This is a genomic window from Trichocoleus sp. FACHB-591, assembly GCF_014695845.1.
In the GTDB taxonomy this organism is placed as follows: Bacteria; Cyanobacteriota; Cyanobacteriia; order FACHB-46; family FACHB-46; genus Trichocoleus.
This window is the reverse complement of the sequence record NZ_JACJPA010000102.1, coordinates 115,344-230,686: the sequence shown is the minus strand read 5'-3', so window position 1 is coordinate 230,686 and position 115,343 is coordinate 115,344. Positions and strand designations below refer to the sequence as shown.

The following is a 115,343-nucleotide window of genomic DNA, read 5'->3' as shown; positions in this document are numbered from 1 at the left end:
TCGGCTAGCGGCTGATCACCGAGTAAAACCGTACCGTGATTGGCTGGTACCAACCCCAGCATGGCTTGTAGCAGAGTGCTTTTACCCGCACCATTGGGGCCAATAATCCCAACTACCCGCCCAGGGTGAATTACGAAATTAATATCTCTGAGAGCCTGTACCGCTCGGTACTGCACCGCCAACTGGCGCACCGAAATCTTATGACTGCCATTCATATAGACTATTTGTGCATCTGGACCCTGGGTTGAACCTGTATCAAAAGGCGGGGGTTGAGTCTTCATGGCAGCGTCTCCACTCAGCCTAAGCAAAAATGAAAGGAATATGAAAATAGGGTAACTTAAAAAATGAAAGGAATATGAAAATAAATATTGACTTCTCATATGATTACTGCTCCACATCGCCCCCAAAGCGGTCACCCCCAAAGCGGCTATAAGATTCATAGTTACGGACAGGCGATCGCGGGCCTCTTGCTCAGTGTCTGGTTAAGTGGCTGCAATATCGGTTCTCAGCCTGCCCCTAACCAATCTGCTGCCAACGGGGCGGTTAAGCCCAGCGTAGTTTCTACCAGCACTATCCTGACCGACTTAACCGCTCAGATTGCCGCAGATGAAGTGCAACTAATCGGCATCCTCGAACCTGGAACCGATCCACATGTTTATGAACCTGTACCAGCAGACAGCCGAGACTTAGAAAAAGCAGATTTAATTTTTTACAACGGCTATAACCTGGAGCCAGGTCTAATTAAGCTGATGAATGCCGCTGGGGGGCGGGCCCAAAAAGTTGCCGTGGGCGAAGTTGTCCCACCATTGCAGCTTCAGAAAGGCCAGAGAGAAACTGTCCCCGATCCCCACGTTTGGGGCAATGTCAAAAATGTCATGCAGATGGTCACGGCCATTCGTGATGCCTTAATTGAACTTTCACCCGACGATCGCGATCGCTTTACCCAGAATGCCGCTCAGCTCACCGCGCAGCTAGAAGAGTTGGACCAATGGATTACTCAACAAATCCAAACCATTCCCCCAGAAAAACGGCGCTTAGTCACCACTCATGATGCCTTTCAGTATTATGCTCGCGCCTACAATCTCGATATTATTGGCACCCTAATTGGCATTAGCACCGAAGAACAACCGAGTGCTCAGACGGTGCAACGCTTGGTTGAATCCGTGAAGTCGGCTCAAGTACCAGCCATTTTTGCCGAAACCACGATTAATCCAGCTCTGATCAAAACCGTAGCTCAAGAGGCAGGCGTACAACTCGCCCCGCGATCGCTTTACTCAGACTCTATTGGTGCTGCGGGGAGTGATGGCGACTCCTACATCAAAATGATGGTGGTTAATACTCAGACTATTGTTGAGGCGTTGGGTGGCAAGGTCACCCCCTTTCAACCAAGCCACAGGCCACAAAGTACTAATCAAAAGCCATAACCTGCAATTGTACTTATGGGCGATCGCCAAACTTTTCACGATTAGGCGTTAAACCTGAGCGAATGTCTTAACTTTCTGATACAAGTGGAAGATAAGCTTCTAGTGAAGAACCAGTAATGGCTGCATCTGAGATAGATATTGACCTTGCGCCGTTTATTGACCACACCCTGCTCAGTCCAATCGCTACACCAGAACAGGTCGAGCAGTGGTGTGATGAGGCAATACGCTTTAATTTTGCAGCAGTTTGCGTTTACCCCATCTTTGTGCGCCAAGCCACCCATCTCTTGCACAACAAGCGACCAAGAGTTTGCACAGTGATTGGTTTTCCTACAGGTGCTACCACCTCTGCCGTCAAGCTTTACGAAGCTCAAGAGGCTGTAGATAACGGAGCCACTGAATTAGATGTGGTGCTGAATTTAGGCTGGCTCAAAACTGGCAAAACCAACGAATTATTTCAAGAAATTGCCGCTATCCGTGAAGCGACCGACCAAACAATTAAAGCCATCTTAGAAACCACCCTCCTCACTCCTCCCGAAAAGCAGACGGCAACCGAGATTTGTATGGATGCTGGAGTAGCCTTTCTCAAGACCAGTACGGGATGGCATGGGGGAGCAACTGTTGAGGATGTCCGCCAATTAAAGGAAATGACCCGCGACCGAGTGGGAATTAAAGCATCGGGTGGCATCCGCACCGCCCAGCAAGCTTTGGATTTAATTGTGGCAGGGGCAACTCGCTTAGGTACGTCTCGCAGCATCGATCTCCTGCGTCAGCGCGATACCCTAGAGGGAGTAAGAGGTAAGGGGCAGGAAGCTGACGGTTAGCGACCCTGACTTTTTGTTGCCGCTCTCTTGCTTGTAACCCTTGCCTTGACTTCTGTATGAGTCGAACTTATAAAGCCACTGGAATTAATCTCAAGGGTGCTCCTCTCGGCGAGTCCGATCGCTTGCTCACTGTTTTGACGCGGGAACATGGGTTGATTCGGGTTGTGGCACCAGGGGCGCGCAAGCACCACTCCAAACTGGGAGGGCGCAGCGGCTTGTTTGTCGTGAACGAATTACTGATTTCAAAGGGGCGATCGCTCGATAAAATTACACAAGCAGAAACCTTGGAATCCTATCCAGGTTTAAGCCAAGACCTAGCTAAGTTAACTGCCAGCCAGTACTTAGCAGAACTGGTCCTCTGTCAGGCGTTGAGCGATCAACCTCAAGAAGAGTTATTTTGCCTATTCAACGAACACCTTTGTCGCTTAGAAAGTTTATCCAGTAGCAGTGCAGGCAACGGTTTAGCATCGTTTGGTGTATTGGCCCATCTAGCTCAAGCAGTCTTTCACTTACTCGCTTTGGCAGGGGTCGCACCTCAGGTACAAACCTGCTGCGTGACTCAACGTCCTCTCACTCCAAACCTAAACGACGATAACTGGCGGATTGGCTTCAACATGGCTGCGGGTGGCGCAATTGATTTGGCAGAACTAGAGCATTTAGGCGAAGGTGCTAGAGTACCGTCTCGCATTAAAAACGCTGGATTTCAGACTACCAAAGGCACTCAGGGCAACACCTCAAAACCAATCCTGCGCGATCGCCACTCGCCTACTGTGACTACGATGGCTCCATCTACAGGTCAGGCGATCGCTGCTGCCCCTGCCAACTACCACGTTGTCAATCATCAGCAAAAATCTTCCGTTCCCAGTCTCCAACTCAACGCAGTTGAACTATCTCTCCTGCAACACCTGGCTCAACCTGAACTCCTTCAGTTAGATGCATTCTCTCTAGAGTTAGAGCAAAATGCCTTTAACACCTCGGCTTATCAAGCTGCCTGGCTGAAGGTTGAGCGGATTTTACGCCAGTGCGCTCAGTATCATTTCGATCGCCCGATTCGTTCCGCTGCCTTGATTGATACCTGTTTCCTGTCTGTGCCAACTGCTCCCTAACTGCCTCAATTATGATGCGATTGTCGGATTCTGATTTGCAACTGCTGGCTTTGCCATCCCTCAGCCATGCCAATTCTGGGATGGCCCATTCTGAAATGGAAGCTAGTAACCGCTATCATTCTCAGCAAAATGGCGATCGCGATGCCGATCCGGAAATGGGTCCAGCGAAATACCATTCAGCTCACAATCGCCTCTCTCAAGAGGAGTTGGCAGAAATCACCAAGACAGAGCAGTGCAAAGATGTTGAACTTGCCCAAGGCGTTGAACCAAACACATCTGCTGGCGGTCTTGAGGGGCCTAATACGCTCGCAGGATTAGCGCCTCTTCCAGGGGTCAGCTCCTTGCCCACTAGTAATGGCTCAACTAGCAATGGCACTTCTCCCAACCTTGAATCTTCTACTGATCTATCAGAGGATTTTGAGCAGGGATTTTTACCAGTGCTCAAAAATCGTAATTTCCTAGCCTTGTGGAGTGGCCAGGTTTTTTCGCAATTAGCTGACAAAGTCTACTTAGTCCTGATGATTGCGCTGATTGCTAGCCGCTTTCAAGCCGAAGATCAAACCATCAGCGGTTGGGTGTCTTCGATCATGATTGCCTTTACCATCCCAGCCGTCTTGTTTGGGTCTGTCGCCGGAGCCTTAGTCGATCGCTGGCCTAAGAAGCCTGTGCTGGTAATCACCAATTTGCTTCGGGGAGGATTGGTCTTAACGTTGCCCCCGCTCCTATGGATTTCTCAAGGTTGGGCACCCCTTGGAGGCTTTCCTATTGGCTTTGGCATTTTATTAGGGGTCACCTTTCTCGTTTCCACCCTGACCCAATTTTTTGCTCCGGCTGAGCAGTCAGTGATTCCCTTGATGGTGGAGCGGCGACATTTGTTATCCGCTAATTCCCTCTATACCACCACCATGATGGCCTCTGTGATTATTGGCTTTGCTGTGGGAGAGCCGCTGTTGGCGATCGCGGATCATCTTACGGCTCAAATTAGCGGGGGCCTAAATATTGGCAAAGAACTTGTCGTCGGTGGCGGCTATGCGATCGCCGGGATCATTTTGCTGATGCTGCGAACAGGTGAAAAAATTACTGTTCCCGAGCAAGCATCTCCCCACATTTGGCAAGACGTGCGTGAGGGACTAGATTACTTAAGGCAGCAAACCCGTGTCCGCAGCGCTCTCATTCAACTAGTCATTCTATTCTCAATTTTTGCGGCTCTAGCCGTGTTGGCCGTCCGTTTAGCAGAAGTGATTCCAGGGATTAAATCTTCTCAGTTTGGTTTCCTACTCGCTGCTGGCGGTGTTGGCATGGCAGGTGGAGCCACAATTTTAGGGCAGTTTGGGCAACGCTTCTCTCACAATCAGTTGAGTTTGATTGGCTCGATTGGCATGGCAGCTTCCCTGCTCGGCTTAGCTCTATTTACCCATCAGCTTTGGCCAGTCTTGGTACTACTTACCTCACTAGGTGGTTTTGCGGCCATTGTAGGGGTGCCGATGCAAACCACGATTCAAGAAGAAACGCCTGAAGAAATGCGTGGCAAGATTTTTGGCTTGCAAAATAATGCTATTAATATTGCCTTGACTTTACCGCTTGCCTTAGCGGGGGTGGCAGAGACATTCTTGGGTCTGCGGGCTGTATTTGTCAGCTTGGCACTGTTGGCGATCGCAGGAGGGCTCCTGACCTGGTATATTTCCCGTACAGGATCAAATCCGTTAGCCAACACTGACAAATCATAGGTTGACACTCATCTGAATGCACATTGCTTGGCTTGGAAAAAAATCGCCCTTCTGCGGCAACGTTACTTATAGTCGGGAAGTTACCAATAATCTGCTAGATCGGGGATACCAGGTCAGCTTTCTGCACTTTGCACAGGAAGAAGACACTCCAGCAGCCTGGTCAGACTATCAGGAAGTCTCTATTCCCTTTCTTTATAAGTCTCAGGTTTACACCATTCCCACCCTCAAATCCAGCAAAGTTCTGGCGCAGGCGCTCCGGGAACTCAAGCCTGACCTAGTCCATGCTTCCTTAACGCTATCGCCTCTCGATTTTTTGCTGCCAGAGATTTGTGCTGAGCTAGATTTGCCCTTGGTGGCTACCTTTCATCCTGCGTTCGATCGCAGGCGTAGACTAACTTCCAGTACTCAGCACTTGACCTACCAGCTCTACGCGCCTTTCCTAGCTAACTACGATAGCGTCATTGTCTTCTCTGATATTCAACGAGATTTGTTGGTGCGCTTGGGCGTTTCTCCCGACAGAGTGGCAGTGATTCCGAATGGAGTTGACGTTCAAAAATACTCCCCCGGTCCTTCCCGTCTGAAAGCAGAGCTAAAGGCCCAGCAAATTTACGTTTATCAAGGCCGCATTGCTCTAGAGAAGAACGTCGAGTCTTTATTGCGCGGCTGGAAACAGGCGAATATGGGGCCTGAGTGCAAGCTAGTCATTGTGGGAGACGGACCCCTGAGACCCTCACTAGAACCATTCTACGGTCCAGATGCAGGCATCATATGGTTGGGGTTTGAAGCCGATGAGCAACGCCGCATCGAGATTTTGCGCGGTTCAGATGTATTTATTTTGCCTTCTTTTGTAGAAGGGTTGTCGCTGTCCCTGCTAGAGGCAATGGCCTGTGGCGTTGCTTGTATCGCTACGGATGCTGGGGCAGACGGGGAAGTTTTAGCGGGAAATGGAGTCAGTGGGGATGCGGGCGTCATTTTGAAGCCTCAAGGCGTGCATGGACAATTACGCCACATTTTGCCCATGTTCCGTAACTTACCGGAACTGGCGGCTTTGCTAGGCCAAAAGGCTCGCCAACGCGTGCTAGAACGCTACACCCTCAATGGCAACATCACGCAAATAGAAGAGCTTTACGCCCAGGTATTACAACGAGGGCGGGTCCAAGTTGGTAGCCGAGTTTAGTCAGCATATTGAGGGGTCAGCTCTCAGCTAAGGGGTACTGCGGCAGCAGGTAGAGGCCAACCTAGCCGGGTGGGCTGCTGATAAACTCGCTTCAAGGTGCTGATATCTCTAGGAGAAATAGCTGCTGGCTGACGCACCTGCGAAAAATAAAGGGCATCGGTTTGCAACGGGCTATGTCCCCACAGCCCCAAAGCATGGCCTAGTTCGTGACGGGCTGCTGCTTGGATGTATTGGGCTGTTTGGCTCGGACGCAACCAAATCTTGCAACGATGAGACAGTACAGGTGAAGTATTACCAGTTTGCTGGGCATAAAGTTCGTAGCGAGTTTCGGCGGAGCGGACTCGGTAATTGCGATCGCTCGGTTTCGGCCCCTCTTTGGGTAAAGGAGGTGGCGATCGCCAAATGGTAATATCTGCTTGCTCTGGGCGATCGATTAGCTGCAACGGTAGATAAGCTTGCCATTCCGTGACTGCTTGGGTCACTACCCGCGTCCAGACTTGAGCTGAAGATTCTGGTTTTGCGGCTGCCCCAGTTGATGTGGTAGTTACTGGCGACTCAACGTAAACCTTGATCGGAAACTGAGACCAAATTAAAGCGCCGATGGGTAGCGGCTGAATTTGGTCAAAATAGTCACCCTGGTTGGAGCGATCGCGCCAACTCGCCAATGTGCTTGGCAAGGAATGCACTTGTAGGGGCGGCAGGGGCGGAGACGGAGTTGTTGGCTGAGCTAGCAGAGGCCCGGATAGAATTATCTGCACTAGAGGCGGCTGGGCTGACTCAAGGGCGGCAATGGGACCAAGCCAGGAGGTACTGAGTACGATAAGCACAATGGTTCCTAAGCCCAGCCAGACGCCTTGGCTAAATTGCTTGAGTTGGCGATCGCCTGAATGCGCGGAACCCCTCTGAAGAAAAAGCGATCGGCCTCTGCGTAACAGTAGAACCAATCGCCTTTGTAACCAATACATAACGCTCAATGTGCTCTCAAATGATGCTACCGATTAAACCATCCCGCACTCAGACCCACGGTTAAGGCCATAAAGACCACGACTAAGGTCCAGGTAACCCGGTTCAAGGTAGTTTCAGCACTTTTAGTACTGGTAAAGAGTTGAGCTTGTCCACCAATACCTCCCAACCCATCCCCTTTAGGGCTGTGGAGGAGGACCAAAATAATAAGGCCGAGCGCCGACAAGGCCCAGATTGCCTGAATGATGTAAGTTAGTGTCATCGCAGCCAGCTCAATTGCAATAAGTTTAACGGAACAGAAATTCTATAAAGACACTCGCACAGGAGTTCGGTTCGCTCGCACATCAATCGTGGCTGGCTGAATCATCGAACGACCTGTCATTTCGGGTGGTTGTGGCAGCTTCAAAATATCCAAAATGGTTGGGGCAATGTCCGCTAAGCGACCATCCGATCGCAGGGAAACTTCTGTCCCATGACCTGGAATTTTCAGTCCTTCCCCTTCTACCACAATAAAGGGAACTGGATTTGTTGTGTGAGCGGTCCAAGCGCTGCCCTGCTCATCTCGCATATACTCAGCGTTGCCGTGGTCAGCCGTAATCAGTGCAGTGCCTCCCGCTTGCCCGATACTCTCTAGCAAACGACCCAAACATCGGTCCACTGTTTGCAACGCCTGGACTGTCGCTTCAATCTGGCCTGTATGACCAACCATGTCGGGGTTAGCATAATTGATCACTACTAACGAATAAATCCGCTTTTCAATCGCGGCGATCGCTACATTAGTGACTTCTTCAGCAGACATGGCGGGGGCGCGATCATAAGTTGGCACCATTGGGCTGGGCACCAATTCTCGGTCTTCGCCAGCAAATGGCTCCTCAATGCCCCCATTGAAGAAGTAGGTGACGTGAGCATACTTTTCAGTTTCAGCAGTGCGGAACTGATGCAAGCCGTGACTAGCAATCACTTCGCCCAAGATATTGCTAAGGTTCTGCGGCTCAAACGCTACGAGCACTTGTAGATTCGAGTCGTATTGAGTAAAGGTCGCAAAGGTGAGCGGTTGAATTTGCTCCCGCTCGAATCCTTTGAAGTTGGGATCAACAAAGGCTTGGGTGAGCTGACGTGCCCGATCAGGACGGAAGTTGAAAAAGATGACTCCATCTCCCGGCGCGATCGCCCCTGGCGCAACCCGAGTGGGTAATAAAAACTCGTCCGTTGTGCCTTCTGCGTAAGCAGCTAGTAACACTTCTAGCGCCGAACGCCCGTCTCCAGGACCATCATTCGTCATCACGTCATAAACGCGCTGGACTCGATCCCAACGATGATCGCGATCCATGCTGTAGTAGCGACCGCTGATCGTAACAATGCGACCCGTACCCGTACGCTGGATGTAGGCCTGGAGACTTTGGATGGCCCCTTTCCCATCCATCGGCTGTGTATCGCGACCGTCAGTAATAGCATGGATACAGACATCAGCGATGCCTTGCTCCTTAGCTAGGTCTAACAAGCCAAACAGATGGTTGAGATGAGAGTGCACTCCCCCTTCGGAGCACAGCCCTACCAGATGCAGCTTGCTGCCCCGTTGCTTCACGGCTTGGCAAGCCTTCAATAAAGCTGGGTTGCTGAGTAGAGTGCCATCTTCAACCGCATCTGAGATCCGCACCAACTCCTGAGGGACAATTCGACCCGCACCAATATTGAGATGACCAACCTCGGAGTTGCCCATTTGGCCTTCCGGCAGGCCGACATCTTTCCCAGACGTACGAATCAAAGTTCTGGGGTAAGCAGCCCACAAGCTGTTCATCACGGGTGTTTTGGCAGCGGCAATGGCATTGCCATCAGTTTCTTCCCGGTATCCCCAACCGTCTAAGATGACTAGCACCACCGGAGAAACAGGTGCTTGCGCCATACTAAGTTGCCCTTTCATTCAGTGATTTCTCCGCAATCATACCATCGAGTTTTGAATCTAAAATTGCTGATGCCACAAGAATCTGATGTAGTTCTGGATTAAGCTTGAGCCTGCGTTTTTTTAGCCTTCTCTTTCTCTTTTTGCTTTTCCCGTTTTGCTGCTACTTTGGCCGCTTTTTCAGCTTCAATGGCAGCGAGCTGATCCTTTTCTTTTTCTTCAGCAACCTTATCTAAATAGTAGTGATAATCTCCTAAATAAACTCGGAATTCTCCGTCTCGAATTTCCACAATTTTGTTAGCGACTTGGGAGATGAAATAGCGATCGTGCGAAACAATAATTGCCGTCCCATCATAGTTTTGCAGCGCCTCTTCCAGCATTTCTTTAGCTGGAATATCGAGGTGATTGGTAGGCTCATCTAAGATCAGCAGATTAGCAGGACGCAAAAGCATCTTAGCCAGAGCTAGACGGGCTTTCTCGCCTCCGCTCAATGCTTCCACTCGTTTATAGACGGTGTCTCCACTAAATAGAAATCGACCTAATAATGTCCGAACTTCCTCATTTTTCCAGTCAGGGACTTCGTCATGAATAGTTTCCATGACAGTCTTATTAAGGTCTAGTGCTTCAGCTTGATTTTGCTCAAAGTAGCTGGGAATAACGTTATGATCCCCTAACTTAACGCTACCTTCCGTCGCCTGCTCCATGCCCATGATTATGCGGAGAACCGTCGATTTACCAGCTCCATTTGGACCTAGGAAAGCTACGCGATCGCCCCGTTCGATCAGCAGTTCCGCACCTAGAAAGAGAATTTTCTCGTCATAGGTATGGACTAAATCTTCAATCATCACCACTTCTCGACCACTGCGAGGAGCAGGGGGGAACCGGAAATGGAGAGTTCGTACATCTCCAGTGGGAGCTTCGATCCGCTCTATTTTTTCTAACTGCTTCTCACGGCTCTTAGCCTGAGTGCTACGAGTTGCACTGGCACGGAAACGATCCACAAAAGTTTGCTGCTTATCAAGCTCTTTTTGCTGACGCTCGTAAGCACTGAGTTGAGCATCGCGCAGCTCAGACTTCTGCTGTAAATAAGCGGAGTAGTTCCCCAAGTAGGTGGTAGAAACTCCGCGCTCCGTTTCTACAATTTGAGTGCAGAGGCGATCTAAGAACTCTCGGTCATGCGAAACAATCACCAGCGGCGTGCTCAGTCCCTTAAGGTAAGTTTCCAACCACTCAATCGTTTCTAGATCTAGGTGGTTCGTCGGCTCGTCTAGTAGCAAGAGATCAGGCGACTGGAGCAAGATTTTGCCCAAACTCATCCGCATCTGCCAACCCCCGCTAAAGGCGCTGACTAAGCGATCGCCATCTTCGGGTTCAAAACCAATCTCTGGTAAAATTTTCTCGATTTGCGCTTCTAAACCGTAGCCATCCAGGGCTTCAAACTGCCGTTGGAACCGATCCATCTTGCGGATCAGTACATCTAGTTCTTCTGGAGTGGCAGTTTCCATTTGCCGATGGATTTCTGACAATGCCGTATGAGCTTGGTTTGCCTCTTCAAAAGCTTGCCACATCTCTTCTCGGACAGTCCGAGATGGATTCACATCAAACTCTTGGGTGAGATGAGCAATCCGCAAGCTAGAAGGTCGGATAATCTCACCCGTTGTCGGCTCCATCTCCCCTGCAATAATCTTTAACTGGGTCGATTTTCCTGCCCCGTTTACCCCAACTAAACCAATGCGATCGCCCGGTTTAACCTCCCAGCTGACATCCTTTAGAACTTCGCCAGTGGGGTAAATTTTGCTAATACGCTCTAACCGTAGCATTCAGAGCCTCCAAGGCAGGTAGGGTGGGGAGATTGGGTATGAGGCAGGAGTGCAGCTTTTCCCAGCGATCGCTCAGGCTAAATCTGCAACAAAATTTAATTATAGTTGGCGGTCAACGATCCTTTACATCCGTAAGTTCGATCCCTATAAAACTAAATCATCAGAATTTAACAGTCACACTCTATTCAATTTCTCTAACAACTGAAAAAGCTAAACGCCTGTACCGTTTCATTACTAACAGTACAGGCGTGACTGAGCCACTCGTGCTTTTCTCAACTCTAACCAACTTAGGCAGATGTAGAAGTTGAAGCTGCCAACTCTTCTAAACGTTCCTGCTGATCCTGACCAATACAGGTCTGAATTAACAACTCTAAATCTCCTTCTAGGAGCGGGGATAAGGTAAAGTTTTGACCAAGGCGATGGTCTGTAACTCGGTTGTCTTTGTAGTTGTAAGTGCGAATTTTTTCAGAACGAGAGCCAGTTCCTACCTGGGAACGTCGCATAGAGGTGACTGCCTCTTGCTGTTCTCGCAACTTCATCTCATACAACTTCGCGCGCAGAATTTGCATGGCTCGCTCGCGGTTTTGTAGCTGCGATCGCTCCTCAGTACAAAAAATGCGAATTCCAGTCGGTTTGTGAAACAAATCAACCGCTGTCTCTACCTTGTTGACGTTCTGTCCACCTGCTCCACCAGAACGAGCTGTGGTTAGCTCAATCTCTTTGGGATCAATGTGAACTTCCACTTCATCAACTTCTGGCATAATTGCCACCGTTGCAGTCGAGGTATGCACACGGCCCGAGGCTTCTGTCAAAGGCACCCGTTGAACTCGGTGCACTCCTGCTTCAAACTTTAGCTTGCTGTAAACTTGTTCGCCTTGAATTTCCAAAACGGCTTCCTTGAAGCCTCCCATATCTGCGGTAGACTCACTCACTAGCTTGACTCGCCAGTTTTGGCCTTCAGCATAACGTGAGTACATCCGCACCAGATCGCCTGCCCAGATGCTGGCTTCGTCTCCACCAGTTCCAGCTCGAATCTCCAGCATGATGTTCTTGTCATCATTGGGATCGCGAGGTAGCAACAAAATCTTGAGGCGGCGCTCTAGCTGTTCGGTTTTTGCTTCTAGTTCTTCCACCTCCAAAGCCGCCATTTCTTGCAGCTCTGGATCACTCGCCGTTTCCTTCCAAACCTGACGAGCTCCTACCAGTTCTTCTTGAGTTGCCTTCCAATCATCATAGGTGTTGACCACTTCTTCCATGGATGAACGTGCTTTTGCTACCCGCTGAAACTCATTCGGGTCAGTTGCAACATCCGGGTCAGCCAGCCGACGGGTTAACTCATTGAAGGTTTGCTCAACGGATCTTAATTTATCTAACAGGTAGGTTTCGGCCATAGAACAGCTTCCGCTTCACACAAAAGAGAGGTGTTTAGAAAAAAGTTAAACGCCCTAGCAGCTCATCCAGGGCGATACCAACTAAGCACCTATCTATTTCTTCTTCGTTTGAGCTGTGTCTTGGTCTGCTTGGCCATCCATCATGCCGTACTTACGCAGGAAGCGCTCTACCCGACCTTCTGTATCAATAATCTTTTGAGTACCGGTGTAGAACGGGTGGTTACCAGACCAAACATCAACATGCAACTCTGGCTTAGTAGATCCCACGGTCATTACTACTTCCCCATTGCAGTACACTTTAGCCTCTGGGTACCACTCAGGATGAATCTCTGACTTAGGCATGACTCTTTCTCTCTAACTTGGCTATGCTCTATACAAATTTTAGCTTTTAGCTTCTCACTGGTAGAGGCTGAAGCTAGGGATGAAAAACATTCCCGGACCAGGAATGCTGAGAAAATGGTTAACGCTTGGAGAACTGAGGTGCTTTCCGAGCCTTACGCAGACCGTATTTCTTCCGCTCTTTAGCCCGGGGATCACGGGTGAGGTACCCTTCAATCTTCAGAGGTTTCCGATTTTCTGGATCGAGCTGGCATAAAGCACGCGCTACGCCTAAGCGAATAGAGTCGGCTTGACCTGTCAAACCCCCACCTTCAGCGTTGACAAGAATGTCGTATTCGTTTTCCAAACCCAACGTCTCCAAGGGAGCCTTGGCAACAGACAGGTAGGCTGGATTGAATTGCAGGTACAAATCTCCAGGTTTGCCATTGATCACTAGCTGACCATTACCTGGAACTAAACGGACTCGCGCCACGGCAGACTTACGACGGCCTGTGCCCCAGTAAACAACGCGATCGCTCTGTTCAATTGCTTGCATTACTTCTCTCCTCCAGGAATGGTTTGAATATTTAATACTTCAGGCTGCTGAGCTGCATGGGGGTGCTCCGGTCCTGCGTAGACTTTGAGCTTTGTAAATAGCTGACGACCCAAAGTATTCTTTGGCAACATGCCCCGCACAGCCTGCTCAACAATTCTCTCTGGTACACGAGCTTGCAACTTAGCAAAAGTTTCAGTCTTCATACCCCCCGGACGGCCAGAATGGCGGCGATATAGCTTTTGGCTTCGCTTTTTACCAGTCACAGCAACTTTGTCTGCATTCACCACAATTACAAAGTCGCCCGTGTCCATGGATGGGGTGTAAGTTGGTTTGTTCTTACCCCGTAACACCATCGCAATTTCGCTAGCAAGGCGGCCTAGACGCTTATCAGCAGCATCTACAACGTACCATTTGCGGTCTAAAGTATCCTGAGGAGGAAGATAGGTTTTGTTCATAAAGGTCTTTGTATCCTTGACAAAGGGATGAGTCTACAGAAAGCCTTCAACGGTGCTCAGATTAAGCAGTGTTCTGAAACAGCCGTTGTTGGCAAAACCAACTTTGGTTGAGTATCAAACCAAATATCGGGTGAAAAAGGAGATTGGGGATATCCCACTCTCAAAAGGCAAAGTCCTTGAGGAGGGGCAGCATACTTGACCTGGTCTCGACGCTCAGCCTGCCAAAGCTCTGTAAATTCCTCTGGCGATCGCGTCCCTCTACCAACTTCTACTAACAAGCCCATCAGTAAGCGGACCATGCCATACAAGAAACCACTTGCTTGAATCTCCACATGAACCATTGGTCCTTGGCGCTGACAAGTCACATCCTGAACTTCAACCCAAGAGTGAGCCCGCTTAGATCCAGCGCGGTGAAAAGCAGCTAAGTGATGTCGGCCTAGCAAAGGATTGAGGGCTTCCTGCATCAGCAAGTCATCCAAAGGCGCATAGTAGTAATGCCAGGTAAAGGACTGCACAAACAGGTTAGGCACCGAATCGGTATACAGGGTATAACGATAGCGTCGCCAGGAAGCTGAAAATCGAGCGTGCCAGTCTGCATCCACTGCTACCGAGGCCCGAATCAAGATGTCTTTTGGTAGCCGCGAGTTGAGAACAGAAGCCCAGCGACAGGCTGGGATCGCTGAATCATGAACATCGAAATGAGCCACTTGAGCAGCAGCATGAACTCCAGAATCAGTCCTACCTGCTCCAAAGAGAACAACTGGGCGCTCTAGCACCGACTCCAGAGCCTTTTCAATCTCTTCTTGCACTGTCCGATGTCGAGCCTGGCGTTGCCATCCATGAAAATGAGTGCCCAGGTATTGAATTACCAGGGCAACTCGCTGGAATGTTTTTGGCTTTAGTCCAGCGACCGAATCCAGATCGTCGGGTGACAGAGGCAGTGCAGAGGACATGAGATCTCAAAGGGTCTTGATCAAGTCAGCTCGATAATCGCCATATCAGCATTATCTCCTCGGCGTGAAACGGTACGCAAAATCCGGGTATAGCCACCCTGGCGATTGCCATACCGAGTACTCGCTTGTTCAAACAGGGCATGAACCAACTGCTTGTCATAGAGATAACCTAGAGCTCGGCGACGAGCTGCTAGGGAACCATCTTTAGCCAAAGTAATCATATGCTCCACTTCAGATCGAACTGCTTTAGCTCGAGTTTTAGTGGTTGTAATCCGACCATTACGGATAACTTCAGTAGCAAGCGCTCTCAACAGCGCTCGACGCTGATCGGCAGGCTTGCCAAGTTGATGAACACGACAACGGTGACGCATGACATTCTGTAGGAAGTAAACAGCCTAATTAATTTCAGACTTTAGTTTTGTGAGTACCAAAGTCTGAATTGCAAGGATAGGTCAAATTGACCGCGAAAGACCAGACTAACCTCTTAACTAGTCTTTGCAGACTTTTCTTGCGGCAGGGTAATACCCATCCGTTGTTGCAGCGCTTCAATCACTTCTTCGGCAGATTTTTGGCCAAAGTTCTTGATTTCCAGCAAATCTTCCTGGCTGTAATCCAGCAGGTCTGCAACAGTGTTAATCTGAGCCCGCTTCAGACAGTTATAAGCCCGTACTGAAAGCTGTAATTCTTCAATGGCGACCTGACCAATCGGATCCTCATCCGGGAACTCATCTTTGTCCATTGGCTCAAAGGTGATGTCCTTAAGAGGATTGAACAGGTCGACCAAAATATTTGCAGCTTGGCTCAGCGCTTCCTGCGGCGTTAAGCTTCCGTCTGTCCAGACCTCCATAATCAGTCGGTCTTTTTCGAGTGAACCACCTACACGAGCGTCTTCAACGCTGTAGTTCACCTTCCGAACAGGCATGAAAACTGCATCAATGTGGAGGAAATCTAACGCAGCCGCCTCATCACGTCCACGATCAACAGCTCGGTACCCTTTGCCACGCTCAGCTCTAAACTCCATCTCCAGGGTTGCCCCTGTAGAAAGCGTAGCAACATACTGATCGGGGTTTACCAACTCTACTTCAGACGGTAGATCAAACTGAGCAGCTGTAACGGTTGCAGGACCATGCACCAACAATCTACCCAGTTGAGGCTGAGAAGAATAGCTTTTAAGAACAATCTGCTTCATGTTGAGCAGAATATCCAAGACATCTTCCCGAACACCTGGAATAGTTGCGAATTCGTGATTTACGCCTGCAATCCGAACAGATGTAACTGCCGATCCTTCTAAGTTAGATAGCAAAACTCGTCTAAGAGCATTCCCAACCGTAGTTCCTTGACCACGCTCAAGGGGTTCCAGAACGAACCTACTGTACTGACTCTGATCGTTTTCAGTATTAGACTCTACACACTCAACCTGAAACTGCGCCACGGAGCGACCTCCCTTCTCCATATCCCCGGAAGGCATAGCCTTCCTAATCCAAAACCCTGCACAAATGCTCAGTCATCAGTACGGAGCCAAAACGTTTCAGCTTAACTGAGAGCTGAAGTTCCTTAGCGACTCAAATCAAAGTTAAACACGGCGACGCTTAGGCGGACGGCAACCGTTATGAGGAATTGGAGTTACATCTCGAATTAGAGTAATTTCCAATCCAACAGCTTGAAGGGCTCGGATGGCGGTTTCGCGGCCAGCTCCAGGACCACTAACCATGACCTCAATTTGGCGCATGCCTTGATCAGTAGCTCGTCGAGCTGCACTTTCTGCCGCAGTTTGGGCTGCGAAGGGTGTTCCTTTCTTAGCTCCTTTGAAGCCACTTGAGCCTGAAGATGCCCAAGAAATTACCTCACCGATTGTGTCAGTGATGGTAACAATGGTGTTGTTGAACGTTGATTGGATATGAGCCACACCACTGGGTACATTCCGCTTTTGTTTACGGGGTCCAGATTTTTTGGTCGGTTGTCGCGCCATATGAGTTTCTTAGATTGAAGTGTTGACTTGCTTAATGAATTACGACAATGTCAGAAGTGCGTAGCTACGCACTTCATGGGGTAATTATTTCTTGCTAGGAGCCTTCTTTTTACCGGCAACGGTGCGACGACCACCACGACGAGTACGAGCATTCGTACGAGTTCTTTGGCCCCGCACTGGTAGGCCCATGCGGTGGCGACGCCCTCTGTAAGTACCGATGTCCATCAACCGCTTGATGTTCATTGCTTCTAAGCGTCTTAGGTCGCCCTCAATCTCGTAGTTGGTTTCTACGGTCTCTCTGAGGGCAGCGACATCAGCGTCGCTCAAATCCTTGACTCGCGTATCAGGGTTCACACCTGTCGCAGCCAAGACTTCCTTGGATCGCGTTAGTCCAATCCCATAAATATAAGTCAGACCAATCTCAACGCGTTTGTCGCGAGGAAGGTCTACCCCGGCAATCCGTGCCACGTCTTCTACTCCCTAGTTTTGCTTTCCTGCTGTGGTCTTCAACAACGATGCTGGTTAGCATCTACATAAGATGGGTGAGTTAACCTTGGCGCTGCTTGTGTTTTGGATTGGAGCAGATCACCATCACCCGACCGCGACGGCGAATCACGCGGCATTTCTCACAAATTTTCCGGACAGATGCTCGAACTTTCATGCCTTGTCTCGGCAGCACTACAAAAGTGATATTATATCAAATTCTTATAATTTGCGTCAAACAATTTTCCTGACAATAACTTTTGCTAAAGTTATGCCCCTTATTTCTTATTGCGCAAACGGTAGGTGATGCGACCTTTGGTGAGGTCATAGGGAGTTAATTCTACTTTGACACGATCGCCGGGCAAAATCTTAATGTAATTGCGACGAATCTTCCCAGAGATATGGGCAAGAACGTTAAATCCGTTGTCTAGGTCAACGCGAAACATAGCATTAGGTAAGGACTCTGTAACGGTCCCTTCCATTTCGATCAGATCTTGTTTAGACAATTCACTTCTCCTCAAAATTGGGTTATTTAGGTTCAAAGACACAAAGACAGGTTAATTGTCTATCTCAGAATCAAGACATTCTGAGTATAGATAATTAACCCTTCATTAACAGGCTATCAAATCTAGAACGCGGCTGTCGGCAATTAAAAAGCCCACTCATTCTGATCACAGCGATTGATATCTATTGCAATCACTATAGTTATTCGGCAGTTATTGAGTGAACCGAAAACGTAAAAATCACACTTTTACGGCTGCTTGCAAGGCATCAGTAACTGCTTCCATAGGTTGATTACCGTTGACGGACACGAGTTGCTGGCGATCGCGATAGAAGCTAATTAGTGGAGCTGTTTGCGCGTGGTAAACGGCTAAGCGATGCCGAATCACTTCTTCTGTATCATCTTTGCGTAAGCGCTTCAACAAGCGCTCCACTAGAACTTCATCTGGAACTTCTAGGCTAATTACGCGATCGTAGGAAGAATTAATCTTCGTAAGCAGCTCATCTAGAAATCCGGCCTGTGCAACATTACGAGGAAAGCCATCAAGAATCCAGCCAGTCGCTGTATCTTCTCGGCTCAATCTTGCCTGGATCATATCCAGAATTAACTGGTCGGGAACCAGCTCCCCTTGGTCCATATAAGACTGGGCTTTAAGCCCTAAATCGCTCTGTCGAGCGACATTATCTCGCAGGATATCACCCGTAGAAATATGGGGAATATTCAAGAGATTTGCCAAGACCTGTGCTTGAGTTCCCTTACCCGCTCCCGGTGGCCCCAGGAAGATCAATCGCGTCACTATTGCTTCACCATTCCTTCGTATCGCTGAGATATCACATAAGTTTGAATCTGTTTCGCTGTGTCAATCGCTACTCCTACTAGGATCAGCAGAGAAGTTGCTCCTAAGCCACGGAATGTAGGCACTCGAGTCGCACTTTCGACAGCAGTTGGAATCGTGGCTACTAAGCCCAAGAAAATAGCGCCCAGAAAAGTCAATCTATTGATGACTCGCTCCACATATTCGCTAGTAGCTCTACCAGGACGAATACCGGGAATGCTAGCTCCCATCTTCTTCAGGTTTTGAGCCATGTCTACAGGATTCACAATTAAGGAAGAGTAGAAATAGCTGAAGAATACGATCAGTACGAGATATAACGCCACATGCAGCCAAGAAGTCGGACTGAGATAGGTGCTGATAAACTGACTAAACGCTTGATTCTTAATAACCTGTGTCAAGAAAGCTGGCAAAGTTAGCACAGCAGACGCAAAAATGATCGGCATAACGCCGCCTTGATTGAGCCGCAAAGGCAAGTAGCTGCTCTTCTCTAAGTACATGCGTCGTCCCACTTGACGACGAGCTGAAATGATGGGAATGCGGCGTGTGCCTTCTTGGACAAACACAATTCCCACAATCATTGCCAGAAAGACTAAGAGCAGAATAATGACACCGCCCACAATGTTGCGATCGCCACCTTGAGCAAGCTCGATCGTCTGCCCTAGAGATCTAGGCAAGCCAGAAACAATGTTTAGAAAAATCAGGAGAGAAGCACCATTGCCAATGCCCCGTTCGGTGATCACTTCGCCCGCCCACATGACAAACATTGAGCCTGCGGTCAAAGCCAAAACTGTTTGGACCACAAAGAAGGGACCCCAGTTTTCGGCAAACGGTTTAATCAGACCGACTGTAATCCCAACACTTTGAATAATGGCCCAACCCAAAGCAACGTAACGGGTAACCTGGGAGATTTTGCGTCGCCCAGCTTCTCCTTCATTTTTTTGTAAATCTTCTAGCGCAGGAATTGCTGCGGTCAGCAATTGCAGAATAATAGAAGCATTAATGAAAGGTAGAATACCTAACGCAAAGATACCAAGCGCCATTAGTCCGCCTCCGGCAAATAAATCCAGGAAGCCTAACGCTTGGTTATTCTGAATATTTTGAGCAAATGCGACTCGGTCAATTCCTGGTACAGGAATAAAAATGCCCAAGCGAACTAAGATTAACAAGCCAATAGTTAAAAGCAGCCGGCTTCTAAGACCAGCAGCTTGAGCCATTTGGGCGAAAGTTTCTTGGGCGCTTGGAGTTTTGTCCCGGCTAACAACCATGAAGGGCTCCCTCTACAAAGCTAAATGCAGTGTTGCAGAAGCAATCCTAATCAAGATCACTCCTGCACTCATGCTAAACCTTATTCAGCCTCTGATGCTTCGCAGCTACCGCCTGCAGCTTCAATCTTTGCTCTAGCAGATTTAGTAAAGGCTGCTGCCTGAACTTTCAGAGAAACATTCAGTTCACCATCCCCTAGTACTTTTAGGGGACCATCATCAGACGTCAGTAAACCTAGTTCTAATAAGGAGGCTAAAGTAACTTCCGTATTTGCTGGTAAAGAGGCTAATTTACTGACATTAATCGTGGTGTATTGCTCACGATTGATTACAGTAAAGTGCTTTAACTTGGGCAAGCGGCGGTAGAGAGGAATTTGTCCCCCTTCAAAGCCAGGACGTGTGCCACTTCCTGATCTTGATTTTTGACCACGCATACCAAAGCCACAGCTAGCGCCTTGTCCAGCAGCAATTCCTCTCCCAACGCGACGACCGCGCTTCTTAGAGCCCGGTTGGGGATGAGCATCTTCTAGTCTCATGATTCTAATTCCGTTAACAACTTGTACAAACGCGATCGCGCCGGTGCTTTACAGCAGCCAAACCGTCAGTTGAAAACGGTTTAAGCGTAGAGATTTTCGATAGGAATGCCGCGTTCTTCGGCTACTTCTGAGAAGGTTCGTAAAGTTCCTAAGGCTTCAACCGCAGCTCTAGCATTGCTTAGCGGATTACCGGAGCCAAGTTGTTTGGCTAAGATGTTACGAACGCCTGCTAACTCTAGAACTGTACGTACAGCACCCCCGGCAATTACTCCTGTACCAGGTGCAGCAGGGCGCATCATCACCTTAGCTCCACCACCACCACCCGTTGCAGGGTGAGGGATAGAATTGGCTTTGGTTAGAGGCACATCAACAATATGCTTCTTACCATCAGCGACACCCTTCTTTACTGCGCCGATCACGTCACTGGCTTTACCGACACCAACACCAACTTGGCCTCGTTCGTTACCAACAACAACGATCGCACGAAAACTGAGCTTTTTACCGCCTTTGACCACCTTGGTCACGCGGCGAATTTGCACAACTCGCTCTTGCCAGTCAGCCTCTTTTTCACGAGTGCGGTTGCTTTTACGACGATTCGCCATGTTTCTGTCCTGAGTTTTGATAACCTGAAGCGATATCTAATTTTGAGCTTTTTGCTCGTAACTCAGCAAACTCTTGCTGAACTCTAAAGAGCAGTGACAATGACAGGATGCCTAGAAATCTAGCCCACCTTCGCGAGCTGCATCTGCCAGAGCTTTAACCCGACCGTGGTAGAGATTGCCACCTCGATCAAAGACAACCTGCTTAATGCCCTGCTCCAGCGATCGCTGAGCAATTAACCTACCGACTTCAACCGAGGCATCACAGGTAGAGCCAGACGCTGATTTTGACTTTAAGTCTGATTCCAAGGTTGAAGCAGATGCTAAGGTACGTTGCTTAGTATCATCAATAACCTGAGCATAGATATGTTGATGTGAGCGAAAAACGGATAGCCGAGGACGTTCTGCTGTACCCACTACATCCCGTCGAATCCGACGATGCCGACGACGGGTTGATTCTTTACGACTAAGTTTCATATCTATTTCTTCCCTGCTTTGCCAGCCTTGCGTCTGACGAACTCACCTGCGTAGCGAATACCTTTGCCCTTGTAGGGTTCTGGTGGACGAACAGCTCGAATGCGTGCTGCGATGTTGCCAACGATTTCTTTGTCGATGCCACTAACAAGAACGTTGGTGTTGTTTTCGACAGCCATCTGCACACCTTCAGGAGGCTCAATTTGTACTGGGTGGCTATAACCGACACTCAGTACTAAATTACGCCCTTGAACTTGGGCCCGGTAACCAACTCCTTGGATTTCTAGGCGACGCTGGAATCCTTGAGAAACACCTTCTACCATGTTGGAAACTAAGGTGCGGGACAAACCATGCCGTTGGCGAGCCGCACGAGATTCATCCCGGCGCTTCACCAGCAGAGTTTCACCCTCCTGCTCTACAATTACTTCGTTCGGTAGAATCCTAGAAAGTTCACCTTTAGGTCCTTTAACCGCAACCTGCTGCCCCTCAATTGTGACAGTCACTTTCTGAGGAATACTAATGGGACGCTTACCAATGCGAGACATGACTGAATACTCCTGGTTGATGTAGATGAACAGGATCTAGGACTTCCTGTGCATCTCGACAAGATTCTGCTTGGTAAATTGGCTTACCAAACATAGCAAAGCACTTCACCGCCAACACCACTACGACGTGCCTCACGATCCGTCATAATGCCGCTTGAAGTAGAAATGATCGCAATGCCAATGCCGCCTAATACGCGCGGTAGTTCTCTGCGATTGGAGTAAACACGCAAACCTGGCTTACTAACCCGTCTTAAGTTTGTAATAATAGGTCGACGATTTTTTCCTTTATATTTCAGGGCAATGACTAAATGTCGCTTCACCCCGTCACCAACTTCCTCAAAGTCAGAGATAAAACCTTCGTCTTTGAGGACTCTGGCAATACTTTGAGTCATTCTAGTTGCTGGTACTTCTGTAGTCTGATGCCGCGCTAGATTTGCATTACGAATACGCGTCAGCATGTCTGCAATTGTGTCGTTAGCCGCCATAGTTCCCTCTTTATGAAACCGTCTGCCTTAATTACTCCCGAAAGGGCATACCCATCTCTTTCAGTAAGGCGCGGCCCTCCTCGTCATTGTTTGCAGTTGTAATGATTGAGATGTCCATCCCACGGATTTGGTCGATGCTGTCGTAACTAATTTCTGGGAAAATGAGTTGCTCTCGCACACCCAAAGTGTAGTTACCACGGCCATCAAAGCTTTTGGGACTAATACCACGAAAGTCACGAATTCGGGGCAGCGACAAGTTGATTAGTCGCTCTAGGAAGGAATACATGCGATCGCCCCGCAGGGTGACCATGACACCGACAGGCATTCCTTGACGGATCTTGAAGCCAGCGATCGCTTTCTTGGCTCTAGTCACAACAGGCTTTTGACCTGTGATGACTGCGACTTCATTCACAGAAGCCTCAAGAGCTTTTGCATTCTGAGAAGCTTCTCCCAGACCACGGTTGATGGTGACTTTGACCAGTTTCGGCACTTGATGGATGTTGGTGTAGCCAAACTGATCCATCAGCTTCGGTACGATTTGTTCTTGATAAGTTGTTTTTAGCTTTCCCGCCATAATTTCGTCCTTTTACCCTGGGCTTTGTCAGGGAAATGAAGCCTAGTGATTTACCTGGAGTTAGATTTGACTTTGTCTAGTCAATAATCTCGCCAGTTTTCTTGAGCATCCGCACCTTGCGACCACTGTCGTCAAAGGTATAGCAAATGCGGCTAGCCACTTTTTGCTTGGTCGAATACAGCATGACATTGGAGCTGTGAACTGGCGCTTCAGTCGTCACAATGCGGCCTGATTCGCCTTCTTGTTGAGGTTTAACGTGTTTGGTCTTAACGTTAACCCCTTGAACCACTACTTTGCTGAGCTTAGGATAGGTCTTCAAGACCTCACCGATCGTCCCTTTGTCTTTGCCAGCAATGATTTGAACTGTGTCGCCTTTCTTCACATGCATTCTGTGACGAACTGGCGTCGTTGCTTGATTTTTGCCTGCCATTACAGCACCTCCGGAGCCAGAGAAACAATTTTGGTGAAGTTTTTGTCGCGTAGTTCACGGGCTACAGGGCCAAATACGCGAGTTCCCCTGGGGTTGCCATCGGCGTTGATGATAACAGCAGCATTATCATCAAAGCGAATGCTCATGCCGCTATCGCGTCTCAAGCCTTTCTTGGTACGAACGATCACAGCGCGGACCACATCAGACTTTTTGACTGCCATGTTAGGAATTGCATCCTTAACGACAGCAATAATGACATCGCCAACACCACCGTAACGGCGGTTTCCCCCTAAAACGCGGATACACATCAGTTTGCGCGCACCGCTATTGTCAGCCACATTGAGGTAAGACTCTTGTTGAATCACGTCTGGTCTCCCTGGTTCTAGACTTGTGAAGCACTGTTAAGGATGTCACTGACAATCCAGCGCTTGGTGCGGCTGAGAGGTCGAGTTTCACGAATGCGGACGCGATCGCCCACATGACACTTATTTTCTTCATCATGGGCTTTGTAACGCTTGGTGCGTACCATGATTTTGCCGTACTTGGGGTGAGGCGCTCTGTTCTCTACCGCCACAACTACTGTCTTGTCCATTTTGTCGCTGACAACCAAGCCAACTCTTTCTTTAACTGCCATGATCGCCTACTCCTGTTCTGTAGCTGACTGCGTGGTTGAGGATGCAGCTATCTGGCGTGCTCTTTCCACTGTCATGAGTTGAGCTAGCTGGTGCCGAGCATGCTTAAACTGATGTGACTTTTCTAACTGTCGAGTTGCTTTCTGCATTCGCAACTCAAACAACTGACGCTTTACAGCCAAAATTCTTTCGTTAAGTTCTTCATCACTGAGGTTTTTCACCTCATCAATCTTGGGAAGAGACATGTTCTACGACTCCTCAGCAGGCGCTTCTGCTTCTACTGCCGCTTCTACTTGACGGACAACTACTTTAGTTTTGATGGGTAGTTTGAAGGCAGCTAAACGCATTGCCTCACGAGCGGTCTCTTCAGTTACTCCACCAATCTCAAACATGATGCGACCGGGCTTGACGACTGCCACCCAAAACTCAGGATTTCCTTTACCAGAACCCATCCGGGTTTCAGCAGGACGCATCGTTACAGGCTTGTCTGGGAAAATTCGAATCCAGATTTTGCCACCCCGGCGAATGTAGCGAGTCATAGCTCGACGGCTAGCCTCAATTTGGCGGGAAGTAATCCAGGCTGGCTCTAATGCCTGCAACCCAAAATCACCGAAATTCAGCGCACTCCCTTTAGTCGCCAAACCGCGCATCCGGCCGCGCTGTTGCTTTCTAAACTTAGTTCTTCTTGGACTTAACATGGTTCGATTCCAATCTGTAGGCGATCACTCAAAGCTGATGTTTAGCAATCCTGTGTCTATACTCAGACTTCGCAAATCAACCTTCGTTAGAGCGGTCTTCAAATTGCTGACGGCGGCGTTGCTGGCGACGACGAGGCTGAGTATTGCCTGCGGGAGCGGGTTCTTCCTGACCAGGAATAATCTCACCCTTGAACACCCAAACTTTGATTCCTAACACACCATAAATGGTCTGAGCAGTGCGATAGGAGTAATCAATATCAGCCCGCAAAGTATGAAGGGGGACTCTACCTTCACGAGTCCATTCTGGTCGAGCGATTTCTGCTCCGTTCAAGCGACCACTCACTTGAATTCTGATGCCTTCGATCCCGGCTCGTTGGGCTCTTTGAATCGCTTGGCGCACCACTCGACGGAAGGAAACTCGGCGCTCTAGTTGCTGACCAATGTATTCAGCAATCAAGGCTGCATCTGCATCCACCCGAGCAACTTCTACAACGTTGATGCGGATTTGGCGATCGCTGCTGCCCAATTCAGCTTGCAGTCCAGCGCGTAGAGATTCGATTCCTGTACCACCGCGCCCCACGACTACGCCAGGGCGAGCGGTACGAATTTCTAGATCGATTTGATCAGCTTTGCGTTCAACTCTAATTTCAGAGATACCAGCATTGCTCAGGTTTTTCTGAACAAACTGACGGATTTTGTAGTCTTCCTGCAAAAGCTCTGGATAGCGGCTAGGTTCAGCGAACCAGCGGGAGCGGTGTTCTTGGGTTGTACCCAAACGAAAACCAACTGGATGAATTTTCTGTCCCACGAATACGTCCTCGATAAAAGCAGTAAAGGGCTAGCTAAGTTAAGGGGGATAGAGATACCAAGAAGCGTCCTATCTATGCATCCCCTTGAGGCGCAACCGCTACAGTAATGTGGCAGGTAGGTTTACGAATTTGATAGGCGCGACCTTGAGCCCGAGGTCTAAAGCGCTTTAAGGTAGCACCTTGGTCAGCAAAGGCTTGGCTAACCACCAAGGTGGCTGGATCAAGTCCAGCGTTGTGCTCAGCATTGGCAACAGCAGAGCGTAAAACTTTAAGTACAGGCTCACAAGCCCGATAGGGCATAAATTCCAGAATAATCAGCGCTTCTCGATAAGACCGACCCCGGATTTGGTCTAGAACCCGCCGAACCTTGTGGGGGGACATGCGGATGTAGCGTGCGATCGCTTTTACTTCAGTAGTATCAACAGCCATAAATTTACCCTTCTATCCCTCTGGCTAGCAGCCTGCAAAATGGGTTTACAATCTCCAACTCACAGGCTGAAGCAAACGGCTAAACCCTCACATCTTTATTACCGACGAGCCTTCTTGTCACTCTTAGAGTGACCACGAAATGTGCGAGTCGGAGCAAATTCTCCTAGTTTGTGACCCACCATTTGCTCGGTCAAATATACAGGAACATGTTGACGACCATTATGAACCGCCACCGTATGACCAATCATCTGCGGCAGAATGGTGGAAGCTCTAGACCAAGTCTTAATGACTTGCTTTTCGCCTCTAGCATTCAACGCTTCAATCTTGCTCATTAAGTGGTCAGCGACAAAAGGGCCTTTTTTTAAGGAACGAGACATAGCTCAGTCAACCTATCGGTGATTACAAATCGTTCTATCAAGAGTCAATGCAGACCCTATTTAAGGGCCTACATCAGAAGCCAAGAGATTTAGGACTCCCGACCGCCACGACCCCGCTTGGAAGACTTACGACGGCGACGGACGATCAAGGCATCGCTCAGTTTCCGCTTCTTACGAGTCTTGTAGCCTAGAGCTGGCTTACCCCAAGGAGTGACAGGCCCGCTTCTACCGATAGGAGCGCGACCCTCACCACCACCGTGGGGGTGGTCCACTGGGTTCATAACGCTGCCCCGCACCTCGGGTCTACGGCCCAAGTGGCGCTTGCGGCCTGCTTTACCCAAGCTGATATTTCTAGCTTCGGTATTACCGACCTGACCAATCGTGGCATAGCACTCGCGGCGAATCAGGCGAACCTCACCAGAGGGCAGCTTCAGCGTGACATAAGCTCCTTCTTTAGCAACCACCTGAGCGATAGCTCCAGCAGCCCGGACAATTTGCCCACCTTTTCCTGGCACCAATTCAACGTTATGTACGCCAGTACCTAGAGGAATACTGCTCAGGGGTAGAGCATTACCAATCTCAATGGGTGAGTCAGGACCAGCAACCACTAGGGTGCCGACCTTAAGACCTAAAGGATGGAGAATATAACGCTTCTCACCATCACGGTAATGCAGCAGGGCGATGCGAGCATTACGGTTGGGATCGTACTCAATCGATACAACCCGCGCTGGAATACTGCGCTTGTCACGACGAAAGTCGATGATACGGTAGAGGCGTTTGTGACCACCACCCCGATGGCGAGTGGTAATTACACCCCGATTATTCCGACCTTTGGCGCGGTGAACTGAAATTGTTAAAGACTTTTCTGGCTCGCTACGTGTAATCTCATCGAAGTCTGAGACGGTACGCTGACGAGTTCCAGGGGTATATGGCCGATAAGAACGGATGCCCATAACTCAAACTCTTGGTTGCACTAGTAGACCATTCAACAATGTTGCTAGTACGGGCATATCAAAATACGCCCCTACCGACAGTACAAGGAAAAACCCTAAACTTCAGGGAACAGAGTAATAGAATCTCCTGCTGCCAAAGTTACGACCGCCCGCTTGTACTGGGGGCGATGACCCATAAACTTACCAACTCGACGCTGCTTGAGGGGAGGTCTTTGAGTGTTGACACCCACGACTTTAACTTCAAATAGTTCCTCGATCGCCGCCTTGATTTGTGGCTTAGTTGCTTGAGGAGCAACTTCAAAGGTGTATTTGTTGTCTTCTAGCAATCGAGTTGCTTTCTCAGTCACCAGAGGGCGGCGAATCAAATCTGCTAAAGAGCGAGGATTAGCCTTAGTCACCGTAGACCTCCTGGATTTTCGTAAGAGCAGATGCTGTGGTCAAAATCTGATCCGCAGCAAGGATGTCGAAGACATTCAAGTTGGACGCAGAGATGAGTCTCAGGTTAGGGATGTTGCGAGCTGAGAGGTAAACAGTTTCGGCACGCTCAGGCATGATCAACAGGATTTTAGCTGTTGGCTCAATTCCCCAACGAGCGATCGCGGATATCAATTCTTTAGTTTTTGGCCGAGGCAGTTGATCAGCAAAATCCTGCACAACTACCAAATCTTCGAACCGACTTTGCAGAGCAGTTCTCAAAGCTAAACGACGCTCTTTCCGGTTCATCTTGATCGTGTAATCTCTTGGCTTCGGGCCAAAGATGACACCACCACCCCGCCACAGGGGAGAACGATTGGAACCAGCACGGGCACGCCCTGTACCTTTTTGCCGCCAGGGCTTACGACCCCCTCCACTCACTTCTGCACGGGTTTTGGTACTCGCAGTTCCTTGGCGAGCATTCGCCAATTGACGAACCAATGCTCGGTGAACAACGTGAGAAGCCGTCCCTTCTTTTGCAACACGGAGGTCTAGGGGAGCCTCTCCGACTTCCTTTCCTTCCCAGTCTCGAACTACACAGTTAACCATATCTCTCTTTAATCCCTGTCCTGTAGCCTCTTGTCTGCGATGGCCTGCGAGCCAAGATCAGCCAGCATAACGCCTACAGAGCTTTTACTTTGAACGACCTACTTGTTTAGCAGGAACGATGCTCAGCAACGCACCCGGCTTACCAGGAACCGCCCCTTTGATCAGCAATAGATTGCGCTCAGCATCTACGCGAACCACTGTCAATTTACGAATCGTGACTTGCGAGCCACCCAAACGACCAGCCATCCGCTTTCCTGGATAAACGCGTCCTGGCGTAGTACCAGCTCCCGTCGAACCCGGGGCACGGTGGTTTTTAGAACCGTGGGCCATAGGACCACGAGCGAAATTATGACGCTTTTGATAACCAGCGAAGCCGCGACCGATACTAGTACCGATGACATCGATGATTTGACCAGCAGAAAAGATGTCTGCTTTGATTTGCTGACCTAGCTCAAACTCGCTGGTATTATCTAGCCGATATTCCTGTAGATGGCGTAGCGGCGTAGCATTCGATTTGGCCAGGTGGCCTAGTTCAGGTTTATTCAGCGCCTTTTGGCTTGTTTCGCCAAAGCCAACCTGAATGGCAGAGTAGCCATCGGTTGATGCTGTTTTAATCTGCGTAATAGCGCATGGACCCGCTTGAACGACAGTCACAGGAATTGCTTTCCCTGTTTCGTCGAAGATCTGAGTCATGCCAAGTTTGGTGCCGAGAATACCCACAGACACAGCAACTGGTCTCCCTTTTGTACACACTACAAAGGAGCTGAACCAAAAAATGATTCATAACTCCGATGAACCTTGTCAGAGACCAGCCAAGAGTAAGACCTGAATCAACAGAATCTTTCTCTTGGAAGTCCTGCAATACTTGAGGCTAGCTTTTTCGATGAATGCCAAACCAATATGGTTTGACGCTGCCTACTTTCGCCGGGACTTAAGCAAAACCGCTCAGTATCCTTAGGGCACAAGCCAAGCTATTGATCGGAAGCCAATGCTAACACGCTTTGGTTCACTCAATCTCAGCCTGACCTTAACTCTCAATTAACGGACCCAGAAGCATTTCTCTTTGCCTGAGTTATCAACTCTGAGACAAAGGCAACAAAGCTTTTACTTTGCTGAAATTCTGGGGAGAATTTGTTAGCCCGGTTTTTTGGCGACAATAAAACATCTTAGACAATTTGTTTGAACTTGTCTAGTCAATTTGCAAAATTAGTTCATCTAACGATTCAGTTTATTAAGCTTGGCCTGCAAAGCCGCATCAGGACGAAGACTCTTTGATAGTCAAAATCAAGCTATCGCAGGGCCTTGCGAAGAGTCGCGCTAATGAGATCCACTACGAATGTTAAACCAATAAAGCAACCCAACGTGACTAGTAATCCTGGATAGTCAAAGCTGCTGAGTTGTTCTGTCAGTAATCGACCGAGGCCACCCGCACCGACTAACCCCACAATCACGGTTTCTCGAATACAGACTTCCCAACGGTAAAGGATGTAAGCGATAAAGCGGGGAAATGTGGGAGGCAAGACGCCATATAGAAAGACTTGGGCTCCTCGTGCACCTTGAGCTTTGAGGGCTTTTAAGGGTCGCTCATCTAAATTTTCGTTCACTTCAGCCATCAAGCGGCCTAAGATACCTAAGTTATGCAAGCCAAGAGCGATCGCACCAGGTAAGATTCCGGGAAACAAGACGAACAGCCACATCAAAGCCCAAATGGGGGCTGGAATGGCTCGGCTAACAAGCAACCAGAAGCGAGTCAGTAATAAACCCGTTGGACTCCAGAATTTGGCGGCTTGATTAGTTTTCTTTGGGTTCAGTAGGCCACCTGGCAAAAAAAAGTTGTGGGCGGCAGGAAAGGAAAGTAGGACACCACCGACTCCAGCGATCGCCATTGCCAAGATTGACATCGCCAGGGTTTGCGTCGCTAATTCCCAAAGTTGACTGCTGGAAATGCCAGTTAAATGAGGCGACCAAGCAGTTTGAAATACTTCGCTCAAGAGCTGTAGAGTCCGAGGTTGCCAAAGCTTGCTGACATCTGCTTGGACATACCAAAACGAAAACGGGAGCAATAGCACCATCCCCAGCCAAGAACCAATCACCACCGGATCGCGCTGATAAAACAGAGAGGGGCGCTGAGTCAAGTTGAGAGTATTGAGATCTAGCCGATTCGGTAAACCCAGGCAATGACGCAAGAGAGCGCTCCAAAAGTCAACGGAGCCGTTGAGAAGAAATAGCGCCAAGAACAGCGTCCACATCTGTTCGTAGCGTAGAGATTGCAGACTCAGCAAGATTTGATAGCCTAGACCACCAGCTCCGATGATTCCTAGGACAGCCGCCGAACGAATTGAGCATTCAAATCGGTAGAACGTGTAAGAGAGTAGATTGGGAAAAGCTTGAGGAATTAAGCCATAAGTCAATGCTTGCAGTGGTGACACGCCGCTATTTAGCAGTGCTAGCAAAGGCTGGCGAGAAGTTTCGTCCAGAATTTCGGAGAAGACCTTGGCCGTGATTGCACCGAAGGGAATTGCGATCGCCAATACGGCTGTGAGTGGGTCTAACCCGAAAATGTTGACGAAAAACAATCCCCAGATAATTTCATGAATCGCACGTGGCACCGACAACACCGCTCTAATACTGAGCCAAGGCCAGCGATCGCGATTGGCAAATGACCAACGTTTAAGCTTTTTGTCCCAAGACTGGAAGCGAACCGTTTCACGTTTGCTTGGAAAAACGGATTGCCACCAAACCTCAGAAGCTAGTACTCCCCCAACCATACCAACCACAACACTGAGACTCGTCCCACACACCGCATAAGCCAGAGTTGTGAGTGTAGAGTGCCAGGTAAGCCAAAGAAAAGCTGGGCTGAAATCGGGGTGGAAGCTAGCTGCGAGAAAACGCCCGACTAAACTCCAGCCCCCTGGATTGAATAGGCTACGGCTAAAAATGCCAGTTTGTTGGACAGACCAAGCGATCGCGACTAAACAAACAACACCCCACAGGGTTCGTTGATTCAGCAGTGAAGGGCGAGGAGGTAGGTTGGTAGAGATTTTAGAAGAGGAGCGATCGCGAGTCGGCCACACAGCAAATCTAATATTCGTGATCAATTCGGTAGAGCGCTGCAATCATTTCAGGTGAGATCGCAGTCGAAGGCACATCAAAGAGGATTTGTCCTTGCCTTAAGCCAATGATGCGATCGCAATGGCTTTGGGCGAGTTCAATCGAGTGTAAGCTCATCACCAAAGTTTTGCCTGTGCTTTGACTTAGGTTACGCAACAGATCCATGATTTCTCGACTGCGCTCTGGGTCGAGGCTAGCAATCGGTTCATCTGCCAAAATCACCGTCGGATTTTGCACCAATACTCGCGCTAAAGCGACTCGTTGTTGTTGCCCGCCCGAAAGTTGATCGGTGCGATCGTAAAGCTTTTCGGGGATGCCCACTTGAGTTAGGGCTTTGGCTGCAACTTCCACTTCCAGAGGCCAAAGGAGGGAAAGGGCTGACTTGAACCAAGACCAGCGCCCCAAGTGCCCCGCGTTAACGTTATGTACCACTCGTAGGTTATCAACTAGATGAAACTGTTGATAGACCGTGCCAATTTGTTGCTGTACTCGTCGTAACGTCCGAGGGGAAAGCATCGACAAATTGCGACCAATGGCCCAAACCTCTCCTTGACTAGAAAACAAGGTGCCATTGAGCAAGCTAATTAATGTACTTTTTCCGGCTCCGCTAGGCCCAACCAAAGCCACTCGCTCTCCTGCTTGAATTTGCAAGTTGATCTCGGCCAAGGCGGGAAACGAGCCAAACCATTGACTAACCTGTTTCAACTCCAAAATCGGGACAGCCGCACTCATTTAATCTTGCCAATCTCGCGACCTACGGCTTCAATTTTGGCGTAGTTACCGTTCTGAGTGGGGATAAACTTCTGCGCCCCGAACAAATCCAGAATTTCCTTTTGCTCTGGCACCTTGGGGTCTAGCTTTAGTAAAGCTGCTTGTACCTTCTGCGGAAAGTCCTCACCATAGCGCTGTTTGACCTGGGGATTGACTACCCAGTGATAGTCGTAATAAGCGGGCGTTTGCCACAACACCACAACCTTGTCTAGATTGACTTCCCCAGCCTTAACGCGATCGCGCCAAACCTGCTCATTCAGCACTCCAGCGTCGTAAGTTCCTGCTTCTACCAACTTGATCGTGGCGTCATGTGAGCTAGAAAACCCCGGTTGGCCTTTGAAGTCGTTCAGGCTCATGCCCGCTTGTTGGAGGAAATACTGCGGCATCAAACGGCCCGAAGTTGAAGACTCGCTGCCGAAAGTAAACGTACGCCCCTTCAATGCGGTTAATTCTTTTAGATCTTGAATGGGAGTGAGACCACTAGACTTGTTAGCAATAAAGACGCTGTGAAACTTCTCATCAATATCCCGTTGGGCGATCGCTTCAGCTCCTGGAACTTGCAAGCGAGCTTGAACTCCTGTCAAACCACCAAACCATACTAGGTCTAGATCACCGACCTTAAAAGCGGTCACCGCTGCGGTGTAGTCGGTCACAGGTTTGTACTGAACAGGCACTCCCAATTCCTTAGTTAAGTAATCCGCCAGCTTGCCATATAAGCGCTGCAACTTCTCTGGATCTTGGTCTGGAATGGCTCCTGCTACCAATGGCTGCACCTGATCACTCGCCTTTGGTGCCGATGTTGTTGAGTTGGGCTGGGGCGAACAAGCTGCTAAGGGCAGTAACACCAGCAGTACACCGAGCAAGCCAGCTTTTTTCATACAAATTTTCATCTCTTCTAAATCGCACCAGACCAGAAAAGATAATAATCTGAAATCTACGTCAACCTTATGACTGATAGGTTTACTCGCTGGAAAACTAACTTTCAACTCAATGGAATCGTTTGGACAAAGTCAAACAGACGGTGGGCCATTTCTAGCTTGCTGCACTGCGGCACAGGAACTTGACGGCCGTAAGCATCTAACAGAACTGCTTGATTGGTATCCGTACCAAAGCCGCTATCAGGTTGATCGACTGGATTCGCTGCGATCGCATCTAATTTCTTTCGTCGCAGTTTATCCAAAGCAGGGGTAACAATATCTCCGGTTTGCGCGGCAAAGCCAATTAAACGCTGGTGGGGTTGCTTGAGCGTACCAATTTCGGCAGCAATATCAGGCACCGAAGCCAACGGTAGGGTAGTAGGGAGCGATCGCTTTGGGAGTTTTTCGGCGTGGTATTCAGCAGGTTTAACATCGGCTACTGCTGCTGACATCACAATCCAATCGGCATTGGGTAAGCACTCTAGCAAAGCTCGGCGCATCTCCGCAGCACTAACCACGGGGAGCGATCGCACTCCTTGTAAGGGCGAACAGCCATTCGCCCTTACTCCAATTAAGGGGGCATGAACCAGGGTGACTTGAGCACCACGATGTAGAGCTGCTTGCGCTAGAGCTAGACCCATTTTGCCCGTGGAAGGATTGCCAATAAAACGAACGGGGTCGAGATGCTCACGAGTCCCCCCGGCACTAATTAAAATTTGCCTGCCAGCTAAATCTCGTTGGCCTCGCGTGTGCAACAGGGAAAGCAAGTGAGGCAAGATTTCTTCCGGTTCTGCCATGCGGCCTGGCCCAACGCGATCGCAAGCTAATAAACCTGCTCCTGGCCCAACGGTCTGATAGCGGGAGTCAGCTTGAATTTGCTGCCAGTTCCGTTGTACTGCCTGTTGCTCCCACATATCTGTGTTCATCGCTGGAGCGAGCAGAACCGGGCAAGTAGAAGCCAGAACCGTGTTCGTGAGTAAGTTGTCTGCTAAACCGTAGACCAACTTGGCTAGAGTGTTGGCGGTGAGGGGAGCCAATAGCAGTACTTCAGCCCATTCCCCCAACTCAATATGGAGGGGGCGACCGTGGACTGACTGCCAAAAATCTTGATCGGTATAAGCAGGATGACGAGACAGCGTAGCAAAGGTTAGGGGAGTGACAAATGCCTGGGCCGACTGCGTCAGAATCACCCTGACTTCGGCACCTGCTTTGGCGAGGTTGGAAACTACCTCACAAATTTTGTAGGCAGCGATGCCCCCACTGATACCGATTAAAACTCGTCTACCTTTGAGCATGAATTGATTGACTGGAATTGACCTCTCCCCCATCCCCTCCCCTAGCAGGAGAGGGGTGCCGGAGGCGGGGTGAGGTTTGATTTTAGCTAAATCACAACTCTAGGCTTCGTCGTAGGCCTCTAAATCCAGCAGGTGCATGTAAGGTTCAATCAGTTCAGGACGTTGAAAGGCGATCGCCCGGAGGAGATGCCAATCATTCAATCCATCAAACGGATTGGTATAGCTATCCTGCTCTAGACGTGTGGCTAAATCCGCAACATCAGACTCAGTCAAAGCTTCAATCTGTCGGCTCGAAATACTCAACGTAGTCATCGCCCGCACCTCCCGTCAGCAGCACCAGCATGTAGTGGATAGCTTGATCCAAGTACCCCTCTATACTACTGAGTTCAGTCAGTATACCCGTCAAACTTTATAAGAAGTTTTTGCACGATTCTGTGACAGTACTTGAAGCACAAACGTCCGCATGAGCTGCAACACTTCTGGACGAACATCGTGCCCCATCTGAAATTCTTGATACTGCACTGACACCCCTAATGCTAGGAGCCGATCCCTCGCATCTCGCGCTGCACTGAGAGGCACGACGTTATCTTGCAGACCATGCGCCATAAAGACAGGTGGAAAGGCATCGCTTTTGGGTTGGGATGATTGATGCCAGTAACCGCTCAAAGAAACCAAACCTGCCAACGGTAAGCTAAGACCCACATCCAATGTCATCGCACCGCCTTGGGAGAAACCAGCCAGAACCGTTCTCGATAGTGGCACTCCTGTCTGCCCTTTCAGAGATTGGAGCCAATCAGTCAAGGCTTGGCGGCTTTCTTCCAACCCAGTCCCGGCTGCTACCGGAAAGGTTGGCGTCTGACCAAAGCTGTACCACATACGCCCAGAGGGTGGGTTGTAAGGATGAGGCAGCGGCCCGTCTGGGCAGAGAAATTGACAAGTCGACAAACTCAGCAGGGGCAGTAACGATGCTACATCTTGAGCATTTGCACCCCAACCATGTAAGACCACGATTAGTCCTTCGGGAGCTTGACCTGTTGCGGGTGGAATTGAGATGGCCTGTAGACTCAAAGTGACTCCTTTTAGAATTGCGACAAATAGCGATCGCTGCCTGGATAATCATAATTTCGCATCGGTGCAAATTCCATTTATCCTGAGTAAGGCAAGTTTTCTGACTGTTTGTGCACTAGGGGAGATTTCGGCGTCATGGCGCGTCTAGCACTGCTGAGTACATCGGATAAAACAGGTCTCATTGACCTCGCTCGCAGCTTAGTCGAAGAATTTGAGTTTGATCTGATCAGCAGTGGTGGCACCGCCCAAGCACTAAAAGACGCTGGGCTGCCTGTAACTAAAGTGTCTGATTATACGGGGTTTCCCGAAATTTTGGGAGGTCGCGTCAAGACCTTGCAGCCTCGGATTCATGGTGGCATTTTGGCCCGGCGAGATGTGCCCCAAGATTTAGCAGATTTGGAAGCGCACCAGATTCGCCCCATCGATCTAGTTGTGGTGAATCTCTACCCCTTCGAGCAAACGATCGCGAAACCAGGGGTAACTTTAGCCGAAGCGATTGAGCAGATCGATATTGGTGGGCCAGCGATGTTGCGAGCCTCGGCAAAAAACCACGCTCACCTGACCGTACTCTGCGATCCCACTCAATACAATACTTATTTGCAAGAGTTACGGCAAAACAGCGGCGCAGCATCTCTAGAATTCCGTCGGGCTTGCGCCTTACAGACTTTCCAACATACGGCTGCCTATGACCAAGCGATCGCCACTTATCTGAGTCAAGTCGGTTCCGCTCAGGGTGAATCAGCGGATCTGCCCCAACAATTCTCTCTCTCTGGTCAGCAATTGCAACCGCTACGTTATGGCGAAAATCCGCACCAACCTGCGGCTTGGTACCAAAGTGGAGCCACAGCAACTGGATGGGCCGCAGCGACTAAGCTCCAAGGCAAAGAGCTGAGCTACAACAACTTGGTGGACCTCGAAGCGGCACGGCGGATTATTGCTGAATTTAGTGATCCCCAAAGTCCTGCTGCCGCCACCATCATTAAACACAACAATCCTTGTGGTACTGCCTTAGGCAATAGCCTAGTGGAAGCGTACCAGAAAGCCTTCAATGCCGATTCCACTTCGGCGTTTGGTGGCATCGTGGCTCTCAACCGCCCGATTGATGCGGCAACGGCGACTGAACTCACCAAAACCTTCTTGGAATGTGTGGTTGCTCCTGGTTGCGATGCGGAGGCTCAAGAAATTCTGGGAGCAAAATCAAAAGTTCGGGTTTTGACCTTACCTGACCTACGGAGCGGCGCGAAAGATAACGTCAAAGCGATCGCCGGAGGCTTCCTAGTCCAAGCGTCTGATGATGCGGTTGAAGATCCTACCCAATGGCAAGTGGTGACAGAGCGCAAACCCACTGATGAGCAGCTAGAAGAACTCCTGTTTGCCTGGAAAGTTTGTAAGCACGTCAAGTCCAATGCCATTGTTGTGACGCGCGATCGCACTACTTTAGGAGTGGGGGCAGGCCAAATGAACCGCGTTGGTTCCGTCAAAATTGCCTTAGAGCAAGCAGGCGACAAAGTTCAAGGAGCCACCCTAGCCAGTGACGGCTTCTTCCCCTTCGATGACTCCGTGCGAACTGCTGCCGCCGCTGGCATCGTCGCGATCGCTCAACCGGGTGGCAGCATGCGCGACCAAGACTCAATTCAAGCAGCCAACGAGCTAGGCATCATCATGGTGCTGACAGGTGTGCGCCACTTCCTCCACTAATCACCCACCTCTAACGCTGCTTCTATTTCCCCTTCCCTGACAGGGAAGGGGCCAGGGGTTAGGTGCTTCACTCCGCTCCCGCTTGTCTCAGCAATCGCGCTACCTGATCAAACCCATTAAATTCAGCCAGCATTAACGCTGTGTAGCCACCTCGATTCTTCAGGTTGACATCAGCTCCCGCCTTTAGCAACATCTGGACTGCTTCAACTCGCCCTCGGTGCGCTGCCCACATTAGCGCTGTCGCTCCCGCCTGGTCTTGCAGATTGGCATCCGCTCCCTGTTGCAGCAGCTCCTGCATAATATCGATGTAATCGCGATCGCAAGCTTTCATTAAAGGCGTTTTGCCATCGTCGCCTTGAGTGTTGGCATCGGCACCATAAGCGAGCAAGGCTTGTACGACAGGCGTACGACCTCGCATCGTAGCAATGCTCAGAGCCGTTTCACCAAAGTTTCTCGTCGCTGCATCTGCGCCATGACGCAGCAGCGCGATCGCAATCTCACAGTAGCCGTGAATCGCTGCCACCATGAGGGGTGTATCGCCTAAACGGTTGCGGATTTGACAATCTGCACCGCGGCTCAGCAGCAACTCCACCATTGCGGTGTGCCCCTCCACCACCGCTAGGTTCAATGCCGTTTCGGACTCTTGATCTTTGGCATTAATATCTGCGCCTGCGTTGAGTAAAGCAGTGGCGATCGCTATTTCTCCACTAGCAGCCACAGCCATTAAAGCGGTAGCACCTTCTCGGTTCTTGGCATTCGCATCTGCACCCTGCGCCAGCAAGGCTTGCACCACTGGCAAATGTCCTTGGTCAGATGCCAAAGTTAGGGCTGTTTCTCCCTCCCCATCCTGAACATTGACATTAGCACCTTTGGCTAACAGCGCTTGCACCGCACCCCCAAAGCCTAGCTCTGCCGCTTGCATCAGAGCAGTTCTACCGTCTGGGGTTTGACCGTCTATCGCTGCTCCGTGCTCAACCAACACTCTGACAATTTCTACCCGATTCTCGCTGGCTGCTAGAGTCAGGGCAGTTTCACCATAACTGGTTTGGTTGGGATTGGCCCCCACTTCTAGCAAAGCGCGGACAACTGCTGTATGCCCTTGAGCCACAGCCAAATTAAGCGCCGTGTCCTCATCTTTGTCCTGCACATCTGGCTTTGCACCCGCTTGGAGCAAAAGTTGCACTGTATGAGTATGGCCTTTCAGCGCTGCTGCCATTAGCGCCGTACTGCCGTCATCATTGCGAGCATTCACCGCTGCCCCGTGGGCCAACAAAATTTGCACGCTATCAACTCGGTTATTGGCTGCTGCTAGCATGAGGGCCGTGATACCAAACATCACTCTGACAGCATCAACATCGGCTCCCGCCTCCAAGAGAAACCGCACAATTTCGGTGTAGCCACTCTGAGCTGCAAACATTAAAGCCGTGGTGCCATCTTTATCTTTAGCATCAGGACTCGTACCAGATGCCAGTAAAGCCTGTACTTGACCCACATCACCCCGTCTAACCGCCTGAAGAAATGCAAGATTGTTAGCAGCGGTCATTTTTTGACATCACCCCGTGCGAAATGTAATAGTTCACCCATTTAATTTTGCTGGTTGGGGTTTGCCCGCCCACACTATCCCGTAAATCTAATTTGGTGAAGTAGTGAATTTTCTATCAATAGAGAGTTGACTATTATGCTAACTTTTATGAAGTTCCTTAGCCAATTCTTGATTCCCCTGAGCACCTTATGAGCTTCGAGATCCCCGAATCGACAAAATTCTGGCTCAACTTTCTACATCCTGTAATGATGTGGGTTTTGTTAGCGATCGCCTTTTATGCAACCTATCTAGGCTTCCAATGGCAACGGACTCGTACAGCCGAAGGGGACGAGAAAAAAGAACTACTCAAAGGTCGGTTCAACATTCGCCACCATCAATTTGGTTCGCTGTTGTTGGCTGTCATGGTAATCGGAACCCTAAGTGGTATGGCTGTCACCTACATTAATAACGGCAAACTATTCGTCGGACCTCACCTGCTAGCAGGGCTAGGTATGACTGGAATGATTGCAGTTTCTGCGGCGCTCACCCCTTTTATGCAGAAGGGCAAGGACTGGGCTCGCTACACCCACATTGCCATCAACTTCGTACTCCTAGGACTTTTTAGCTGGCAAGCCGTTACGGGAATGCAAATTGTTCAGCGCATTTTAAATCCTACCTAGGCTTGGCAACTTTGTTGGTAACTTAGACAGAATTTTGGCTCATTGAACCAAAAAGAAGGGGCGCAAGTTGCGCCCCTTTTGCATGCTTGAACTAAGTTTTGAATTAAGCCGATTTCCGCTTGAAGTGTTTTGGAAACGGAACTCCAATCTCATTATGAAAATCTTCTTGCACCTTATAAGTGAGGCGACGAGAGATCTGCTTGACCACTTGGTAAAGCAAACGATCGCCCGTACTTTGAATCATGTTTTTTGGCAGCGTATGGATAAACTTGGGAAATTGTAGCGACACTACCAAATCCAACTGCCATTCCACTTGCGTCATTACTGGAGGTAAATTGGCGATCGCTGAGCGCTTGATTTTCGCCATTTCAGCAACTTGCTCTGTTGGCACTTCTATCAATTGCAACGCAGCTTGAAAATCTACTTCATAGCCTTGAGGAACATAGTCGGGCACTGGGATCGTTCTGATTCGGTAAACCCCTTGGTCTTGAGGAAGCAAATCTAAGCCGACTCTCGGCTCTACCTGATAACCGAAGGAACCGTAGGGACCGAGAATGAGCGCGTAACCATTCTGACCCAAAGTTTCAACTTTTAGAGGATGAGCACAGCGACGAAACCAACCGTGATGAGAATCCATGTACTCGGCAACGGTGGCACGCTCAGCAAACATTTCCATGCAGTCAATGAACTGGCTCTGAAATTGAGTTGTCTCTGTCTGGCCCTGAGTGGTTTCTTCTGAATTCAAATAAGTCGGCTCGATAAACCCTGTCATTGGATGCAAAATTGCCTCAGCGGAATCAGCAGGTTGATGTTCAATGAAATTTGACTGCATAGCAAGCGTTCCTGCACTAGTTGCTCATCGCTCAACTCTAGGACTCTCAACAGGCTATTGATTTTCCACATTCTATATAGAACTTAATTTAGAGTGATGGAAAACCAACCCTACTTTGTTCCAGGCTCAATCTCGACGGAGGAAGCGATGAGTGAATCTCGGAATGATTGTTTCCTCAGCATAGCTCCTGCTATTCCGCCTCAACATGCTTAATGTTACGGATTGAAATCGGGATTTGTGCGCCAGATTAGGATGAAATTAAGTATTTTTTCAGTCTAGTAGCTTTACGCTGAGTTAATGAAGCAGGACATCACAGCTAGGGTGAGATCTCGATCAATCAGCCAGCAACCGCTGCTCCAGACTAGTCAACCTAAAACAAACTTGACTCCTATTACCAAACAAATTACTCACGAATTACTAACCAGAAGTTCAATTTTACCGTGGGGATCAATTCATTCTATAGAAAGGTAAGCGACTGCAGAAGTTCCACTATAATCGTCTAGGTTCGTTGAGCAGTCTGCCTCAAGCGATCGCGCTATGCAGGTAGTCTATCGCTGGAAAATCTACGTACTAACAGGAAAGTAGAAACAGCAATGAAAGCGTTTGTAGCTGGAGCCACAGGCAAAACAGGTCGCAGGATTGTAGAAGAACTACTCAAGCGCAACATTCCCGTCCGGGCATTGGTGCGCGATCTTGCAACCGTTCGGGACAGCTTCCCGCCTGAAGTGGAATTAGTGGTCGGAGATGTCTTAAAACCTGATACCTTAACCACCGCTTTAGGAGACAGCACGGTCCTGCTGTGTGCTACTGGTGCCAGACCCAGTTTTGATGTCACAGGTCCTTATAAAGTGGACTACGAGGGCACTCGAAATTTGGTAAATGCAGCCAAAGCTCACGGAATTGAGCATTTTGTTTTTGTTTCTTCCCTTTGTGTGTCACGGCTCTTCCACTTCTTGAACTTGTTCGGCCTGATTTTGGTTTGGAAAAAGCAGGCAGAGCAGTATCTGCAACAAAGCGGTCTCACTTATACGATTGTGCGACCCGGCGGTTTGACCGAGGCAGAAGGAACCAATGCAGTGGTGCTGAGCCAGGCTGACACTTTGTTTGACGGCAGTATTCCCCGTACTCAGGTTGCTCAAGTTTGTGTTGAAGCGCTATTTCAACCGACAGCTCGCAACCAGATTGTGGAAGTGATTGCTGAGGCAAAGGCTCCAGCCAGACCCGTCGAGGAACTGTTTACCAGTGTGGCTTAATTGAACGAAAGTAATACTATTCGGCGATCGCCACGTCGTACTCGTCGTCCCGCTCCAGCCTTCACTCGGCAAAGCAGACGCCAAAACCGTAGAACTAAAGCCTTACAAAGGTTTATCGGTACTTGCCTTGCGCTGGTGGGTCTCTTACTGGCTCTTTCGCATTGGCCTACGCGATCGCCTTTGCCAGAGCAGTCTCAAATTACTAGCGAATTACCGCCTTTAGTCATGCCGGGAGGCGATCCCTACGTTCGGGCCTTGATGCGAACTATTTCGGCTAGCGAGTCGAACGATGCCTCTCCTTATACGGTGCTCTATGGCGGACAACACATTTCCGACTTCACTGAGCATCCCGATCTCTGTATTAAGATCGTCAACGGACCGAACAAAGGCAACTGCACAACGGCAGCAGGTCGCTATCAATTTCTCACGACCACCTGGGCAGAAAAAGCGCGTTTATATCACCCCAATTCCACGCGCTTCCTGTTTTGGGAAACCTATAGCTTTGAGCCTCAGTATCAAGACGAGGTAGTTTATGCTTGGCTCCGAGATCCCCAAGCTTGGGGCGTCGATATTCCAACCTTATTAAGGGCGGGTGAGATCAACCCAGTTTTAGAATTGTTATCAGGTACTTGGACGAGCTTGGGCTATGGCATCGAGGATAATCAAATGACAGGGGCGCTCCCAGAGATCTACCAAAAGGTACTTCAAGAAGAGCTTGAAGCCGAGAGAGCTTCCCGTCACACGGAAGCCCGACCGATTATGCATTGGTCTGATTGGAACCTATTAAGCCAACAGCTAGGGCAAGAATCGATCCAAGGCAGCTTTTAGCTCTTCAATTTCGACTTCAATATTGCCTTCTAAAGCAGCACGGGCAACACACTGAGTTAAGTGCTCATCTAAAATCATCCGCGCCACTCGGTCTACTGCTCCCCGAACTGCAGCCAGTTGTACTAATACATCTGGGCAGGGACGACTCTCTTGCACCATGACTTTGATGCCACGAACATGACCTTCAATGCGAGAAAGGCGGTTGACAATGCGCCGTAGCGATTCTTCACTGTGGACATGAGGATGATCGGCTACGCCATCCACAGCGTGGGAATGATCGCCATGAGCTACATCCTCGAAGGTTAGATGGTTTGTCCTTGGTGAGGACAACATTTCATTTGGATGTGGCTCAGATTTAGTCATTGCGCTCAACCAGGACAGCAGAGGTATGCTTCATTCTAACTTAGGGTGCTCATCTCAAGGGGAAGTTTGAGAACTGACTTCTGCACTTGGGTTATTGACAGCTGGGGCTTTGTAACCTGATAAGGCAGCGAGTTCTAAGAGCGATCGCGTACCCGAATAAAGATGATCGCCAATCTCCCAGGTAGGATAACCTTCAATCTGTTTAGCTTGACACAAGTCTGGCTGGGGTTTTTCGCCTTTTGGGTCACATTCTACATAAGGCACGGTAGCTACGGCAGGCCCAAACAAAGCTTTTTGATCAGCACAATGAGGGCACCAGTAAGCGCCATACATTTTGGCTCCTGTCTGCTGGAGGTGCTGAGCTAAGCTTTGTTCAAAGGCAACCGTTTCCGCTGGTGTTGGAAGATTGGCGGCAGTTAGGTCGTCGCAACCCCACAGGAAAACGGCCAAGCTCAGCGCGATCGCCACACTTAAAAATTTTGCTTGTCTGAGTAATGCGGCCAGTGGATTCCGGCTGCTCTGCTCGTTTTGCTGACTAAACAACATCACCTTAATTTTCCCCGGTCATATCTCACAGGATAAAGCCCAAACTAAAGCCCAACGTGGAAGCATCTTACTATTCGCGATCGCTCACCTGTACGACTTTCGTAAGAACGAAAGATCAGTTAGCTCCGGGAGAGGCGTACCCTCAGGGGGTGCACCTCTCACAAACCCTTGAGGGGTTTTTGGCTAGAGCGTTGCCAGAAGTTGCTTGATTCGACCTTCTTGGCGTTCTTGCAATTGCTCTGGGAAGCGCAATTCGATCGCAGTACTCGATGCTGCATCTCCATTACCAGGATTGGCTAATGGCTCTATTGTTTGCACTACTGCCAACAAACGCTTGGGTAAAGGATGACCATCCTCTAGCAACACGCCGACGACGGGCTGGCTTTGCCGAAGTTGCTCTAAAGCATCAATTGGTTCGTGAAATTCTAGCCGCAGGCTGCGTACTCCCATCTCAGTTGCCATAGCCGCATAAAAATGGCCTTCCCAATATAACTGGGCAGGAGTTTGAATGCGCTTGCGCACCTTTTGCCCCTGAATAGGCTTTGCTTCTTGGAAAGAGCGAGTCAAGCTGGTCGCAATAAAGCGGAGAGAATCCAAGGGGTCATCTACTTCGGTACGGTTTTGGGAATACCACTCGCGCACATCCGAGTAGAGCACGATCGCCAAGGCATCCAGCTCTGACTGGGTAGGGTTGATAAAGTCAGCGACTAAAATGGTTTGGGCATCGTTCAGCGGCACTCCTCGCACAATCCGCGCTTTGAGAAACGCTCGGGCTCCATAGTCACCCACGAGTTCTAACTCGATCTCGTCTGGTAAGTTTGGCCAAGAATCGAGCACAATTCTAGCCCCGGACTCACTGACATCTTCAGTTTTGCCTCTCCAGGTTTGGTCAGGGCCATAGATGACTGCGGTTAGCTTGCGGTTGAGACGGTGGGTTCGTCGTAATTGCGGCTGTTCAAATGAAACCAAAATTGCCGCCACAATCAACACTAGGTTGAAGATGCCCCACAGCATGTTCACCAACACAGCTTCGCTATCTTCTGGCCTCAGAATCAACCAGAAGGGCACGGATAGCACCGACAGAGCAACCAGAACCGCCACTACTACCAAGGGACGGGCGGATTCCCAATCAAAGTCTCGTTTGGTGACGGATAACCCTTTGTCGGTAACGTTGAAAGACCCCATTCTAGGATTGATCAACGCCATCAGAGTCACGGCTCCGGCGTAGAACGACATGGCGAATTCGTAAATCTCGTTCCAGAACGAGAACCGCACATTCTTATAGGTGATGAAGTTGGCGTACATCGACAAGAGAATATGTGGCAGGGCGTAGGCTAAGGTCTCAAGCCCTAAACCCCGGATCGGATTGATGCCAAATAGCAGGAAAAGGGTGGGAGCGATCGCGTACATCAAACGCGGAAAGCCGAAGAAGAAGTGCGAAGTCGCCGAAAAATAGCAAATCCGCTGCGGAATAGTCAGGTTGAGCTTGCGGTTGAGCAGAGGATTTTCTAGGCGCAAAATTTGGGCCATGCCTCTAGCCCAACGCACTTGTTGACCAATGTAAGAAGAGAATTTCTCTGGGGCTAGACCTGCCACCATAATTTGGTCGTAATACACCGACTTATAGCCCAAGGAGTGGAGCCGAAAAGCGGTGTGGCAGTCTTCCGTAACTGTTTCTGTAGCAATTCCGCCAATTTGCAGGGCATAGTCTTTGCGAATCACCGCAGCCGAACCGCAGAAAAAGGCTGCATTCCAAAAGTCATTCCCTTTTTGCAGCACTTTATAAAAGAGTTCGTTGCCCACAGGCACTTTGCCGCGAGTCAGCAAGTTGCGCTCAAACGGGTCTGGGTTATAGAACCAGTGCGGCGTCTGGACAAACGCCACCTTGGAATCGTAAAAGAAGCCCACCGTCGTTTGGAGAATGGGTCGAGCAGGAATGTGGTCACAATCCAAAATCAAGACCAAGTCGCCATCAGTGCGTTTAAAGGCCGTATTAATGTTGCCTGCCTTGGCGTGGTCGTTGTTGTCACGAGTCAGCAAGGTGCAGCCAAGTTCCTCACACATCTGGCGGAGAGACTCTCGTCTATCCTTATATTTCTCAGCTCGACCATCATCTAAGATATAGACCCGCTTTTTGTCAGCAGGATAATCGATCGCTAAAGCTCCCAAGGCCGTTTTGCGGACAATCTCTACATCTTCGTTATAGGTGGGAATATAAACATCCACCTTAAACAAGCGATCGCTGGGAATGGTAGAGAGGTCAATGGGTTGGCGCTCCCTGATCTTCAGAGTTTGGAAGTAAGCCAAAAAAAGCGTGATGATCGCGTATAGCTCTGCCCCGTACAGGAGGATGCAAAAAAAGCCGTTGAGCCAACCGTCAAAGTTGAAAGTGTAAGCGGTGCGATAGTACAGGTAGCGAGCCGTCGTCACTGTACTAAGCCACACCAAGAACAAATGCAGATATTCGCTAGTTTGCGGGTCGTTGCGTTGCTGCTCAATGCGCACAATCAACCAACCCATCAGCACTAGTAGCCCTGCAATCACGCCTTGCTGCCAAACCTTCAGCGGTGTAGTCACCAAGGGTAGGGAGAGCACGAGCACGAGTAAAGCTAACAACCAAAGTTGGCGGCGGTTAAGCGATTGCAAGGCGCGATCGAACCAACTGGGAACCAGGTTCACCAACCAATCGGTTAGTGTGTCTAGAGGCGATCGCCTTGTCGCTCCAGTCGCTAAGGGCGGTGGATCTGGCCGTAACGGGGGAGAGGGATTGGCCATTTATTTATCCTGCTTTTCTACACGCTTGAGATAGAGCTGAGTGATACCGTAGAGACCCAAAGCAAACACAACGATCCCCGTCGGCAGCACGAACCAATGGTCTTGCAAAAAGCGCGAAACTTTACTGAAAGGATTGCTGTTGTCCAGCCGTCGCTGAGAACTTTGCTGGAGAAACTCCAAATTGTAAGCATCTGGATCGTAGCCCGAAGCACTTGCTTGATTGGCACTAATCAGGACCGTATCGCCATTGAGCTGGAAGAACAATGGGTCTTGGTTCAGCAAATTTTGCACTTGCTGTAAGCCTGCCTCTGTTTGTGCGCTCAAAGCCAGCAGGACGCGATCGTCGTTCCAAGGAGAAATCACTTCTTTGATTACCCCTTCCGAATCTGGCAAGGCTTGAATCTGGCTTTGATTCCATTTGCGAGAAAACACATTTTTTAGGGCAAAGCCATTTTCTTGAAACGCTTCGGGGAAGGGGAACTGCGATCGCACACCAATTCCGACTAAGTTTTGTCGTTGCTTCACTTCTGTCGTGAGAGCGTCTTGGGTGTAAGCCTCTATTTTCACCGTGTCGGCTTGGCTGAGGCGACCTAAGCGCTCGCTAAACTCTAACAATGTGCTCAAGTCGGTGACGGATGGTGTTTCTGGAACCACGATTGCTGTCGTGGAGAGGTCTTGAGGTGCAGCAAAGGGATACCCCGTAGACAGCAACTTCAGGTCAGGAATTTGGACGACATTTTGGCGCTTGAGTTTAAAGTTGGTGTCAGCATGGACTTTCCCCCAGAGTTGCTGGTCGTTGATTCGGCCACAGTTAGCAGGTTCACGCGGACTGAGGTTGAAGGCTACCTGAATTTTGGAATCCGGTTTGACTAACTCAGCCGGAAGATTGACGTTTAAGGTATCCCTAGCTGCTCCCTGCTCGGAGGTCAGGCGCTTACCGCCAATTGGGGCACCATCGAGTCGTACTTCCACCGTCGAGAGTCGAGGATTCACCTGCGGGCCGTAGCTATACACCAAGTTCATTGAACTGCCACGAGTGAACTGGTCATCTGGCAAGGCTCGGAAATTTACCTCTACAGGCGGCGCATAAGCACCCCGCACCGTAACATCTTCAAAAGGTTCGTTCTCAGCGTTATTGAGCTCACGCAGTTTGAAGGAGTTTTTCTCAGGCAAATAACCGGGCCATTGCCTCAGAGGCGGTGTGGGCACTGGGGTCACGCTATTCACGACTAGGTAATAACCTGTACCAATCTGGCGGTCCTTCGACTGCACCAAAAACTGCACCGCTTTGTTAACGCCTTCTGGCCCATTGCCTGTGGCAATCAAAACCGGAATGCCATTGTTGCGGGTGGTGGCCAGCATCAAAATGCCTGACTCTGCTGGCAATGGGTTGCGGCTAGCGTCTAGCACTTGGTTGTCAGCGATCGCCAGTGGTAACTTGAGCGACTTCAGCGCCGGTTGCTCCTCAGGGGTACCAATCACCACCAAGCGCTCGTCTGCTTTTGCCTGATTGAGGTTTTTCACTAACCGAGTTTCTAGCGGTCGAAACTCTGCCAAGCGTCCTAGGGCGGCCTGGAAGCGAGCCGCCGAGGTCAACCAAGCACTATTGACTTGGTTGGGTAACAGATAGGTGACTCGATTTGGGTCCAGGCTGAGGTCGTCGAAGAAAGGATAGGGGTATCGGGTAAAGTCGAGTTTGACGGGTTTGGGCTGATAGTTAAAGATCAGCTTGGAATCAGGTAAGACTTCCGTCCATAAGGTGGGGTCGGCAGGATCAGTACAGGTGGCTGAGTTGTTCTGCTGTGCCACCAGCGTCACTTCATTAAAGTCTTGAATTAAGTTGGGCGGCACATTCAACAGAACCTGACCGATTTCGGACTGCTTCCGGTTCAGCGGTACACTGCCAACGCTCGTTCCATTTACTCGAACGGTTAAGTTAGAACGGTTGGCTAAAAGGGCGGGTGAGTGTTGGAACCGCACCAGTACCTTGGCAGAACGCAAATTCCAAGTGCGGGGACGGGTAAATCCTAAGCGAGCGTCGGCAAACACCCCTTGTAACCGCAAGCGATTACCTACGACTGGGCTGCGGTTGAACTCTAGAACGTAAGGAACGGTCGGGCCTCGGGCAGCGACAGCATCCGAGGTAGAGCTAGGACTTGGACTAGCTCCTGGTGAGGTAGGAGAGCTGGCAGGTTCTGGTGCAGTGGCGGCTGGGGGAGCAGCAGGCTCAGGGTCAGGTTCAATCGCCGCTGGTTCTCTGGGAGCTGGAGCTTCCGCAGGTGCGGGTTCTGGTGCAGGTTCCGGCGCAGGTTCGTAGGGTGCAGGCTCAGGTGCAGGCTGGTACACCGGAGCTTGCGGCGGCGGTTCTGGCAGCGTCAGCTCCTCGATCACCTGGTTTTCGTCTTGGGTAATATCGCGATCGTTCTGTTGGGCTACGGCTAAGCTTGCCGTCACCCCGATCGCTGTGCCCGCAAAGGTGAGTAACAAGAGCCAGATCACGGGGCGCTGTTGGCGGCTCCCTGGGCGGGACTGGCGGCGGGAAGATGAAAGTAAGTGCCGGAAGATGCGTTGCATGGATGGGTAAGTTTAGCGGGTGGGGCTTTAACGAGGTTGCAACAGTTGGGGAGAAATGGTGTCGGGCGGTAGCAAGCCTAACCAAGCGAGGTTTTGCACATAATAAGCGGAGTTGTTATCCCAAAAACCATTGCGGTACTGGGGCTGCAACTTTCGCTGCCAAAGCTCGGTGGCGATCGCCGGGTCGAGCAGTCGCCAAGCAGGATACAACATGGCATATTGAGCAGTGGCTTCGTAACTCACGGTCGGTGCACCTGAAAGATCAAAAGTGGCGGGGATTTTTTGTTGCGATCGCCATTGTTTTTGCAGAAATCCTAAATGCTTTTGCAGATATGCTTTTGCAGGTGCGGAGTCGAATAACTCCGCGTCCCAAGCGACCCGCCACCAGACGCGGTAAGCGTCAAAACTGTATTGGCTTTTCAGCGGCCCAGAGAGCGGTAACGGTTGAAATTCTCCTGTGGTTGTGTCCACCGCTACCCAATCGCTCGGCAAACCAACAGCTGATAGCGTGGCTGAGTTTTCCAGAGCTTGATAACTACTGTCCACCAAGCTCAACCAATCGTGCTTGGGATCGACTTGAGCAAAGAGCCGAAACGCATAAGGCGCAAAGTAGGACGGATTCAGTTGAATCACGGTCTGCTGCTGAAAAGCTGCGGCTGGCCCTGGCAGCAAATAGCGCTGCCCACCAGCGACCACGGTGGAGAATCGCCACAAGTCTTGCAATTTGGCTTGGGCTAACTTCAGATACTCTGGTTTCTGCCAACGCCGGGATGCCAAAATCAGAGCGGTAATGGCATCGACATCGGCATCACTGGCAAAATTTGGGTCGATCGCTCCCCATCTTGCGGGTTCATTTGGGCCTTGTTCATTACGGCCCCACTTCCAAACCCAGAGCTGGTCGGTACGTTTGCCATTAGCTTGGCGTTGCAAATTGTTTTCTGACCACTGCAAGGTTTTGGCAAAGGTGCTGGGGTCATCACTCAACACCGCTCGCAGCATGGCGTAGGCTTGCCCTTCGGACGTGGAGCGATCGCCTGCTTCCCGGTCAATCACCCGCCCATCCGCTTGAATAAAACGTTGTCGATAGGCGGTCCAACTTTGCTGCAACAGTTGTTGAGTTGGCGCTGCTGTTGCTGAGCTGATTACAGTCGGGTCTGGACTGGGAGTAGGCGCTGTAGTGGCTGGCGGGGTAGCGGGTGGAGATTGTCTGGCGTCGCTAGAAAATTTAGAACATCCGAGTAGTCCCATCATGCCACTCAGACTAACTGCCACTGCTGCCCTACGCCACCATGACCACGAGCCTGTTTGTCGCTTAGTTTTGGGGTACCGTAACATCTCAACTGGCCCTGCACAAGGTAGTAAAGCTAAACGCACAAAATTGAACCGCATGGTGACAACACCATCCATTTAGCAGTTAGTAACGCTCCCACGGTGGTTGAAACCCTCGCTGTCTCAACAAGTCTTCTTTGATCTGCTGCACCCTCCGAGACAAGCTACTATCCGGGGTTCCAGTCGTCGCTTGCTGTACCTGAAGTTGTTCCAGTTGCTGCAAAGCGGTGAGGGGCATGCCTTGAGCCGCCATCAATTCAGCCAGCGATCGCTGTGCCCCCACATCTGTCGGATTGAACGCCAGCACTTGCGAATACAACTGCTCTGCCGCCCCAAACCGACGCTGCTGGAATCGCACCCCGCCTAATGCAGATAGTGCTTCAACATTGTTCGGTTGGATTTGCAAAAGCCGTTGGTAGGCATCACTGGCTTGGTCCAAATCTCCTAATGCCTGGGCTACCTGCCCTTGCAGCTGGTAAGCACTCGGATTATTGGGATTGCGGGCTACCAGTTGGGCCGCGATCGCTCTGGCTTGGGCAGGACTCCGAGCGGCAATCACCTGAATCGAGCGTAACTGCAAAGCAGAATTATTCGGGTCCAGTTGCAGCAGCGCATTGTAAAGCGGTTCGCGGCGAGGGTCCGGGGGTAGTACTCCCACCAGAGTCACCAATTCCGGAGGCGTGTCGGTGGGGGGGCGGGTTTGCAGCCAAGTATTCAACACTGCTTCCGCCTCAGCTAAAGAAATCCGTTGAGCCTGATAAGCCAAAGCCGCTCGGCCCAGTTGAATTTCCAAATTTTGCGGATTCAGGGCTACTAATTGGTTATAAATTGCCAGTGATTCATCCGTGCGTCCCTGCGTTTGGCGCACACTTGCCAAGCCTTGCAAGGCATTGTTGATAATGTCGCGATCGCTGGGGTTACTAGCCAGAATTGCTTGATAACGCTGGGCGCTGGCTTCCAAGTTGCCTTCCCGCCGCTCGATCTCAGCCAAAAGTAGTTCCGAAGCTCGGTCCTGTGCTCCTGCCGCTGTATTAGCATAGGCAGCCAAGGCACTTCTCGCCGCTGGCAGATTGTTCTGCTGAATCAAGAGCTGGGCGATGCGGAAGTTCAGAAAAGGAGCGTTGACGCCCGCTTGCAGCAACGTTTGGTACACCGGGAACAGTTCTGGCTCTGGTTCCACGGCTGAGAGCGCTTGAGCTAACTGTTGTAGCTCTACAGGATTGGTCGGCAAGGGTTGCAAAACCGTTCGTAGTCGTTGTCGCAGCTCAGCTCTAGAAATTACTCCCAACTGGCTCTCCAAGGCCAATTGCTTCAGCGCCAAAATTTGATTATTGGGCTGCTGCTGCGTCAGTTGGCGATACAGTTGCAGCGCATAAGGTTGCTCGGCAGGTATACCGCTGAGCACATCGGCAACTTCTTGCACCAACGTAGGCGTAGGATTGGTTTGGCGCTGGAGTTCCTGACGGTAGAGGGCTGCTGCCTCTTGGGTCAGGGTCGGAGCATTGGCTTTGCTCCCTAACTCATTGAGTGCCCTCGCCAAAGGCAATGCTGCTTCAGGACGACCACGGAGTGGATCTAAAACTGCTAGCGCTTCAGCAGGTTGCTGGTTAGCTAAATAAGCTTGAGATAGTTCCGAGCGAGCTTGAATCGCCGTGTCGTCTAACCGACTGGATGCTTGTAGTTGCGCTTGCAAAATGGCGATCGCTTGCGCAGGATTGCCCGTTTCCCTCAAGGCCCGAGCATAGGCCACTGCGGCATTCCCGGTGATCGTTTTGCCGGAAGCACGGTAGCGGTTGAACAGCTCTAACCCTTGCTGAGCATTTCCCGTGTAAGTATAAATTTGTGCCGCCCCTAGAATCACATCCGGGGTGGGATTGTTTTGTAAAACAATCTGGTAGTCAGCCAAAGACTCTGCAAAGCGCCCTCGGTAGCCCAGTAAGAGCGCCCGCTGTCCCCGCGCTTCTAGGTCGTTGGGTTCTAAGTTCAGCAAGGTGGTTAAAGCAATAATGCCTTGGTCTTGCCATTCCGCTCGGTAGCCTCCTAGAAACCCCAACGTTTTGAGCGCCAAACGGTTGTTTGGGTCTTGTTCCAACACGCGCCCATAAGCCTGGAAGGCATTGGCGTCTTGTCCTGCCCGCCGATAGGCGATCGCCAATCCCAACTTGGCTTCTATCGATTGTGGGTAACTGCGAATAGCCCGCTGAAAAGCCGCGATCGCATCATTGACCAAGCCGCGATTCAACAAGGTATAAGCTTGTCGAACTGAAGCAGGCACCGTCTGCGCTTGCACCGCCGGAATTTCCCAGGGCCACAGGTCTACCAGCAAACCACCACTCAACCCCACGGCGAGCAAGCAAGACCATCCCAAGCGCCTAAACTTCACTGGTTTGCGGGTGTTTTTCCAGGTGTCATGCCGTTGGTTCATTGCAGCCTGCCCTTCGGTGTGACATCAAATTCGGTCTTGAGCCGGAATCCTGCGATCGTCTCCGAGAAACCATTTAGTTCCTGTAAGGTAAAGCCTAGCCGCAAGTTAGGCAAAAAGCGAAAATCGTAATAGAGTTCCAGAACATCTGGGTTGCGATCGCCCAGCTGTCTTCGTAAAGCCGCATTAGACAGTTGGCGACCATAGGCTAGGCCCAAGCGATCGTCAGGGGCAAATACATCTAAAACGGTAAGTCCGACGTTGTAGGTGTTGCCTTGTTCGTCAAGACCCCGGTTGTTGTACTGGCCGTAGCGACCAAACAAACCCATGTTGAGGCTGGGAATAAAGACCTCTGCGTTGATGCCAAAGCCTTCCTCGCGATCGCCTCGCTGGGGTCCACTCAATCCATCCCCTCGATTCACTTGAAAAATTTCTCTGAAGCCGTCTCCTGCCCCAGTTTCTCGCCCTGTGCTGTAGGTACCGCGAATGATGGCGTTGCCGTAACGGAATCCCAGTTCGCCCGCAAAGCCATCTAAGCTGAAATCCCCAATGCTCCGCGCCGAGGAAAACGCCGCAAATCTAGCTTCGATGTTGTCAGTTAAAGCCCAGTTCACTAAAGCACTAGGCCGAGAACCAATCCCGGTTGCGGTCAGCGCGGAGTTAGTCTGAAATACTGGGTTAAAGAAGTGGCTCGCGCCATCCTTGGCAAAACTGTTGCGATCGAAATAAGAGGTTAGGTCTAATTGCCCTACAACAAACCGCAAGTTCGGCAAATCTCGCGGAGAAGTAGCGACAAACAACTCATTCAGACTCAGGCCCTCTTGCTGCGAATCGACCAACCCCTGCCCTGTCGTCAAATCCAGCGCCCCACCAAACAGAATATTGGGTGTTAAAGGATAAGCCGCTGACAAGCGAGCTCTAGCGGATGATTCATCCGCCTGATAGAGATATACACCTTGCAGCTGCACAGAAGGTTCGCTCAAAGCCGTACTCCGCAAAAGTGGCTTAGAGGAAGTTTCTGGCCGAGTTTCTAAAGCAGCAGCAGGGGCTACATTACCTGGTGAATTGCTTGGGGGAGCTGTTGTGCTTTGAGGAGCTGTTGGTGTGGGCGTATTTTGGAACTGCGGAAAAGCGGTCGGCTGCCCCGTTGGATACCCAGCACCATAAGGGCTAGGAGCACCATATGGCGCAGCAGGAGCACCGGAGTAGGGGCTTCCAGGGTAGTTAGGTGCAGCGTTATAAACGCTACCGGGATACATGGGCGTAGGATTAGCACCATTGCCGGGATAATTCGGCGCAGGACTAGATGGATTGCTCGGATAATTCGGGGCAGTTGGAAATGCAGTTGGATAAGAATTAGGTGGGTAAGAATTAGGCGGATAAGAATTACCGGGATACCCTAAAGCAGGGTTGGGATAATTACTGAGATAGTTCGGTACAGGACTATAAGAACTACTGGGATAACCAGGTGCAGTTGGATAAGAATTAGGCGGGTAAGAATTAGGTGGGTAAGAATTAGGCGGATAAGAATTACCGGGATACCCTAAAGCAGGGTTGGGATAATTACTGGGATAACCAGGAACATTGTTATAAATATTACTGGGATAATTGTTGGGATAACTAGGAGCTTGAGGACTATAAGTGTTAGTGGGGTAAACCGGATTTGGACTATAGAAACTACCGGGATAATTCGGCGCACCATTATAGAAATTGTTTGGGGAATTGGGTACACCATTATAGAAATTTGGATATGTTGATGGCGCAGTCAAATTAGGAACGGAGGCAGGCGCTACAGGTGCGGCAGTAGGCTGTGGCGAAGGAGCGTACCGATTGTAGAAATAGACATTATTGGAGCTATCAGGTCCAGTAGGACCACCTGCCCCTGGAACCATCAAGGTTGGCATGGGAGCAGGCATAGGCTGACCCATCGGGTAGAGATTACCATTGGGATTCCAACCATAAGGATGCCACCCAGGAGGCGCCATTGGTGCTAGCTGAGCCGGAGGTAGTTGCCCGACCGGATAGGGATAAGGGTAAGCATTACCATTGACGCCGCCCCAACTGGGAGCCGCTACAGGCCCTCCAGACATCCAAGGCAGTTGCTGAGGCGAAAAACTAGCACTTGGCGTCTCGGGGCGAACCGTAGGCAAGGGGGTTGGTACTAGCAGGGGTTGTCCGTTGGGATCGCTACGCTGCCCTACAGGCTGCGGCCAACCATTGCAATTCCCCGCACAGACTCCAGGACTATATTGTCCAGGGACACCTAAGCCTGCACCATTCATCTGCCAGTAATTGTCAGCCGTCTTGATTGGGGATGTCTGGGACGGTTTAACCCCAGAGGTTTTGGTCGTGCTTTTAGTCGTAATAGATGAAGATTGATCCGATCGCGATCGCTGCGGGTTAACCGACTTAGATGGAGTCGTAACGTCAGATCCTAAAGACGGCGATCGCTGCGGATCGATGAAGCTGGGTATTGCCGTTTCCACCTGCTTAGCCAGCACTTCTGACCTAGAACCAGCGATTTGACGGACTAGATCCGTTTCAGTATTAGACAGGTTTTGGGGAGTATTAAGAGGGGCGATCGCTGCCGCAGCCAATGTAGAGCGAGCCTGAGGTGTGGCCTTTTTATTTCTGAGCTTTGTTTCGGAACTTGGACTCTGAGTGGCTGGGGCCTGACGAGAACTGGGTTGAGGCGTTAATTCCGACGGACGAGGAGAATTTGCCCAGCTAGGCTTTACCTGAGTTAGCCCGGTGAAAAGAAGCAATGAGATTGAGCCAGATGCTAGGACTCTAAGCGAGAGTAAATAGCTACGGAAGATAGACCAACGAGAATCAAGCATGATATGGCTCACACCTATTGTGCTGTCTGATGCGGTCTAGTGAATATGGAAGCTAAGACTACCGAAAAACATTTAGACTGCTGAAAACTTTAGCAGAAGCGGCGGTCATTGGAACAATAAAGTTTTACTTGTATGCAAATACATCGCTAGTGTTTGAATGCGTTCAATCTAAATATTATTAGAATCAAACTCTTTACTAAGCACCCTGACTTGAATTAGCGTCAGACAATCTAACTTAAGGAAATACAATATCTCCAAGTTATTGTGTCAAAAAAGCCAGTGAATTCACTAAGTTTTTACACAAGAACTAGAAGATTAAAATATTGTCCTGACCAAGAAAATCTTCATGAATCACTATTTGATTCTGTTCTAATTCAGTTCACACTAACTAATAGGATTTGTTATTCCGTTTATAGCCCCATTTTTACTCGCGATCGCCATGCAACGTCAATTCTTACATTTCATCTTGCCCGCTAAACAAATTTGGCATGAAGCGGCACCCTATTGTTTAAGCGGCTTACTTCTGGCTAGCACTGGTTGCTCGCAAGCTAAACCTCCTGAGGTTAATTTGAACCTCCAAGTAGAACCTGCTGGGCGAGCGGGAGTTTATTCCGTCTCAGGCAACACAAACTTACCAGACCAGAGCCGCATCACTGTCTCTGCTATCCGCTACCTTTCTCCCAGTCAAACAGCACCCTTAGCAACTGGGGGTTTATCACCACAACTTCAATCTCAGTTGACTTACACCGTCCTAAGTCGGCAAGACGTAGTGGTTAACCAAGGCAAGTGGCAGACCTCCCTCAATCTTTGGCAAGTTGCACCCAATGGCCAATTTCGCGAGGGATGGCAGATTAACCAGTCCGAACTCAAAATTCCAACGACTCCCGCCCCTGATGTTGTCTTTCTGGCAACGTTTGAGCCAGAGGGACAACCGCCTACGATTCAGCAGAAGGTACAAGAGCAAGGAATTCAACTAGAAGGTAATTTAGCGCGATTCACTACTGATGGTCAGCGTTATCTACAGATTAGTCAAGCTTTACCCGTACCCTTACCGACCGGAAAAACTACTCCTCCCACCCTGACGACAGCAGACATCAACGGAGGGTGGGGCGATCGCTCGCAGATTACTACCCCTGAAAAATCAGCCCCAGCGAACTCTAAGCCAACCGCTAGTGCCAATACAAGCCAAACTACTGCTCCTCTCTCACCTGATCAGTTACTCCGCTAACGACGCTTGCTTCAAGTTATATCTAGCGGCATCAAGGGTTGAGGAAACAGTAGTTTGGCTTTGGCAATCAAGTAGCCTTGAGCTAACTGTGTGAGTCAGGAAGCCACTTTCTGTTGAACACGGATTGGCTCTACCTTTTGGGAGCGCTGAGCATAGCTCATAGTGGGATGGAATCTGGTGAAGCTGCTAGCACGAGCAGCATCCAGTTGAGGCACATCGTGCAAAGCTCCTTGCAACACTTCCAGTTGAGCCATGATTTGCTTGAGTTGAGTTTGCAACTCATCAACTTGGGCATGGGCAACGGGTGCTTGTACCTCTGTTTCCTCGGTAGTTGCCCCAGCTTGAGCAAAACTAAGGAAAGCTTGAGCTGGATGCAGAGCGGAGACAGCGGCTTGCACTGAGACAGGACGGGACAGATCAGTTTTGACAGCAGCCTGCGAGGTCGTAACTGTTTCAGCAGTTGCAGTGGGGATGGCTGATGGAGCAATCATGACAGGCTGAGCCAAATCTACCGTAGTTCCCGTGACCACTTGGACTGGCTTGTCATGCAGAAATTCAGAGAGGCCTGTAGCAGCTAGGCGAACTTCGGATAACTTTAGTTCTTCTAACTGGCTCTCTTTAACTTGCAAATTCTCTTGGAGGCTGGATAGCTGTTCTTCAACTTGAGCCGATTTGCGTGAAGACCGCCGCCATCCAGTTACAGCTACGCTAGCGATGCCCGCACCCAAACTCAGCGCCGTTGCAAAACCAAGGTAAGGAGCTGCTACATCTTTCAATTGGCCAGTGAAAACAGGTTCTTGCTGAACCCGAATATCAATTGGCTGTGAACCCAACATAACTAATGGTAGCGTCAAGCTGGAAAACACCGTGCTAGACAGAAGGACAGCAGGCAATAAAAAGCTTTTAAGCGACGATACAGGCATTTTGGGGACTCCAAGCAAATATGGGTTTCAAAAGTCGTTGGTTTTGTAGCGGAAAGTATATCTACTGTTTCAATATCCCTAGTTCTTAGGTCAGGCAGGATCGAAAACAGTGACTGAGTGGGTAACTAGGAAATTCACTCTAGAAGGCAGCACATAGAGTAATTTCTCTTCTCTATAAACACTAATAGGTATCTAGGTAATCTTTCGTATAGAGCTGATAAAGACACCCAGAGAAGGTGATGAAGAAGATGTGAACTTTTTACTTAAGCGCTTTGGTTGATAGAAGTTGCGTAAGTTATATCCCTTAGCTTAGATTCTTAATTTTGCCCATACAAATAATCCCTAAAAGGTAAGTACCTCTTAGGATAGAGCTATATTTATCAAGGGCTGAGGGCTACAAGAAGCTTAGATGAAGCTGGATTGTTGAATGGTAAATCTTTCAATAAATAGACACCTTTGACTTGAATTAACGTCGAAACCTGTAATCTTCCGAGTTGCATGTTATTGCGGAGTCAATCGAGTTAGACCGATGAAACCTATTAGTTAACTCAATAGAAGTTAAGAAGCGATTAAGAGGTTATTTTGGCTATCTCATTGAGTGCTCATAGCTAAACCATTTATTGACTAAACATATGAGCAAATTGTTCCAGCTAGCTTTGAAATCTTTTGGGCGCTATTGCCAAAGAGCAATTTTTGCCTGGAAACAGGCACGATCACTCAACCCCAATCGTCCCCATTTAGGCGCTCAAACCCCAATTTGGCGATCGCGGTCTTTACTCCAGTGGTTGTCCTTAGCTTTAGCGGGTTTATGTCTCAGTTTGGGATTACAGTTCAACCCAGGTTTAGAAGCCGCGAGTGCCGCGATCGAGCTCCCTCTCTCCACCAGAGGAGCCCAAATTGTCGATGGGGTCGGTCGTCCAGTTTTATTGCGGGGAGTGAACTGGTTTGGCATCGAAACTGAATTGCATGCCCCTCACGGTCTTTGGACGCGGGACTACCGTGAGATGCTGGCGCAAATCAAAGGATTAGGATACAACATCATTCGGCTGCCCTTCTCCCTAGAAGCTTTGCGCTCTGCCGCAGCAAGTGGCATTGACTTCAATATTGGTGCCAATCAAACCTTGCAAGGTAAATCGCCTCTAGAAATTATGGACGCCGTGATTCAAGAGGCAGGACAGCAAGGGCTACTGATTTTACTGGACTGTCATCAACTGAATGATCAACGCATTCCAGAACTTTGGTATGGCGACGGCTTTACCGAAGCTGATTGGATTGACACCTGGCAAATGTTAGCAAATCGTTACAAGAATCAGCCTCATGTCATTGGAGCTGACCTAAAAAATGAACCGCATGGTCGAGCAAGTTGGGGCACCAATGACTCAGCAACAGACTGGCGACTAGCAGCTGAGCGAGCGGGTAATGCCATTTTGAAGACGAATCCTCATTGGCTGATTGTCGTTGAGGGAGTAGAGAATAATGTTCCTGGACAAAAATTATCCAGGCACTGGCAAGGCGGCAACTTAGAAGGCGTGAAACGTTATCCAGTTCGCTTAGCAGTTAAGAATCAACTCGTTTACTCCCCTCATGAGTATGGCCCTGGAGTTTACGACCAACCCTGGTTTTCAGAAAAAACTTTCCCTAAAAACCTTTACAACCGTTGGGAAACTGGATTTCACTACATTGCAACTCAGAAGCTAGCTCCAGTTTTAATTGGAGAATTTGGGGGACGGCAGGTAGACAGCAATTCTAAAGAAGGCATTTGGCAACAACAGTTGGTTGAGTTTATTAAGCAGAAACAACTGAGTTTTACTTACTGGAGCTGGAATCCTAATAGCAAGGATACTGGGGGCGTTTTACAAGATGATTGGCGCAGCATTGAGGACGCTAAGCAAAAACTCTTGAGCCAGCTCCTACCTACAGCGCGTTCTCCACTCACAACTTTCCGACCAACGGGTGCGGCTGTCCCAGCAAAGCAGCAACGAACGGGGGCAAGTCAGCGGCCAATTCCACGGCCAACTCCGCGATCGCCTGTCACCTCACCCACCTCGTTACCACCTAACAAAACTCAAACGACCCAAAATCAACTCACAACTAAGATGACAATCGAGTCGGATTGGGCGAGTGGTTTTTGCGTCAGGTTCCTAGTCCAGAATCCAACTCAGAAAGTTGTGCAGAATTGGCAGTTAGCTTTTCGGATGAATCAAGCCAACATTAACAATAGCTGGAACGGAAATTTCAACCGTCAAGGTTCGCAATACCAAGTCACACCGCCGAGTTGGGCAAGAGTGCTACAACCCAATCAAACCGTTGACCTAGGTTTTTGTGCCAACAAGGCAGGCTCCGACTACCGACCACAGCAAGTGTCTGTGTTCTAGTCGTTAGATTTACCGTGGCAAAGAAAAACCGGAGGCTCAGATATTCCTGAGCCTCCGGTTTCACTTAAGCCTAAATGTGTTGAATAGCGCGATTAAAGAAGATTACTCTTCATCGTCATCATCTACTACATCGGTAAACTCATCATCAATCAGTTCATCATCGTCCAAGATGGCGGATGTTGGTTTTTCATCCCCGGGAACAGGAGCCGTGAAACTTTCGAAGCTGAAGTTGGGGCGATCGTCGAATGCACCATCCAAGCCGTAGCTACGAGCAGTGCGATCGTCTAAGACCACATCTCGGAGGTCCGCATCTTCATCAAAGACACTGGTGCCATCGAAGGTAAGGTCAATATCGGGACTGCCCACTTCTTCATAAGCATTGAAACCAGTACCCGCTGGAATCAAGCGTCCAATAATCACGTTCTCCTTCAAACCTCTCAACCAGTCAGACTTCCCTTCGATCGCCGCTTCTGTGAGCACCCGTGTGGTTTCTTGGAAACTAGCCGCCGAAATAAAGCTGTCCGTGTTGAGCGATGCCTTGGTGATACCCAACAACACAGGAGTGTACTCAGCAGGTGCCCCCCCGGTAATGGCCATTGCCTCGTTTACTTGCTGAACTTGGTAGAGTTCCACCAATTCACCAGGCAACATGGTGGTGTCTCCACCATCATCGACGCGAGCCTTAGAAGTCATCTGACGCACAATCACCTCGATGTGTTTGTCCGAAATATCAATCCCTTGGGATTGGTATACAGACTGCACTTCGTTCACTAAAAAGGTTTGCACCTTCTGCAAACTAATCAAGGATGCGTCATGAACTCCCAACGTTTCGCGATTGACCTTGAAGACGATCTCCAAAATCTCGTGGGGGTTAGAAGGACCATCCGTGAGAGGTTCTGATGCGCCAACTTCCTGCCCATCGGAGACAATCACGTTCTGACCAGGACCGAGGGGATAGTCTGTCATCACGCCATCAGCTTCGATGACTTTGACTTCTGCCACATCATCATCGCTGTAGACGACTTGTGCGGTACCAGGACGTTCTGAGAGGACACAAGCTTCCTTAGGTTTGCGAGCTTCCAATAATTCTTCAATTCTGGGCAAACCTTGGATGATGTCTCCAGTTTTCGTCCGCTCAAACACCAGCAGCACCAAGTTGTCACCCCGCTGGACTAGATCCCCATCATCGATGTGGAGTACAGCTCCAGGAGACACCCGATAAGGACGAGCAATGCGTAAGGTGACTTCACCCTCGCCTATCCCAACGACTTGGCCAGATTCCTCTAGCTTGGTACCAGAGGCGATTTCTGTGCCAGCTACTAGTAAGTCACCTTCTTTCACTTTGGGAGCCTTGCCTTGAGTGCTAATGACCACTCGGTCAGCATCCCTCACCACGAGGATTCGGCGAATCGCTTCGGCTCCTTCGCGAATCCCTCGGACTTCACCAGACTCTTTACACTGAATTTCTGTCCGCGCTACGACAGCACCAGGAGCAATCTGCTCGCCATCTTTGACCAAGAGACGAGTGTGAGTACTACCTTGAGTGGTGTCTGCGGCAATATCTCGACGAATCACTAGAGATTCCAGAATCACGAGTTGGAGCCGCATAATCTCTGGATCAGTCTCGTCCGGAATTAGCTCAATGTCAGCAGCTAATTGAGGTGCATCTTGATCGATCTCTAGTACGAGCTGAGTGCGAAGTAATTCTAAACCTTCTACGGACTTAACCCGCTCTCCATCCTTGTAAGGCAAGCGTTGTACCGCACGTAGCTGAATAGTACGGCCAGACTCTTCACTAGTTGAGGCTTGACTCGGCACAGAAGGTTCGTTTGGCACCACAAATTCGGTAACCGGACGCAGGAGCACGGCTGGACCTTCGGGCGTTTCTACATACTCTAGGAAGCGGAGTTCGCTAAGGGTTAAACCAGGTAACACTTCTTGCCCAGGATTAGCCAAGGTGGGTTCTTTGCCCATAAATTCTTCGGGATTGTCAATCATGTGCAAGTCCCCTGGCTTGACCACGATTTCCCGCAGAATGTCGTTCTTCTGAATGACTTCGACCACACCATTGCTTTGACAGAAGATGTCTTTAACAACTTCTGTTCCTGCTTCGACGTACTGACCATCCTCCACGAGGAGCAAAGAAATATCTTTGTTCACTTCGTGGGCTTCCTCAGGAATCCAAAGCAGCGTACCGCCTTGAACCACTTCGTAGCCTTGCTTAGCCTTACCTCGCTTCGCCACTTCAACGCCAGAGTAGCGAATGATCCCGCCGGTTTGAGTCCGGTAGCGATCGTCGATCAATTCTGCGACGACTTGGTTGTTTGTCACCTTCGTTCCAGGCGTTGCTTTGAGAGAGAACGACTGGTTGTGGTTGGTTTCAACTAAGTAGTGATCGCGGCCTTGATAGCTCTCAACCCGTACTCGCGCTTCATCTAGCAATACGGAAGCTGTAATAATTTCAACTTCGCGACCGCCCTTACCTTCAGCTTCTTGCTGAGGTAGGCGTACGGTTCCACCATGCTCTGTGATCAGCTTGGTTTCAGCGAGGACGCTACTAGAATCCACACGATCGCCGTTCTTCACGGTCGGTTCGGCACCAGGGGGCAAGTTGTAAACTTCACCCGATAGAATCCAGATCAAGCCACCTCTTTGAGCAATTCGGGTGGTGTTGCCTTGACGGTCTTTCTTTTCTTCGGGAACGATGTCGGCAAACTTAACTTCCCCAGCCAAGTCTGAAGCCACGTCTTTACTAGCCTTTTCAGTGGTACGCTGAGTTCGACCTGCCAGCGGGACTTCTGCCAAGAATTGATCCTTCTTGACATGCTCACCATCTTTAACGAGCAAAGTTGAACCTTGAGGAATCGCAAAGGATTCTTTCTTAGAACCCGACTCCAGCATCAGATCAGTATTACTTTCCGCAATTAAAGCTTCATCTCCATGACGGGTCCGGTAAGGACGAGTCCGGAAACGCTTCGCGTAGCGGATGGTGCCCTCAAAGGTAGCCCGCACCTGACGCGCCATTTCTCCAGTGAATACCCCTCCAGTGTGGAAAGTCCGCATGGTTAGCTGTGTTCCAGGCTCACCAATAGATTGAGCAGCAATAATTCCAACCGCTTCACCCAAATCCACCATGTGAGCGTGAGCCAAGCTCCACCCATAGCAATGCTGACAGACAGAACGAGTCGCTTCACAAGTTAGGGGCGATCGCACCATCACTGTTTCTACACCTGATTGACCAATGATGTGGCATAGGTCATCCGAGAGGTCTTGGTTCCGAGCAGCGACCACTTCTCCGGTTTGCGGATGCACCACATCCTCTGCGATCACTCGACCAAACAAGCGGTCTTTCAGGGGAATCAAGACGCGATCGCCGTCGGTCATGCTACGCACTGGGATACCCCGTTGGGTGCCACAGTCAAGTTCGCGAATAATCACATCCTGGGCCACGTCCACCAGACGACGGGTGAGATATCCAGAGTCTGCGGTTCTGAGCGCAGTGTCTACTAGTCCCTTCCGCGCCCCGTAAGAGGAAATGATGTATTCAGTAACGGTCAAACCTTCCCGGAAGTTGGTCTTAATTGGCAAGTCAATGATTTCACCTTGCGGATCAGCCATCAGTCCGCGCATACCAACAAGCTGGCGTACCTGGGAGATGTTTCCTCTGGCTCCAGAGAAGGCCATCATGTAAACCGAGTTCAACGGATTGGTGGTTTTGAAGTGGCGTACCACCTCATCCTTGAGTTCTTCGCTCGTCCCGTTCCAAGTATCGATCACCTTTTGAAAGCGCTCTACTTCGGTAATCTCGCCACGGGTATAACGGGTTTCCGTTTCTCGAATTTCTTCTTCCGCTGCGTCCAATAGCGCTCGCTTGGTTGGAGGTATTTGTAGGTCATCTACACTAATTGAAACCCCTGCCTTCGTAGCGTAGCGAAAGCCCAGATCCTTCAATAAGTCAGCCACCTGGGCGGTCCGAGCCGTACCGTAGTTGGTAAAAGACCAAGAAATTAGTTTCTTAAGCTGTCCTTTATCAACCACTCGATTCCGAAAAATCACTGGTGCTTCAGGCTTTTGATTTGAATTTTGCTCTGCCATTGTTGCTCTCTGTCCCTCTTTTGATGCAGGAAGAGACGCGTATAGACGCGACTGGGAAGTCGCGCCTACTCATCACGTCTGTAAAGGCTTACGCCACGAAATTGAAGCTTCTACTTTCATGAAGCTTAGTCAGTCAAGGCGTCTTGAATCGTCTTGTTGTAAATAATTCGTCCTGGAGTCGTCCGAATATACTGCGAGATCAAATTCCCCTCCCCGTCTTCACGGGTTCTGCGGAACTTATAAACCTTAGTGACCGTACCATCGGTAGACTCTTGGACTTCTAATGGGTCTGTATCCGGTTCATTGGATTCCATCGCACCATCAAAGCGCACCCAAACGTAAGCATGAAGGTCAACCTGTTGCTGCTCATAGGCCGTGATCGCGTCATCTAAGCCAGAGAAATAACGGCCCGAACCCTTCTGATGAGTAGGATTCTCCGCAGTCAGGTAATAGCAACCCAACACCATATCTTGGCTCGGAGTGACAATTGGGCGACCTGTCGCTGGCGACAAGATATTATTAGAAGCCAGCATCAACAGCCGAGCCTCTGCTTGCGATTCTAGCGAGAGTGGCACGTGAACGGCCATTTGGTCACCATCAAAGTCAGCGTTAAACGCCGGACAAACTAATGGGTGCAATTGAATCGCACGGCCTTCTACCAAAATCGGCTCAAACGCTTGAATTCCTAAGCGGTGGAGGGTTGGCGCTCGGTTTAGTAGCACTGGGTGACCATCAATCACTTCTTGCAGCACATCCCAAACGCTCGGATCGCCCCGCTGGATTAGCTTCTTTGCAGCCTTGATGTTGTTGACTAAACCTTGGCGAATCAGCCGATGAATTACGAAAGGTTGGAATAGCTCGATCGCCATTTCCCGTGGCAGTCCGCATTGGTGGATCTTGAGTTTCGGACCTACCACAATCACAGAACGGCCAGAGTAATCTACCCGCTTACCCAATAGGTTCTGGCGGAAGCGACCTTGCTTACCTTCAATAATGTCTGATAGTGACTTCAAAGGACGGTTGTTGGCGCCTACTACGGTTCGTCCACGACGACCATTGTCAATCAAGGCATCTACTGCTTCCTGAAGCATCCGTTTCTCGTTACGGACAATAATTTCAGGAGCCAGAATTTCTTGTAGACGGGCTAGACGGTTGTTGCGGTTGATCACCCGCCGATATAAGTCATTCAAGTCAGAGGTGGCAAAACGGCCTCCATCCAACTGCACCATTGGCCGCAAATCGGGTGGAATCACTGGAATCACCGACAGCACCATCCACTCGGCTTGAGCACCTGTGGCGATGAAGTTGTCAATCACACGCAGCCGCTTAATCAGCTTGGCCCGCTTCTGCCCCTTGGAGGTAGCAATTTCCTCACGTAGCTGCTCAGCTTCTGTTTCTAAGTTGATGTCTTGCAGCAACCGTTGCAGTGCTTCGGCTCCAATGCCAACTTCAACCCCTTCTAAAGGGGAGTCTTCGCTGTAGATTTGGTCTTCAATCTCAATCCACTGGTCTTCTGTCAGCAGCTGCTTATAAGTTAGATTTTCTGCATTACCTGGATTGAGCACCACATAGGCGTTAAAGTAAACGATTTGCTCCACATCCCGTAAAGGCATATCGAGTAGAATCGCCATGTAGCTCGGAATCCCCTTGAGGTACCAAACGTGAGCTACAGGGGCAGCCAGCTTGATATAGCCCATGCGATGCCGACGCACCCGGGATTCTGTGACTTCGACGCCACAACGCTCACAGACGATCCCGCGATGCCGAACTCGCTTGTACTTACCACAATGGCATTCCCAATCTTTAGCTGGGCCAAAGATCCGCTCACAGAATAAACCATCCATCTCTGGCTTCAAGGTCCGGTAGTTGATGGTTTCTGGTTTCGTTACTTCACCAACCACCTGCCCATTAGGTAGAGTCCGCTCCCCCCATTGGCGAATTCGATCCGGAGATGCCAGACCAATTTTGACGTAGTCAAATCGCTGTTCTAGCTTTGGCATCGCTTGCAGCTTCCTTAGTATCTATTGTTGAGATCTGTTGTTGCGCTTAGTCTCTGGGTGACAGGTTGCTAGCTGCCAGCTCTAGGAACTGACTATTAGCTCTAGCAACCCATCTCGTATTGACTTAAGCGTCTTCTTCTTCCAGCTCTTCTCTGGAAATGGATTCGTAGGTGGGGCGAGAGGGGGCTCGACGGCTGTTAACATCCGCCATTAGGTCTACCTCTACGTCTCGGCTAGTGCCGTCCTCCTTCGTCTCTACCTTGTGGACTGCGATATCCAAACAGAGAGATTGGAGTTCTCGCATCAACACCTTGAAGGATTCTGGGGTTCCCGGACGAGGAATGGCTTTCCCTTTGACAATTGCATTGAGGGCTTCATTCCGACCCTGCATGTCATCCGACTTCACAGTCAACAACTCTTGCAAGGTGTAGGCGGCACCAAATGCCTCCAGTGCCCACACTTCCATTTCCCCAAAGCGCTGACCACCTTGTTGAGCTTTACCACCCAACGGTTGCTGCGTGACGAGCGAGTAAGGTCCAGTAGAACGAGCGTGAATCTTGTCATCGACCAAGTGCACCAGCTTCAGCATGTAAGCTTTACCGATGGTGACAGGTTGATCGAAAGGTTCGCCAGTCCGACCGTCAAAAACTTGAGTCTTGCCAGCATTGTCAGGGTCAAACAACCAAGGTTGTCCCTTTCGCTTGCTCGCTTCCTGAAGCTTGCCGTGCACGGTTTCACGAGACTTCTCTGCTCCGTGCATTTCGTCGAAAGGCACGACCTTGAAGCGGGCATCCAAGTTCTCTCCCGCCCAAGCCAAGAGGCATTCAAAGACTTGGCCCACGTTCATCCGAGAAGGTACGCCCAAGGGATTGAGCACGATATCGACAGGACGACCATCCGGTAAGTAAGGCATGTCTTCGAGCGGCAAGATGCGGGAAATAATTCCCTTATTGCCGTGACGACCTGCCATTTTATCCCCAACTTGGATCTTGCGCTTCTGGGCTACATAAACCCGCACGACCATGTTGGCACCCGGTGGCAGTTCATCTCCTTGCTCACGGGTAAAGACTCGCACATCCACGACTCGGCCTTTCTCGCCGTTAGGGACGCGCAGGGAGTTATCACGCACATCTCTGGCTTTTTCACCAAAGATGGCTCGTAGTAGCTTTTCTTCGGGTGGCTGATCTGATTCTCCTTTGGGAGTCACTTTACCAACCAGAATGTCGCCTGCTTCTACCCAAGCGCCAATCCGAATGATGCCGCTTTCGTCGAGTTGGCGAAGGGAGTCTTCACCGACGTTGGGAATTTCACGGGTGATTTCTTCGGGGCCAAGCTTGGTTTGACGCGCTTCAATTTCATATTTCTCAACGTGAATTGAAGTGTAGACGTCATCAGAAACCAGGCGCTCGCTGATCAGGATCGCGTCCTCGTAGTTGTAGCCTTCCCAAGGCATGTAAGCCACTAGAACGTTTTGTCCTAGAGCCAATTCTCCACCTTCGGTCGCTGAACCATCAGCTAGGACTTGACCTGCCACGACGCGATCGCCCACAAACACGATGGGGCGTTGATTCAAGCAGGTATCTTGGTTAGAGCGCTGATACTTCTGCATGGGATACTCAATTTCGCGACCTTGAGGATCTCTCACTCGCAGCTTATCAGCCGCTACATAAGTGACTTCACCGTCGGTTCGGCTGACCACAACCATCCCGGAGTCACGCGCTGCCTGAGCTTCCAAACCTGTCCCCACCAAAGGCCGCTCTGGCCGCAACAGAGGAACTGCTTGCCGTTGCATGTTAGAACCCATCAGAGCGCGGTTCGCGTCATCATGCTCTAGGAAAGGAATCAACGAAGCTGCCACCGAAATGATCTGTACTGGTGAGACAGCCACGTAGTCCACCTGATCCGGCGTAGTGGTCGTAAAGTCTTGGCGGTAACGAACAGGAACAGTCACACCTTGAATGTAGCCTGCCTCATCCATCGGGATATCACCCGGAGCGACCCGCAGATCATCTTCCTCGTCTGCAGTCATGTAGATGGGTGGCTGATCCTTCAGAACGCATCCCGTCTCCACAGGATAAAACGGTGTCTCAATGAACCCGTAGGCGTTGACGCGAGCATGAGTTGCCAAGGAGCCGATCAAACCAGCGTTTGGACCTTCTGGAGTCTCAATCGGACAAATCCGCCCGTAGTGGCTAGGGTGAATATCCCGTACCGCAAAGCCCGCCCTCTCTCTCGTTAAACCACCAGGGCCTAAGGCACTGAGGCGACGCTTGTGAGTCAACTCGGCCAAAGGATTGGTTTGGTCCATGAACTGAGACAGTTGGCTGGAACCAAAGAACTCTTTAATCGCAGCCACGAGAGGTTTGGGGTTCACCAAAGAAGCAGGCGTCAGAGAATCTGCATCCGAGACAGTCATCCGTTCTCGAATAATCCGTTCTAAACGGTTGAGGCCGACTCTAACTTGATTTTGCAACAACTCACCCACAGAGCGCACCCGACGGTTGCCCAAGTGATCGATGTCATCAATGTTGCCGATATCAAATTCCAAGTTAATCAGGTAATCAATGGCCGCCAAGATATCCTGAGCCGTTAGGACTCGGACGGTATCCGCCACATTGAGTCTGAGTTTCTTGTTGAGCTTATAGCGACCCACCCGACCCAAGTCGTAACGCTTAGGATCAAAGAAGCGGGAGTCCAGCAGTTGTTGTCCTCCGGAAACGGTTGGAGGTTCACCAGGACGCAGTTTGCGGTAAAGCTCCATCAAAGCTTCTTCTTCGCTAAACTGGCCTTCCTTCTCAATCGTTTTCTGGAAGTACTCTGGGTGACGCAGGGCATCAAAAATTTCGTTGTCGGTGAGACCTAAGGCCTTCAACAACACCTGAGCAGATAGTTTGCGGGTTTTGTCAATTCGTACCCACACCAAGTCGTTCTTGTCAGTCTCAAACTTGAGCCAAGCGCCTCGGTTGGGAATCAAGCTGGCATTATAGGTACGACGACCATTTTTGTCAGTTTCAGACTTATAGTAGACGCCAGGGCTGCGAACAATCTGATTGACGATAACCCGCTCAGCACCGTTAATAATGAAGGTACCACGATCGGTCATTAAAGGCAGGTCACCGATGAAAACTTCCTGCTCTTTAATCTCACCCGTCTCTTTGTTGATCAAGCGGGTAGGAACGTACATCTGGACAGCATAAGTGCCATCCCGTCGCTTCGCTTCATCAACGTCGTATTTGGGTCGCTTCAGTTTGTAATTCTTACCTAGGAAATGTAACTCCAGTTTGCCCGTGTAATCGGTAATAGGCGAGAAGCTCTCTAGCTCCTCAATGAGTCCCTCTTCTAAGAACCAGCGAAAACTGGATCGCTGAATCTCAACTAAATCTGGAAGGGTGAAGGCCAGTGCAGTTTGAGTCTGATTAGTCATGCGTCTCCTCAGGAGGGTCACGCCCAGCGCGAGTCCCAGATGTTATGCGATCTGCACAAAAATGTCAATAGAAAAGTTTGGACCCTGACGAGAAGGACCCAAAAGTGTAGTCTAGCGAATTAAGTGGGCAGTTGAGAGATTTAAGGTAGTCTCCAAGGGGCTTGTTTAGCTAGCAAGCTTGACTTTTTAAATTAAGAGTAGGGAATTGTATGGACTTGCTGAGATTTCAGGGAACTGAAACTTCAGGGGCAGCAGAGGTAGTTTGCAAACAGCAGCCGTCTAATTGGATTGGCTAAAGCTACGAAGCGACCTAAGTAATTCACACTTCTACCATTATGGCGCAAGCAAAGCCTAACTGTGGCCTGTAGATTTCCAGACTCAGTTGAGATTTTTGCTTGATCAGGAGATGGCGAGTCCTTCAGTTGCTTCCAGTTGTAGCTGAGACAAACCAAAAAGTTTGCAGGCATTCTGTGTGGTCTGCGCTGCCAGCACTTCTAGAGAGACCGATCGCAAATGAGCGACTTGCGCGGCTATATAACGTACATAGGCAGGTTCGTTTCGACGCTCACCCCGCTTGGGGACAGGAGCTAGGAAGGGGCAGTCTGTTTCTACTAAAAGGCGATCGCTAGGCACCATACGGGCAGAAGCTTGAATCTGAGCCGCATTTTTGAAAGTCACCGTACCGCTAAAACTGATGTAGAAACCTAGTTCTAGGAACCACTCAGTTTCGGTTGGTGTCCCTCCCCAGCAATGCATTACGCCGCGAACCGGACCTTGGCTTTGCCAAAAATCCTTGAGTAGCTGCGCCATTTCGGGTGCAGCATCTCGGCAATGAATGATCACTGGCAAATTCAGCGCTTGAGCGATCGCAAGTTGAGCTTGAAACACAGCTGTTTGCTGCTGCCGATTCTCCGCCTTGTAAAAGTCCAAACCCGTTTCCCCAATCGCCACGACTCGAGGGTCAGAGGTAGCCAACTCCAAGATCTGGCAATGAGAATCAGGGGTCCATTTGTCCACATCCAGGGGGTGCAGACCCACAGCAAAAGACAGCTCTGGAAACCGATCAGCCAGCGCTTGCATACTGCTAAACTCCGTTGGCTCTACACAAGAATGGATCAGATGAACCAAACCTGCCTCTCGCCAGCGCTGAGCTATAGCCTCCAAGTCAGGCTGAAAAGTATCAAAGTTGATATGGACGTGCGTATCAATCAACTGCATAAGCGAGTTGCTTGCGGCTTCTTAAGATGAACAAGCTGTTTACTGCCAGCAGACTGGCTTGATCCAGCCACTAAGCTTCCGCCAGCGCCCTCTCAGCAAAACAGTCTGGCGTTTTAAACACCAGACTATAACAATGCCAGAGTTGAATTATTCGCAGCTAGCTCTACTTTTGCTGACAATCTATTTACAGACTGCCTAGGAAGCAGCAGAAACAGAAGCATCTTGCCGCTTTAGAGCTTTAGCAAGGTTCGATTTCTTGCGAGCCCCAGTGTTAGGGTGTAGTACACCTCGCTTCACAGCTTTATCAATTTTGCTGTAAGCATTGGCCATGTGCTGTTGTACTTCTTGCTCTAGCTCAGGGCTAGGATTAGCTGTATATGTGTCTACAGCTGCTAAGTACTTCTTCATCAGGGTTTTCACCGCTGACTTGTAGGTTTTATTGCGCAAACGGTTGCGTTCTGCGATCTTGACGCGTTTAATAGCGGACTTAATATTCGCCACAGCCAGTCCTAAGGAAACTCTCTACAACTACTTTCAATGAAATAAAATACCAGAAAAACCAATATAGCATCTCCTCACCCTATTCCGATCCTTCAAAAATCCAGGTTAAGCTAGAGAGGCGAGTACGGGTTTGTCAAACCCGCTCTCCGACGGGTAATTCCTAAGAGACTGCATTCTGACTCCATGCTGCGAATTATTACTCAGCGAACTGAGGCACGGACCGAGCTACGGCGTATTTGCGATCGCACTCACGACGACCAAGTGTTTCACAAAGAAGCCACGGTTCGGGAAGTGTTACAAGCTGTGAAGCGCCAAGGTGATCGAGCCCTGCTACACTACACAGCCGAATTTGACCAACAAGAACTGAAACCTGAAGAATTACGTGTGAGTGGCTCAGAGTTGGATGCTGCCTACCAGCAGGTATCAAAGGAGTTGCTAGATGCGATTCGTCTGGCTCATAAACAGATTGAAGCGTTTCATCGGCAACGAGTCCCTAAAAGCTGGGTGCAGTTTGGTGAAGATGATGTAGTTTTAGGGAAGCGCTATACACCCGTTGATCGAGCAGGGCTCTATGTACCTGGGGGCCGAGGAGCTTATCCTAGTACGGTTTTGATGAACGCAGTTCCAGCGATGGTCGCTCAGGTACCCAGAATTGCGATCGTGACCCCACCAGGACCAGAAAAAACTGTAAACCCAGCCGTACTGGTGGCCGCTCAAGAAGCAGGCGTTCAAGAGATTTATCGAGTGGGTGGAGCGCAAGCGATCGCAGCTTTGGCATTTGGCACCGAAACCATTCCCAAAGTAGATGTGATTACGGGACCGGGAAACATCTATGTTACTTTGGCCAAGAAACTGGTTTACGGCACCGTTGGTATCGACTCCCTCGCTGGCCCTTCAGAAGTATTAGTAATCGCCGACGAAACTGCCAACCCAGTGTTTATCGCGGCTGATCTGCTAGCTCAGGCAGAGCACGACCCAATGGCAGCAGCGATCTTAATTACCACAGACTCCTCTCTGGCTCTCAAAGTAGTGGCGGAAGTAGAGCAACAACTGATCGACCATCCCAGACGCACGCTCACTGAGAAGGCGATCGCTCACTACGGCCTAATCATTGTTGTGGATTCGCTCGAAACTGCGGCTGAGCTTTCTAATGAATTTGCCCCAGAGCATTTAGAGCTAGAAGTCGAAGACCCGTGGGCCTTAATTGACCACATTCGTCATGCTGGAGCTATCTTCCTGGGGTCCTCGACACCAGAGGCTGTAGGAGACTACTTAGCAGGTCCCAACCACACCTTGCCTACTTCTGGTTCGGCTCGCTATGCCTCGCCTCTAGGAGTAGAAACCTTTATGAAGCACTCTAGCTTGATTCAATACAGTCCTACAGCGCTACAAAAAGTCTCAGAAGCCGTGGATGTTTTAGCCACAGCGGAAGGGCTCAGTTCTCATGCGGACTCAGTACGACTAAGAACTAAGCCCAAGCAGATAGACCCACAATCCTAAAAAAAGCAAAGTTTACTTACTAACCCTGGAAAGTGCTTCTTGGATTGAACTTTCTCAGCAGTGATTGACAACGAATACAATGCCAATATCGTAGCTCGCATATTTTGGGGTTAGCGATAGTAGACTCTGCTGTATTCTATGAATGCAATGCTAGGAAGACTGTTAGGGGCGCGCTACAAAGTTATTCAAGCTCTAGGCTCAGGCGGGTTTGGTCAGACTTTCATTGCAGAAGACATGCAGCGACCTGGCAATCCCCCCTGCGTGCTCAAGCATCTCAACTTTGCAACGCAGCACCCCCACGTGTTGCAACAGGTGAGGCGCTTATTTTATGCGGAAGCAGAGACTTTAGAAAAATTAGGTAGACATCACGACCAAATTCCTCAACTTTTAGCTTATTTCGAGGAAGCCGAAGAGTTTTATTTGGTGCAAGAGTTTGTACCTGGCAACCCTTTAAGCGTGGAATTGCCTTGGGGGACTAAGTTATCAGAAGCTCAAGTCATTGGCATCTTAGAAGATGTTTTGGGAGTCTTAGCTTACATTCACTCCCAAGGAGTTATTCATCGAGATATTAAACCAGACAATTTGATTCGGCGGCAGCATGACGGCAAATTAGTTTTAATTGATTTTGGTGCAGTCAAAACCATTACTAATCAGGTTGCCGAAACCATAGGCCAAACCCAATTAAGCGTTCCCATTTACACCTCAGGCTATGGAGCGAGTGAGCAATGTTTAGGCAAGCCTCAATTTAGCAGTGACATTTATGCGTTGGGGGTCATCGCTGTTCAAGCCTTAACTGGAATGCGGCCTTCTCAGTTTCCCGTTGATCCAGAGAGCGGAGAGATTGTTTGGCGCGACCAAGCCCGGGTCAGTGTCCAGTTAGCGACTATCATCGACAAGATGGTGCGCTATCACTTCAATCAGCGTTACCAATCAGCAACGGCAGTTTTACAAGCGCTGCAACACATTACTGATTTGCCTAGGGCTGATCCTGTCGAGCCTATTATTCCTGCGGTCGCAACGCCTGAGAATCCCCCAGATCGCCGACTTCGTCACCTGCGATCAGTTTTATTAGGGCTGGGCGTTGCCACAATTGCTAGCTTTGGGATGGCGGTTTTGCTCAGAAAACCCCTACCTCAACTTTTCAGCGATGTAACTGTCGAAACATCAACTCCAACCCCTAGCCCTGCTACAGCGATCGCGACTGATTACATTAGTTGGGGCGAGAAAATTCTGACACCAGGAACCAGCCAACCTGCCAAACAAAAGGGGGTAGATGCATTGGCAATTAAAGCTTACCCGCAGGCAGTAAAAGCCCTAGAAGTAGCTCGCCAGGCGGAGCGCAGTGACCCAGAAACTTTGATTTACCTCAACAACGCCCGGATTGGAGCCGCGCCTGCCCATGCAATCGCCGTCGCTGTCCCGCTGGGTGACACACTGAATTCTTCTCTAGAAATTTTACGAGGGGTAGCACAAGCTCAAACTCAAGTGAATCAAGGCGGCGGCATCAATGGAGTACCACTGAAAGTAGCGATCGCCAATGATAATAACCAAATCGAAACGGCTCAAGCCATTGCTACAGACCTAATCAATCATCCTCATGTCTTAGGCGTAGTAGGACATGGTACGAGTGATACCACCTTAGCGGCTGGGAAGGTTTATCAAACAGGGCAATTGGCAATAGTGGCTCCAATTAGTTCTGCCGTGCAACTTTCAACGCTAGGCAGCTACATCTTTCGGGTCATGCCCAGTGATCGCTTCACCGCCCGTGCGCTTTGCAACTACATGCTGACCCGCTTGCAAAAGAAACGAGTCGCTATTTTTTTCAGCTCCAATAGTAGTTACAGTGAATCTCTAAGCAGCGAGTTTAAGAACGCTCTGTTTTATGGTGCCCCCGGCAAAGTCGTAGCTGAGTTCGATCTAGCTGGCCCTGACTTTAATGCCTACGAAAGTGTAGAGAAAGCGATTCAGCAAAAAGCAGAAGTTATTATGCTGGCCGCTCCCAGTCAGGTGAGCGATCGCGCTTTGCAGGTTGTACAGATTAACCGCAGACGGCTTCCCGTTCTCGCCGGAGACAGCATCTATACCAAGAAGACTTTACAGGTGGGGGGAGAGGCGGCAGTCGGCATGATCGTGGCTGTCCCTTCCAACGTTTTGGGTAATACTCGCCTACCTTTTCAACAGCAAGCTCAGAAACTATGGGGGCATGAAATTGACTGGCGCACAGCTCTTGCCAATGACTCAACCCAGACTTTAGTCGCAGGAATCCGACGTGATCCTTCCCGTCGCGGAGTCAGACAGACCTTAGAAACACCTAACTTCACTGCGACAGGTGCTCTAGGGGCTGTGTCTTTTTCTTCAACAGGCGATCGCGAAGGAGTCGTGCAGTTAGTCCAGGTTACGCCTGTGGCTAAAAAGCAGCCCCAAGTTTACCAGTTCAAGCCAATCAACTAAAGCTAGCTTGAACGGCGACTTCCTTAAGGTAGTCTGGACCTTCTATTTAACTGAAGTGCCAGTAGCAGGAGCAATTTCTAGGGTCCTTGCAGGAGCCGAGGGCAGACTGGTAGGACCATTTTGCTGTTTTAGGCGTTGTAGTTGGATTGCCCGGAATTGAGCTGCGGCATCATTTAAATTTTGTTGCTGCTCAGTCCCGTAGTCATCTGCGCTCCGCATACCACCGAAAGCGGCGCGATGCATCAAGTCAAACAAGCTGGAGGCACCATTGCCAGAACGGTCAGAAAAGAGATCAGTGCCCCCATCCTTATTTTGAAAATCTTCTAGCGGCTGCACAGCCCCAGCAGTTTGAGCCAGGGTAGCTTGAGGCAGTAGACAAGGAGCAAGCGCAACACCAAGTAACAGGCCAAGGGCAAGTCGAGCCTGGAAGCGAGGAGAAGCTAATTTAGTCTGAGGCTGCATCTTCATAAGCCCTTTCGGCTCCAATCCAATATTTACTAAACTTTGACTGAGATTTTAAGACGCTAAGAAACCAGAAAAGCTCCCATGCTTGAGTATGAGGCTACGTTGTTTTCTAGTTTGACAGGTTCACTTAACCTAAGGACAGTCTAACCCTGCCGCTCTGACCTCGCAACGGCCCCAAGACCAGTTAAGCAAAGGTGCGCCGGAGCAGAGGCTGAATACTCAACAAAGCGACGAGGTCAAAAGCAAAGAGCACCAATAAAGCCCCACCCAAGCTGACTGATCCCCAAGGTGCTTGCATCACGATACTGCTCAAAGCCCAGTCATTGTGTAGATAGAGATATCGAATCGGCTCGATCGCGTAACTCAGGGGATTGAGCGTCGCTACCACTTGCAACCAGTGGGGCATAAACGACAGAGGGGCGAGGGCTGTACTGGCAAACAACAGCGGCAAATTTGTGACAAAAATCACGGCAATCAGTTCGACGTGCCCAGGTAAGGCGAAGGCCAACCCTAAGCTCAACCCAGTTACACCTAGAACCAAGGCAAACACAATTAAGGTGACGACACCCAAGCCTAAAAGATTAGGCAAGCCAGCACCCAAGAAGGCGATCGCGCTGACAATCACTGCTGTCTGAATCAGGCTGAGCGTGGTGATAAAAATCGCCGAGGCTACCACAATCGAGAAGCGAGAAGCGAGAGGTGCTACCAGTAATCGATTTAGAAAGCCAAACTCGCGATCGAACATCACGGGGAGACCTGCATTCAGCGCCCCACCAAAGGCCGTGAATACAATAATGCCTGCCCCTAAAAACTGCCCGTAACTTTGGCTGTCCCCAAACAAGCCCTGCGGCATGTTTTGAAATAGAGCGCCAAACAGCACTAGCCACATCAACGGCTGAATGATGCCCGCAATCAGCGTGGAGGGACGACGCTGCAACTGAATAAACAGGCGACGAGTCAGCGCTAACGTTTCTTGGATAAAGTCGCTCAAAGCGCTGGTCTGAGGCAATGCTGGTTTTGCAGCTAGTCCAACAGCATGATTAGGTAAGGCTGTATTCTCGGAAGTCAAGCTGGGTTTCGGGGGAGTTACACTACGGCTCATTCAACTGTCCTCAGTTAGCTTAGGAATTAGGGCTCAGGGATTAGCGCATATTTTGTTTACGTTCGGCTTTGGGATCACGACTCCCTGCCGCTGCGAGTTCTGCATCTACCAGGGTACGACCTGTAGCAGCGAGGTAAACATCATCCAAGCTAGGACGCGCTTGAGCAATGCCAAACGTAGGCAAACCAGCTTCTTTCAAGGCTTGCTGCACAGTGCCCAGTGCCTCGGTTTGGGACGCGACTACTAAGTTGAGTGAGTTACCTTGAGCGCTGTTGATAATTACTTCTTGCACAGTTGGCAAAGCTGACAACATGGCTCTGGCTGTTTCTGCTTCTTCAAGGGGCGTAAACTCTCGAATTCTCAAGGTAATGCGATCGCCACCAACTTGATCTTTCAAGGCAGAAGGAGTACCTGTAGCAATCACCAAACCGCGATCGATAATGGCGACGCGATTGGCTAGAGCATCGATTTCTTCTAAATAGTGGCTAGTGATCAGTACTGCAGTGCCTTCTGCTCGCAACTGACGCAGGAAGTTCCAGACGGCCACGCGACTCTCAATATCTAATCCCACCGTTGGCTCGTCCAGAACCAAGACATCCGGTTGGTGCAGCAAACCTGCCGCCAAATCTAGCCGCTTGCGGAGTCCACCTGAATAGGTGCCTGTCTTTTTGTCGGCCCACTCTGCCAAGCCCAGTAATTCGATCGCCGTAGCAATTCGTTCTTTAGCGATCGCCCGGGGCAAATGATACAGCGCCGCTTGCAGTTGCAGCAGTTCCCGTCCAGTCAGAACCTTATCCAGCGCCACCTCTTGAGCGACATAGCCCAGCAACTGTCGAGCCGCTCTGGGATTTTCAGTGACTAAGACACCGGACACTTCGACTTGGCCAGCGTCCGGTTGCGCCAGGGTGCAAAGGCAGCGAATCGTAGTAGTTTTACCCGCACCATTCGGTCCTAGGAGACCAAAAATCTCTCCTGGCTCCACCTGAAAAGAAACGTCTTTAACCGCTTCAACCTGACCGTAGTGCTTCTGGAGGTGTTGAATCAGAACAGCGGGAGGCATAGCGATCAATATTCCTTGGCAATTTATAACTAAAGTTTAAGCAGCATCTCCTTTTATTCTAAACAGTTAGACCTTGTAGCATCGGAATGGCGCTGATGAGAGCTTGCAAATGCTCAGTGCAGAAACTCAAGAGTTGATGGGTGACAGGTAGGCTATCAACTACCATGCCCGCACAAAGCAGCATCATGTAGAGAATGGAATACTTAAACAGCGATCGCGCCTGATCTAGATCCGCAGGAGCTTGCATCAGTTGCCATGCCTTCTGAACCAAGACTCCACCCAGCAGCAAGGCCACGACTGCGTACACAGCGCCCATTACATGCAGCGGATAAACCAGCAGTAGCGTGACGGGGATCAAGAGCAAGCTGTACCACAAAATCTGCCGAGCCGTTGCTGCTTCTCCTTCAACCACGGGCAACATCGGCACGCCAACACTCGCGTAGTCTTTACGGATCATCAGCGCCAAGGCCCAGAAATGCGGTGGTGTCCAGAAAAAGACAATTGCAAACAGCACCCAAGCGGCCCAGCTCAGATCACCTGTCACAGCCGCCCAACCCACTAAAGGTGGGATCGCACCCGCAGCTCCGCCAATCACAATGTTTTGGGTGCTGTGCCGTTTGAGCCAATGGGTATAGACCAAGACATAGACCAAAATGCCCGACATCGCTAGCAGGGCGCTGAGCAGATTGGCAAAGACTACCAGCAAAGAAAAGGAAATTGAAGCTAGGGCGATCGCGAAAATCAGCGCATCCCGAGGCTGCACTCGTCCAGACGGTAGGGGGCGATGGCGAGTCCGCTCCATCACATAGTCAATATCGCGATCGTATAAACAGTTGATCGTGTTCGCTGAAGCGGCTGCCAAAGTACCACCCGTCAGCGTCACGAGCAGGAGCAGCGGATTAACTTGACCCTCGGCTGCAATCCACATGCCACCCGCAGTCGTAATTAGCAGCAGCAAGATAATGCGAGGTTTGGTGAGTTGGTAGTAGCTCTGAATAACCTGAACCAAGTTTTGGTTGCGGCGGGGGGCTTGAGTCCAAAGCGTTTCTTGCATTATTTAGTTCCTATAAAACTTGCAGGCTATAACAGCAGGGCCATACACCTACTGATTTGTAAGCCATCAATGGCCTGACCCTCTTCTTTCAGGTCTTGCCACAAAAGAAGCTAGGCAGGCTCAGACTGAGCACTCGGCAAGGATTGTCCCGATGAGGTGGTTGGCTCAGTGGCTTTAGTACTGGCGCGATCGCGAAGAGCCAGCACCGTAAACGCTACCAGCGTTCCGAGTAAGCCAGCACCGATTGCTTGGTGAGCCACAGTCAGCGGTTCAACTTGTAGGTGTAAGCGAAATGTAGCGATCCCCAAGGCAACTTGCAACACCAACAAACCTGCAATCCAATTGGCAAATTGGCGCAGCAGGGGGCTGAGCGCAGGGGTTCGCCAAGCGAGCCACACCGTTGCAATGGTGGCTAAACTAGCGGGCACCACTCCAGCGATATGGCTGTTCATGACTTGGCAAAGCTGGGCGGCACCAAAGCATTGGTGTAATGCCCACTGAGAGCCAACTAACGCGCCTAAAATGCTTTGAGCATAGACGAAAACAGCGGCGCTCAAGCTGAACCAGGGAAGTTGGCCAACGGTGCCTGTGCCCTGGTAAGGCACCAATGCCATGCGAATCACGAGCAACGTCGTGAAATATAACAGCGCCGTTCCCAAATGAGCCGTAACGATGTCGAAGCGAAGGAGTTCAGTAACCGTCAGCCCTCCCAACGCTCCTTGAAACACAATCAAGCCCACCACCAGCGTGGCAGACCAAGGCAACCAAGTTGGCAATCGGCGGCGATTCCACCAAGTAACTCCAAATAAAGCGAGCGAAGACAAACCTAGAAGGGCAGCATCTAAGCGGTGAAACCACTCTAGGAAGACTTGCAGATTCATCTGCTGGCGGGGCACCAACTCGCCATAGCACAAAGGCCAGTCGGGGCAGGCTAATCCAGCATTCATGACTCGGGTAGCACTGCCAATCGCCATCAACAGCAACGTCGCGATCGCCATCCGCCTGACAAAGCGTGAGATCCATTGAATGAGCTGGGATGACTCTGTCGCTGATTCAGGGTGGCGAGGTAAGACAGAATCTGTCATAAGCGGTACCCTAACAAAATCAAAATTTACAAAGATTTAAGCCATCTCTTATCCTCACCCTAACACTGGATTTTCAGGATGAAGGGCTCTAGTTATTACTTTAAGGACGCTATCCTGAGATAGAGGTAGGTTTAGGAATTTCTTCGGATTGTGAAGCAAGCCGTGAGTGGTTACATCTGACTTTGAAAAGTTAAACCCGTGTAAAATTCAGACCTAGGATAAACACTTCTAGCGCTTGATTCATCTCTCTTCGGTGCGATCCCGAAGAAATTCCTAAAGATATACAATGACGACCGATCTTCCTAACTCCCTGCTTTACCTTGGTAGGTAGATCGCACTGATAAAGCTTGATGATCCTATTTGCATTTAGCAAATTAATTCAGTTTTGTGGGAAGTCTCTGAGTTGAATTTCCTCATTTAATGAGATCCGAACTCATGAATAAAGAATTAGTTGCTACTTAATCTCAAACTTAGTTTTGATAGGACTCTCTAACTAGCCGTGAAAATCCCAAGCGCTATTTCAGCCATGATTGCTGGCATTCTACTGACACTCGTGAGTGTTTGGTACGGCCAAAATCATGATTTGTTGCCAATTGCAGCTTCTGAAGAAGCTCCTCTCGTAGACGGGCTCTTCAATGTGATGATGACTATCGGAACTGGCATTTTCTTGCTGGTTCAGGGAGTCCTCATTGTTTCCATCATTCGATTCCGACGGCGTGAGGGGGACGACACAGACGGGCCTCCCATCCACGGCAACATTCCCTTAGAAATTCTTTGGACCGCGATCCCTGCCATCATTGTTTTGGGTATTTCGGTCTATAGCTTCGAGGTTTATCTGCGGGAAGGGGGCGTTGATCCCATGAATCACGCGGCTGCCCATGCTCCTAAGCCAGAGCGGATCGCTCAAATGCCTGGAGCGGCGATCGCGGCCACCCTCACGGATGCACCCGCCACAGAAAATCGCAATCAACTAGAGCAAGAGAAGGCTCTGCAAGATCCGGCGACAGCTGCGGTTAGAAATGAAACGATTCCTCAGCGCAAGGATGCTCCGAGTGAAGGAGTTACCGCAGGCAAGGTAGGGGCAACACCTGATAAGCAAGGCAAAGCCCCCGAAATGGTGGTGAACGTCACAGGCTTGCAATTCGCCTGGATCTTTACTTACCCAGACAGCGGTATTGTTGCGGCTGAGTTGCATGTCCCGGCAGGGCGCGAAGTTAAGCTCAACATCTCTGCCAACGATGTGATTCATGCCTTCTGGGTACCAGAATTTCGCTTGAAGCAAGATGCAGTGCCTGGCTTGCAGAGTGAACTACGCTTTACGCCTAATAGAGTTGGCGAATATCCCCTGATTTGTGCCGAGCTTTGCGGTGCCTACCACGGTGCGATGAAAACTAAAGTCTTGGTTCAGGCCCTTGGAGACTTTGATAATTGGGTTCAAAGTCAGAAGGCAACTGCATCAGCAGACTTGACCCAGGCGATCGCGGCTAACCCAGCCGAGCTATCTACCGATGAATTTTTAGCGCCTTACACCCAAGATTTAGGCATCAGCGCAGCAGCCCTCCAGGAACTTCCCCATAGCATGCATCAAATGCATCATGCGGATACTGTTGGTAGCGCTGCTAGCTAAATCACGCTCAAATTCAAGGTCTGTTGAGTTTTGCTTTCAGAGAAATTTAGAGACTGTCACTTGGCATCTCTCTGTTGTGAGAATTGGCTATGACACAAGCACAGCTTCAAGAAACTGCTAACATCCCCGCCCACGGCTCCGAGCCTAAAGTGACCCATTGGCGCGAATATTTTGGCTTTAGTACTGACCACAAGGTAATTGGGATTCAGTACCTGGTCACTACGTTTATCTTCTATTTAATTGGTGGTGTCCTGGCAACTGCCGTCCGCACCGAACTGGCAACGCCAGAAGTCGATTTTGTCAGCCGTGAGGTTTACAACAGCTTATTTACGGTCCATGCCACGATCATGATCTTTTTGTGGATCGTGCCAGCAGGAACGGGTGGCTTTGGCAACTTCTTGGTGCCCCTACTGATTGGGGCCAGAGACATGGCCTTCCCCCGGCTGAACGCGATCGCCTTCTGGATCATTCCGCCCGCAGGCATATTGCTGCTCAGTAGCTTCTTAGTCGGAGCACCGGGTTCAGGTTGGACTTCTTATCCACCTCTCAGCACTATGGCTGCTGGCAAGGCTGGAGAAGCAATCTGGATCATGAGCGTGCTGTTGCTTGGAACCTCTTCGATCCTGGCGGCGGTTAACTTCATCGTCACGATTGTGAAGATGCGGGCCCCCGGCATGGGCTATAACCAAATGCCTTTGTTCTGCTGGGCCATGCTCTCCACTTCAGCCCTGGCGCTGATTGCTACCCCCGTTCTAGCAGGCGCACTGATTCTCTTGGCCTTTGACCTACTGGCGGGTACGGCATTTTTCAACCCGACGGGTGGCGGTGACCCAATTGTTTACCAACACTTGTTCTGGTTTTACTCGCACCCCGCCGTTTACATCATGATCTTGCCCTTCTTCGGCATGATCTCAGAAATTTTGCCTGTCCATGCCCGCAAGCCCATCTTTGGGTATAAGGCGATCGCCTACTCCAGCTTGGCGATTAGCTTCTTGGGCCTGATCGTATGGGCACACCACATGTTCACCAGTGGCACTCCCGCTTGGCTGCGCATGTTCTTCATGATCACCACAATGGTGATCGCTGTCCCTACGGGGATCAAAGTGTTCAGTTGGCTGGCTACCATCTGGGGCGGCAAGCTACGGCTTAACAGCGCCATGCTGTTTGCGATGGGCTTTGTCTCCATGTTTGTGATTGGTGGCATCAGCGGCGTGATGGTGGCGGCTGTACCTTTTGATATTCACGTCCACGACACTTACTTTGTCGTCGCCCACCTGCACTACGTTCTGTTTGGTGGTAGCGTGTTCGGGATCTACGCTGGCTTCTATCACTGGTTCCCCAAAATGACGGGGCGGATGCTGAATGAAACTTGGGGCAAAATTCACTTTGCCATGATGCTGGTTGGCTTCAATATCACTTTCATGCCCATGCACAAGCTAGGCATGGAAGGGATGAACCGACGCATTGCTGAGTACGATCCTAAGTTCGCCACCCTGAACCTAATTTGTTCGATCGGTGCCTATTTGCTGGCGCTCTCTACCATTCCTTTCATTGTGAATGCTTGCTGGAGTTGGATAGCAGGTCCTAAAGCTCCTGACAACCCTTGGCAAGGTCTGACCTTGGAGTGGATGACGACTTCCCCACCGCCCGTGGAAAACTTTGAGAGTGATCCCGTTTTGGCGACAGGCCCCTACGACTATGGGATGGGCAATCGGGCCACTCAAGTCGATGTACCGTTCTCAGATGCCCGCGATCCAGCTTTATCTGCGGGTCCTAGCTCTGCTCTCAGGGCCGAGCCTGATCCAGCGGTTGCCGCTCATCCTGATGATCGCCAAGGCGAAAGTCACAACCGCTGATCAACCCAGATAAATGCACTTGTCGTTGCGCTAAAGGCATTGGAGATTCATGCAAGGTTCCACGATTGATCCGTCAAAAGCTGAGCTAAATTACCATCACCAAGCCGAAGTGTCAGAAGTTTCGGCACACGGTGTCGAGCATCACGACTATCGCTTACTAGGCGTGATTGTGTTCCTGATTGCTGAGGGCATGATCTTCCTGGGCTTATTCACGGCTTATTTAACCTTCCGGGCTGTGGCTCCGAGTTGGCCCCCCGCAGGGACACCCAAGCTGGAGTTACTTTTGCCTAGCATCAACACAGTCATTCTGATTGCTAGCAGCTTTGTAATTCACCAAGCGGATACAGCAGTCAAAAAAGACGATGTGAAAGGGCTACGGACTTGGTTTGCTGTTACGGCTCTGATGGGAGCTGTCTTCTTGTGCGGTCAGATCTATGAGTACAAGCATCTCGAATTTGGTCTCACTTCAAACTTGTTTGGCAGTACTTTCTATGTCTTGACTGGCTTCCACGGTTTACATGTTTGCTTCGGTTTAGTGCTGATGCTGGGTGTGCTGTGGCGATCGCTCAAGCCCAACCACTACTCGAAGGAAAATCACTTTGGCGTAGAAGCCGCTGAATTGTATTGGCACTTTGTAGACGTAATCTGGGTGCTACTCTTTCTGCTGCTCTATCTACTCTAGAAACTGCTGCACCTTAAACTTAATCAGTCTTACCCCCTCTCCAGGGGGTTTTTAATTACTAGTGAATTTAGCAAATATAGATAATGCTTTGTGTATGCGTCGAGGATGGGCAGTGAAACAAGATCAATCTTTTGCCTCAGCAGTTCTACGAGCGATCGCCCCATCGTTTAGGACTTACCGTCGAGCCTTGAGCGCCCTGATTTTGATCATCCCCCTTTTACTCACTGCTTGCGGTGTACCGAGGATTTCCGCCGAGTCCAGACTGTTTTTAGACCGCTCCCTAGAGTTTTTGGGCGAGTATCAACTACCCCAGTCCACTTACGACAACACCCTAGTCGGAGCTTTGTCAGCTCTTACTTATGATCGCCAGCACGATCGCTTTTATGCCGTTTCTAATGATTCAAGTCAGCAAGCGCCAGCCAGGTTTTACACCTTCAAGCTCAGCCTGGATACCAGCGACGCGCAGGCTCCTAAAATTCAGCAGCTAGAAGTGGAGCAGGTGACACTACTGAAGCAAGAGAACGGTCAACCCTATGCTCCTAATGCGATCGCTCCCGCTGGCATTGCCCTGTCTCCGCAACAGTCTGTCTTTATTTCGAGTGACAGTTTAGATGCCACAGGAAGCACTCCTTTAGTCGGCGAGTTTGATCTAGCAACAGGCAAGTTACGGCATCGCTTGCCCATCCCCAATCGGTATTTGCCTAGCACTGGCACGCCAGAAGCACCCGTAGGGGTTCAAGAACATGGAGCATTTTCGGCCCTCACCATCAGTGCTCCTAGTGTCAGCCCTGCTAACTTAGAACCATTTCGCATCTTCACTGCCACTCAATCAGCCTTGGTGCAAGATCGCGAGACAGAGAACCAAACCGCCAATAATCGCTTACTTCACTATCTGATCGGAGAAGGCCCTCCGGTGCTGATTGCCGAGCATGTGTATCCCATCAAGGCTCCTCCCGTAGGTGCGATCGCCCCTCAACTCACAGAACTGATGGTGCTTGACCAGGGCGGACATTTCTTGAGCTTGGAAGAAACCCTGGATGACTCCACCCCCTCTGCTGAAATTTTCCAGTTGGCGATGGGCAGCGCTACAGACACTTCTAGTTTGGCTAGTCTACAAGGAGCAGAAGGCATTCAACCGATTCGGAAGCGATCGCTATTAGACTTGAACAAGCTTGGGATTCCGCTGGGTGACTTAGCCGGGATGACTTTGGGGCCACAGTTGCCAGATGGCGCCCAAAGCCTACTGCTGGTCAGCAATAACCACTTACAAGCCGAACAACCAACTCAGGTGCTCTTGTTTCGGCTCAAAAATTCTACCTAAGCTGGCTCAAACCTTTGCTTCGGCTGCGTTACTGATTAATTTGACTTTAATGACATCTTGAAGCCTCGTTAATCCCTCACTGATAGGTTATTTCTAGCTGGGCAGTCACTTTCAGCTCTATGGGTCGTGATGATTCGGGCCAATGCTGAACAAGTCCTGCTTTTAACTAGGGTGAGGAGAGAAATGAATTCCTTGCAATTTGACCGTTTGCTATCCGCTCGCATGAAGCGGCGTAGTCTAATCATTGGAGCAGGAGCGTTAGCAGGGTTGGCGATCGCGAGCCAGAAACCCAACCGAGTCATTGCAACTCCTCGCTTTACGGACTATCCCTTCAGTCTGGGTGTCGCCTCCGGTGATCCGTTGCCCACTAGTGTAGTGCTGTGGACCAGACTCGCTCCTGATCCCCTGAACGGTGGCGGGATGATTCCCAACCCAGTGCCAATCCAATGGCAAGTGGCGACAGATGCCACTATGCGGCAAGTGGTGCAGCGAGGCACAGCAATGGCTACCCCGGAGCTAGCCCACTCAGTGCGTGTAGTGGTAGAAGGTTTGCAACCCGATCGCTGGTATTGGTATCAATTTCAGGTCGGCAAAGAAATTAGTCCCATTGGTCGCACTCGGACTGCCCCTGCTTTAGGCGATCGCCTCGCTCGTTTGCGCTTTGCCTTTGCCTCTTGCCAAGATTGGCAAAACGGCTATTACACAGCTTATAAACATTTGGCTGAAGAAAACCTAGATCTGGTTCTGCATTTAGGCGACTACATCTACGAATACGGCCCTGAAGCAGGCAAACCCAGACAACATAATGGCCCTGAAATTGCCAGTTTAGAAGATTACCGCAACCGCCACGCCCTCTACAAAACTGACCCAAACCTTCAAGCGGCTCACGCCAACTTTCCTTGGATCGTCACCTGGGATGACCATGAAGTTGACAACAACTATGCCGATGCCATTCCTGAAGATGGCCAAAGCCAACAAGCGTTTCTTAGCCGTCGGGCCAACGCCTACCGCGCGTACTACGAGCACATGCCCTTACGCCCCACTGCGTTTCCCAAAGGCCCAGACTTACAGCTCTATCGTCGCTTCGCCTTTGGGGACTTGCTGGAATTTAATGTGCTAGACACTCGGCAATATCGCACCGATCAGCCTTGTGGAGATGAACTCAAACCTCGCTGCCCAGAAGCGTTTGCAACTCAAGCAACCCTCACAGGCCTCAAGCAGGAGCAATGGCTCTACCGGAATCTGACTCGTTCGCGATCGCGCTGGAATGTTTTGGCTCAGCAGGTGATGCTGGCTCAGTTCGACTTCGACCCCAGACCTACCTCCGAACTGTTCAATATGGATCAGTGGGATGGGTATGTAGCGGCTCGGCAACGCCTGTTCCAGTTTCTTCAAAATCGCCAACCTAGCAATCCGGTTGTGCTGACGGGTGATATTCACTCTAGCTGGGTTCACGATTTGAAGGCCGACTTCAACAACCCCAACTCAGCCACCCTCGGCACTGAATTTGTCGGCACCTCCATCACTTCTGATTTTCCCCAAACCTTTATTGCACCTGTCACCGCCGCACTGCCTGCTAACCCTCACACTAAGTTTTTTGATGGTGCTTTCCGGGGCTACGTCCGCTGCGAGGTCACACCCCAGCAATGGCAGACTGATTTCCGAGTTGTGTCTACCATTCTGGCTCCCGATGCGACCGTCAGTACTTTGGCGAGTTTTGTCGTACAAAATGGGCAACCTGGAGCCCAACGGATTTAACCAGAATCCTCGACAGTAGCAAAACCAATCAAGCGATCGCGCCCACTCGGCCTTAAACATTGGCACTCAAAAACTGGCCCCTAAAAACTAGCTAGATCCTAGACACTAGATCCTAGACAATAGTGGGGATCACTTTTAGATATGCGATTTTAATTTTTCCATGACTCACTCGACCGATGTTGGCACCTTAGCCCGCTGGATGGCGGCAGACTTTAGCAACCAAGAACAAGCCTTTGAGAACCCGCCTTTCTTTGCCCACATCCGGGTTTGTATGCGTCCCATTCCCCAAAAAATTCTGTCTGGCATCAGTCTGCTCGTTGAGCAAGCCTATGATTATCAGCTGAATGATCCCTATCGGGTGCGAGTTCTCAACTTGGTGGTGCAGGGCGATCGCATTGAAATTGAGAACTACACCGTCCGGGAAGAAGCGCGGTTTTATGGAGCCTCACGAGACCTAGAGCGCCTTAAAAGCCTCAAGGTTGAAGATCTAGAAAAATTGCCCGGATGCAACATGATTGCCGAGTGGACGGGCGACAGCTTTAAAGGCTATGTAGAACCTGGGAAAGGATGCATCGTGGTTCGCAAAGGCCAAACCACCTATCTCGACAGCACGTTTGAGATAGACGGCGAAAAATTTATTAGCCACGATCGCGGTCGAGATCCTGAAACAGACGAGCATGTCTGGGGTGCAGTTGCGGGCCCCTTCTATTTCGTCCGTTGGGCCAACTTTGGCGACGAAGTGAGAGTTTAAAATTTCTGTTCCGGGGGGAGGTCTCAATGAGCCCCATTCCTGGTACGGTGTGTAAAAGGTTCTCAAAGTTCATTCCAGTCTTGGGCTGATAGTGAACTCAGAACTTAGTCTAGTCTGTCCCCAGGCGGAAAAACTCTAGACCTGACGGATTCAGCGAACACTACTCGTGCAAGATTCAGCAAGATGAAAGTCCTGGTTATTGGCGGCGATGGTTACTGCGGTTGGGCAACTGCGCTCTACCTCTCCAATCGAGGTTATGAAGTCGGCATTCTGGACAGTATGGTGCGCCGACACTGGGATACGGAACTTTGCATCGAAACCCTGACCCCCATTGCACCGATCCAACAACGGCTCCAGCGTTGGAAAGATTTAACCGGAAAGTCCATAGACCTCTTTATTGGTGACATTACCAATTACGAGTTCTTGAACAAAGCGCTTCATACCTTCGAGCCAGAAGCAATTGTGCACTTTGGGGAACAGCGTTCTGCCCCCTTTTCCATGATTGACCGCGAGCACGCCGTCCTCACCCAGGTCAACAACGTGGTGGGAACGCTGAACCTGCTCTACGTGATGCGTGAAAGCTTCCCTGACTGCCATCTCGTCAAGCTGGGCACGATGGGTGAATATGGCACACCCAATATTGATATTGAAGAAGGCTACATCACGATCGAGCACAACGGTCGTAAGGATACCCTGCCCTATCCCAAGCAACCTGGCTCGTTCTACCACCTCAGCAAAGTCCACGACAGCCACAATATTCACTTTGCTTGTCGGGTTTGGGGCCTGCGTGCTACCGACTTGAACCAAGGCGTGGTTTATGGCGTCCTCACCGAAGAAACCGGAATGGACGAGCTGTTAATCAACCGCTTAGACTACGACGGCGTTTTTGGTACTGCGTTGAACCGCTTCTGTATTCAAGCTGCCACTGGACACCCGATCACGGTGTATGGGAAGGGCGGTCAGACTCGTGGCTTCCTAGATATCCGCGATACCGTGCGTTGTGTGGAGCTGGCGATCGCCAACCCTGCTGATGCGGGTCAGTTCCGAGTCTTCAACCAATTCACCGAGCTCTTCAGCATTGGCGACTTAGCCACGATGGTGAAGCAAGCGGGTGCTTCCTTGGGCCTAGATGTGAAAGTTGATCACATCGACAACCCCCGAGTCGAGCTAGAAGAGCATTACTTCAATGCCAAAAATACCAATCTGCTCAGCCTCGGACTGCAACCTCACTTCCTCTCCGATTCCTTGCTCGATTCCTTGCTGAACTTTGCTGTGAAGTACCAGGATCGCGTTGACCAGAATCAAATCCTTCCCAAAGTTTCTTGGCGTAGATAACCATCTCAGGCAGAGCTTCTTCTAGGGGCTCTGCTTTTTTTCAACCCTAAAAAAGTTGTCAGCAATTAAGTATTTCTAGACTTTATGCGAATTGCTCTATTCACTGAAACCTTTTTGCCCAAGGTTGATGGAATTGTCACGCGCCTACGCCATACCGTTGAGCACTTACAGCGTTCTGGCGACCAAGTATTAGTTTTTTCTCCAGATGGGGGCTTAACCGAGTACAAAGGTGCCAAAATTTATGGCGTGCCGGGAATTCCCCTGCCCTTGTACCCAGAACTGAAGCTGGCTTTTCCTCGCCCTTCAATTGGGGAAGCCTTGGAGCGATTTCGCCCAGACTTAGTTCATATCGTCAATCCTGCCGTCTTAGGATTGGCAGGTCTGTACTACAGTAAAACTCTAAAAATTCCTTTAGTGGCTTCTTACCACACGCACCTACCCAAGTACTTGGAGCACTATGGCTTGGGGATGCTAGAAGGTTTGCTCTGGGAACTGCTGAAAGCGGGGCATAACCAAGCGCAACTGAATTTATGTACCTCCACGGCCATGGTGGAGGAACTGACGGCTCACGGTATTGAGCGAGTAGACCTTTGGCAACGGGGCGTAGATACAGAAACATTTCAACCGAGCTTAGCCAGCCAGGAGATGCGATCGCGCCTCAGTCAAGGCCACCCAGAAGCACCGTTATTGCTCTATGTGGGTCGTCTCTCCGCCGAAAAAGAAATCGATCGGATCAAGCCTGTTTTGGAAGCAATTCCCAACGCTCGCTTGGCTTTAGTGGGAGATGGTCCCTTCCGCCAGGAACTCGAGAAGCATTTTGCGGGCACCCCCACCCACTTCGTTGGGTATCTCGGAGGCAAAGAGCTATCGAGTGCCTTTGCTTCTGCCGATGCCTTTGTCTTTCCTTCCCGGACCGAAACTTTAGGGCTGGTACTCCTAGAAGCGATGGCGGCAGGTTGCCCAGTGGTGGCAGCTCGCTCTGGGGGAATTCCTGACATTGTGACCGATGGGGTGAACGGCTACCTGTTCGACCCCACCGATGAGCAAGGGGCGATCGCGGCCACTCAATCTTTGCTAAATCAAGTTGAGGCACGCGAAACTCTACGCCAAAATGCCCGCCTAGAAGCAGAACGTTGGGGTTGGGCAGCAGCCACTCGTCAGCTTCAGAGTTATTACCGTGCTGTGGTTAACTCTCAAGTCCTACCTTCAGCAGCTTAGAAGTACCGATTCAGACAATTCAAATCTCACCCCGCCTACGGCACCCCTCTCCCATGTGAGAAAGGATGGGGGAGAGGGTATGCTCAGCAGAACTACAGTTCTGTATAAGTTGTTGCTTGTTGGACTGTAGACAACCAGTTACATTCGTAGTGGTTCTGTTATTGCTCAGTCTTGTGAGGGGATACTAACCTTGACTGAACCAATAACCTGTTTTAGTTGCAGCGATCTCTTGATTAATCGAGAATACCTCACGACACTATAGATAAGAACCAATCTGAACTTGAACGAGTTGGGTATCCCCAGACCTAAATCAAGTTTTCTGACTGGCTCTGGGTAGTATCAGCTTGACTAGACAAGCTACGCTAATCAACAGGAAATGAGCTTTAGTGTAGTGTCTATAAAAACATCTAATTCTCCTGCGATCGCCTCGCTCAGAATCCATCTACCAAGCATGGGCTGCCTCGCCCCATTTATCGGTCATGACTATGACACTCCATAATTCTGGCGCTGTGCCTCAAGCGGGTGGCATGCTGGCTACCCTGACTCAAGGCAATAACCGTAAAGGCAACCTAACTCATCGCGTCAAGGATTTACCTGTTCCGCAATTCATTGATTTGCTGGAACAGATTACTCGTGAGTTTGAGCACTTTTTACGGGCGATCGATTTAATTAATAATGAAACCTTAGAGACGCTGCTAGAGCAGATTCTAGAGGCATTTACCTTAAAAATTGGCCAAATTCTTCAGGCCGATCGCACCACTATTTTTTTGGTAGATGAAGAAAAAGCGCAGCTTTGGGCCAAAATTGCTCAGAGCGATGACGGCAAGTCACCAGAAATTCGCATTCCGATTGATAAAGGCATTGCAGGTCACGTCGCTACGACCGGAGAATGCCTAAATATTCCTGATGCCTACAGTCATCCTCTCTTTAATAAAGAAGTTGATAAGCAAACGGGCTACCACACCAAAAATATTTTATGCATGCCTATTTTTAATAAGCATGAGCGGGTGGTTGCAGTCGTCCAGTTGCTGAACAAGATGGGAGGGATGCCATTTGACGCCACAGATGAGCAACACTTCCGTGAATTTGCTTCTTCGATTGGCATCATCCTAGAAAGTTGTAATACGTTCTACATTGCAGCTCGCAACCAGCGCGGGGTGGCAGCGCTGCTAGAAGCGACCAAGATGTTGGGGCGCAGCTTAGATCTGGAAACCACCCTGCGGGCAGTGATGAATCAAGCGCGTGACTTGATGCAGGCCGATCGCAGCACTTTGTTCTTATTGAGCCGGGAAACCAATGAGCTGTGGACCAAAGTTGCGGCAGCCGATGAAAAAACAATTTTGGAAATCCGCATTCCTGCCAATAAAGGCATTGCTGGGTACGTCGCTTCGACGGGTGAAACCCTAAACATCCCGAATGCTTACGAAGACCCACGCTTTGATCCCAGCACTGATAAGAGAACGGGTTATTACACTCGCAATATTCTCTGTATGCCTGTGTTTAACTCCAGCAGCGAGTTGATTGGAGTCACCCAATTAATTAATAAGCATCAAGGCAGCTTTACTAACTCTGACGAAGAGTTCATGCGGGCCTTTAATATTCAGGCGGGGATTGCCTTAGAGAATGCCCAACTGTTTGAGAACGTGCTGCTGGAGAAACAGTATCAAAAAGACATGCTACAAAGTCTGTCGGATGCGGTGATCTCCACCGACATGCAAGGCAGAATCGTTACCATTAATGATGCGGCCATTGAGTTGCTAGGTTGCCCGGTCCGCAAAGCCAGTGGCAAGGTGAATAAATTGCACTGGCAAGACAAACTGGTAGGCCGCTACGTCTGGGACATTATTCCGATCGAAAACTTGCAAATGCGATTGCAAGATAGCTTGAAAACTGCGGCCAAACACTACGTACCCGAGCAAAGCTTAACGGTGGGCCTGCATATTGCCACGAGTGCTGTAGGCGAAGGAACTGTGGAAGATGACGGCAACACTGTATACACCTTAAGTATCAGCGATCGCACCGACACCAGTCGTTACGTTGCTTGGAATGAACTGCCGACGGCACCAACGACTGAAACTAGCAATGGCACCTATGTAGTCGAGCCGACTTACTTCACCAAAGCGCAAATCCGGGAAATTGAGCGTAGTATTAACCTCACGGTGAATCCCCTCACCAACCCAGAAGGTAGCGTGCGCGGCGGCTTAGTGGTGCTAGAAGACATCAGCCAAGAGAAGCGGATGAAGACGACCATGTATCGCTACATGACCCCAGGAGTCGCAGAGCGAGTCATGGCTTTGGGCGAAGATGGCCTCATGGTGGGTGAGCGTAAAGAAGTCACAATTCTGTTCTCAGATATTCGTGGCTACACCACTTTGACGGAAAACTTGGAAGCGACCAAAGTCGTCGAGCTGCTGAATCAGTACTTTGAGACGATGGTGGAAGCGATCTTTAACTACGAAGGCACCCTGGACAAGTTCATCGGGGATGCAATCATGGCTGTGTTTGGTGCGCCTCTTCCTCTCAACGAAAACCATGCCTGGATGGCAGTGCAATCGGCGCTGGATATGCGGCGACGGCTCAAGGAGTTTAACGAGGCGCGAATGGTGGAAGCCCAGCCCCAAATTCACATCGGGATTGGGATTAGTTCTGGAGAAGTAGTCTCTGGTAACATTGGCTCCCAGAAACGCATGGACTACACCGTGATCGGAGATGGTGTTAACCTCAGCTCTCGCTTAGAGAGTGTGACGAAGGAATATGGCTGTGATATTGTGCTGAGCGAGTTCACCTATGAACTCTGCCGCGATCGCATTTGGGTGCGAGAACTCGACAAAATCCGCGTCAAAGGTAAGAACAGACCTGTCAGCATTTTTGAGCTGATTGGCGATCGCCGGGAAGCGTTGCCAGACGAAAGCGAAGAGTTTCTAGGTCTCTACATTGCTGGACGCACAGCCTACACTCAAATGGAATTTCAAGCCGCGCTCAAGCACTTCAGCGCTGCTCAAAAATTGCGAGAAACTGATCAAGCGGTGGAAGCCCATCTGCGGCGAATTCAAGAATACCTCACAAATCCGCCCCCCGAAGACTGGGACGGCGTGCATACGATGACGAGTAAGTAGCCAAGTCAACAGCGTCCATAGAAGTGAATAGTCTACTTCTATGGACGCTGATTAGATCGCTCAATTGCCAACAGACTTGGCTCAAAACCTTGGTTAAAAGCCCTCGTCTTGCTGATGAAAAGGCTTTTGCCCAATTCCTAGCTGCTTCTTGGTCCGCTTCAGCTGTTTCCACAGCGCCTTCACTTGTTTGTAGGACTCCTCAGGCGTGAGCTTGCCACCTGTCTCTAGGCAACAGATGTAACTCACTCGTTGAGCGAACTCTTGCAAGTTGGCGTTGAAAACTAAGTTTTCTGGCTTGACCTCGCCATGGTAACGACTGCGCGGATAGAGAAAGTTAGAGCGTTCTGTCACAGTTTCCTCCCTGAGTCTTTAAATTGTTATCTTGTCTGAGTTGTTAACCCTGTAGCCCCTGATACAAGTTCCTGCGGCGATCGCTGGCTCGAAGATCTGAACAGATTTCAGAAGCCAGGGTTTTATCAAAAAAAGCTAACGGATTTTTAATTACTTATTAACCAGATCTTAACCAAAAAGTGCTCCCACTCCAGTAATAGTCAATACATATATATTTCTTAGCTTTAAAGCAGCCGTGAGGCGGTGATTCGCAGCAGGACTCATTAGAATAACAAGTTTTACTTCAGTTAAGAATAGATTAAGGAAATCCAGTTAAGTAGAGTTGCTCATTTACTCGCCACAACATTTTTGTAGGTTTTAATACTGACTCTCTGAAGCGAAGATTGAGCCATCTACCTGCGCTGAGATTTGTTTTTCCAACCCTGAGAGATCACGCAAATTTATTACTATAGGCTTAGCCACGTCTTACTAAACCATGTCAAACGCCACTATTGACCCAACGGATTACGTTCACGCTGCGGCCAGCTTGATCGATTTGCCCCTTGACCCAGAAGGTGTCCCTAGTGTCGTCACCAACTTTGCTCGCATTCAGGCGATCGCCGAGCTAGTGCTGGAGTTTCCGCTCCCCGATCAGATTGAAGCTGCTCCGATTTTTGTCCCATGAGGCCAGCAGATGCTACGAGCATAGCGGCGGCAATCCGCGATCGCGAAGTCACAGCTAAAGCGGTTACGGCGGCGGCTTTGGCAAAGATTGCGGAACTAAATCAGCACCTCAACTGCTTTACCGCAGTGATAGCAGACACGGCTTTAGCAACCGCTGAGCAGATTGACCATGCGATCGCCCAAGGGCAAGATCCTGGGCCTTTAGCTGGCGTGCCCTTTGCGGTCAAAAATCTGTTTGATGTTCAAGGTTTGACCACCTTAGCAGGCTCCAAGATCAACGCGGAACAAGCACCTGCCACCACAGATGCAACAGCAGTAGCCAAGCTGCGGCAAGCGGGAGCAGTTTTGCTAGGTACGCTCAACATGGACGAGTATGCCTATGGCTTTGTCACCGAGAACAGTCATTATGGGCCGACTCACAACCCTCACGATCTAAATCGGGTGGCAGGTGGCTCCTCTGGGGGTTCAGCAGCGGCAGTGGCAGCGGGTTGTGTTCCCTTGACCTTAGGGTCTGATACGAACGGCTCTATCCGGGTGCCTGCGGCGTTATGCGGCGTGTTTGGCCTCAAACCTACTTATGGGCGTTTATCCCGCGCTGGCACCGTTTTGTTTTCCAGTAGCTTTGACCATATTGGACCTTTTGCTCATTCAGTACGAGATTTAGCCGCTGTTTTTGATGTGTTGCAAGGCCCCGACCCCCGCGATCCCATCTGTACCGATCGCGCACCTGAACAATGTCTGCCCCAACTCCAGCAAGGCTTTGAGGGGGTGAGAATCGCGATCGCAACTGACTACTTTGCCCAAGGCGCGATCCCAGAAGCGTTAGAAGTGGTGGACCAAGTCGCAGCCGCTTTAGGCGCAACTCAGGGCATCACCATACCAGAGGCGCACCGAGCTAGAGCCGCAGCTTTTGTCATTACCGCAGCGGAAGGCGCTAATTTTCATGCGGCCAACTTACGATCGCGTCCTCAAGACTTCGATCCTGCGACTCGCGATCGCTTTCTAGCTGGGTCTTTAATTCCAGCTCATTGGTATCTCCAGGCCCAACGCTTTCGCCGCTGGTTTCAGCATCAGGTGCAAGAAATCTTTCAAACTGTGGACTTGATCTTGGCTCCCACAACCCCTTATCCTGCTCCCTTGATCGGCCAAGAAACAATCGTGATTGATGGAGTCGAGATGCTCATTCGACCCAATTTAGGCTTATTTACTCAGCCTTTGTCTTTTATTGGGCTACCAGTCTTATCAGTGCCGATTCAGCGACCAGGCCAGTTGCCTCTAGGCGTGCAACTGATAGCCGCACCTTATAATGAAGCCTTAATTCTCCGTGTAGCCGCATTCTTAGAAACGGCTGGCATCGTATCTGCGCCTATTGTTCAACCGCGAATCGAGGTATGAGTACATACGACTGGATTGTGATCGGGGGTGGAGTCACAGGAGCAGCCCTGAGTTATGAACTTGCTCAGAAACAGTTTTCTGTGCTCCTCATCGAGCAACATGGCACCTTACAAGGGGCAACTCGGTTAAGCTATGGCGGCATTGCCTATTGGTCTGGTACAACCGATTTAACTCGACAACTTTGCCAAGCAGGTTGGCAGCGCTATCCCAACTTAGCAGCGGAGCTAGGAGCAGAAATTCACTTTCGGGAATTAGATTTGTTGCTCACGGTGGCTGTCGATCGCGACCCTACTGCTATTGCTCCTAGTTACGCTGATTACGTGATTCCCCCCCGTTTGCTCAGCGTGGCTGAAGCCTGCGATTTAGAGCCTTTGTTAAATCCTGAGGCGATCGCAGGAGCCTTTACGGTGCGCCACGGTCAGGTTGACCCAGAAGCCATGACCCAAGCCTATCAGCAAGCTTTTGTGCGATCGGGCGGCAAAATTGTCATCGACTCAGTGATGGGATTGCAGCGACAAAACCAGCGCATTACAGGGGCGATCGCGACACAGCAGATTTATACAGCCGCCAACGTTGTGATTTGTACGGGTGGCTGGAGCCGGGCTTTGTTAGCCAAAGCAGGATTGACAGTGCCCCTCTACTTTACCCATGCTGAACTAATTGAGACACCGCCAGTGGATATCAAGCTACGAACGCTAGTGATGACGGCGGAGATGCAGCGTTTTCAGTTAGAGGCGCAAGCCAGCACAACTGATAAAGAGCGGCAGTGGCAGCAACCGGATACAGAGTTATTGCCTTTCGTTCTGGATGCAGGTGTTGTGCAACTGGCAAATGGCAATCTTCGCCTGGGGCAAATTAGCCGCGTCCTTAGTAATCCACAAGCTCAAGTCGATGCTGTGGCCAGCGAAGCTGCAATTCGGGAATCAGTTGGCCAAGTGTTACCAAGTTTGCAAAACCTCCCTGGTCAATGGCAGCACTGCTTGGTTGCCTTTAGCCGCGATCGCCTCCCCTTAATTGGGGCGGTTTCCGAAACTGTTGGGTTACACGTTTTCTCTGGCTTCAGCAACCCCTTCGCGATCGTGCCTCCTTTAGCAGAACGGTTTGCTGAAGGTGCCTCAGGCGAAACAGACTCAATTTTGGCGCAACTTTCGCCAGCTCGCTTCGCTACGCCTGTAACTTAACCAACTAACCCGATAAACTAGGCTCATCAACGCTCAATGGCGGCTTTTTAAGACAGGGTAGAGCCCTAAAACGCTCAAGTGCCTGAGTTTAAGCCAAGAATAGCTCACCCAGTAGACCCAGCTTAAATAGAGTTCATTTAGAATGGGTGATTATACTAGGTACGTACTTATCCAGGCTAGATTGTGTCATTTCTGATCAGTCAGTCTTGACGGCACAATTCATTTTGTAGCGCAAGCGTCAACTCCCATCTGCGTCTATCCTGCAAAGCACCTTCATCGCTGGGTCTTGCACCTTAGGTTAAAGACTTCCTATGGCTAAGCTAGGTCAATCTTCTTTCCGTCGTGTTTTGTTATCCTGCATTCTGCTACTCAGCGTCCCAGTGCTGTTGTTAGGGGAAGTTGTGACCTACAAGAAGGCGCGCTCCAGTTTATTAGAAACAGCTCGCCGCAATCTAACCGAAAGTGCAGTGCGAAAAGGCAATGATATCAAAGATTCGATCACAGCCTTACAAGCCAATCTAATTACCGCTAGTGAAACCTCAGCTCTACAGTCAGGCTCGCTGGCCCAAGCTCGGCAATCCTTAAGTCAGTTGCAGCAAACGATCCCCACGCAAGTTCAGTGCATTCAGCTGACCGAGATGCAAACGAGAAAGCTGGCCCTAAGTACCTGTGGCACTCAACTACAACTGCTCTCTGCCACAGCCCCCTCTACTTCACAGCCCAATACTTTTGCGACTACTCCCAATTCTGGCAGTGTCAATCAGCTGTGGCCACCAGATCAGAAGCAGTTGAAGCCAGGTCGCTCCATTGCCTACGTCACCCCAGCAAGCCAAATTAACCAGGCTAACCATCCCCAAGGTCAGCTCAGTTTAGTTCTCAGCGTGCCAGTTTACAGCGACAAGGGGCAGCTCAAGTATGCTCTTAGTGTTCAAACCGCACTGCATCAGAAAGAGGGCGATAAACCGGGTTCGCTCTCTGGCTACACAGTGGTCATCGATCAAGATGGCACAATCTTGGCGCATCCCGATCCAGTCCGAATTGGCAAAAATATTCGGCAGGAGGCGGATTCTAACCGTTTAGAGGGGATTTTGCACAACGCGGTTGTTGACGGCAACTCAGATGTGCGGCATCTCTTTGGGTTTGAAGACAACGGGGCCGAATGGCTGGCTGGATACAGTCCGATTCGGGTGCCCATTAACCAATCCGAAAACCATACTTGGGTCGTGCTGGCTGTGACTCGGATTGACAATGCCCTTTATGGTCTCGACGAAATCAAGCAGATTCTAGTGGTGCTGACGTTAGGGCTGATAGCGGCAAATTTACTAGCCACCCTATACGTAGCACGGGAACTATCGCGACCGTTAGAGCAATTAGGCAACTATGCTCTACATATCCAGCAGCGTCATACTGCAACCTCATCGCAAACGACTTCTACGGCGATCGCGGCTGATAGTACTGCTTCACCCGATTCCAATCTAACCAACTCGGCTCAGACAAATCAGCACGCAACGCTTCACTCAGCGCTTCCGGAAGGAAGTTCTTCATTGAGCATCACCGAGCCTCTAGGCATTAGCGATCGCGCTCCCACAAACTTTAGAATTCGGGAGCTCAATCAACTGGCTAAAGCGCTCAATAGTATGGTGGAGCGACTGGAAGAACGCGCTGAAGAACTAGAAGCAACTTGGCGGGAGGCAGAAGCGGCTAACCGACTCAAAAGCGAATTTTTGGCTAACACGTCTCACGAATTACGCACCCCCTTAAACGCCATTATTGGTTGCATTCGTCTGGTGCGAGATGGCTGCTGTGACGATCGCGAAGAAGAAAACGAATTTTTGCAGCGCGCAGATGACGCAGCCATTCACTTACTCGATGTGATCAACGATCTGCTGGACATTGCCAAAATTGAGGCGGGTACCCTCTCAGTCGATCTGCAAGCGATCGATTTGCGCACCATCCTCCAAGATGTGATTGCTTTACAAAGTGTGCCGATTCAGCAGAAAGGCCTAGAGTTAGATTTTCCTCACTTGAAAGAACCGATTGCCGTTTACGCAGACCCAGCCAAACTGAAGCAGGTTTTGCTCAATGTGGTTTGTAATGCAATTAAGTTTACCGAGCAAGGAAAAATTGAGATTTTACTTCGGATTGAGCCGACCACAGGCACTCAAAATGGGCATCGAGGCGCACGAGTAGTCATTGCCGTCCAAGACACGGGGGTTGGCATTGAGCCGACTCAGGTTCCGAAGCTCTTCCGTCCTTTCGTGATGGCCGACGGCACTACCACCCGGCGGTTTGAGGGCACAGGCTTAGGCTTGGCAATCTCACGCAATTTCATGGAACTAATGGGTGGCAACATCACTTTAGATAGTGCTGGGCCAGACCAAGGGACAACGGTGGAAATCACCCTACCTGTGATAGATGGAGCACAGTTACCCAAGTCAGAACTGAAGGAGCCCAGCCACAGGCGCAGTATTCCTAAAGCAGCACTAGTTGTCCCGATTGATTAAGTGACTCAGTTAGGCCATTTAGCACCCGCACCAACTCAGCCCCAACCAGCCCAGAAGAGATTGGCGAAGCAATATTATGACGCACGCAATCTAAAAAATGAGTGCAGACTTGATGTAACGGTTCACCAGGTTCAAGGCTCAGAATTTCGCGACGCTGCTCTATAGGCGTGTAGTAAGTTGGGGCAAGCTCTGCTGGGCTGAGTTGAGTACTGGCAAGGGGTTGTAGTTGACCATGTTGAATGGTAAGTGGAGCTTCAATTGCTAGTTCATCAAATACCAAAGTGCCTTGACTGCCCACTACGCCCAACCGCCGCTGCTTATCTGGATTTAACCAACATAAGTGCAGCGAAGCTTGAAAACCACTTGGGTAAAACAGTGTCACCCAAACTAAATCTGCTAAACCTTGGGGGAAGTAATCTTTGTTGAGCGATCGCGTCTGTAACCAGACCTGACCTTGAGCTTGCACTTGAGTTGGGGTTTCTCCCAGCCAGGTATTGAAAATAGCAATGTCGTGGATGGCTAAATCCCAAAGTGCATCTACGTCGGGGCGCACGGGACCTAGATGAGTACGGGCCGCATACCCATACCTCAGATCCCCCAATACACCTGAGCGCACCACCGCTCGCCCCCGTTGTACTGCCGGATGAAATAGATAGGTATGGTCCACCACTAATTGTCGTTGTTGCATTGCCGCTAAACGGCAGAGTTGTTGCGATTCGGATAGCACTAGAGTGAGGGGTTTCTCCGCTAAAACGTGGTAACCCTGCTTCAAGGCAGTGGTGATCAGAGCATAGTGAGTAGTGGCAGGTGTAGCGATCGCGACTGCTGCTAGTTCAGGCGGCGGCGGCAACGCTGACCAATCAGTTGCCAAAATCACTTGCTCGTCGAAATTAAAGCGTTGGCGTAGGGCGGCTAAACGCTCTGGATCAGGATCAATCACTGCGACTAAACGAGCTTGAGGGTGCTCTAAGAAATTCCGCACCAAATGCACTCCCCAACGCCCCGCACCGATAACCGCGATTCCAATTCGATTCGTCATTTGATTGGTCCTTCCATCCCAGGGCTTGTGTGCGGCTCAATTATCTTCTGAGTGAGATGCAGGCTGTGTCAGTTGAAGGAAGGCTGCTTGCGCGGCTGCCTGTTCCGCAGCTTTAATCGAGCGTCCAGTGCCTCGCCCCAAAAACTGTTCTTGTAGCCAAACCTCAGCCGCAAAGCGATTTGGATCACCATGCATTAAGCCAATTTCTTGGGTGCGATAAGTGGGCAAGCTTTTATGTTGAGCTTGAGTCCATTCTTGTAGAGCCGCTTTGTAGTTTTGCCGCGCCGGATCAGTACGAATCTCGATCGCGAATGCCTTAAAGTGAAAGTCTAACCAAGAGCGAATCAACGTCAAGGTGTGGGTACTCAAGTACAGTGCGCCGACTAAGGCTTCTAGCGCCTCAGCTAAGCGGGACTCCTCCCCAGCTTTGTCACCCAAAGCGCTGCCAGAAACTAACAGATATCGTTCTAAGCCGTAGTGTTGGGCAATGCGAGCCAGGGAGCGATCGCTGACCAACATCGACCGAATTGCGGCAAACTCCCCCACAGGACAATCCGGATAGGTTTCAAACAGCAGTTCAGAAGCAGCCAGCCGAACCACTGCATCCCCCACAAATTCTAGTTGTTCGTAATTCGACTCGGCTGAAATCGTGGGATGCGTTAGCGCTAAATCCAAAAGTGACCACTGGACAGGGGCTGTTTCGGGTAGAGCCAATTTTCGCAGTAGGCTCTGGAGTTGCTGCTGACGATGCGGATAGCCCAAGGTTGTCATTTCAAACTCAATCAGTGACTTGAGCCCACTTGCTACTGCCAACCGTAGGGTTCTGTCTCAGGGAGAATGAGCCCCTCAGACCAGTTTAGGCAGAGCAAGGTAGCTGATGAATACTCTGATTGAAATTGTAGACGCTCAAATAGGAGCTTGTAGCGTCAAAAAAACAATAATCGGTTGTAGAGTGGGCAGGTTTAGGCTGCGATCGCGGAACCAGCACAGGCTGAGATAACTGCTGCCAGCTCGAAGCTTGCTTTTTTTGATGGGTATACCAGAAGCCGTATTGTTGCGATCGGACGGCATTGACAGTCTGCGGTAACACTCCGACTAAAAGTGCCAACACCTCATCAGGCAGTTCGAGGACAACTTGACGGCTAAAAAACGCTTCAAACCCAGCCAATAACTTTTCGACTCTCAGAGCTGGATCAGAGTAGTTAGTAATTCTTTCTAGCCACCGCATCCACTGAATCCGCCGCCCATAGGCTTTCTGCCGTTCTTCAAAGGTTTCGACCGGAACTAATTCAGGCGAACCAATGGCAATTACAACGTTATAGCCTTGCTCAACCGGGCTCCCTACCGCTGCCCCAGGCCCAGCAAAATCAGCATGATAGGCTTTGCAGAGGATCAGTCCACATTTTTTCTGTTCGCTCACAGCGAGGATAGGGTTGCAGTGTGGCACAGGCTTTGATCCACCTCATTAAAAATTAGGGTTCGTCGTCACAAGCCTGGTTTAGTTGAACCAGCTATGTGTCTAAGCAAACCTTTCTAAGTCAGAATGCCTTCATCTTAGAGTAGGGATAATACCTTGCCTAGCGATGAACCCCAGACTTCTAATAATCTACACAATGGCTTCTTGAATCTAAAAAATCCGTAAACTCCCAAGCCAACAGCTCTAAGCCCAGAACTGGCTGGCTGGCGTTGAGGCGAGCAACTTCAATACAAGTACGTAAACTTTATGAGAAATAGATAAAACTTCAGCCAGAACCCAAGTTAAAAGCTTGATTTTAAGGAGTCGGAAGAGTTGGACGTAAGCCGGGTTCTGTTTTCCTCGGTGCTAGGCACCTTAGAAGGCGGTTATCTATCTGGGACGTTTGTTACCAAACGCCTCTAGCGGTATTTGCATTAGGAACAGGAAAAAGACCAACCCTTGTTCCCGCGACCTTGCTCCCGACCGGGGTTTACCGAGCCAGCACCTCTCGATGCTGCTGGTGCGCTCTTACCGCACCCTTGCACCCTTACCCGCGATTTCTTTTATTTTTAATAAACTCGTTTATTAAAAATAAAAAGATCTCCGTTGGCGGTATGTTTCTGTGGCACTCTCCTCACGGTCACCCGCACTGGGCGTTACCCAGCAAGTCTGGTCTTTGGGGAGCCCGGACTTTCCTCAGACTGGCTTAAAGCGCGATGCCTTAGCGCGCTGGAATGAGTTTCTCACTCCTACCAAGTCCGCAACCACCTACACCAACTCTTCCTAATCATCCAGTTTAACAAGCCGTGGAACAGCCAAAGTATCATGGCCAAAACTGTCAGGTTATGTTTTCAGGTGTTTCCAAGGGAGTGCATCCGTCCAAGGCAAGCGTCTCGCCGTAAATTTACAAGACAGCACATGGAAGCGATCGCCCCCACCGCCCCCGACCGGATCAAAGACTCGTAAAACCAGCCTTAAGGAAAATTCTTTTTTGTCCATAGCAGTCTTTAGACTCGCTAAGTTCACTAAAGGAGCACCCACCTTGACCGCACCCGCATCAGATTCGCGCTTCAGAGTATCTTCTGCGGTTACAGCCTCCTTGAGAGTTTTGCCTGGAGCAATCACACTAAAGACCTGCGGTTGAAATAAATCTGTGGTTAATCCTGGCATCAGTCGGATCACCCGTCGCGATCGCCCATCAAAATCGGCAAAGGAACTGTGGTCCCAATCCACATAGATAGAGTAGCGACTAGAACGGTTGCTAATGATGATAGGCAACCTTTGCAGCTCATCTGGCTTGGTGTAGCGTGCAGCCAAGCCGAAACCAACCCCAAGGGTGTCTTGTAGATTTTGTTCTTGCAATTGCTGCTTTAAGTCATCCGGCTCAAACCGCACGGTGAATCGTGCATCCAGCGATTTGATCGCCTCGTTAATCACATAGGTGACGCAAATAATGTAAATGGCTAAAATCAGCAGATCAAACTGATTCATTGCTCAATCATCTTTGACCGTAGATTTGACCGTAGAAATATTTTCAAACCAGCCCCTCCGCCAGAAAAAAGCACAGAGGCTCACTGTAATCAGCAACATCAGGGCTAAGCAGGCTGGATACCCTAAGTACCAGTTCAACTCAGGCATATTCCAAGGAGAGATTTCTGTGTTGAAATTCATGCCATAAATACCAGCCACAAAAGTCAGGGGAATAAAAATGGCTGAAATCACCGTGAGAGTTTTCATAATCTCGTTCATGCGGTTGCTGACCGAGGATAGGTAGACATCCATCAAGCTAGAGGCTAACTCTCGATAGGTTTCTACCATGTCAAGCACCTGAACTGTATGGTCATAGCAGTCCCGCAAGTAAATCTGCACGTCATGGCTAATCAGGTCACTGCCGTCACGAATTAGCATGTTAATGGCATCGCGTTGAGGCCAAATAGAGCGGCGTAGGGTCAGCAGTTCTCGCTTGATTCCATGAATTTTTTCGAGGGTTTGTCTGGTAGGGTTTGAGACAACCTCGTCTTCTAACTCCTCAATCCGTTCTCCATAGGCTTCTAAAACCGGAAAAAACCCGTCAATAATCGAGTCTAAGAGGGCATAGGTGAGGTAATCAGACTTTTGTTTCCGAATCGTTCCTTTATTACAGCGAATTCGCTCTCGGACTGGCCCGAAAGAGTCATGGTCTGGTTCTTCTTGTACAGTCAACAGATAATGCTGCCCCAAGATAAAGCTCACTTGCTCACTAATGAAGCTTTGCCCATTGGCTTGCAGCGTTACCATCCGCGCTACGATTAACAGTTGGTCTTCGTACTCTTCAACCTTGGGTCGCTGCGGCACATTGACGATATCTTCCAGGACGAGCGGATGCAAATTGAATACATGGCCTAACCGCTTCAAGATGTCCTCACTGCCTAGCCCTTTCACATCCACCCAAGACACTGATTCAGTATCCAGGTAAGGCTCACAGTCTTCTGGTGCTTCAATCTCTACTTTTGTCGCTTTGGTGTCACTGTAGTCAATCAGAACTATGACTGGGGGGGGCGCATCGACCTCGATCTTGAGCGTTCCGGGCATGCTCCCAGGCTGGTCATAGAAATAGTCAATATAGGACGGTTCGTCTCCTAAAAGACTTGCTTCAGACAAGTCGAAAGCGTTCTTAGGAGTTTGGGAATTGAAACCACGCAATGGTTGACTCGGTCGGTTAGACATAGAGAGTTTTGGACAAGACGCGCACCGCCATCTTAAGCAATTCAATCAGGATTGAGTACTATTCCAGCACGTTGATTTTGCTGGTTGGGCAAAGCTCACTCCACCCAAGTCCAGAAATCTCATGGGATGAAGTTGTACTCCTAAAGCTAAAAAAGCAGCAGCTTGTAATAGCTACTGCTCCAATGAGTTTAGATGTTCAAACTAGCGTTGTGGCAGCAGGCCTACATCATGCCCATGCCGCCCATGCCGCCCATACCACCCATGCCGCCCATGCCGCCCATGCCGCCCATGCCGCCCATATCGGGAGCACCAGCAGGAGGGTTCTTCTCAGGTCGCTCGACGATCACAGCTTCTGTGGTCAAGACCATGCTAGCGACAGAAGCCGCATCTAGCAGCGCCGATCGCACGACTTTAGCGGGGTCGATCACTCCAGCTGCAATCATGTCCTCAAACTTCTCAGAAATGACGTTGTAGCCCATGTTGAAGTCCATGTCCCGCACTTTTTCCACGATGACAGAGCCTTCAACCCCTGCGTTGTCAGCAATTTGACGCAAAGGTGCTTCCAAAGCTTTAATCACGATATCAGCCCCGATCTTCTCTTCATCGTTTAACTGGGCTTTGATTTCTTCCACCTTTTTAGTCAAGTGGATTAAGGTAGCACCACCACCGGGTACTGTGCCTTCTTCTACGGCTGCTTTGGTAGCGTTCAAAGCATCTTCGATTCGCAGTTTCCGGTCTTTCAGTTCGGTTTCAGTAGCTGCCCCAACTTTGATTACAGCCACGCCACCTGCTAACTTAGCGAGGCGTTCTTGCAGCTTTTCTTTGTCGTAGTCTGAGTCGGTTCTTTCTAGCTCTTGGCGAATTTGGCTGACTCGCTTTTCAATGTCAGATTTGGTGCGATCGCTAACCTCAGCCACAATCGTGGTGTTGTCTTTAGTGATCGTTACTTTCCGAGCTGTGCCCAACATCTCTAGAGAGACGGCATCCAAGGTCAGACCGACATCTTCAGAAACCATCTGGCCACCAGTCACCACGGCAATATCTTGCAACATGGCTTTGCGGCGTTCACCAAAGCTGGGAGCTTTTACGGCAGCAGCATTCAAGACACCCCGCATTTTATTGACCACCAAGGTAGCGAGGGCTTCACCCTCAATGTCCTCAGCAATAATCAATAGCGGCTGACCAGAGCGGGCAACTTTCTCCAGAACAGGCACTAGCTCTTGGATGGAACCAATTTTCTTGTCTGTGATCAAAATGCGGGCGTTTTCATAGTCCACCAGCATCCGTTCGCCATCGGTGACGAAGTAAGGAGAAATATAGCCCCGGTCGAACTGCATCCCTTCTACAACTTCCAGTTCGGTAGATAAGGACTTAGATTCTTCTACAGTGATTACGCCATCTTTGCCCACCCGGTTCATGGCTTCGGCAATCATGGCTCCTACTTCTTCATCGCCACCCGAAGAAACAGTGGCAACTTGAGCGATCGCGTCTCCTTCAACGGGTCTCGCGACCGCTCTGATTTCTTCTGCTAAGAGAGCTACTACCTTTTCGATACCCCGACGCAGGCTCACCGGATTAGTACCCGCTGCTACGTTCTTCAAGCCTTCGCGGATCAAAGCTTGAGCCAGCACTGTGGCAGTAGTAGTGCCATCCCCAGCAATATCCTTGGTTTTAGAAGCCACTTCCCGAATTAGTTGGGCTCCGGTTTGCTCTAGAGGATCTTCGAGTTCAATTTCTTTCGCGATCGTGACACCGTCATTGACGATCTGAGGTGCTCCAAACTTTTTCTCTAGCACCACGTTGCGGCCTTTGGGTCCTAGAGTGATCCGAACGGCATCTGCTAACGCATTCACACCTCGTTCTAACGCTCGCCGAGATTCTTCGCTGAATGCAACAATTTTTGCCATATTTCGTTCCCTACGCTTCCAACTAGAATTTAGCACTCTATCGGAATGAGTGCTAAACCGATCGTGCTCTTTGTAGTAATAAGCAGGATTAAACCAGCGATCGCCTTACACTTGCAATTCAGGATGGATGAATTGGTATCCCGCAGTTTTGAGCTTTTGGTTAGATACCTTCGCATTGTAGGAGCGAGCACTGGGTTGCGATTCGTCCCAATTTACAGGAGCTAGGTTGTAGCGCTGACACACCTGCTCAATCAGTTCTCGACTGGTTAACGTCACTTCTTGCACCAGATTATATATTCCTTGGAGTTGGTGCTCTTGGGCAAAGGCGATCGCGCCCACAATGTCATCTAGGTGAATCCAGTTACTTGGTTCTACTCCTGTTCCTGGTCGAGTGGTGCCTGCCGCTCTCCCAAAAATTCGCTGAAGTTCTCGTCCTGGCCCATAAATACCGCCTAGCCGCAGTACACAAACCTTGAGTTGAGAATTCGCAGCGTTGAGCAATACCTGTTCAGTTTCCGCCAGAATTTCACCGTTGCGGTTGGCAGGCTTGACAGGGAAGCTTTCATCGACCCAACTGCCCTGTTGGTCGCCATAAACGGCATAGCTCCCTGTGTAAATGAGTTGCTGCACACCCGGCGTTCGAGCTAGAACTTTGACTAAAGTTTTGGCGGTGTGCAGATAAGTTTCTTCATAGCTGTTAGGGCTACGCGCCCCCACACTCAGCAGCACGACTTGTTGATCCGCTAAAGCCCCAGCTAGTGAGGTTTCATCATTGCCTTGGGCTAAAACGGCATGGTCTGCGATCGCCTCTAGTTCCGATAAACGTGGCACGCTGGTTGTGGTAGCCGTGATGGTGCAACCTGCTTGCCGCCAGTGTCGAGCGACTGCCATCCCGACGTATCCACAGCCAATAATTGCAACTTTCACAGAACCTCCTTTCTTCTTCAGCAAACACAAAAAAACGGTAGAGGATTTAACGCTCTACCGTTTAACTATTAGTTATCTCTCGGAACTAAAGGCTATTCAGCCGCTTGAGGCAGTAGCTCACGCTTCTCACCTTTCAGTACCTTCACCTGACCCTCATCCACATCCATAACGGCGGTGTCGCCATCCTGGATTCGGCCAGAGAGGATTTCCTCAGCCAGGCTATCTTCCAACAACCGCATGATGGCTCGACGTAACGGTCTAGCACCATAGCTGGGGTTGTAGCCTTCTTCCACTAACCGATCCTTGAACCGCTCAGTGACTTCCAGCGTGATGCCTTGCTCGCCGAGACGGCGGAAGACCTCGTTCAACATGATGTCCGCGATTTCCTTAACCTCGTCCTTCGTCAGTTGACGGAAGACAATAATCTCGTCAAGACGGTTGAGGAATTCTGGGCGGAAGTACTGTTTCAGTTCTTCGTTAACCAGCGAGCGGATGCGGTTGTATTGGGAATCAGCTTGGCTCTCTGCCGAGAACTCAAAGCCAAGACCACCGCCACCCTTCTCAATCACCTTAGAACCGATGTTCGAGGTCATGATCAGCAGTGTGTTCTTGAAGTCTACTGTGCGGCCCTTGGCATCGGTCAGGCGACCATCTTCCAAGATTTGCAAGAGCATGTTGAACACGTCGGGGTGGGCTTTCTCGATTTCATCGAACAGCACCACTGTATAAGGCCGACGACGCACCGCTTCGGTCAACTGACCGCCTTCGTTGTAGCCAACGTAGCCCGGAGGCGAGCCGATCAGCTTGGAAACGGTATGACGCTCCATGTATTCCGACATGTCAAGACGAATCATGGCATCTTCGGAACCGAAGAAGTAAGCAGCCAACGACTTGGTCAACTCAGTCTTACCAACCCCGGTAGGACCAGAGAAGATAAAGCTAGCGATCGGACGGTTGGGGTTCTTCAAGCCAACCCGTGCCCGACGAATGGCACGAGACACAGCCTTAACCGCTTCGTCCTGTCCAATCAAGCGGCCATGCAAGGTGTCTTCCATGTGGAGCAGCTTTTCAGACTCAGACTCGGTGAGCTTGTTAACAGGAACACCCGTCCAAGAAGCCACGATATGAGCAATGTCCTCTTCATCCACCATTGGAGAAGCGTCTTCATTGCCAGGTTCCGCCTTCTTGGTTTGAGCGATCGACCGGATTTCAGTTTTGATTTCCATTTCGCGATCGCGCAACTCACCCGCCCGATCAAAGTCCTGCGCCCGTACTGCATCATCTTTCTCTTTCAGAACTTGACGAAGTTCTTTATCGAGTTCTTTAGCAGCAGGAGGTAATTGCGAGTTAAGTAAACGGACTCTAGAGCCCGCCTCATCAATCAAGTCAATCGCCTTGTCAGGCAGGAAGCGATCGGAAATGTAGCGATCCGACAGCTTAGCCGCAGCGTCTAAGGCAGCATCAGAAATTTTTAGCTTGTGGTGCTGTTCGTAGCGCTCACGCAAACCGCGTAGGATTTCAATGGTTTCATCCACGCTGGGTTCACCCACCATCACAGGCTGGAAGCGACGCTCTAGCGCAGCATCCCGCTCAATATGCTTGCGGTATTCATCCAAGGTGGTAGCACCAATACATTGCAGCTCACCTCTGGCTAAGGCAGGCTTGAGGATGTTGGCTGCGTCGATCGCGCCTTCAGCCGCCCCTGCACCAATCAAGGTGTGAACTTCGTCGATTACCAGGATGACATTTCCGGCAGAACGGATTTCATCCATGATTTTCTTCAAGCGTTCTTCAAATTCACCTCGATACTTGGTGCCTGCTACCAGCAAACCAATATCGAGTGTAACCACGCGCTTGTCTTCCAGAATGTCTGGAATATCGTTGTTAGCGATGCGCTGGGCCAAACCTTCGGCGATCGCCGTCTTACCAACCCCTGGCTCCCCAATCAAGACTGGGTTGTTTTTGGTCCGACGACCCAAGATTTGGATGACGCGCTCAATCTCTTTCTGACGACCCACGACGGGATCGAGCTTTCCTTCCGCTGCCATTTGGGTCAGGTTAGAGCCAAATTCATCCAGGGTAGGAGTCTTCGTCCGACCGCCCCCTGGCGTGGTTGAAACTTCTGCGGTTTCACCCAACATGCGAATGACTTGAGTCCGTACCTTGGAGAGGTCAACTCCAAGATTTTCCAGCACTCTAGCTGCAACGCCTTCGCCCTCCCGAATCAGACCTAAGAGCAGGTGTTCGGTGCCAATGTAGTTGTGTCCCAACTGCCGAGCTTCTTCCAAGGACAGTTCTAAGACACGTTTGGCGCGAGGAGTGAACGGAATTTCTACAGCAACGAAGCCAGAACCTCGACCAATGATTTTTTCTACTTCAATCCGAGCGTCTTTGAGATTGACACCCATAGACTTCAGTACTTTGGCGGCGACGCCGGTCCCTTCTCCAATTAGACCCAGGAGGATCTGTTCTGTACCTACAAAGTTGTGCCCAAGGCGGCGAGCCTCTTCTTGGGCCAACATAATTACCTTAATGGCTTTCTCTGTAAAGCGTTCAAACATGGCGTGTATCCATCACCTGCTGCGTTGCCGGTACGCTGATTTTAGCATAGGGAAATTTTGCTGCTATCATCCGCAAGATAGCAGCAATACAGACCGAGCGATCCCAATTCAAGGTGGCGATCGCTGAAGTTTTTGAATATTTACTTCCGAAGGGAGATTTTCGACAAAGATTTGTTGCAAAGTCAAGGGGTAAGTCCCAAGTTCTCCAAGCTCAGGGATTGTCCAGTTCCGGCAAGTGCCAACCTGCTTGGTGTAGCCGAGCCTGAACCTGATCTTGCCAATCTATAAGTGCTTGACCAAACTCAGGTGATTGTAGCCCACCACGCCACAAAATCAAGGCATCTTCCCCGGTTTCTTCGTAATAACGCCGTCGCCGCCCCGCTTCTTGGAAGCCAAACTTCTCATAAAGTAACAATGCAGGTTGATTAGAGGCGCGAACTTCTAGAGTGGCCCGCTCTAAACCCCGCTGTCGCGCTTTTTTAAGGAGCGCATACAAGAGAGTTTGGCCCAATCCTTGAGCTTGGTAGTTAGGATGCACCGCTACGATGGTGATGTGAGCTTCATCGACGATCGCCCAAAAGCACCCCAAACCAACTAGTGGAGCAGCAGGATCATCTTTAGACCCCAGTTCTATAGGCTCTATAGGCTGTTTCTCTAAAGTTTGGTGAGCTTGGCTGGTTTGCAGGACTAATAATTCACTGTTTGGGCTCTCTAGTTCTCTTCGATAACCCTCCAAAGTCCATAGGCCCCCGAAACACAACTGATCGAGGACTAGAGTGGCGGGCAACAATTCTGGAGTTAATGATTGGAGATCCAGGAAATTCACGAGAAGTCTAGGTCGAAAGCTCTGGATGCACAGCCCTCAATTGTACACTGAGAAACAAGACGCACTCACGCCTGTCAACTAACCAAGGACAACTATTACGCAATGGTATCGACTTACTCTGTGGAGGTTCAGAACTCTGGCCGTCAGTATTTACCTGCCCCTGGAGATGCTGCGGCAACCCGATCCCCAAACCAATTCCTTTTGCCCCTGACTGCTCAAGTCAATGGGCAGGATCACTTGGAAGTTGGGGGTTGTGACGTTACGGAATTGGTGCAGCAGTTTGGTTCGCCACTGTACGTTGTGGATGAAGAAACGCTACGCACAACCTGCCGCCAATACCGTGATGCTTTTAAGCAATATTACCCCGGCAAATTTCAGGTTCTTTATGCCTCCAAAGCTTGGAGTTGTCTAGCCATCTGCGCGATCGCAGCCAGTGAAGGATTAGGTATTGATGTCGTTTCTGGCGGCGAGCTTTACACAGCACTGCAAGCAAGAGTTAGCCCCGACAAGCTCTATTTTCACGGCAATAACAAATCAGTTGCAGAACTTGAGTTTGCGGTGGAATCGGGTTGCAACATTGTGGTGGATAACTGGCTGGAGTTGCAAACCCTAGCTGGGATGCCTGCTAGAGAAACACCCATCCGCATTCTGTTGCGCTTAACGCCTGGAATCGAGTGCCACACCCATGAATACATTCGCACTGGGCACTTAGACAGCAAGTTCGGCTTTGATCCCAATCAACTGGATGAAGTCTTTACCTTCGTTAGTCAGCAACCCACATTAAATTGCGCTGGCTTGCATGCTCATATCGGTTCCCAAATTTTTGAGCTGCAACCTCACCAAGACTTGGCAGGGGTGATGGTACAGTGGCTGACCAAAGCCGCAGGATATGGTCTCTCCATTCAAGAGCTCAATATTGGCGGTGGTTTAGGGATTCGCTACACCGAATCCGATGACCCTCCCAGTATTGACGCTTGGGTAAAGGTGATCAGTGAGGCGATCGCGGCAGCTTGCCAAGCCCAAAATATCGCCCTACCCAAACTCCTTTCTGAACCAGGGCGATCGCTCGTCGGTCCCACTTGCATTACGGCTTACACAATGGGTAGCCAGAAGACGGTGCCTAACATTCGCACCTATGTCACTGTGGACGGTGGCATGTCTGACAACCCCAGACCAATCACCTACCAATCAGTTTATCGGGCTGTAGTGGCTAACCGGATGTCTGCTGCTATGAGCGAAACAGTGGCGATCGCGGGCAAGCATTGTGAATCCGGCGATATCTTGATCAAAGAAGCCAGCCTGCCCCAAACGGAACCCGGCGATACTCTCGTCGTAATGGGCACAGGAGCCTACAATTACAGCATGGCTTCTAACTACAATCGGTTGCCTCGCCCGGCAGCAGTTTTAGTTAGAGCTGGAGAAGCCAACCTGATCCTGCAGCGGGAAACTTACCAAGATCTAATTCGACAGGATCGCCTACCAGAGCGCCTGAGCGGATTAACGGCTTAACCCGCCAACCTGATTTAGAGCTAGCTTGCTAGTTTCTTCACGATCAGGTGGCCATGCAGTGACTTGCACAAGGCTTAACCGAAATATTCTTGACTGGCAACTGGGAGGCTAGAAGGCTGCACAGCCTCTCAGTTGTCCCCGTTGAGGCGCAAGCGTAATTCAGGTTCTGATGGGACAATTGTGGAAGCGATGGCTGGCTGATCCAGGTTGGACTCAGTCTTTGCTGCTTCAAATTATTGATATTGGACTGGTGCTACTCCTGACGTATATGGTGCTCATCATTATTGGTGAGCGCCGGACACTGTGGATGGTACGGGGATTCATTATCCTAATGCTAGCCGCAGCCGTCAGCACTAACTTGAAGCTCAAACTCTTGAGTTTTGTCTTGAACAGCTTGGTGATTGGCTCAGCTGTCTCAATGGCCTTTATCTTGCAAGCAGAATTTCGCCGCTTTCTAGAGCAGTTGGGGCGGGGTGAAATTCTGCAATTGTTTCAACCTTCACGCCGCGCTATTCCCAAACCTGACAATGTCATTGATGAGATTGTCGATGCAGTCAAAGAACTTTCGCAAAACCGCATCGGAGCGCTATTGATTTTAGAAACCAGTGCTCCGATTGATGAGCGCGATTTTTCAGTGCCAGGCGTGAGGTTGAACGCTGAAGTTTCTAAAGAACTAATCCAGACCTTATTCCAACCCACTACCCTACTTCATGATGGTGCGGTTTTAATCCGCGCTTCCCGCATCATGGCTGCTGGCGTCATTTTACCCATCTCAGAGCGTACTGCTTCCCGGCAATTAGGGACCCGACACCGAGCTGCGATGGGAATCACTGAGCGAATCGAAAATTGTATGTGTATTGTTGTATCTGAAGAAACAGGGTCGATTTCCCTAGCAGAAAGGGGAACACTCAATCGGCCCCTGACCAGCAGTAAACTGAAAGAACTCTTAGAAGCAAGCTTCTCTCCATCCGTTGACCGCGAAGCAGTTGCCTCAGATTTACGCAACTTTGGTCGTCAAATTGGGTCTCAAGGATTGGCACTCATTTCACGTTTACTTCGTTTGCCCTCTTCGGCCTCTCGGGAAAAAAAATGACTGCAAAGCCAACCATCTTACAAGATCTGCCTGCTGATCTAGATCGAGAGCGGCTGCCTAAGCATGTAGCTGTAATCATGGATGGCAATGGTCGCTGGGCTAAGCGCCAAGGTCTACCTCGGATCATGGGCCACCGCCGAGGAGTAGACGCGCTTAAGGATCTGTTGCGCTGCTGTCGCGATTGGGGAGTTCAAGCTCTAACGGCCTATGCCTTTTCTACAGAAAATTGGGGGCGACCGTTTGAAGAAGTTGACTTCTTGATGACACTGTTCGAGCGGGTGTTGCGGCAAGAACTTCGCGAAATGATGCGAGAAAATGTCCGCATTACTTTTGTGGGTAATTTGGACGCGCTACCCCAATCTCTGCGAGCCGAGATTGAGCGCTCTATGGCTGAAACTCGGAATAATTCTGGCATTCACTTTACGGTTGCCACGAACTATGGAGGGCGGCAAGAAATTTTGCAAGCTTGTCGAGCGATCGCCACTCAAGTCCAGCAGGGACACTTGCAGCCAGAAGATATTGATGAGGCAGTGTTTGAGCGGCATCTCTATACCGCAGGCGTGGGCGATCCCGACTTGCTGATTCGAACCAGTGGCGAAATGCGACTGAGCAATTTTTTGCTTTGGCAGATGGCTTATTCCGAGCTTTATGTGACAGATACGCTCTGGCCTGACTTCGATCGCGCCGAGTTCCACCAAGCTTTATGCGCTTATCAACAACGGCATCGTCGCTTTGGCAAGCTCTAAGCCGTGAGGTGAATCAATTAAAGGTGTAGCTAACTAAGGTCCAGAAAAAATGGCATCTTCCACGTCCTGACGGCTGAGCAAATACTTAAAGGAGCGCTGAATCGCCTCCCCTCCCACTTCCAGATAACGTACTGTCAGTTGGTCTACATCTAGATACAACTCGGCTTTCCATGCGGGTTTTGCTATACGCCAGCAGTGAAGTTCTGCTGGGTCTTGTTCGCACCCTTGTTCAGTTAACCAAGTTTCAAGGTCTGGTAGGGAGTGGTTATAGAGGGGAGTGTCACTAGAAGGTAGTGTCATAAATCTCAAAGATTGCGTAGACCAAAATTGTGCACAGAACGAGCCTCAAGAAGCAACTCAGGAATACTACCAATTCTCTAAATCGGATTTGTAGATCCTTGTAGGGGCAAATAGCCATTCACTCCTACAACTGAGCATTTTTTTGATTGGCATCAGAATCTAAAACCTTAGCAGATGGAGCAGCCAGTTCTGATCTCGCTGTCTCAATTTGCTCACTAGGAGCACTCTGACTCTGCAATTGCAAAGGATGAAAGGCAATATCGCCTCTCGTTAGACCAATCGCGATCGCTAGCATTAAGCAAGCTACAAACGTGACACCCAAGATAAATAAAGCAAAGATTTCTCCAGGTGACAGAGGCCGATCGGTAGGGTCTAGATAGGCAGAGGAAGAATAGCGCCGAGATTGCGAGGCAGAACGGTTAAGGTCTGCTGGAGCTTGCATCACATGCAGACGGGAATAACCAATTTTGAGGTCGTAAGCAACACGACGCTCCGGATTACTGACGGTAGCATAGGCTTCATTGAGTTGCTGAAATTTCGCTGTGGCGATCGCCGGAGGCAACGTAGTGGTATCAGGATGCAACAGCTTGCTCAGATCGCGATAAGCTCGCCGGATTTGTTGCGGTGATGCGGAAGGATGCAATCCTAGCAGGGCGTAGTAATTAGGAGCCGCAGTTTTTGGCAATGGCGACCCTTGATTCACCTGATTTGGCGTTGCTCCATCTTGAGTCACGCGAGTTCCCACCCTACCTAGCTTTTGATTATTCTAACCAGGTTCCTGAGTAAAATTCCTAGCTCCAGCTTGCTGTCGCTCTACTAAGCCACAAATGGCGGCTAACAGCAACCAGCCTAAAACATTGATGCGGATATCAAACAGCGTGACATCAAATAAGTTGAATAAGCTGCAAGCTAAGAACGCTACTAAATAGGTAAATAAAATCAGGCGATCGCTTTGCTGCAAAGGATCTGAGGCAGGATTCCAAG

Annotated in this window: 104 protein-coding genes and 1 other RNA gene (2 of these 105 cut by a window edge); 29 read left to right on the top strand and 76 right to left on the bottom strand. The window is 50.1% G+C overall.

The window, feature by feature from the left end; all coding sequences use genetic code 11:
- On the bottom strand, positions 1–281 hold the beginning of the coding sequence (locus tag H6F90_RS21115) for a metal ABC transporter ATP-binding protein (protein ID WP_370588061.1). Its footprint begins 529 nt before the window's first position; 281 of the gene's 810 nt are visible here — the first part of the coding sequence; the start codon lies at positions 279–281; the stop codon falls past the left edge of the window.
- Positions 282–380: 99 nt separating this feature from the next.
- Here H6F90_RS21115 and H6F90_RS21110 point away from each other — a divergent pair, with 99 nt between their 5' ends.
- The 5 genes from H6F90_RS21110 (at position 381) to H6F90_RS21090 (ending at position 6,255) form a co-directional block, all read left to right on the top strand.
- Positions 381–1,424, top strand: coding sequence for a metal ABC transporter substrate-binding protein (locus tag H6F90_RS21110; RefSeq protein ID WP_190554175.1), 1,044 nt, complete (start codon positions 381–383; stop codon positions 1,422–1,424).
- Positions 1,425–1,540: 116 nt separating this feature from the next.
- Complete coding sequence (gene deoC / locus H6F90_RS21105) at positions 1,541–2,245, top strand: deoxyribose-phosphate aldolase (protein WP_190554174.1); 705 nt, start codon at positions 1,541–1,543, stop codon at positions 2,243–2,245.
- A gap of 56 nt (positions 2,246–2,301) precedes the next feature.
- Positions 2,302–3,351 (top strand): DNA repair protein RecO, encoded by a 1,050-nt coding sequence (gene recO / locus H6F90_RS21100; protein ID WP_190554173.1) that lies wholly within the window; start codon positions 2,302–2,304, stop codon positions 3,349–3,351.
- Between the two features lie 11 nt (positions 3,352–3,362).
- Positions 3,363–5,078: an MFS transporter gene (locus H6F90_RS21095; protein ID WP_190554172.1), complete on the top strand. Its 1,716-nt coding sequence runs from the start codon at positions 3,363–3,365 to the stop codon at positions 5,076–5,078.
- A gap of 16 nt (positions 5,079–5,094) precedes the next feature.
- A complete protein-coding gene (locus H6F90_RS21090) occupies positions 5,095–6,255 on the top strand; it encodes a glycosyltransferase family 4 protein (protein WP_190431518.1) in 1,161 nt (386 codons plus the stop codon).
- Positions 6,256–6,278: 23 nt separating this feature from the next.
- On the opposite strand, the gene H6F90_RS21085 is transcribed toward H6F90_RS21090, so the two are convergent.
- The 41 genes from H6F90_RS21085 to H6F90_RS20885 form a co-directional block, all read right to left on the bottom strand.
- Positions 6,279–7,220 (bottom strand): peptidase, encoded by a 942-nt coding sequence (locus H6F90_RS21085; protein WP_190554171.1) that lies wholly within the window; start codon positions 7,218–7,220, stop codon positions 6,279–6,281.
- 26 nt (positions 7,221–7,246) lie between these two features.
- The gene (gene secG, locus H6F90_RS21080) at positions 7,247–7,480 is read right to left on the bottom strand and encodes a preprotein translocase subunit SecG (RefSeq protein ID WP_190431516.1); all 234 of its coding nucleotides are present in this window, start codon (positions 7,478–7,480) and stop codon (positions 7,247–7,249) included.
- A gap of 42 nt (positions 7,481–7,522) precedes the next feature.
- Complete coding sequence (gpmI, locus tag H6F90_RS21075) at positions 7,523–9,121, bottom strand: 2,3-bisphosphoglycerate-independent phosphoglycerate mutase (RefSeq protein WP_190554229.1); 1,599 nt, start codon at positions 9,119–9,121, stop codon at positions 7,523–7,525.
- A gap of 98 nt (positions 9,122–9,219) precedes the next feature.
- The gene (locus tag H6F90_RS21070) at positions 9,220–10,938 is read right to left on the bottom strand and encodes an ABC-F family ATP-binding cassette domain-containing protein (protein ID WP_190554170.1); all 1,719 of its coding nucleotides are present in this window, start codon (positions 10,936–10,938) and stop codon (positions 9,220–9,222) included.
- A 287-nt stretch (positions 10,939–11,225) separates the two neighbouring features.
- Positions 11,226–12,329 (bottom strand): peptide chain release factor 1, encoded by a 1,104-nt coding sequence (gene prfA, locus H6F90_RS21065; protein WP_190431511.1) that lies wholly within the window; start codon positions 12,327–12,329, stop codon positions 11,226–11,228.
- Positions 12,330–12,422: 93 nt separating this feature from the next.
- Positions 12,423–12,671 (bottom strand): 50S ribosomal protein L31, encoded by a 249-nt coding sequence (gene rpmE / locus H6F90_RS21060; protein WP_190431509.1) that lies wholly within the window; start codon positions 12,669–12,671, stop codon positions 12,423–12,425.
- Between the two features lie 118 nt (positions 12,672–12,789).
- On the bottom strand, positions 12,790–13,203 hold the full coding sequence (rpsI, locus tag H6F90_RS21055) for a 30S ribosomal protein S9 (RefSeq protein ID WP_190431507.1): 414 nt from the start codon (positions 13,201–13,203) through the stop codon (positions 12,790–12,792).
- Positions 13,203–13,658, bottom strand: a complete 456-nt coding sequence (rplM, locus tag H6F90_RS21050) for a 50S ribosomal protein L13 (protein ID WP_190431505.1) — start codon at positions 13,656–13,658, stop codon at positions 13,203–13,205. The genes rpsI and rplM overlap by 1 nt, the downstream gene beginning before the upstream one ends.
- Positions 13,659–13,714: 56 nt before the next feature.
- Positions 13,715–14,611 (bottom strand): tRNA pseudouridine(38-40) synthase TruA, encoded by an 897-nt coding sequence (truA, locus tag H6F90_RS21045; protein ID WP_190554169.1) that lies wholly within the window; start codon positions 14,609–14,611, stop codon positions 13,715–13,717.
- A 20-nt stretch (positions 14,612–14,631) separates the two neighbouring features.
- Entirely contained in the window at positions 14,632–14,982 is a 351-nt protein-coding gene (rplQ, locus tag H6F90_RS21040) for a 50S ribosomal protein L17 (protein WP_190431501.1), read from the bottom strand.
- Between the two features lie 113 nt (positions 14,983–15,095).
- Positions 15,096–16,043 carry a DNA-directed RNA polymerase subunit alpha gene (locus tag H6F90_RS21035; protein ID WP_313930014.1) on the bottom strand — a complete coding sequence of 316 codons (948 nt, stop codon included), beginning with the start codon at positions 16,041–16,043 and terminating at the stop codon, positions 15,096–15,098.
- A gap of 141 nt (positions 16,044–16,184) precedes the next feature.
- A complete protein-coding gene (gene rpsK, locus H6F90_RS21030; protein ID WP_190431499.1) occupies positions 16,185–16,580 on the bottom strand; it encodes a 30S ribosomal protein S11 in 396 nt (131 codons plus the stop codon).
- Positions 16,581–16,664: 84 nt separating this feature from the next.
- On the bottom strand, positions 16,665–17,048 hold the full coding sequence (gene rpsM, locus H6F90_RS21025; protein WP_190431496.1) for a 30S ribosomal protein S13: 384 nt from the start codon (positions 17,046–17,048) through the stop codon (positions 16,665–16,667).
- A gap of 79 nt (positions 17,049–17,127) precedes the next feature.
- Positions 17,128–17,241, bottom strand: coding sequence for a 50S ribosomal protein L36 (rpmJ, locus tag H6F90_RS21020; protein WP_071782548.1), 114 nt, complete (start codon positions 17,239–17,241; stop codon positions 17,128–17,130).
- A gap of 100 nt (positions 17,242–17,341) precedes the next feature.
- Entirely contained in the window at positions 17,342–17,569 is a 228-nt protein-coding gene (gene infA, locus H6F90_RS21015) for a translation initiation factor IF-1 (RefSeq protein ID WP_009767978.1), read from the bottom strand.
- A gap of 237 nt (positions 17,570–17,806) precedes the next feature.
- Positions 17,807–18,361: an adenylate kinase gene (locus H6F90_RS21010; RefSeq protein ID WP_190554168.1), complete on the bottom strand. Its 555-nt coding sequence runs from the start codon at positions 18,359–18,361 to the stop codon at positions 17,807–17,809.
- The gene (gene secY, locus H6F90_RS21005) at positions 18,361–19,665 is read right to left on the bottom strand and encodes a preprotein translocase subunit SecY (protein WP_190554167.1); all 1,305 of its coding nucleotides are present in this window, start codon (positions 19,663–19,665) and stop codon (positions 18,361–18,363) included. Before secY ends, H6F90_RS21010 begins: the two co-directional genes overlap by 1 nt.
- Positions 19,666–19,745: 80 nt before the next feature.
- Complete coding sequence (gene rplO / locus H6F90_RS21000) at positions 19,746–20,198, bottom strand: 50S ribosomal protein L15 (protein ID WP_190554166.1); 453 nt, start codon at positions 20,196–20,198, stop codon at positions 19,746–19,748.
- Between the two features lie 80 nt (positions 20,199–20,278).
- The gene (gene rpsE / locus H6F90_RS20995; RefSeq protein WP_190431489.1) at positions 20,279–20,800 is read right to left on the bottom strand and encodes a 30S ribosomal protein S5; all 522 of its coding nucleotides are present in this window, start codon (positions 20,798–20,800) and stop codon (positions 20,279–20,281) included.
- A gap of 111 nt (positions 20,801–20,911) precedes the next feature.
- Positions 20,912–21,280 carry a 50S ribosomal protein L18 gene (gene rplR / locus H6F90_RS20990; protein WP_370588066.1) on the bottom strand — a complete coding sequence of 123 codons (369 nt, stop codon included), beginning with the start codon at positions 21,278–21,280 and terminating at the stop codon, positions 20,912–20,914.
- On the bottom strand, positions 21,277–21,816 hold the full coding sequence (rplF, locus tag H6F90_RS20985) for a 50S ribosomal protein L6 (protein ID WP_190554165.1): 540 nt from the start codon (positions 21,814–21,816) through the stop codon (positions 21,277–21,279). The genes rplR and rplF overlap by 4 nt, the downstream gene beginning before the upstream one ends.
- Positions 21,817–21,899: 83 nt before the next feature.
- Entirely contained in the window at positions 21,900–22,301 is a 402-nt protein-coding gene (gene rpsH, locus H6F90_RS20980) for a 30S ribosomal protein S8 (protein WP_190431483.1), read from the bottom strand.
- A gap of 31 nt (positions 22,302–22,332) precedes the next feature.
- Positions 22,333–22,875 (bottom strand): 50S ribosomal protein L5, encoded by a 543-nt coding sequence (gene rplE / locus H6F90_RS20975; RefSeq protein WP_190431481.1) that lies wholly within the window; start codon positions 22,873–22,875, stop codon positions 22,333–22,335.
- A 76-nt stretch (positions 22,876–22,951) separates the two neighbouring features.
- Positions 22,952–23,305 carry a 50S ribosomal protein L24 gene (gene rplX, locus H6F90_RS20970; RefSeq protein WP_199296068.1) on the bottom strand — a complete coding sequence of 118 codons (354 nt, stop codon included), beginning with the start codon at positions 23,303–23,305 and terminating at the stop codon, positions 22,952–22,954.
- Entirely contained in the window at positions 23,305–23,670 is a 366-nt protein-coding gene (gene rplN / locus H6F90_RS20965; RefSeq protein ID WP_190431479.1) for a 50S ribosomal protein L14, read from the bottom strand. The genes rplX and rplN overlap by 1 nt, the downstream gene beginning before the upstream one ends.
- Before the next feature lie 17 nt (positions 23,671–23,687).
- On the bottom strand, positions 23,688–23,939 hold the full coding sequence (gene rpsQ, locus H6F90_RS20960) for a 30S ribosomal protein S17 (RefSeq protein WP_190431477.1): 252 nt from the start codon (positions 23,937–23,939) through the stop codon (positions 23,688–23,690).
- Between the two features lie 6 nt (positions 23,940–23,945).
- Positions 23,946–24,182 carry a 50S ribosomal protein L29 gene (gene rpmC, locus H6F90_RS20955; protein WP_190431474.1) on the bottom strand — a complete coding sequence of 79 codons (237 nt, stop codon included), beginning with the start codon at positions 24,180–24,182 and terminating at the stop codon, positions 23,946–23,948.
- Positions 24,183–24,185: 3 nt separating this feature from the next.
- Positions 24,186–24,635, bottom strand: a complete 450-nt coding sequence (rplP, locus tag H6F90_RS20950; protein ID WP_190431472.1) for a 50S ribosomal protein L16 — start codon at positions 24,633–24,635, stop codon at positions 24,186–24,188.
- A 76-nt stretch (positions 24,636–24,711) separates the two neighbouring features.
- The gene (rpsC, locus tag H6F90_RS20945) at positions 24,712–25,443 is read right to left on the bottom strand and encodes a 30S ribosomal protein S3 (RefSeq protein ID WP_190431470.1); all 732 of its coding nucleotides are present in this window, start codon (positions 25,441–25,443) and stop codon (positions 24,712–24,714) included.
- 73 nt (positions 25,444–25,516) lie between these two features.
- Complete coding sequence (gene rplV / locus H6F90_RS20940; RefSeq protein WP_190431468.1) at positions 25,517–25,873, bottom strand: 50S ribosomal protein L22; 357 nt, start codon at positions 25,871–25,873, stop codon at positions 25,517–25,519.
- 98 nt (positions 25,874–25,971) lie between these two features.
- Positions 25,972–26,250 carry a 30S ribosomal protein S19 gene (gene rpsS, locus H6F90_RS20935; protein WP_190431466.1) on the bottom strand — a complete coding sequence of 93 codons (279 nt, stop codon included), beginning with the start codon at positions 26,248–26,250 and terminating at the stop codon, positions 25,972–25,974.
- A gap of 89 nt (positions 26,251–26,339) precedes the next feature.
- On the bottom strand, positions 26,340–27,203 hold the full coding sequence (gene rplB, locus H6F90_RS20930; protein WP_190554164.1) for a 50S ribosomal protein L2: 864 nt from the start codon (positions 27,201–27,203) through the stop codon (positions 26,340–26,342).
- 95 nt (positions 27,204–27,298) lie between these two features.
- The gene (locus tag H6F90_RS20925; RefSeq protein ID WP_190431462.1) at positions 27,299–27,601 is read right to left on the bottom strand and encodes a 50S ribosomal protein L23; all 303 of its coding nucleotides are present in this window, start codon (positions 27,599–27,601) and stop codon (positions 27,299–27,301) included.
- Positions 27,594–28,226 carry a 50S ribosomal protein L4 gene (gene rplD, locus H6F90_RS20920; RefSeq protein WP_190554163.1) on the bottom strand — a complete coding sequence of 211 codons (633 nt, stop codon included), beginning with the start codon at positions 28,224–28,226 and terminating at the stop codon, positions 27,594–27,596. Before rplD ends, H6F90_RS20925 begins: the two co-directional genes overlap by 8 nt.
- 84 nt (positions 28,227–28,310) lie before the next feature.
- Complete coding sequence (gene rplC / locus H6F90_RS20915; RefSeq protein ID WP_190431458.1) at positions 28,311–28,952, bottom strand: 50S ribosomal protein L3; 642 nt, start codon at positions 28,950–28,952, stop codon at positions 28,311–28,313.
- A gap of 563 nt (positions 28,953–29,515) precedes the next feature.
- Positions 29,516–31,342: an ABC transporter permease gene (locus H6F90_RS20910; RefSeq protein WP_242024564.1), complete on the bottom strand. Its 1,827-nt coding sequence runs from the start codon at positions 31,340–31,342 to the stop codon at positions 29,516–29,518.
- Positions 31,308–32,069 carry a phosphonate ABC transporter ATP-binding protein gene (locus H6F90_RS20905; RefSeq protein WP_190554162.1) on the bottom strand — a complete coding sequence of 254 codons (762 nt, stop codon included), beginning with the start codon at positions 32,067–32,069 and terminating at the stop codon, positions 31,308–31,310. Before H6F90_RS20905 ends, H6F90_RS20910 begins: the two co-directional genes overlap by 35 nt.
- Positions 32,066–32,986, bottom strand: a complete 921-nt coding sequence (locus H6F90_RS20900; protein WP_190554161.1) for a putative selenate ABC transporter substrate-binding protein — start codon at positions 32,984–32,986, stop codon at positions 32,066–32,068. Before H6F90_RS20900 ends, H6F90_RS20905 begins: the two co-directional genes overlap by 4 nt.
- 104 nt (positions 32,987–33,090) lie before the next feature.
- On the bottom strand, positions 33,091–34,353 hold the full coding sequence (gene coaBC, locus H6F90_RS20895; RefSeq protein WP_370588060.1) for a bifunctional phosphopantothenoylcysteine decarboxylase/phosphopantothenate--cysteine ligase CoaBC: 1,263 nt from the start codon (positions 34,351–34,353) through the stop codon (positions 33,091–33,093).
- 66 nt (positions 34,354–34,419) lie between these two features.
- Positions 34,420–34,632, bottom strand: a complete 213-nt coding sequence (locus H6F90_RS20890; RefSeq protein WP_190431449.1) for a DUF2555 domain-containing protein — start codon at positions 34,630–34,632, stop codon at positions 34,420–34,422.
- A 90-nt stretch (positions 34,633–34,722) separates the two neighbouring features.
- Positions 34,723–35,388, bottom strand: coding sequence for an alpha/beta hydrolase (locus H6F90_RS20885; protein WP_190554160.1), 666 nt, complete (start codon positions 35,386–35,388; stop codon positions 34,723–34,725).
- A gap of 135 nt (positions 35,389–35,523) precedes the next feature.
- Here H6F90_RS20885 and purH point away from each other — a divergent pair, with 135 nt between their 5' ends.
- On the top strand, positions 35,524–37,086 hold the full coding sequence (gene purH, locus H6F90_RS20880; protein ID WP_190554159.1) for a bifunctional phosphoribosylaminoimidazolecarboxamide formyltransferase/IMP cyclohydrolase: 1,563 nt from the start codon (positions 35,524–35,526) through the stop codon (positions 37,084–37,086).
- A 67-nt stretch (positions 37,087–37,153) separates the two neighbouring features.
- On the opposite strand, the gene H6F90_RS20875 is transcribed toward purH, so the two are convergent.
- Entirely contained in the window at positions 37,154–38,629 is a 1,476-nt protein-coding gene (locus H6F90_RS20875; protein WP_190554158.1) for an ankyrin repeat domain-containing protein, read from the bottom strand.
- A 188-nt stretch (positions 38,630–38,817) separates the two neighbouring features.
- Between H6F90_RS20875 and H6F90_RS20870 the strand changes: the two genes are divergently transcribed.
- On the top strand, positions 38,818–39,288 hold the full coding sequence (locus H6F90_RS20870; RefSeq protein ID WP_190431441.1) for a DUF4079 domain-containing protein: 471 nt from the start codon (positions 38,818–38,820) through the stop codon (positions 39,286–39,288).
- Positions 39,289–39,391: 103 nt separating this feature from the next.
- Here H6F90_RS20870 and H6F90_RS20865 read toward each other — a convergent pair whose 3' ends face one another.
- A complete protein-coding gene (locus H6F90_RS20865; protein WP_190554157.1) occupies positions 39,392–40,120 on the bottom strand; it encodes a DUF1997 domain-containing protein in 729 nt (242 codons plus the stop codon).
- A gap of 593 nt (positions 40,121–40,713) precedes the next feature.
- Here H6F90_RS20865 and H6F90_RS20860 point away from each other — a divergent pair.
- A complete protein-coding gene (locus tag H6F90_RS20860) occupies positions 40,714–41,373 on the top strand; it encodes an SDR family oxidoreductase (protein WP_190554156.1) in 660 nt (219 codons plus the stop codon).
- Positions 41,374–42,201, top strand: coding sequence for a glycoside hydrolase family protein (locus tag H6F90_RS20855; protein WP_370588059.1), 828 nt, complete (start codon positions 41,374–41,376; stop codon positions 42,199–42,201).
- On the opposite strand, the gene H6F90_RS20850 is transcribed toward H6F90_RS20855, so the two are convergent.
- The 7 genes from H6F90_RS20850 to H6F90_RS20820 all read right to left on the bottom strand — a co-directional run bounded on the left by H6F90_RS20850 (position 42,169) and on the right by H6F90_RS20820 (position 55,050).
- Positions 42,169–42,564 carry a metal-sensitive transcriptional regulator gene (locus H6F90_RS20850; protein ID WP_242016733.1) on the bottom strand — a complete coding sequence of 132 codons (396 nt, stop codon included), beginning with the start codon at positions 42,562–42,564 and terminating at the stop codon, positions 42,169–42,171. The genes H6F90_RS20855 and H6F90_RS20850 overlap by 33 nt on opposite strands.
- A gap of 54 nt (positions 42,565–42,618) precedes the next feature.
- Positions 42,619–43,110 carry a hypothetical protein gene (locus tag H6F90_RS20845; RefSeq protein ID WP_190554155.1) on the bottom strand — a complete coding sequence of 164 codons (492 nt, stop codon included), beginning with the start codon at positions 43,108–43,110 and terminating at the stop codon, positions 42,619–42,621.
- Between the two features lie 183 nt (positions 43,111–43,293).
- Positions 43,294–45,885, bottom strand: coding sequence for a UDP-forming cellulose synthase catalytic subunit (bcsA, locus tag H6F90_RS20840; protein ID WP_190554154.1), 2,592 nt, complete (start codon positions 45,883–45,885; stop codon positions 43,294–43,296).
- Positions 45,886–48,459 carry a cellulose biosynthesis cyclic di-GMP-binding regulatory protein BcsB gene (locus H6F90_RS20835; RefSeq protein WP_190554153.1) on the bottom strand — a complete coding sequence of 858 codons (2,574 nt, stop codon included), beginning with the start codon at positions 48,457–48,459 and terminating at the stop codon, positions 45,886–45,888.
- 27 nt (positions 48,460–48,486) lie between these two features.
- Positions 48,487–49,848 carry a glycosyl hydrolase family 8 gene (locus H6F90_RS20830; protein WP_242024563.1) on the bottom strand — a complete coding sequence of 454 codons (1,362 nt, stop codon included), beginning with the start codon at positions 49,846–49,848 and terminating at the stop codon, positions 48,487–48,489.
- Positions 49,849–49,873: 25 nt separating this feature from the next.
- The gene (locus H6F90_RS20825; protein WP_190554152.1) at positions 49,874–52,213 is read right to left on the bottom strand and encodes a tetratricopeptide repeat protein; all 2,340 of its coding nucleotides are present in this window, start codon (positions 52,211–52,213) and stop codon (positions 49,874–49,876) included.
- Positions 52,210–55,050 carry a carbohydrate porin gene (locus H6F90_RS20820; protein WP_190554151.1) on the bottom strand — a complete coding sequence of 947 codons (2,841 nt, stop codon included), beginning with the start codon at positions 55,048–55,050 and terminating at the stop codon, positions 52,210–52,212. Before H6F90_RS20820 ends, H6F90_RS20825 begins: the two co-directional genes overlap by 4 nt.
- A gap of 439 nt (positions 55,051–55,489) precedes the next feature.
- Between H6F90_RS20820 and H6F90_RS20815 the strand changes: the two genes are divergently transcribed.
- Complete coding sequence (locus H6F90_RS20815) at positions 55,490–56,278, top strand: hypothetical protein (protein WP_190554150.1); 789 nt, start codon at positions 55,490–55,492, stop codon at positions 56,276–56,278.
- A 95-nt stretch (positions 56,279–56,373) separates the two neighbouring features.
- On the opposite strand, the gene H6F90_RS20810 is transcribed toward H6F90_RS20815, so the two are convergent.
- Positions 56,374–57,201, bottom strand: a complete 828-nt coding sequence (locus H6F90_RS20810; RefSeq protein ID WP_190554149.1) for a hypothetical protein — start codon at positions 57,199–57,201, stop codon at positions 56,374–56,376.
- Between the two features lie 632 nt (positions 57,202–57,833).
- Here H6F90_RS20810 and H6F90_RS20805 point away from each other — a divergent pair.
- A complete protein-coding gene (locus H6F90_RS20805) occupies positions 57,834–59,576 on the top strand; it encodes a cellulase family glycosylhydrolase (RefSeq protein ID WP_190554148.1) in 1,743 nt (580 codons plus the stop codon).
- Between the two features lie 102 nt (positions 59,577–59,678).
- On the opposite strand, the gene H6F90_RS20800 is transcribed toward H6F90_RS20805, so the two are convergent.
- From H6F90_RS20800 to rpsT, 5 genes are all read right to left on the bottom strand, one after another.
- Positions 59,679–63,671 (bottom strand): DNA-directed RNA polymerase subunit beta', encoded by a 3,993-nt coding sequence (locus H6F90_RS20800; RefSeq protein WP_190431419.1) that lies wholly within the window; start codon positions 63,669–63,671, stop codon positions 59,679–59,681.
- 125 nt (positions 63,672–63,796) lie between these two features.
- Positions 63,797–65,671, bottom strand: coding sequence for a DNA-directed RNA polymerase subunit gamma (locus H6F90_RS20795; protein ID WP_190431416.1), 1,875 nt, complete (start codon positions 65,669–65,671; stop codon positions 63,797–63,799).
- Between the two features lie 124 nt (positions 65,672–65,795).
- Entirely contained in the window at positions 65,796–69,095 is a 3,300-nt protein-coding gene (gene rpoB / locus H6F90_RS20790) for a DNA-directed RNA polymerase subunit beta (protein WP_190431415.1), read from the bottom strand.
- A 399-nt stretch (positions 69,096–69,494) separates the two neighbouring features.
- Positions 69,495–70,313 carry a TatD family hydrolase gene (locus H6F90_RS20785; RefSeq protein WP_190554147.1) on the bottom strand — a complete coding sequence of 273 codons (819 nt, stop codon included), beginning with the start codon at positions 70,311–70,313 and terminating at the stop codon, positions 69,495–69,497.
- A 195-nt stretch (positions 70,314–70,508) separates the two neighbouring features.
- A complete protein-coding gene (rpsT, locus tag H6F90_RS20780; RefSeq protein WP_190431411.1) occupies positions 70,509–70,814 on the bottom strand; it encodes a 30S ribosomal protein S20 in 306 nt (101 codons plus the stop codon).
- Between the two features lie 183 nt (positions 70,815–70,997).
- Between rpsT and hisD the strand changes: the two genes are divergently transcribed.
- A complete protein-coding gene (gene hisD, locus H6F90_RS20775) occupies positions 70,998–72,314 on the top strand; it encodes a histidinol dehydrogenase (RefSeq protein ID WP_190554146.1) in 1,317 nt (438 codons plus the stop codon).
- A gap of 138 nt (positions 72,315–72,452) precedes the next feature.
- A complete protein-coding gene (locus tag H6F90_RS20770) occupies positions 72,453–74,765 on the top strand; it encodes a bifunctional serine/threonine-protein kinase/ABC transporter substrate-binding protein (RefSeq protein WP_190554145.1) in 2,313 nt (770 codons plus the stop codon).
- A gap of 42 nt (positions 74,766–74,807) precedes the next feature.
- Here the strand turns inward: H6F90_RS20770 and H6F90_RS20765 are convergent, their stop codons facing one another.
- From H6F90_RS20765 to H6F90_RS20745, 5 genes are all read right to left on the bottom strand, one after another.
- Positions 74,808–75,233 carry a hypothetical protein gene (locus H6F90_RS20765; RefSeq protein WP_190554144.1) on the bottom strand — a complete coding sequence of 142 codons (426 nt, stop codon included), beginning with the start codon at positions 75,231–75,233 and terminating at the stop codon, positions 74,808–74,810.
- 181 nt (positions 75,234–75,414) lie between these two features.
- Positions 75,415–76,332 carry an ABC transporter permease gene (locus tag H6F90_RS20760; protein WP_190554143.1) on the bottom strand — a complete coding sequence of 306 codons (918 nt, stop codon included), beginning with the start codon at positions 76,330–76,332 and terminating at the stop codon, positions 75,415–75,417.
- 40 nt (positions 76,333–76,372) lie between these two features.
- The gene (locus tag H6F90_RS20755) at positions 76,373–77,392 is read right to left on the bottom strand and encodes an ABC transporter ATP-binding protein (protein ID WP_190554142.1); all 1,020 of its coding nucleotides are present in this window, start codon (positions 77,390–77,392) and stop codon (positions 76,373–76,375) included.
- Positions 77,393–77,450: 58 nt separating this feature from the next.
- Positions 77,451–78,446: a heme o synthase gene (locus H6F90_RS20750; RefSeq protein ID WP_190554141.1), complete on the bottom strand. Its 996-nt coding sequence runs from the start codon at positions 78,444–78,446 to the stop codon at positions 77,451–77,453.
- A gap of 110 nt (positions 78,447–78,556) precedes the next feature.
- The gene (locus H6F90_RS20745; RefSeq protein ID WP_190554140.1) at positions 78,557–79,531 is read right to left on the bottom strand and encodes a heme A synthase; all 975 of its coding nucleotides are present in this window, start codon (positions 79,529–79,531) and stop codon (positions 78,557–78,559) included.
- A 499-nt stretch (positions 79,532–80,030) separates the two neighbouring features.
- On the opposite strand from H6F90_RS20745, the gene H6F90_RS20740 reads away from it, so the two are divergent.
- The 9 genes from H6F90_RS20740 (at position 80,031) to H6F90_RS20700 (ending at position 93,195) form a co-directional block, all read left to right on the top strand.
- Positions 80,031–81,158 carry a cytochrome c oxidase subunit II gene (locus H6F90_RS20740; RefSeq protein ID WP_190554139.1) on the top strand — a complete coding sequence of 376 codons (1,128 nt, stop codon included), beginning with the start codon at positions 80,031–80,033 and terminating at the stop codon, positions 81,156–81,158.
- Between the two features lie 89 nt (positions 81,159–81,247).
- The gene (gene ctaD, locus H6F90_RS20735; RefSeq protein ID WP_190554138.1) at positions 81,248–83,014 is read left to right on the top strand and encodes a cytochrome c oxidase subunit I; all 1,767 of its coding nucleotides are present in this window, start codon (positions 81,248–81,250) and stop codon (positions 83,012–83,014) included.
- A gap of 49 nt (positions 83,015–83,063) precedes the next feature.
- Positions 83,064–83,696, top strand: coding sequence for a heme-copper oxidase subunit III (locus tag H6F90_RS20730; protein WP_190431390.1), 633 nt, complete (start codon positions 83,064–83,066; stop codon positions 83,694–83,696).
- Between the two features lie 112 nt (positions 83,697–83,808).
- Entirely contained in the window at positions 83,809–85,017 is a 1,209-nt protein-coding gene (locus tag H6F90_RS20725; protein WP_206756199.1) for an esterase-like activity of phytase family protein, read from the top strand.
- A 183-nt stretch (positions 85,018–85,200) separates the two neighbouring features.
- The gene (locus H6F90_RS20720; protein WP_190554137.1) at positions 85,201–86,775 is read left to right on the top strand and encodes an alkaline phosphatase; all 1,575 of its coding nucleotides are present in this window, start codon (positions 85,201–85,203) and stop codon (positions 86,773–86,775) included.
- A 160-nt stretch (positions 86,776–86,935) separates the two neighbouring features.
- Positions 86,936–87,526, top strand: a complete 591-nt coding sequence (locus tag H6F90_RS20715) for a chromophore lyase CpcT/CpeT (RefSeq protein ID WP_190431384.1) — start codon at positions 86,936–86,938, stop codon at positions 87,524–87,526.
- Between the two features lie 183 nt (positions 87,527–87,709).
- Positions 87,710–88,861, top strand: coding sequence for an NAD-dependent epimerase/dehydratase family protein (locus tag H6F90_RS20710; RefSeq protein WP_190431381.1), 1,152 nt, complete (start codon positions 87,710–87,712; stop codon positions 88,859–88,861).
- An 84-nt stretch (positions 88,862–88,945) separates the two neighbouring features.
- Positions 88,946–90,079 (top strand): glycosyltransferase family 1 protein, encoded by a 1,134-nt coding sequence (locus H6F90_RS20705; protein WP_190554136.1) that lies wholly within the window; start codon positions 88,946–88,948, stop codon positions 90,077–90,079.
- Positions 90,080–90,558: 479 nt separating this feature from the next.
- Positions 90,559–93,195: a GAF domain-containing protein gene (locus tag H6F90_RS20700; protein WP_242024562.1), complete on the top strand. Its 2,637-nt coding sequence runs from the start codon at positions 90,559–90,561 to the stop codon at positions 93,193–93,195.
- Between the two features lie 93 nt (positions 93,196–93,288).
- Here H6F90_RS20700 and H6F90_RS20695 read toward each other — a convergent pair whose 3' ends face one another.
- Positions 93,289–93,546: a hypothetical protein gene (locus tag H6F90_RS20695; protein ID WP_190431375.1), complete on the bottom strand. Its 258-nt coding sequence runs from the start codon at positions 93,544–93,546 to the stop codon at positions 93,289–93,291.
- Between the two features lie 475 nt (positions 93,547–94,021).
- Here H6F90_RS20695 and H6F90_RS20690 point away from each other — a divergent pair, with 475 nt between their 5' ends.
- The 4 genes from H6F90_RS20690 to H6F90_RS20675 all read left to right on the top strand — a co-directional run bounded on the left by H6F90_RS20690 (position 94,022) and on the right by H6F90_RS20675 (position 99,289).
- A complete protein-coding gene (locus H6F90_RS20690; RefSeq protein ID WP_190431374.1) occupies positions 94,022–94,210 on the top strand; it encodes a DUF4089 domain-containing protein in 189 nt (62 codons plus the stop codon).
- Entirely contained in the window at positions 94,207–95,604 is a 1,398-nt protein-coding gene (locus H6F90_RS20685) for an AtzE family amidohydrolase (protein WP_190554134.1), read from the top strand. The genes H6F90_RS20690 and H6F90_RS20685 overlap by 4 nt, the downstream gene beginning before the upstream one ends.
- Positions 95,601–96,785 carry an FAD-binding oxidoreductase gene (locus H6F90_RS20680; RefSeq protein WP_190554133.1) on the top strand — a complete coding sequence of 395 codons (1,185 nt, stop codon included), beginning with the start codon at positions 95,601–95,603 and terminating at the stop codon, positions 96,783–96,785. Before H6F90_RS20685 ends, H6F90_RS20680 begins: the two co-directional genes overlap by 4 nt.
- Before the next feature lie 311 nt (positions 96,786–97,096).
- Positions 97,097–99,289 carry a sensor histidine kinase gene (locus H6F90_RS20675; protein ID WP_190554132.1) on the top strand — a complete coding sequence of 731 codons (2,193 nt, stop codon included), beginning with the start codon at positions 97,097–97,099 and terminating at the stop codon, positions 99,287–99,289.
- Here H6F90_RS20675 and H6F90_RS20670 read toward each other — a convergent pair.
- The 10 genes from H6F90_RS20670 to rimI form a co-directional block, all read right to left on the bottom strand.
- Complete coding sequence (locus H6F90_RS20670; protein ID WP_190554131.1) at positions 99,258–100,328, bottom strand: Gfo/Idh/MocA family protein; 1,071 nt, start codon at positions 100,326–100,328, stop codon at positions 99,258–99,260. The two genes, H6F90_RS20675 and H6F90_RS20670, sit on opposite strands and share 32 nt — an antisense overlap.
- Before the next feature lie 36 nt (positions 100,329–100,364).
- Positions 100,365–101,099, bottom strand: a complete 735-nt coding sequence (gene rnc / locus H6F90_RS20665) for a ribonuclease III (RefSeq protein ID WP_190431974.1) — start codon at positions 101,097–101,099, stop codon at positions 100,365–100,367.
- Between the two features lie 85 nt (positions 101,100–101,184).
- Positions 101,185–101,775, bottom strand: a complete 591-nt coding sequence (locus H6F90_RS20660) for a hypothetical protein (protein ID WP_190554130.1) — start codon at positions 101,773–101,775, stop codon at positions 101,185–101,187.
- 333 nt (positions 101,776–102,108) lie between these two features.
- Positions 102,109–102,566, bottom strand: an RNA gene (gene rnpB / locus H6F90_RS20655) — RNase P RNA component class A.
- A 61-nt stretch (positions 102,567–102,627) separates the two neighbouring features.
- Positions 102,628–103,275 carry a hypothetical protein gene (locus tag H6F90_RS20650; protein ID WP_190554129.1) on the bottom strand — a complete coding sequence of 216 codons (648 nt, stop codon included), beginning with the start codon at positions 103,273–103,275 and terminating at the stop codon, positions 102,628–102,630.
- 3 nt (positions 103,276–103,278) lie between these two features.
- A complete protein-coding gene (gene corA / locus H6F90_RS20645; RefSeq protein ID WP_190554128.1) occupies positions 103,279–104,490 on the bottom strand; it encodes a magnesium/cobalt transporter CorA in 1,212 nt (403 codons plus the stop codon).
- 221 nt (positions 104,491–104,711) lie between these two features.
- Positions 104,712–106,397, bottom strand: coding sequence for a chaperonin GroEL (gene groL / locus H6F90_RS20640; RefSeq protein ID WP_190554127.1), 1,686 nt, complete (start codon positions 106,395–106,397; stop codon positions 104,712–104,714).
- A 105-nt stretch (positions 106,398–106,502) separates the two neighbouring features.
- On the bottom strand, positions 106,503–107,324 hold the full coding sequence (locus H6F90_RS20635) for an NAD-dependent epimerase/dehydratase family protein (RefSeq protein WP_190554126.1): 822 nt from the start codon (positions 107,322–107,324) through the stop codon (positions 106,503–106,505).
- Positions 107,325–107,416: 92 nt separating this feature from the next.
- The gene (locus H6F90_RS20630; protein ID WP_190431364.1) at positions 107,417–109,885 is read right to left on the bottom strand and encodes an ATP-dependent Clp protease ATP-binding subunit; all 2,469 of its coding nucleotides are present in this window, start codon (positions 109,883–109,885) and stop codon (positions 107,417–107,419) included.
- Positions 109,886–110,096: 211 nt separating this feature from the next.
- Positions 110,097–110,711, bottom strand: coding sequence for a ribosomal protein S18-alanine N-acetyltransferase (rimI, locus tag H6F90_RS20625; protein WP_190554125.1), 615 nt, complete (start codon positions 110,709–110,711; stop codon positions 110,097–110,099).
- A gap of 102 nt (positions 110,712–110,813) precedes the next feature.
- Here rimI and lysA point away from each other — a divergent pair, with 102 nt between their 5' ends.
- The 3 genes from lysA to H6F90_RS20610 all read left to right on the top strand — a co-directional run bounded on the left by lysA (position 110,814) and on the right by H6F90_RS20610 (position 114,059).
- Entirely contained in the window at positions 110,814–112,220 is a 1,407-nt protein-coding gene (lysA, locus tag H6F90_RS20620; RefSeq protein ID WP_190554124.1) for a diaminopimelate decarboxylase, read from the top strand.
- 169 nt (positions 112,221–112,389) lie between these two features.
- Entirely contained in the window at positions 112,390–113,313 is a 924-nt protein-coding gene (gene cdaA, locus H6F90_RS20615; RefSeq protein WP_190431361.1) for a diadenylate cyclase CdaA, read from the top strand.
- Positions 113,310–114,059 (top strand): isoprenyl transferase, encoded by a 750-nt coding sequence (locus H6F90_RS20610; RefSeq protein WP_190431360.1) that lies wholly within the window; start codon positions 113,310–113,312, stop codon positions 114,057–114,059. The genes cdaA and H6F90_RS20610 overlap by 4 nt, the downstream gene beginning before the upstream one ends.
- A gap of 33 nt (positions 114,060–114,092) precedes the next feature.
- On the opposite strand, the gene H6F90_RS20605 is transcribed toward H6F90_RS20610, so the two are convergent.
- From H6F90_RS20605 to H6F90_RS20595, 3 genes are all read right to left on the bottom strand, one after another.
- Positions 114,093–114,359, bottom strand: coding sequence for a DUF3143 domain-containing protein (locus tag H6F90_RS20605; RefSeq protein WP_190431359.1), 267 nt, complete (start codon positions 114,357–114,359; stop codon positions 114,093–114,095).
- A gap of 124 nt (positions 114,360–114,483) precedes the next feature.
- On the bottom strand, positions 114,484–115,092 hold the full coding sequence (locus H6F90_RS20600) for a J domain-containing protein (RefSeq protein ID WP_370588057.1): 609 nt from the start codon (positions 115,090–115,092) through the stop codon (positions 114,484–114,486).
- A 33-nt stretch (positions 115,093–115,125) separates the two neighbouring features.
- Positions 115,126–115,343 carry the end of an O-antigen ligase gene (locus H6F90_RS20595; protein ID WP_242024561.1) on the bottom strand. 1,192 nt of this gene lie beyond the right edge of the window, so 218 of the gene's 1,410 nt are visible here — the last part of the coding sequence; the start codon falls outside the window, past its right edge; the stop codon is at positions 115,126–115,128.

Excerpts from the sequence above, each read along its gene's own strand:
- H6F90_RS21110 (WP_190554175.1), top strand. The coding sequence starts at position 381 with ATGATTACTGCTCCACATCGCCCCCAAAGCGGTCACCCCCAAAGCGGC.
- deoC (WP_190554174.1), top strand. The coding sequence starts at position 1,541 with ATGGCTGCATCTGAGATAGATATTGACCTTGCGCCGTTTATTGACCAC.
- recO (WP_190554173.1), top strand. The coding sequence starts at position 2,302 with ATGAGTCGAACTTATAAAGCCACTGGAATTAATCTCAAGGGTGCTCCT.
- H6F90_RS21095 (WP_190554172.1), top strand. The coding sequence starts at position 3,363 with ATGATGCGATTGTCGGATTCTGATTTGCAACTGCTGGCTTTGCCATCC.
- H6F90_RS21090 (WP_190431518.1), top strand. The coding sequence starts at position 5,095 with ATGCACATTGCTTGGCTTGGAAAAAAATCGCCCTTCTGCGGCAACGTT.
- H6F90_RS21085 (WP_190554171.1), bottom strand. The coding sequence starts at position 7,220 with ATGTATTGGTTACAAAGGCGATTGGTTCTACTGTTACGCAGAGGCCGA.
- secG (WP_190431516.1), bottom strand. The coding sequence starts at position 7,480 with ATGACACTAACTTACATCATTCAGGCAATCTGGGCCTTGTCGGCGCTC.
- gpmI (WP_190554229.1), bottom strand. The coding sequence starts at position 9,121 with ATGGCGCAAGCACCTGTTTCTCCGGTGGTGCTAGTCATCTTAGACGGT.
- H6F90_RS21070 (WP_190554170.1), bottom strand. The coding sequence starts at position 10,938 with ATGCTACGGTTAGAGCGTATTAGCAAAATTTACCCCACTGGCGAAGTT.
- prfA (WP_190431511.1), bottom strand. The coding sequence starts at position 12,329 with ATGGCCGAAACCTACCTGTTAGATAAATTAAGATCCGTTGAGCAAACC.
- rpmE (WP_190431509.1), bottom strand. The coding sequence starts at position 12,671 with ATGCCTAAGTCAGAGATTCATCCTGAGTGGTACCCAGAGGCTAAAGTG.
- rpsI (WP_190431507.1), bottom strand. The coding sequence starts at position 13,203 with ATGCAAGCAATTGAACAGAGCGATCGCGTTGTTTACTGGGGCACAGGC.
- rplM (WP_190431505.1), bottom strand. The coding sequence starts at position 13,658 with ATGAACAAAACCTATCTTCCTCCTCAGGATACTTTAGACCGCAAATGG.
- truA (WP_190554169.1), bottom strand. The coding sequence starts at position 14,611 with ATGTCCTCTGCACTGCCTCTGTCACCCGACGATCTGGATTCGGTCGCT.
- rplQ (WP_190431501.1), bottom strand. The coding sequence starts at position 14,982 with ATGCGTCACCGTTGTCGTGTTCATCAACTTGGCAAGCCTGCCGATCAG.
- rpsK (WP_190431499.1), bottom strand. The coding sequence starts at position 16,580 with ATGGCGCGACAACCGACCAAAAAATCTGGACCCCGTAAACAAAAGCGG.
- rpmJ (WP_071782548.1), bottom strand. The coding sequence starts at position 17,241 with ATGAAAGTTCGAGCATCTGTCCGGAAAATTTGTGAGAAATGCCGCGTG.
- secY (WP_190554167.1), bottom strand. The coding sequence starts at position 19,665 with ATGGTTGTTAGCCGGGACAAAACTCCAAGCGCCCAAGAAACTTTCGCC.
- rplO (WP_190554166.1), bottom strand. The coding sequence starts at position 20,198 with ATGAGACTAGAAGATGCTCATCCCCAACCGGGCTCTAAGAAGCGCGGT.
- rpsE (WP_190431489.1), bottom strand. The coding sequence starts at position 20,800 with ATGGCGAATCGTCGTAAAAGCAACCGCACTCGTGAAAAAGAGGCTGAC.
- rplF (WP_190554165.1), bottom strand. The coding sequence starts at position 21,816 with ATGTCTCGCATTGGTAAGCGTCCCATTAGTATTCCTCAGAAAGTGACT.
- rpsH (WP_190431483.1), bottom strand. The coding sequence starts at position 22,301 with ATGGCGGCTAACGACACAATTGCAGACATGCTGACGCGTATTCGTAAT.
- rplE (WP_190431481.1), bottom strand. The coding sequence starts at position 22,875 with ATGGCGGGAAAGCTAAAAACAACTTATCAAGAACAAATCGTACCGAAG.
- rplX (WP_199296068.1), bottom strand. The coding sequence starts at position 23,305 with ATGGCAGGCAAAAATCAAGCAACGACGCCAGTTCGTCACAGAATGCAT.
- rpsQ (WP_190431477.1), bottom strand. The coding sequence starts at position 23,939 with ATGGCAGTTAAAGAAAGAGTTGGCTTGGTTGTCAGCGACAAAATGGAC.
- rpmC (WP_190431474.1), bottom strand. The coding sequence starts at position 24,182 with ATGTCTCTTCCCAAGATTGATGAGGTGAAAAACCTCAGTGATGAAGAA.
- rplP (WP_190431472.1), bottom strand. The coding sequence starts at position 24,635 with ATGTTAAGTCCAAGAAGAACTAAGTTTAGAAAGCAACAGCGCGGCCGG.
- rplV (WP_190431468.1), bottom strand. The coding sequence starts at position 25,873 with ATGGCTGTTGATACTACTGAAGTAAAAGCGATCGCACGCTACATCCGC.
- rpsS (WP_190431466.1), bottom strand. The coding sequence starts at position 26,250 with ATGTCTCGTTCCTTAAAAAAAGGCCCTTTTGTCGCTGACCACTTAATG.
- rplB (WP_190554164.1), bottom strand. The coding sequence starts at position 27,203 with ATGGGCATCCGTTCTTATCGGCCATATACCCCTGGAACTCGTCAGCGT.
- rplD (WP_190554163.1), bottom strand. The coding sequence starts at position 28,226 with ATGGTTAACTGTGTAGTTCGAGACTGGGAAGGAAAGGAAGTCGGAGAG.
- H6F90_RS20905 (WP_190554162.1), bottom strand. The coding sequence starts at position 32,069 with ATGAGTGCGGCTGTCCCGATTTTGGAGTTGAAACAGGTTAGTCAATGG.
- H6F90_RS20900 (WP_190554161.1), bottom strand. The coding sequence starts at position 32,986 with ATGAAAAAAGCTGGCTTGCTCGGTGTACTGCTGGTGTTACTGCCCTTA.
- coaBC (WP_370588060.1), bottom strand. The coding sequence starts at position 34,353 with ATGGGGGAGAGGTCAATTCCAGTCAATCAATTCATGCTCAAAGGTAGA.
- H6F90_RS20890 (WP_190431449.1), bottom strand. The coding sequence starts at position 34,632 with ATGACTACGTTGAGTATTTCGAGCCGACAGATTGAAGCTTTGACTGAG.
- purH (WP_190554159.1), top strand. The coding sequence starts at position 35,524 with ATGGCGCGTCTAGCACTGCTGAGTACATCGGATAAAACAGGTCTCATT.
- H6F90_RS20875 (WP_190554158.1), bottom strand. The coding sequence starts at position 38,629 with ATGACCGCTGCTAACAATCTTGCATTTCTTCAGGCGGTTAGACGGGGT.
- H6F90_RS20870 (WP_190431441.1), top strand. The coding sequence starts at position 38,818 with ATGAGCTTCGAGATCCCCGAATCGACAAAATTCTGGCTCAACTTTCTA.
- H6F90_RS20865 (WP_190554157.1), bottom strand. The coding sequence starts at position 40,120 with ATGCAGTCAAATTTCATTGAACATCAACCTGCTGATTCCGCTGAGGCA.
- H6F90_RS20860 (WP_190554156.1), top strand. The coding sequence starts at position 40,714 with ATGAAAGCGTTTGTAGCTGGAGCCACAGGCAAAACAGGTCGCAGGATT.
- H6F90_RS20850 (WP_242016733.1), bottom strand. The coding sequence starts at position 42,564 with ATGACTAAATCTGAGCCACATCCAAATGAAATGTTGTCCTCACCAAGG.
- H6F90_RS20845 (WP_190554155.1), bottom strand. The coding sequence starts at position 43,110 with ATGTTGTTTAGTCAGCAAAACGAGCAGAGCAGCCGGAATCCACTGGCC.
- bcsA (WP_190554154.1), bottom strand. The coding sequence starts at position 45,885 with ATGGCCAATCCCTCTCCCCCGTTACGGCCAGATCCACCGCCCTTAGCG.
- H6F90_RS20835 (WP_190554153.1), bottom strand. The coding sequence starts at position 48,459 with ATGCAACGCATCTTCCGGCACTTACTTTCATCTTCCCGCCGCCAGTCC.
- H6F90_RS20830 (WP_242024563.1), bottom strand. The coding sequence starts at position 49,848 with ATGCGGTTCAATTTTGTGCGTTTAGCTTTACTACCTTGTGCAGGGCCA.
- H6F90_RS20825 (WP_190554152.1), bottom strand. The coding sequence starts at position 52,213 with ATGAACCAACGGCATGACACCTGGAAAAACACCCGCAAACCAGTGAAG.
- H6F90_RS20820 (WP_190554151.1), bottom strand. The coding sequence starts at position 55,050 with ATGCTTGATTCTCGTTGGTCTATCTTCCGTAGCTATTTACTCTCGCTT.
- H6F90_RS20815 (WP_190554150.1), top strand. The coding sequence starts at position 55,490 with ATGCAACGTCAATTCTTACATTTCATCTTGCCCGCTAAACAAATTTGG.
- H6F90_RS20810 (WP_190554149.1), bottom strand. The coding sequence starts at position 57,201 with ATGCCTGTATCGTCGCTTAAAAGCTTTTTATTGCCTGCTGTCCTTCTG.
- H6F90_RS20805 (WP_190554148.1), top strand. The coding sequence starts at position 57,834 with ATGAGCAAATTGTTCCAGCTAGCTTTGAAATCTTTTGGGCGCTATTGC.
- H6F90_RS20800 (WP_190431419.1), bottom strand. The coding sequence starts at position 63,671 with ATGGCAGAGCAAAATTCAAATCAAAAGCCTGAAGCACCAGTGATTTTT.
- H6F90_RS20795 (WP_190431416.1), bottom strand. The coding sequence starts at position 65,671 with ATGCCAAAGCTAGAACAGCGATTTGACTACGTCAAAATTGGTCTGGCA.
- rpoB (WP_190431415.1), bottom strand. The coding sequence starts at position 69,095 with ATGACTAATCAGACTCAAACTGCACTGGCCTTCACCCTTCCAGATTTA.
- H6F90_RS20785 (WP_190554147.1), bottom strand. The coding sequence starts at position 70,313 with ATGCAGTTGATTGATACGCACGTCCATATCAACTTTGATACTTTTCAG.
- hisD (WP_190554146.1), top strand. The coding sequence starts at position 70,998 with ATGCTGCGAATTATTACTCAGCGAACTGAGGCACGGACCGAGCTACGG.
- H6F90_RS20770 (WP_190554145.1), top strand. The coding sequence starts at position 72,453 with ATGAATGCAATGCTAGGAAGACTGTTAGGGGCGCGCTACAAAGTTATT.
- H6F90_RS20765 (WP_190554144.1), bottom strand. The coding sequence starts at position 75,233 with ATGAAGATGCAGCCTCAGACTAAATTAGCTTCTCCTCGCTTCCAGGCT.
- H6F90_RS20760 (WP_190554143.1), bottom strand. The coding sequence starts at position 76,332 with ATGAGCCGTAGTGTAACTCCCCCGAAACCCAGCTTGACTTCCGAGAAT.
- H6F90_RS20755 (WP_190554142.1), bottom strand. The coding sequence starts at position 77,392 with ATGCCTCCCGCTGTTCTGATTCAACACCTCCAGAAGCACTACGGTCAG.
- H6F90_RS20750 (WP_190554141.1), bottom strand. The coding sequence starts at position 78,446 with ATGCAAGAAACGCTTTGGACTCAAGCCCCCCGCCGCAACCAAAACTTG.
- H6F90_RS20745 (WP_190554140.1), bottom strand. The coding sequence starts at position 79,531 with ATGACAGATTCTGTCTTACCTCGCCACCCTGAATCAGCGACAGAGTCA.
- ctaD (WP_190554138.1), top strand. The coding sequence starts at position 81,248 with ATGACACAAGCACAGCTTCAAGAAACTGCTAACATCCCCGCCCACGGC.
- H6F90_RS20730 (WP_190431390.1), top strand. The coding sequence starts at position 83,064 with ATGCAAGGTTCCACGATTGATCCGTCAAAAGCTGAGCTAAATTACCAT.
- H6F90_RS20720 (WP_190554137.1), top strand. The coding sequence starts at position 85,201 with ATGAATTCCTTGCAATTTGACCGTTTGCTATCCGCTCGCATGAAGCGG.
- H6F90_RS20715 (WP_190431384.1), top strand. The coding sequence starts at position 86,936 with ATGACTCACTCGACCGATGTTGGCACCTTAGCCCGCTGGATGGCGGCA.
- H6F90_RS20710 (WP_190431381.1), top strand. The coding sequence starts at position 87,710 with ATGAAAGTCCTGGTTATTGGCGGCGATGGTTACTGCGGTTGGGCAACT.
- H6F90_RS20705 (WP_190554136.1), top strand. The coding sequence starts at position 88,946 with ATGCGAATTGCTCTATTCACTGAAACCTTTTTGCCCAAGGTTGATGGA.
- H6F90_RS20700 (WP_242024562.1), top strand. The coding sequence starts at position 90,559 with ATGACTATGACACTCCATAATTCTGGCGCTGTGCCTCAAGCGGGTGGC.
- H6F90_RS20690 (WP_190431374.1), top strand. The coding sequence starts at position 94,022 with ATGTCAAACGCCACTATTGACCCAACGGATTACGTTCACGCTGCGGCC.
- H6F90_RS20685 (WP_190554134.1), top strand. The coding sequence starts at position 94,207 with ATGAGGCCAGCAGATGCTACGAGCATAGCGGCGGCAATCCGCGATCGC.
- H6F90_RS20680 (WP_190554133.1), top strand. The coding sequence starts at position 95,601 with ATGAGTACATACGACTGGATTGTGATCGGGGGTGGAGTCACAGGAGCA.
- H6F90_RS20675 (WP_190554132.1), top strand. The coding sequence starts at position 97,097 with ATGGCTAAGCTAGGTCAATCTTCTTTCCGTCGTGTTTTGTTATCCTGC.
- H6F90_RS20670 (WP_190554131.1), bottom strand. The coding sequence starts at position 100,328 with ATGACGAATCGAATTGGAATCGCGGTTATCGGTGCGGGGCGTTGGGGA.
- rnc (WP_190431974.1), bottom strand. The coding sequence starts at position 101,099 with ATGACAACCTTGGGCTATCCGCATCGTCAGCAGCAACTCCAGAGCCTA.
- H6F90_RS20650 (WP_190554129.1), bottom strand. The coding sequence starts at position 103,275 with ATGAATCAGTTTGATCTGCTGATTTTAGCCATTTACATTATTTGCGTC.
- corA (WP_190554128.1), bottom strand. The coding sequence starts at position 104,490 with ATGTCTAACCGACCGAGTCAACCATTGCGTGGTTTCAATTCCCAAACT.
- groL (WP_190554127.1), bottom strand. The coding sequence starts at position 106,397 with ATGGCAAAAATTGTTGCATTCAGCGAAGAATCTCGGCGAGCGTTAGAA.
- H6F90_RS20630 (WP_190431364.1), bottom strand. The coding sequence starts at position 109,885 with ATGTTTGAACGCTTTACAGAGAAAGCCATTAAGGTAATTATGTTGGCC.
- lysA (WP_190554124.1), top strand. The coding sequence starts at position 110,814 with ATGGTATCGACTTACTCTGTGGAGGTTCAGAACTCTGGCCGTCAGTAT.
- cdaA (WP_190431361.1), top strand. The coding sequence starts at position 112,390 with ATGGGACAATTGTGGAAGCGATGGCTGGCTGATCCAGGTTGGACTCAG.
- H6F90_RS20610 (WP_190431360.1), top strand. The coding sequence starts at position 113,310 with ATGACTGCAAAGCCAACCATCTTACAAGATCTGCCTGCTGATCTAGAT.
- H6F90_RS20605 (WP_190431359.1), bottom strand. The coding sequence starts at position 114,359 with ATGACACTACCTTCTAGTGACACTCCCCTCTATAACCACTCCCTACCA.